88 protein-coding genes, 1 tRNA gene and 1 riboswitch are annotated in these 96,840 nt (G+C 70.3%); of the genes, 49 read left to right on the top strand and 40 right to left on the bottom strand.

Annotated elements, in window-relative coordinates; all coding sequences use genetic code 11:
• Positions 1-203: 203 nt before the first annotated feature.
• The 3 genes from FV227_RS28870 to FV227_RS06605 all read right to left on the bottom strand — a co-directional run bounded on the left by FV227_RS28870 (position 204) and on the right by FV227_RS06605 (position 1,991).
• Complete coding sequence (locus FV227_RS28870; protein WP_187274706.1) at positions 204-815, bottom strand: hypothetical protein; 612 nt, start codon at positions 813-815, stop codon at positions 204-206.
• Positions 816-1,061: 246 nt separating this feature from the next.
• Positions 1,062-1,625, bottom strand: coding sequence for an ImmA/IrrE family metallo-endopeptidase (locus FV227_RS06610; RefSeq protein ID WP_147858594.1), 564 nt, complete (start codon positions 1,623-1,625; stop codon positions 1,062-1,064).
• A 12-nt stretch (positions 1,626-1,637) separates the two neighbouring features.
• Positions 1,638-1,991 (bottom strand): hypothetical protein, encoded by a 354-nt coding sequence (locus FV227_RS06605; RefSeq protein ID WP_147858593.1) that lies wholly within the window; start codon positions 1,989-1,991, stop codon positions 1,638-1,640.
• Between the two features lie 446 nt (positions 1,992-2,437).
• Between FV227_RS06605 and FV227_RS29730 the strand changes: the two genes are divergently transcribed.
• Complete coding sequence (locus FV227_RS29730; RefSeq protein WP_246686362.1) at positions 2,438-2,653, top strand: hypothetical protein; 216 nt, start codon at positions 2,438-2,440, stop codon at positions 2,651-2,653.
• On the opposite strand, the gene FV227_RS06590 is transcribed toward FV227_RS29730, so the two are convergent.
• The 7 genes from FV227_RS06590 to FV227_RS06560 form a co-directional block, all read right to left on the bottom strand.
• On the bottom strand, positions 2,639-3,688 hold the full coding sequence (locus FV227_RS06590) for a restriction endonuclease (protein WP_147858590.1): 1,050 nt from the start codon (positions 3,686-3,688) through the stop codon (positions 2,639-2,641). The two genes, FV227_RS29730 and FV227_RS06590, sit on opposite strands and share 15 nt — an antisense overlap.
• Before the next feature lie 39 nt (positions 3,689-3,727).
• Positions 3,728-4,441 (bottom strand): hypothetical protein, encoded by a 714-nt coding sequence (locus FV227_RS06585; RefSeq protein WP_147858589.1) that lies wholly within the window; start codon positions 4,439-4,441, stop codon positions 3,728-3,730.
• 113 nt (positions 4,442-4,554) lie between these two features.
• Positions 4,555-6,201 (bottom strand): DUF6538 domain-containing protein, encoded by a 1,647-nt coding sequence (locus FV227_RS06580; protein ID WP_147858588.1) that lies wholly within the window; start codon positions 6,199-6,201, stop codon positions 4,555-4,557.
• A gap of 86 nt (positions 6,202-6,287) precedes the next feature.
• Positions 6,288-6,372, bottom strand: a tRNA-Leu gene (locus FV227_RS06575).
• 152 nt (positions 6,373-6,524) lie between these two features.
• Positions 6,525-7,268, bottom strand: coding sequence for a TetR/AcrR family transcriptional regulator (locus tag FV227_RS06570; RefSeq protein WP_147858587.1), 744 nt, complete (start codon positions 7,266-7,268; stop codon positions 6,525-6,527).
• Between the two features lie 421 nt (positions 7,269-7,689).
• Positions 7,690-10,833 carry an efflux RND transporter permease subunit gene (locus tag FV227_RS06565; protein ID WP_147858586.1) on the bottom strand — a complete coding sequence of 1,048 codons (3,144 nt, stop codon included), beginning with the start codon at positions 10,831-10,833 and terminating at the stop codon, positions 7,690-7,692.
• Between the two features lie 10 nt (positions 10,834-10,843).
• Positions 10,844-12,055, bottom strand: coding sequence for an efflux RND transporter periplasmic adaptor subunit (locus FV227_RS06560; RefSeq protein WP_147727030.1), 1,212 nt, complete (start codon positions 12,053-12,055; stop codon positions 10,844-10,846).
• 192 nt (positions 12,056-12,247) lie between these two features.
• Here FV227_RS06560 and FV227_RS06555 point away from each other — a divergent pair, with 192 nt between their 5' ends.
• Positions 12,248-12,430 carry a hypothetical protein gene (locus FV227_RS06555; protein WP_147727029.1) on the top strand — a complete coding sequence of 61 codons (183 nt, stop codon included), beginning with the start codon at positions 12,248-12,250 and terminating at the stop codon, positions 12,428-12,430.
• 90 nt (positions 12,431-12,520) lie between these two features.
• Here FV227_RS06555 and FV227_RS06550 read toward each other — a convergent pair whose 3' ends face one another.
• Both FV227_RS06550 and FV227_RS06545 read right to left on the bottom strand, forming a co-directional pair.
• Positions 12,521-13,753: an FAD-dependent oxidoreductase gene (locus FV227_RS06550; RefSeq protein ID WP_147727028.1), complete on the bottom strand. Its 1,233-nt coding sequence runs from the start codon at positions 13,751-13,753 to the stop codon at positions 12,521-12,523.
• Positions 13,750-14,712 carry a LysR family transcriptional regulator gene (locus tag FV227_RS06545; RefSeq protein WP_147727027.1) on the bottom strand — a complete coding sequence of 321 codons (963 nt, stop codon included), beginning with the start codon at positions 14,710-14,712 and terminating at the stop codon, positions 13,750-13,752. Before FV227_RS06545 ends, FV227_RS06550 begins: the two co-directional genes overlap by 4 nt.
• A 188-nt stretch (positions 14,713-14,900) precedes the next feature.
• Between FV227_RS06545 and FV227_RS06540 the strand changes: the two genes are divergently transcribed.
• From FV227_RS06540 to FV227_RS06525, 4 genes are all read left to right on the top strand, one after another.
• Positions 14,901-15,959: a class 1 fructose-bisphosphatase gene (locus tag FV227_RS06540; protein WP_147727026.1), complete on the top strand. Its 1,059-nt coding sequence runs from the start codon at positions 14,901-14,903 to the stop codon at positions 15,957-15,959.
• 24 nt (positions 15,960-15,983) lie between these two features.
• On the top strand, positions 15,984-16,844 hold the full coding sequence (locus FV227_RS06535; RefSeq protein ID WP_147727025.1) for a phosphoribulokinase: 861 nt from the start codon (positions 15,984-15,986) through the stop codon (positions 16,842-16,844).
• A 109-nt stretch (positions 16,845-16,953) separates the two neighbouring features.
• Positions 16,954-17,640 carry a ribulose-phosphate 3-epimerase gene (rpe, locus tag FV227_RS06530; protein ID WP_147727024.1) on the top strand — a complete coding sequence of 229 codons (687 nt, stop codon included), beginning with the start codon at positions 16,954-16,956 and terminating at the stop codon, positions 17,638-17,640.
• Positions 17,641-17,650: 10 nt separating this feature from the next.
• Entirely contained in the window at positions 17,651-18,394 is a 744-nt protein-coding gene (locus tag FV227_RS06525) for an HAD-IA family hydrolase (protein ID WP_147727023.1), read from the top strand.
• Positions 18,395-18,398: 4 nt separating this feature from the next.
• On the opposite strand, the gene FV227_RS06520 is transcribed toward FV227_RS06525, so the two are convergent.
• Complete coding sequence (locus FV227_RS06520; protein WP_147727022.1) at positions 18,399-19,454, bottom strand: SDR family oxidoreductase; 1,056 nt, start codon at positions 19,452-19,454, stop codon at positions 18,399-18,401.
• A 202-nt stretch (positions 19,455-19,656) separates the two neighbouring features.
• On the opposite strand from FV227_RS06520, the gene FV227_RS06515 reads away from it, so the two are divergent.
• Positions 19,657-20,403 carry a YebC/PmpR family DNA-binding transcriptional regulator gene (locus FV227_RS06515; RefSeq protein ID WP_147727021.1) on the top strand — a complete coding sequence of 249 codons (747 nt, stop codon included), beginning with the start codon at positions 19,657-19,659 and terminating at the stop codon, positions 20,401-20,403.
• A gap of 24 nt (positions 20,404-20,427) precedes the next feature.
• Here the strand turns inward: FV227_RS06515 and FV227_RS06510 are convergent, their stop codons facing one another.
• The gene (locus FV227_RS06510) at positions 20,428-20,718 is read right to left on the bottom strand and encodes a hypothetical protein (RefSeq protein WP_147727020.1); all 291 of its coding nucleotides are present in this window, start codon (positions 20,716-20,718) and stop codon (positions 20,428-20,430) included.
• 178 nt (positions 20,719-20,896) lie between these two features.
• Here FV227_RS06510 and ruvC point away from each other — a divergent pair, with 178 nt between their 5' ends.
• Entirely contained in the window at positions 20,897-21,460 is a 564-nt protein-coding gene (gene ruvC / locus FV227_RS06505) for a crossover junction endodeoxyribonuclease RuvC (protein WP_147841608.1), read from the top strand.
• Positions 21,461-21,466: 6 nt separating this feature from the next.
• On the opposite strand, the gene FV227_RS06500 is transcribed toward ruvC, so the two are convergent.
• Positions 21,467-22,093, bottom strand: coding sequence for a YceI family protein (locus FV227_RS06500; RefSeq protein ID WP_147727195.1), 627 nt, complete (start codon positions 22,091-22,093; stop codon positions 21,467-21,469).
• Between the two features lie 176 nt (positions 22,094-22,269).
• On the opposite strand from FV227_RS06500, the gene ruvA reads away from it, so the two are divergent.
• From ruvA to bfr, 3 genes are all read left to right on the top strand, one after another.
• A complete protein-coding gene (ruvA, locus tag FV227_RS06495; protein WP_147841607.1) occupies positions 22,270-22,887 on the top strand; it encodes a Holliday junction branch migration protein RuvA in 618 nt (205 codons plus the stop codon).
• Between the two features lie 230 nt (positions 22,888-23,117).
• On the top strand, positions 23,118-23,396 hold the full coding sequence (locus tag FV227_RS06490; protein WP_147841606.1) for a (2Fe-2S)-binding protein: 279 nt from the start codon (positions 23,118-23,120) through the stop codon (positions 23,394-23,396).
• Between the two features lie 48 nt (positions 23,397-23,444).
• Positions 23,445-23,942 (top strand): bacterioferritin, encoded by a 498-nt coding sequence (bfr, locus tag FV227_RS06485; RefSeq protein ID WP_147727192.1) that lies wholly within the window; start codon positions 23,445-23,447, stop codon positions 23,940-23,942.
• Between the two features lie 46 nt (positions 23,943-23,988).
• On the opposite strand, the gene FV227_RS06480 is transcribed toward bfr, so the two are convergent.
• The gene (locus tag FV227_RS06480) at positions 23,989-24,618 is read right to left on the bottom strand and encodes a pyridoxamine 5'-phosphate oxidase family protein (RefSeq protein ID WP_281406253.1); all 630 of its coding nucleotides are present in this window, start codon (positions 24,616-24,618) and stop codon (positions 23,989-23,991) included.
• Positions 24,619-24,873: 255 nt separating this feature from the next.
• Between FV227_RS06480 and FV227_RS06475 the strand changes: the two genes are divergently transcribed.
• Positions 24,874-25,866 carry a nitronate monooxygenase family protein gene (locus FV227_RS06475; protein ID WP_147858585.1) on the top strand — a complete coding sequence of 331 codons (993 nt, stop codon included), beginning with the start codon at positions 24,874-24,876 and terminating at the stop codon, positions 25,864-25,866.
• Here FV227_RS06475 and FV227_RS06470 read toward each other — a convergent pair.
• The 5 genes from FV227_RS06470 to FV227_RS06450 form a co-directional block, all read right to left on the bottom strand.
• On the bottom strand, positions 25,851-27,050 hold the full coding sequence (locus FV227_RS06470) for a GGDEF domain-containing protein (protein ID WP_147727190.1): 1,200 nt from the start codon (positions 27,048-27,050) through the stop codon (positions 25,851-25,853). The two genes, FV227_RS06475 and FV227_RS06470, sit on opposite strands and share 16 nt — an antisense overlap.
• Positions 27,051-27,227: 177 nt before the next feature.
• On the bottom strand, positions 27,228-28,526 hold the full coding sequence (locus FV227_RS06465; RefSeq protein WP_147858584.1) for an HlyC/CorC family transporter: 1,299 nt from the start codon (positions 28,524-28,526) through the stop codon (positions 27,228-27,230).
• A gap of 113 nt (positions 28,527-28,639) precedes the next feature.
• Positions 28,640-29,899, bottom strand: coding sequence for a glycosyltransferase family 87 protein (locus FV227_RS06460; RefSeq protein ID WP_147858583.1), 1,260 nt, complete (start codon positions 29,897-29,899; stop codon positions 28,640-28,642).
• 81 nt (positions 29,900-29,980) lie between these two features.
• Entirely contained in the window at positions 29,981-31,099 is a 1,119-nt protein-coding gene (gene aroB / locus FV227_RS06455; RefSeq protein WP_147858582.1) for a 3-dehydroquinate synthase, read from the bottom strand.
• Positions 31,100-31,106: 7 nt separating this feature from the next.
• The gene (locus FV227_RS06450) at positions 31,107-31,712 is read right to left on the bottom strand and encodes a shikimate kinase (protein WP_147727186.1); all 606 of its coding nucleotides are present in this window, start codon (positions 31,710-31,712) and stop codon (positions 31,107-31,109) included.
• A 338-nt stretch (positions 31,713-32,050) separates the two neighbouring features.
• Here FV227_RS06450 and FV227_RS29725 point away from each other — a divergent pair, with 338 nt between their 5' ends.
• The 6 genes from FV227_RS29725 (at position 32,051) to FV227_RS06425 (ending at position 39,849) form a co-directional block, all read left to right on the top strand.
• On the top strand, positions 32,051-32,203 hold the full coding sequence (locus FV227_RS29725) for a histidine kinase (RefSeq protein WP_147730042.1): 153 nt from the start codon (positions 32,051-32,053) through the stop codon (positions 32,201-32,203).
• The gene (locus tag FV227_RS06445) at positions 32,200-33,186 is read left to right on the top strand and encodes a site-specific tyrosine recombinase XerD (RefSeq protein ID WP_281406254.1); all 987 of its coding nucleotides are present in this window, start codon (positions 32,200-32,202) and stop codon (positions 33,184-33,186) included. The genes FV227_RS29725 and FV227_RS06445 overlap by 4 nt, the downstream gene beginning before the upstream one ends.
• Before the next feature lie 61 nt (positions 33,187-33,247).
• Positions 33,248-34,483, top strand: a complete 1,236-nt coding sequence (locus FV227_RS06440; RefSeq protein ID WP_147729426.1) for a phosphatase domain-containing protein — start codon at positions 33,248-33,250, stop codon at positions 34,481-34,483.
• 84 nt (positions 34,484-34,567) lie between these two features.
• Positions 34,568-34,776: riboswitch (cobalamin riboswitch) on the top strand.
• A 335-nt stretch (positions 34,777-35,111) separates the two neighbouring features.
• Positions 35,112-37,283, top strand: coding sequence for a TonB-dependent siderophore receptor (locus FV227_RS06435; protein ID WP_246686367.1), 2,172 nt, complete (start codon positions 35,112-35,114; stop codon positions 37,281-37,283).
• Position 37,284: 1 nt separating this feature from the next.
• Entirely contained in the window at positions 37,285-38,775 is a 1,491-nt protein-coding gene (locus FV227_RS06430; RefSeq protein ID WP_246686361.1) for a PepSY domain-containing protein, read from the top strand.
• A 144-nt stretch (positions 38,776-38,919) separates the two neighbouring features.
• A complete protein-coding gene (locus FV227_RS06425) occupies positions 38,920-39,849 on the top strand; it encodes a 3-keto-5-aminohexanoate cleavage protein (protein WP_147858579.1) in 930 nt (309 codons plus the stop codon).
• Positions 39,850-39,855: 6 nt separating this feature from the next.
• Here FV227_RS06425 and FV227_RS06420 read toward each other — a convergent pair whose 3' ends face one another.
• Positions 39,856-41,241, bottom strand: a complete 1,386-nt coding sequence (locus FV227_RS06420) for an FAD-binding oxidoreductase (protein ID WP_147858578.1) — start codon at positions 41,239-41,241, stop codon at positions 39,856-39,858.
• Positions 41,242-41,465: 224 nt separating this feature from the next.
• On the opposite strand from FV227_RS06420, the gene FV227_RS06415 reads away from it, so the two are divergent.
• Positions 41,466-41,723, top strand: coding sequence for a hypothetical protein (locus tag FV227_RS06415; protein ID WP_147729370.1), 258 nt, complete (start codon positions 41,466-41,468; stop codon positions 41,721-41,723).
• Positions 41,724-41,826: 103 nt separating this feature from the next.
• Here FV227_RS06415 and FV227_RS06410 read toward each other — a convergent pair whose 3' ends face one another.
• Together FV227_RS06410 and FV227_RS06405 are read right to left on the bottom strand one after the other, a co-directional pair.
• Positions 41,827-42,528 (bottom strand): hypothetical protein, encoded by a 702-nt coding sequence (locus FV227_RS06410; protein WP_147729369.1) that lies wholly within the window; start codon positions 42,526-42,528, stop codon positions 41,827-41,829.
• 42 nt (positions 42,529-42,570) lie between these two features.
• A complete protein-coding gene (locus FV227_RS06405; RefSeq protein WP_147858577.1) occupies positions 42,571-45,267 on the bottom strand; it encodes an ABC transporter ATP-binding protein in 2,697 nt (898 codons plus the stop codon).
• Positions 45,268-45,444: 177 nt separating this feature from the next.
• Here FV227_RS06405 and FV227_RS06400 point away from each other — a divergent pair, with 177 nt between their 5' ends.
• The 10 genes from FV227_RS06400 (at position 45,445) to FV227_RS06355 (ending at position 58,785) form a co-directional block, all read left to right on the top strand.
• Positions 45,445-46,749, top strand: coding sequence for a glycosyltransferase (locus FV227_RS06400; protein WP_348642512.1), 1,305 nt, complete (start codon positions 45,445-45,447; stop codon positions 46,747-46,749).
• Positions 46,746-48,053 carry a glycosyltransferase family 4 protein gene (locus FV227_RS06395; RefSeq protein WP_147858576.1) on the top strand — a complete coding sequence of 436 codons (1,308 nt, stop codon included), beginning with the start codon at positions 46,746-46,748 and terminating at the stop codon, positions 48,051-48,053. Before FV227_RS06400 ends, FV227_RS06395 begins: the two co-directional genes overlap by 4 nt.
• Positions 48,041-49,990 (top strand): glycosyltransferase, encoded by a 1,950-nt coding sequence (locus FV227_RS06390; protein WP_147858575.1) that lies wholly within the window; start codon positions 48,041-48,043, stop codon positions 49,988-49,990. The genes FV227_RS06395 and FV227_RS06390 overlap by 13 nt, the downstream gene beginning before the upstream one ends.
• A complete protein-coding gene (locus FV227_RS06385) occupies positions 49,987-51,828 on the top strand; it encodes an ABC transporter ATP-binding protein (RefSeq protein ID WP_147724988.1) in 1,842 nt (613 codons plus the stop codon). The genes FV227_RS06390 and FV227_RS06385 overlap by 4 nt, the downstream gene beginning before the upstream one ends.
• Positions 51,825-52,739 (top strand): hypothetical protein, encoded by a 915-nt coding sequence (locus FV227_RS06380; protein ID WP_147858574.1) that lies wholly within the window; start codon positions 51,825-51,827, stop codon positions 52,737-52,739. The genes FV227_RS06385 and FV227_RS06380 overlap by 4 nt, the downstream gene beginning before the upstream one ends.
• Positions 52,740-52,876: 137 nt before the next feature.
• A complete protein-coding gene (locus FV227_RS06375; RefSeq protein ID WP_246686360.1) occupies positions 52,877-54,733 on the top strand; it encodes an ABC transporter substrate-binding protein in 1,857 nt (618 codons plus the stop codon).
• Positions 54,730-55,746 (top strand): ABC transporter permease, encoded by a 1,017-nt coding sequence (locus FV227_RS06370; protein WP_147724992.1) that lies wholly within the window; start codon positions 54,730-54,732, stop codon positions 55,744-55,746. Before FV227_RS06375 ends, FV227_RS06370 begins: the two co-directional genes overlap by 4 nt.
• Positions 55,747-55,748: 2 nt before the next feature.
• Positions 55,749-56,903, top strand: coding sequence for an ABC transporter permease (locus FV227_RS06365; protein ID WP_246686366.1), 1,155 nt, complete (start codon positions 55,749-55,751; stop codon positions 56,901-56,903).
• A gap of 76 nt (positions 56,904-56,979) precedes the next feature.
• On the top strand, positions 56,980-58,122 hold the full coding sequence (locus tag FV227_RS06360) for a dimethylmenaquinone methyltransferase (RefSeq protein WP_147858573.1): 1,143 nt from the start codon (positions 56,980-56,982) through the stop codon (positions 58,120-58,122).
• A 159-nt stretch (positions 58,123-58,281) separates the two neighbouring features.
• The gene (locus tag FV227_RS06355; protein WP_147858572.1) at positions 58,282-58,785 is read left to right on the top strand and encodes a MarR family transcriptional regulator; all 504 of its coding nucleotides are present in this window, start codon (positions 58,282-58,284) and stop codon (positions 58,783-58,785) included.
• 114 nt (positions 58,786-58,899) lie between these two features.
• Here FV227_RS06355 and FV227_RS06350 read toward each other — a convergent pair whose 3' ends face one another.
• The gene (locus FV227_RS06350; protein WP_147725000.1) at positions 58,900-59,262 is read right to left on the bottom strand and encodes a c-type cytochrome; all 363 of its coding nucleotides are present in this window, start codon (positions 59,260-59,262) and stop codon (positions 58,900-58,902) included.
• A 306-nt stretch (positions 59,263-59,568) separates the two neighbouring features.
• Here FV227_RS06350 and FV227_RS06345 point away from each other — a divergent pair, with 306 nt between their 5' ends.
• Both FV227_RS06345 and FV227_RS06340 read left to right on the top strand, forming a co-directional pair.
• Entirely contained in the window at positions 59,569-61,002 is a 1,434-nt protein-coding gene (locus FV227_RS06345) for an FAD-linked oxidase C-terminal domain-containing protein (protein WP_147725003.1), read from the top strand.
• Positions 61,003-61,228: 226 nt separating this feature from the next.
• Positions 61,229-63,937 carry a PAS domain-containing sensor histidine kinase gene (locus tag FV227_RS06340; RefSeq protein WP_147858596.1) on the top strand — a complete coding sequence of 903 codons (2,709 nt, stop codon included), beginning with the start codon at positions 61,229-61,231 and terminating at the stop codon, positions 63,935-63,937.
• A 24-nt stretch (positions 63,938-63,961) separates the two neighbouring features.
• Here FV227_RS06340 and FV227_RS06335 read toward each other — a convergent pair whose 3' ends face one another.
• Positions 63,962-65,368, bottom strand: a complete 1,407-nt coding sequence (locus FV227_RS06335; protein ID WP_147725005.1) for a TAXI family TRAP transporter solute-binding subunit — start codon at positions 65,366-65,368, stop codon at positions 63,962-63,964.
• Between the two features lie 107 nt (positions 65,369-65,475).
• On the opposite strand from FV227_RS06335, the gene FV227_RS06330 reads away from it, so the two are divergent.
• From FV227_RS06330 to FV227_RS06315, 4 genes are all read left to right on the top strand, one after another.
• The gene (locus FV227_RS06330) at positions 65,476-66,066 is read left to right on the top strand and encodes a RecX family transcriptional regulator (protein ID WP_243984810.1); all 591 of its coding nucleotides are present in this window, start codon (positions 65,476-65,478) and stop codon (positions 66,064-66,066) included.
• Positions 66,067-66,161: 95 nt separating this feature from the next.
• Positions 66,162-66,593: an OsmC family protein gene (locus tag FV227_RS06325; RefSeq protein ID WP_147725009.1), complete on the top strand. Its 432-nt coding sequence runs from the start codon at positions 66,162-66,164 to the stop codon at positions 66,591-66,593.
• A gap of 112 nt (positions 66,594-66,705) precedes the next feature.
• Entirely contained in the window at positions 66,706-67,917 is a 1,212-nt protein-coding gene (locus FV227_RS06320) for a putative DNA modification/repair radical SAM protein (protein ID WP_147725011.1), read from the top strand.
• Positions 67,918-68,090: 173 nt separating this feature from the next.
• Positions 68,091-69,506 (top strand): UdgX family uracil-DNA binding protein, encoded by a 1,416-nt coding sequence (locus FV227_RS06315; RefSeq protein ID WP_246686365.1) that lies wholly within the window; start codon positions 68,091-68,093, stop codon positions 69,504-69,506.
• A 17-nt stretch (positions 69,507-69,523) separates the two neighbouring features.
• Here the strand turns inward: FV227_RS06315 and ybaL are convergent, their stop codons facing one another.
• Positions 69,524-71,377 (bottom strand): YbaL family putative K(+) efflux transporter, encoded by a 1,854-nt coding sequence (gene ybaL, locus FV227_RS06310; RefSeq protein ID WP_147725015.1) that lies wholly within the window; start codon positions 71,375-71,377, stop codon positions 69,524-69,526.
• 195 nt (positions 71,378-71,572) lie between these two features.
• On the opposite strand from ybaL, the gene dapB reads away from it, so the two are divergent.
• The 10 genes from dapB (at position 71,573) to FV227_RS06260 (ending at position 81,141) form a co-directional block, all read left to right on the top strand.
• On the top strand, positions 71,573-72,370 hold the full coding sequence (dapB, locus tag FV227_RS06305; RefSeq protein WP_147725017.1) for a 4-hydroxy-tetrahydrodipicolinate reductase: 798 nt from the start codon (positions 71,573-71,575) through the stop codon (positions 72,368-72,370).
• Positions 72,371-72,491: 121 nt separating this feature from the next.
• Positions 72,492-73,127 carry a 2,3-bisphosphoglycerate-dependent phosphoglycerate mutase gene (locus FV227_RS06300; RefSeq protein WP_147725019.1) on the top strand — a complete coding sequence of 212 codons (636 nt, stop codon included), beginning with the start codon at positions 72,492-72,494 and terminating at the stop codon, positions 73,125-73,127.
• Between the two features lie 10 nt (positions 73,128-73,137).
• Positions 73,138-73,785: an alpha-ketoglutarate-dependent dioxygenase AlkB gene (locus FV227_RS06295; RefSeq protein ID WP_147725021.1), complete on the top strand. Its 648-nt coding sequence runs from the start codon at positions 73,138-73,140 to the stop codon at positions 73,783-73,785.
• A gap of 183 nt (positions 73,786-73,968) precedes the next feature.
• Positions 73,969-74,928: a hypothetical protein gene (locus FV227_RS06290; RefSeq protein WP_147858571.1), complete on the top strand. Its 960-nt coding sequence runs from the start codon at positions 73,969-73,971 to the stop codon at positions 74,926-74,928.
• A gap of 110 nt (positions 74,929-75,038) precedes the next feature.
• Positions 75,039-76,181, top strand: coding sequence for a YihY/virulence factor BrkB family protein (locus FV227_RS06285; RefSeq protein WP_147858570.1), 1,143 nt, complete (start codon positions 75,039-75,041; stop codon positions 76,179-76,181).
• Between the two features lie 41 nt (positions 76,182-76,222).
• Positions 76,223-76,519 (top strand): nucleotidyltransferase domain-containing protein, encoded by a 297-nt coding sequence (locus FV227_RS06280; RefSeq protein ID WP_147858569.1) that lies wholly within the window; start codon positions 76,223-76,225, stop codon positions 76,517-76,519.
• Positions 76,476-76,871 (top strand): HepT-like ribonuclease domain-containing protein, encoded by a 396-nt coding sequence (locus FV227_RS06275; RefSeq protein ID WP_246687847.1) that lies wholly within the window; start codon positions 76,476-76,478, stop codon positions 76,869-76,871. Before FV227_RS06280 ends, FV227_RS06275 begins: the two co-directional genes overlap by 44 nt.
• A gap of 31 nt (positions 76,872-76,902) precedes the next feature.
• Positions 76,903-79,971, top strand: a complete 3,069-nt coding sequence (polA, locus tag FV227_RS06270; RefSeq protein ID WP_147858567.1) for a DNA polymerase I — start codon at positions 76,903-76,905, stop codon at positions 79,969-79,971.
• 220 nt (positions 79,972-80,191) lie between these two features.
• Positions 80,192-80,938: a rhodanese-like domain-containing protein gene (locus tag FV227_RS06265; protein WP_147858566.1), complete on the top strand. Its 747-nt coding sequence runs from the start codon at positions 80,192-80,194 to the stop codon at positions 80,936-80,938.
• Positions 80,935-81,141 (top strand): SlyX family protein, encoded by a 207-nt coding sequence (locus FV227_RS06260; RefSeq protein ID WP_147725031.1) that lies wholly within the window; start codon positions 80,935-80,937, stop codon positions 81,139-81,141. The genes FV227_RS06265 and FV227_RS06260 overlap by 4 nt, the downstream gene beginning before the upstream one ends.
• 68 nt (positions 81,142-81,209) lie before the next feature.
• Here FV227_RS06260 and FV227_RS06255 read toward each other — a convergent pair whose 3' ends face one another.
• Both FV227_RS06255 and FV227_RS06250 read right to left on the bottom strand, forming a co-directional pair.
• The gene (locus FV227_RS06255; protein ID WP_147858565.1) at positions 81,210-82,643 is read right to left on the bottom strand and encodes an NAD-dependent succinate-semialdehyde dehydrogenase; all 1,434 of its coding nucleotides are present in this window, start codon (positions 82,641-82,643) and stop codon (positions 81,210-81,212) included.
• Positions 82,644-82,760: 117 nt separating this feature from the next.
• Positions 82,761-83,552 carry a class II glutamine amidotransferase gene (locus FV227_RS06250; protein ID WP_147858564.1) on the bottom strand — a complete coding sequence of 264 codons (792 nt, stop codon included), beginning with the start codon at positions 83,550-83,552 and terminating at the stop codon, positions 82,761-82,763.
• Positions 83,553-83,891: 339 nt separating this feature from the next.
• Here FV227_RS06250 and FV227_RS06245 point away from each other — a divergent pair, with 339 nt between their 5' ends.
• Positions 83,892-84,284 carry a response regulator gene (locus tag FV227_RS06245; RefSeq protein ID WP_147725038.1) on the top strand — a complete coding sequence of 131 codons (393 nt, stop codon included), beginning with the start codon at positions 83,892-83,894 and terminating at the stop codon, positions 84,282-84,284.
• A gap of 138 nt (positions 84,285-84,422) precedes the next feature.
• Here FV227_RS06245 and rpsU read toward each other — a convergent pair whose 3' ends face one another.
• A complete protein-coding gene (gene rpsU, locus FV227_RS06240) occupies positions 84,423-84,743 on the bottom strand; it encodes a 30S ribosomal protein S21 (protein ID WP_147725040.1) in 321 nt (106 codons plus the stop codon).
• 404 nt (positions 84,744-85,147) lie between these two features.
• On the opposite strand from rpsU, the gene FV227_RS06235 reads away from it, so the two are divergent.
• Positions 85,148-86,191, top strand: a complete 1,044-nt coding sequence (locus FV227_RS06235) for a low specificity L-threonine aldolase (RefSeq protein ID WP_147858563.1) — start codon at positions 85,148-85,150, stop codon at positions 86,189-86,191.
• Positions 86,192-86,413: 222 nt separating this feature from the next.
• A complete protein-coding gene (locus FV227_RS06230; protein WP_147858562.1) occupies positions 86,414-87,886 on the top strand; it encodes a SulP family inorganic anion transporter in 1,473 nt (490 codons plus the stop codon).
• A 15-nt stretch (positions 87,887-87,901) separates the two neighbouring features.
• Here the strand turns inward: FV227_RS06230 and lysA are convergent, their stop codons facing one another.
• From lysA to FV227_RS06205, 5 genes are all read right to left on the bottom strand, one after another.
• Positions 87,902-89,170 carry a diaminopimelate decarboxylase gene (gene lysA / locus FV227_RS06225; protein WP_147858561.1) on the bottom strand — a complete coding sequence of 423 codons (1,269 nt, stop codon included), beginning with the start codon at positions 89,168-89,170 and terminating at the stop codon, positions 87,902-87,904.
• 133 nt (positions 89,171-89,303) lie between these two features.
• Positions 89,304-89,663 (bottom strand): lipoprotein, encoded by a 360-nt coding sequence (locus FV227_RS06220; RefSeq protein ID WP_147858560.1) that lies wholly within the window; start codon positions 89,661-89,663, stop codon positions 89,304-89,306.
• A 128-nt stretch (positions 89,664-89,791) separates the two neighbouring features.
• A complete protein-coding gene (locus tag FV227_RS06215) occupies positions 89,792-90,058 on the bottom strand; it encodes a 3',5'-cyclic-nucleotide phosphodiesterase (protein ID WP_147729929.1) in 267 nt (88 codons plus the stop codon).
• Positions 90,059-90,188: 130 nt separating this feature from the next.
• Positions 90,189-90,890 (bottom strand): hypothetical protein, encoded by a 702-nt coding sequence (locus tag FV227_RS06210; protein ID WP_243984835.1) that lies wholly within the window; start codon positions 90,888-90,890, stop codon positions 90,189-90,191.
• A 199-nt stretch (positions 90,891-91,089) separates the two neighbouring features.
• On the bottom strand, positions 91,090-91,740 hold the full coding sequence (locus tag FV227_RS06205; RefSeq protein ID WP_147728291.1) for a DUF1134 domain-containing protein: 651 nt from the start codon (positions 91,738-91,740) through the stop codon (positions 91,090-91,092).
• A 178-nt stretch (positions 91,741-91,918) separates the two neighbouring features.
• Here FV227_RS06205 and FV227_RS06200 point away from each other — a divergent pair, with 178 nt between their 5' ends.
• Complete coding sequence (locus FV227_RS06200) at positions 91,919-92,371, top strand: YHS domain-containing (seleno)protein (RefSeq protein ID WP_147728292.1); 453 nt, start codon at positions 91,919-91,921, stop codon at positions 92,369-92,371.
• On the opposite strand, the gene FV227_RS06195 is transcribed toward FV227_RS06200, so the two are convergent.
• The 5 genes from FV227_RS06195 to FV227_RS06175 form a co-directional block, all read right to left on the bottom strand.
• Complete coding sequence (locus FV227_RS06195; protein ID WP_246686359.1) at positions 92,349-93,242, bottom strand: 3'(2'),5'-bisphosphate nucleotidase CysQ; 894 nt, start codon at positions 93,240-93,242, stop codon at positions 92,349-92,351. The two genes, FV227_RS06200 and FV227_RS06195, sit on opposite strands and share 23 nt — an antisense overlap.
• An 83-nt stretch (positions 93,243-93,325) precedes the next feature.
• Positions 93,326-94,327 carry an asparaginase gene (locus FV227_RS06190; protein WP_147844376.1) on the bottom strand — a complete coding sequence of 334 codons (1,002 nt, stop codon included), beginning with the start codon at positions 94,325-94,327 and terminating at the stop codon, positions 93,326-93,328.
• A gap of 157 nt (positions 94,328-94,484) precedes the next feature.
• Positions 94,485-95,123, bottom strand: coding sequence for a hypothetical protein (locus FV227_RS06185; RefSeq protein WP_147858558.1), 639 nt, complete (start codon positions 95,121-95,123; stop codon positions 94,485-94,487).
• Positions 95,124-95,297: 174 nt separating this feature from the next.
• Positions 95,298-96,173 (bottom strand): protein-glutamate O-methyltransferase CheR, encoded by an 876-nt coding sequence (locus FV227_RS06180; RefSeq protein WP_147858557.1) that lies wholly within the window; start codon positions 96,171-96,173, stop codon positions 95,298-95,300.
• On the bottom strand, positions 96,170-96,840 hold a 671-nt coding region (locus FV227_RS06175; protein ID WP_147858556.1), incomplete at its 5' end, for a CheB methylesterase domain-containing protein. The genes FV227_RS06180 and FV227_RS06175, both read right to left, overlap by 4 nt.

Here is a 96,840-nt window from a genome sequence, read left to right as displayed (position 1 = left end):
CTTGAGCCTCATGGTCGGCGATAAACGATGAAGGGGCCCGATCGGGCCCCTTCATCGTTCAAGCTGCGGCCGCCATTGGCCTGGTTTTACTCCGCCACAGCGGCCTGGAATTGGTCCGCCCTTTACACCCGCCAGCGCATCGAGAAAACTCGGCCGTTGCAGCCGATGATCTCAGCTTCCCACCACCCCTCGTCGGGCCCCTCCTAGGCGAGGACGATGCTGCCGAGCCCGATCTGGTTGCGCTCGGTCGGCTTTACCTCGCCGACGAAAAGGCCGTCCCCGGGGCGAGGTTTCGGGGGCGTATCGGCTTCCGCCGTGACCGCCGGAAGCACGCTCGCTGCTTCAGGAGCGAGCGTCCTCTCTACGGTAAAAGCAGCGGACGGTTTAATTTCACGATCCTTGGCTGTCGCAAGTCCCTCGCAGGAAGAGGCATCCGGCTCACCGACCGATTCACACCTCTCTTCGGGACGCTCGGTGATGCTGAGGCCAGCCTGGTCGCCAGCCATCGCCACGAGCCGACCGTAGAGATCGCGGCGAGCGCCGGGCACATGCGCCTTGCCGCTCGGCAGGATGCGGCCGTGGGCAAGTTGCAGCGCAAGCGCCCGCTGATCGTCGTCGGTGACCGGCAACACGCGCAGCTTCATCGTGACCGCCACGGCGGTAGCCGCCTCGGCCTGATTGCCCTCGAACCAGGCGGCGCAGGGTTTACCGCTGCGATTGCGCCCAAACAGCACCAGGGCCGGTGGCTGGGGGGTAAGCGGCGCTTCACTGATGAGGGCGGGCAGGTTGGTGCCGAGGGAGGGTTTGGCGGTCATTGAATGCCCCTAAAACGACAAAGGCCCCGTGATGGGGCCTTTTGCGGAGGTGCTAGGGAGGGGCGGGCGCCGACTGACGCACGATGGCGGTCGGGGCCGTGGTGCTCGTGATCGCCGGTGCATGACACGCCTCTCCATCACACGTTGGTCGCCACCGGTGCGGCGCACCGGTTCGTCGACCGACGCTGTCAATATGACACAAGCGGTTGAAGATGTAAAGAATAAAATCCTATGAAGGGCGTAGAACTACGCGGCCCGCCGACGGGCGACGCGGACGGCCGCGCCACTGACATTCAGGCGCATCCGGACCACCTGCGTGCTAGCAGCATAGTGGTTCGATGCGTCGAGCACCGACATCCCCTCTTCGACGATCCACACGGCAGCCTCGTCCGAGATCAGGAGCGCCGGACCGAGCCAGTTCGCTTCCTCTTCCTTCACAGCGTCGTAGTGTCGGGAGCCTTGGGCGTCGAAAGGCGGCTTGGGGGGATGCATTAGGAGACCGTGTGCCAGTTCGTGCGCAATGTCGGCGGCCTGCCGCTTACGGGCGTGGCCATCGTTGTAGATGATCCAGCGCACCGATCCGTAGAAGAGGGTGATGGCCGAGAAGTCGGTCTGGCCGGGCGCAGACCGCAGGTAAGCGATCTCCTCTGGAACCAGCGCCTCGAACGCGCGAAGCGATGACAGTCTGAAATCGAGGTGTTCCGCGAGCTTCCAGGGGCAGAGGGGGCATTGGGGCGTGAGACTGAGTTCGCGCCGCATCTCGCGGGCGTACCAATTCGCTTCTTTTTTAAACCCCCGCCGCAGACCCATTCCGACGCGTTCTCACTTGATTCGAAGCTGCTGGTAGGCCGTCTTGATCAACACTTCGAGTGCCTTTGCGCCCTCGGACGATAGCTTAGGATCTGCTCGCAAATGAACCGTAATCTGAGCAAGTGGTTCTAAGCTTGGCCTTTCGCCACCCTCGATCCGAAAGAAATCATCAGCCCTAAGACCGGACCAGCCGCAGAGCGCAGATAGCGTATCTACATCCGGCCGTCGGCCCTGGGACATCCTTGTGAGGGAGGAAGCCGGTACGCCCGATTGTTCTGCAACCTTCTTCCAGGTAGCCCGCCGCCCCGCGCGCTCGGCATCCAGAGCAGCGAAGAACCCCGCCCCATCAAATTTTCCGGTGGCCATCAGAAATTGCTCTCTTGCAATCCAAAGGCTTTATCGCAATGTGTGCACATGGTTGCGAGATAGCAATCTGACAGTCCGAGAGCAACTGGGCGGCACAAGGAGCAGAGTGATGGCAAAGGGTTCTGGCGGTGGGTACCGCAGCACGATCAGCGGCCGATACGTGACGACGGGGCACGGGCAGCGCAGCCCTCACACGACGGTGCACGAGGCGTCCGGTCCGAAGGGATCAAGCGGCGATCACTACCGGAGCGCGATCAGTGGCCGGTACGTGACCACCGCACACGGGCAGCGCAGCCCCCATACGACCGAGAAGAACAAGTAGGAGGAGCGCATGAACTTCCTACACAAAGATCTTGGACTCCTAGATGGCGGGGTAGTCATCGAGGTCACTCTTGACTCGGCTGCCAACGTCAGTTTGTTGGATAGCGGCAACTTCAGCAGCTATCGTGACGGACGTCAGCACCGATCCTACGGTGGTCATGTCACTCGTTCGCCTTTCAGGATCGCAGTTCCACGGTCTGGACATTGGCATGTCGCTGTCGATCTCGGCGGGTATTCTGGTTCAGTTCGAGCAGGCATCCGTGTTCTTGGCTGATAAGGAGGGGGCTTCTAACGCCCCCTCCCAATGCCTTTTGGATTTCGATACGCTACGCCTGCGTTGAAAGCGCAGGCGGGGTTTGCGTTTGATTGGAAGCGAAGAAGGCCGCATCTCCGAACCGAAGGATCATGCGGGCTACGTCGGGTCCGATAAGAAGCTCGACACGCTTCCCAGTCTCGCGTCGAAGCTTTTGGATCTCCGCATCAAAGGCCTCGGTTGCTGAGTCGGCAGTCGAAATAATGAGTCCCATATCGGCAATGGGGTAATGGATGAAGGCGCGCTCGATATCTTTGACCGCCTGCAAATCCCAGTGCGTTCCGGTGTACGACTTTACTTGCACAACACAGGTATGCTGGCTCTGAAGTGAGGGGATCGGTAGCCCGCTTTCGTACTCTACGATCAGATCGGCACCGTGGTCGCCGGCGCCCCCCTGGCGCGTCACGCGCCGGACCCCTGGCATTAGCTTGAACACCTGCTCAAGCAGCACTTCCAGGTCGTAGTTCGGATGCGTGTGTTGGATCCGACGCGTGATGTCGATTAGCAACGGTTCGATTTGTCGCCCGAGCAAAGCCGCGCTTGTTGCCTGGCTACGAGGTTGGGGCGCTAGACCTGATACCAACGCAGCACGGAGGAATTCAAACTCCTCCTGCATGTAGATACGCCACCAACGTCCTTGAAGGACGAGACGTGCTTTCAAAGCGGGCTGCACACTCGCGTCGTTGCGGTCGAATTCCCTGACCGTCGTGGGATCTACCCCAAAGCGGTGATTAAAATCGGGGGCTGTGTGTTTCCAATAATAAGCTTTGTTCACCTGCGCCATCGTGCAGCGACCGTAGCTCGGTACGTTAATGTAGATGACCCAATCGCCGGGCTCAAGACCTAGAAGAAAGGCCTGATTACATTCAATCTCTAAAGGCGTAAGACTTTCACGTCCAAATTCCTTGATCTTTGTCGCGATACGCTTGAGATCGACGTCGTCGTGCCCCTCCTCCAGATAGCTCCAGCCAAATCGGCCTTCGCCATCATTTAGAGATTGGCGGATTTCGGTGACAAGGTTTGCTTTCTCGGAAGGCCCCTTTAGCGCATAGATGGTCGGCATAAGTGTATCCTATCGATGGTTTGTTGGATCAGGCTAGGACTAGTCGACTGCCCATCCCGCGTCGATAAGAGCCTCGACGTCTGGGAAGTCGAAAAATGTTTTGGATTTTGCATCAACGACACGGAGGACGCCGCGTTCGAGTTCGTAGCTCTCGACCGTAGCAAAGCGGCCATCGCGGTGCTTCAGGCGAAGCTTGCCCCACATCTCGATTTGAGGCCAGAAGTCGACCACAGCTTCCCGGGTTAGGTCCTTAAGATTGTCGGACCAACTTGCGATCAGATCCACACCCTTTGGATCTGGCGTTGCAAATAGGGGTATCGACTCGCCTTCACTGTACCCGTCAGCGCCCGAACAGATTGCTTGGATGGCCAGGTCGAACAGACAGCTTGGTGCCGTCCATCCGCTACCAGAATGCGAGAAGATGCCCCGCACCAAATACGCCGTATAGGGCCCCGCTGGATCAGGCTCTTCCCCTGCTCGCGGGGCATTGCATAATAAACTCCAATATGCTGTGAGCTCACGTTGTTCGAGAAACTTAAACACCGCGTCTATAGATGCTGTGAAGTCGAGATCGACCGTCTTCACTGAGGTACTAACGTCGTCGCCTCGCAGGAGCTCGCTTGCCTTTTGCGCTTCCTGGGTTCCGGGCAGGAGCGCCACGATGATTTCGTAGCCGAGCCTCCGATCTGGGCCCCGGGCGTGATTCAGGCGGGTTCGGAGGACTGCGATCCGGTCGTAATCGGGGCCGTTCATAGGACGCTCCTTGGTTTTTGCGCCTTTGAACCCCAGAAGGATGGTTAGTTCAGACCGTGGTGAGCAATTTTTTTGTCCGATGTGGACTGTGGACTAGGGTGTGGTTTCGCGCGCTAAACGTCGATCCTCGGAAGGCGCAGGATGGCATCCGCCCGCGCCTTGAGGGACACGCTACCGTACCGCTCGCCCACGCTCTTTGCCGACCAGCCGCAGATCGCGTCGATAACGTTGCCGGACACGCCAGCTTCAGTCGCGACCGTGCGGAAACGATGCCGCCAGCTGTGATTCGGGCTGACCCCTGGGTCGTCGACATAGGCGCGCGCGAACTCACCAAGGCGGTTTTTCACCCCCTGCAGCGGTCCAGCGATCTTGCTACTTGCGTCCGGTACAAGGAACAGCCGTTCCTCCTTTATGCTCTCGACGAACGCCGGAAAGCCGAGTTCGACGATCTGCGGATGCAGCGGCACCTCGCGCGCTTGCTTCGTCTTCACCGTACCGGCTTCCGGCGTGATCCTGAGCACCCATACCCCGCCGGGGAGCCCCTCGATTTCGACTTTTCGAAGATCCTGACGGCGCATCTGCGCGATCTCTCCGACGCGCGCTCCGGTGAAGGCAAGCACCCACGGGATCCAGCGTTTGGCAGCGTAGGTCTGACGCAACTCGCGCCCCGGCTTCAGATGCGACGCAGCCCGCAGAAGTATGCGCGCCTCCGCAACGGTGAACTCTCGCTCACGAAGCTTGACCTTCGTCACCTTGGCGACCGTCACGCCCAAGGCCGGGTTTTCGGCGAGGCGCCCGTTGGCGACGGCCCAGCCGAACACCGAAGTCAGCGCGGCTAAATCGCTGTTCTTAACCGTCGTTGGCGAGCGCAACTGACCGTTGCGCTTCCTGCTAGCAAGGCGGTGATCCTTGAATCGACGGACATCGTCGACTGTGACGCGATGCGCCTCGTCATGGCGCAGGAAGGCGGCGAGCTGCTTGATCGTGTTGGTATAGGACTCCCGCGTCGAGTCGGACTTGCCCGTGCGCTCGGCCTCCCGCCACCAGGCCTCGACGAGCTCCATCAACCCGACGGCCTTCACTGGCGGCTTGGCGGCTGGCGTCGCCTCACGGGCGGTTGCCAGACCAGCTTCGGGCTCGCCGCGGGCTAGAGCCGCGAGCGTGAGGCTGGCGCGCTGGACCTGGGCGGCGATAGCCTTGGCCACGCGCCGGGCGCTCGCCTCGTCCACCTCGATGTCATGCAGGGCTAGCACCGTCTCGGCCTGGTCCAGGCACCATGCCTCCAACTCGCTGACCTTCTCGGCCTGTGCGAAGTCGAGTGTTGCGTGCACGGCGACACGTCCGTCCTCGCGGGTCTCGGTGCGACTCACTCTCGGATGCCACAGCTGTCGATAAAGGTCGGTCGGCCAGAAGCGTTGCCGGCTGGGGTTTTCCCGATGCAGGCCAAGCCAGTGGGCGTACATCCACTGCGCGCGCTCGCCCGACTCGCGCTCGCTCAGGGTACGGGAGGCCGTGCCCGCTTCAGCGGCAACGCTCGGGGCGTCCGCAAATGCGCTGCGCCGTAGCTCTGCCCATCGCGCTTCCAGTCGGGCGATGGCCTCGGCATGGCGCTGCTTGGCCTCGATGGGCTCACGGGTTTGAAGGCTAAAGTATTCGATGGCGCGGCCGACGCGGACGACGAGGTCGCTCGGCACGCGCTTGCGCAACCAAAATATGCCGGTCTTCGGGTGGCGGGATGGACGGGACATCGCAAGGACCATGTGCATCACCCGTGTGCATCACTCGGGCGGCCCTAACCACATGATCTGAATGAACTTGCCGGAAAATCAACCGCTTAGCGATTGATTGGTGCCCAGGAAAGGACTCGAACCTTCACCTCTTGCAAGACTGGTACCTGAAACCAGCGCGTCTACCAATTCCGCCACCTGGGCTCGCCGGGCGCTCGGCGCCGACGAAGGCTCGTTTAGGGGGTGGCATCGGTGGCGTCAATCGGGATTCCGCATGTGCGGGCGTTCGACCGCCCGGTGTGATCGTGGCGCTCGCCTCGGCGCGGATGGCCGGCCCGATGGCGGGCGCCAGCGCGTCAGAGGCTCGGCGCCGGCTCGCCGTCCTCCACGTCCGGCGTGCGCGACCGGGACCGGCGATCGAGCAGCGACCGTCCGAGGGCGCGGAACGGCGCGACGAGCCGGCGGGCGTCCTCGGCGCGTTCCATGAAGCGCTCGCCGCTGCGGATCTCCTTGTCGAGGCGGGCCATAGTCCGGGCGAGCGACGGATCGTCGTCCTGCAGCCAAGTCTCGACCACGCGGGCGAAGGCGATGACGACGCCCTGGAGCTTGAGCCGGCCGAGCGGGCCCTCGGTATCGATCCCGGCAGCGGCCAGCATGTACCGGTGGGAGTTCAGGGCTACGCCGTTCAGGGCCAGCATCGACAGCACGTCGCCGCGCAGCGCGAACGAGATGCGCCGCAAGGCCGGCTTGTACGGCGTCATCGCGTCGAGCCGGCGCATCAGCACGTCGAACAGCCGCTCGCGGGTCGGCTCCTCGGCGAGGTCGGCACCGTCCTGCTCGAGCACCTTGCGGTCGATGATCCGGGCGAGGCCGGCGAGAATCGCGCCCTTCGACGGGAACAGGTCGCGCAGCTCCGCCAGGCTCAGACCCGCCTCGCGGGCGATGTCGCCGACCTCGATGTCGTTCCAGGGCTGCTCGGCCGCCAGCCGCATCAGCGCCTCCACCGCCGCCTCGCGCGGGGGCTGCGTCGGCGCCTCGTGATGGGCGCCGGGATCCGCCGGCTTGCGGCCCTTCTTCGGCGAGCCTGCTGTCTCGGTCATGCGGCCTGCTCCTGGCTGATCTCGCGCACGCTCCGAAGGGGCGACGCGCCTCGTGACGATCGACGCGCGAAACGGCCGATCCTGTCTCGCTCCCTATGTAGGGACGCGGGCGGACGAGGGCAGTGCCTTTGTGCGCGCTTGCCGCACGAGGGCGATGGCACGTCATGCCCATAGGGCGCACGCGAGGCGCGGTGTTCGACGATGGCGGCACGATCGCGCGCCGGCCTTGCCCGCCCTGCTCTCCATCGCGGCCGTGGTCGGCAACGCGGTCGTGGATCATGGGCCGAAGGCGCTTGCGGCGCCGGCGCGGTGAGCGACAGGCCTCTCATCGCGGGATGACGGGACCGCGAAGCGCTCGGATCGACCGCCCGAACGCGATGTCCGCGCCCCGATCGAAGATGCGCGTGCGCCGAAGCGTCCCCTACTCCGCGGCAACCCGAGGCGGCGCCGGGTAGCCCCGCCCATCGTTGGCGGGATGGCCGGAAGGCGCGCGCCCCGCCTCCTCCGGGTCGTCGCGCGCGCCGACGAAGCGGGAGAACAGGCGGACGATCAGGCGGGAGAGGTCGTCCATCAGCACGAAGATCGCCGGCACGAAGACCAGCGACAGGCCGGTGGAGACGATGAGGCCGCCGATCACCGCGATCGCCATCGGGGCCCGGAACTCGCCGCCGATGCCGAGCGCCATCGCGGAGGGCACCATGCCGGCGGCCATGGCGATCGTGGTCATCACGATCGGCCGCGCGCGCTTGCGGCCGGCATCGATGATCGCGGTGGCGCGGTCGACGCCGCGACCCATCTCCTCGACGGCGAAATCGACGAGCATGATCGCGTTCTTCGTGACCACGCCCATCAGCATGAGGATGCCGATGACGACGGGCATCGAGATCGGCTTGTGGAACACCAGCAACCCGAGGATCGCGCCGCCGATCGACAGCGGCAGCGAGAACAGGATCGTCATCGGCTGCAGGAACGAGCCGAACAGCAGGATCAGCACGCCGAACACCATCATCAGCCCCGCGCCCATGGCGAGGGCGAAGCCGGAGAACACCTCGCCCATCACCTCGGCGTCCCCGGTCTGGCTGATGGTCACGCCCGGCGGCAGGGCCTGGGCGGTCGGCAGGTGCATGACCTGGTCGATCAGCGAGCCGAGGGCGTCCGAGCCCTGCATGTCGCCTTCCAGCGCCACGCGGATCGCCCGGTCGTAGCGGTCGATCGCGGTCGGGCCCTGCCCGAGAGACAGGTCGGCCACCGTCGAGAGCGGCACCGCGGCGCCGCCCTTGACCGGGACCTTGAGGGTCTCGAGCTGGGCGAGGTCGCCGCGCAGGGTCTCGGGCAGCTGCACCCGGATCGGCACCTGACGGTCGCGCGCGTTGAACTTGGCGAGGTTGGCGCCGATGTCGCCGATGGTCCCGACGCGCACCGTCTCGGCGATCAGGTCGGTGGAGACGCCGAGATCGGCCGCGACCCCGGCCTTGGGGCGGATGCGGATCTCGGTGCGGTCGAGCGGCGCGGTCGAGATCACGTTGACGAGGTGGGGCACCTGAGCCGCCTCGCGCTGGAGGCGCTGCGACACGTCGGCGACCACCGCCTTGTCGGGGCCGGCGATGATGAGCGCGAGATCGCGCTGGCCGCCCTCGCGCAAAGCCCAGAACCGGATGTCGGGCTGCTGCCGCAGGATCGCGCCGACGGCGACGTCGACCTCCTTCTGCGTGCGGTGTCGCGTGTTCTTCGGCGTCAGGTTGATGGTCAGCGAGGCGAGCCGCACCTCCTTCTTCCCCGGCAATTGCCGGCCGCCGTCGACGAACACGCTGCGGACCTCGGGCAGCGTCCGGATCTTGTCCACCAGCGCGTCGGTGACGCGCGTGGTCTCGGCGAGCTTGGCGCCGGGCGGCAGCTCGACCACGAACAGCGTGCGGGCCGCGTCCTCGGCCGGCAGGAAGCCGGACGGCAGCAGGCCGGTGGACAGGATGGAGGCGGCAAAGCAGGCCAGCCCCGCCACCAGCGTCACGAACTTGTGCCGCACCGACCACGCCACGAGGCGGGTGTAGCCGCGCATCACGACGCCTTCGCGCGTGTCCTCCGGCCCGTGGTCGCGCAGGAAGTAGGCGGCGAGCAGCGGCGTGATCAGGCGCGCGACCAGCAGCGACATGAACACGGCGGCCGCGATCGTCAGTCCGAACTGCTTGAAGTACTGCCCGGCGATGCCGCCCATGAACGAGACGGGGGCGAAGATCGCGATGATCGTCGCGGTGATGGCGATGACCGCGAGGCCGATCTCGTCGGCCGCCTCGAGGGCCGCGCGATAGGGCGTCTTCCCCATCCGCATGTGACGGACGATGTTCTCGATCTCGACGATGGCGTCGTCGACCAGGATGCCGGTCACCAGCGTGATCGCGAGCAGGCTGACGGCGTTCAGCGAGAAGCCGAGCGCGTCCATCACCCAGAAGGTCGGCAGCACCGAAAGCGGCAGCGCCACCGCCGCGATCAGCGTCGCGCGCCAGTCCTTCAGGAACAGCAGCACGACGATCACCGCCAGCGCCGAGCCCTCCAGCAGCCCGAGCATCGCGGAATGGTAGTTGCCGACCGTGTTGGTGACGGAGGTGTCGATCAGGTCGAAGCGCACGCCCGGGTTGGCGGCGTGCAGCGACGCGATCCGGTCGGCCACGCCGACCGAGACCTCGGCGTCGCTGGCGCCGGCCGAGCGCGAGATCGCGAAGGCGACCACCGGCTCGCCGTTGAAGCGGGCGAAGGTGCGCGGCTCCTCGGCGGTGTCGGTGAGCGTGGCGAGCTCGTCGAGCAGCACCTTGCGGTTGCCGGAGACGACGATCGATGTGGCGCCGAGCGTGTCGAGGGTCGCCGAGGCCGCGAGCGTGCGGATCGACTGCTCCTGGCCGCCGACCTCGCCGCGTCCGCCGGCCATGTCGGCCGAGGTCAGGCGCAGCTGCCGGTTGACGTCGGCCGCGGTGATGCCGAGCGCGAGCAGCCGGTCGGGCTTCAAGGTGACGCGGACCTCGCGGGCGACGCCGCCGAGGCGCTCGACGCCGCCGACGCCCCGCACGCCCTGGATCGACCGGGCGACCACGTCGTCGACGAACCACGACAGGTCCTCCGGCGTCATCGCGGGCGCGGACGCGCCGTAGACCATGATCGGCAGGCCGGCGATCTCGACGCGGTTGATGATCGGCTCGTCGATGGTCCGCGGCAGGTTCAGGCGGATCTTCGAGACCGCATCCTTCACGTCGTTGACGGCCCGATCGGTGTTCACCTCGAGCCGGAACTCGATGGTGGTGACCGACGAGCCCTCGGTGATGGTCGAGAGGATGTGCTTGACGCCCTTCACGCCCGCCACCGAATCCTCGACCCACTTCGTGACCTGGGTCTGAAGCTCGGAGGGCGCCGCGCCCGACTGGGTGATCGTCACCGAGACGATCGGGATGTCGATGTTGGGAAAGCGCGTGATCGGCAGGGAGCGGAAGCTGACGAAGCCCAGCAGCATCAGGACGAGGAACAGGACGATCGACGGCAGCGGCTGGCGGATCGACCAGGCGGAGATGTTGAGGCGCATGACGTCGCCCCTAGCGCGCGGTCGCGTCGGCGAGCGGCGTCAGGGTCTCGGGCGGCACGGGCCGCACCCGGTCGCCGTCGCGCAGGAAGCTTCCGGCGCGCGCGACGACGGTTTCGCCGGCGGCAAGCCCGCTGCGAACCTCGGAGAACCCCGCGGCGGAGAGGCCGGGCACGACCTTGCGCGCCTCGACCCGCTCGTCCCTCACCACGAGGACCCCGGCGTTGCCGTCGGCCGCGAACAGGAGGCTAGAGACCGGGACCGCGACGCCGGTTCGCCGCGCCACCTCGACGGTGCCGCGGCCGAAGGCGCCGATGCGGAGCGCGGGATCGTCGCCGAGCGCGATGCGGACCTTGCCCAGCCGCGTGGTGCGGTCGACCTCCGGGTAGACCCGGCGGACCTTGCCGACGATCTTGCGCCCGTCCTCCAGGTCGAGCTGGGCCGGATCGCCGATCTTGATCCGCGGCAGCCAGGTCTCCGGCACCTCGCCTTCCAGCTCGATCTCGCCGCGCGCGATCAGGCGGAACAGCGGCTCGCCGGCCGCGGTCGCGGTTCCGCCGACGCGGGCGGTGCGGCGATTGACGATCCCGGCTTCCGGCGCGCGGATCGCGGCGCGGGCGCGCTTGAGCGCGATCTCGGCACCCGAGGCCTTGGCGGTGGCGAGATCGGCCTCTGAGGCCTGCAGGCCGCCGCGGGCCGAGGCGAGCCTGCCGTCCGCGCCCTGTGCCGCGGAGACGCGCTGCTCGAGGATCGCGGCGGTGGCGTTCCCGGTCTTGATCAGGGCCTGGGCGCGCTCCAACGACAGCCGCGCCTCGGTCTGGGCCGCCTCCGACTGCACGATCTGGCTCTTGGCCTGAACGATCGCGGCTTCGGCCCGGGCGACCGCCGCCGCGTTCGCGGCTTCCTGGGTCGCGATCATCTCGGTGGAGAGTTTCGCGAGCACCTGGCCGGCGGCGACCCGGTCGCCCTCCTCCGCCAGCAGCTCGATGATGCGGAAGCCCTCGATCTCCGGCGACACCAGGATCTCGTCGCGCGGCACCAGCGTGCCGGTGATGACCGCCCGCTCGACGATCTCCCGCGTCTGGGCCGGCACGACGCTGATCGCCGGCGCGATGGATTGCGGCTCGGGCACCGCCGCCGTCTCGACCGCGCCGGCGGTCGATGCGCCCGCGCAGAAGGCCGCCGCGAGGCCGGCGACACGCAGGGCGGCAACGAAGGATCGCATCACAGCAGTGGTCTCGCTGGCGGCCGCGGGCTCGCCTGAGCCTGCCCTGTCGCACCGCAGCCCGGCGTTTTGAAGGCACGCGCCGACGCCCCGGGGAGCGTAGACGACGGCATGGAAATAGGCGGCCGAATATCTGCAACCGCGCCGCATTGAGGACGTTAAGCTTTCAACATCCCATGCGACGGGGCTCCCATGAGCATCTTCCAGATTCGTCAGACCAAGAACGGCATCGTCCTGTGGACCGGCTCGGCCGGCGACGAGGCGACCGCCCTCGACGCGATGGCGCGCGAGGCCGGCTACCGCGACTTCCTCGCGCTGCCGGAATCGGTCCGCAGCAACGGCCTCGAAGCCGCGAAGCTCGACCTGATCTCCTGAGGGCGATCGCCCGGCCCGGGCGGGTCGGGCCTCACCCCATCCGACGACCATCGACCCCGTTCGGCCCCGGCCGTGCGGGGTCGATGCGTTTCACGGCACCGCGAACGCCTTGAGGTCGAAGGCGGGGTCGGCGGCCTGCACCGGCGTCGGCGTCCGTCCGGCGCCGAGGATGCGACGGGCCATCATGTGGTCGCCCGCGCGGTTGATCGACTCGACCGCGACCAAGCGCGCGCCGCGGTAGCGGAACACCGAGAACGCCTCGCCGGCACCCCGCCGGACCGACAGGTCCGACGGCCCCGAGAGGCCGGCGATCTGCAGCTTGTAGCGACCCTGGTCGCTCCAGAACCAGGGCAGCGCCGCGTAGGCTGCCGGCCGGCCGGCGAGGCGGGCCGCGAGGCACCGCCCCTGGTCGATCGCGTTCTGCACCGATTCGATCCGCACGGTGCCGTCCGCGGACAATCCCGTCGCGAAGGCGCTGGGATGGCGCGTACAGTCGCCGATCGCCGAGATCGCCGGGTCGTCCGTGGCGAGAAACGCGTCGACCCGGATGCCGTCCGCGACGGACAGGCCGGCCTCGGCCGCGAGCTCCTGGTTCGGCAGCACGCCGATCCCGACCACGACGAGGTCGGCCGGCAGCTCGCGATCGTCCGACAGGCGGACGGCGCCGGCGCGGCCGCCCTCCCCCGCGATCGATGCGACGCCGGCACCGAAGGCGAAGCGGACGCCGAGCCCCTCATGCGCGCCGCGGAAGAAAGCGCCGGTCTCGGTCGAGACCGCCCGCGCCATCGGGCGGTCAGCGGCCTCGATCACCGTCACGTCGAGGCCGCGCGCGGCGGCGACGGCCGCGAACTCAAGGCCGATGAAGCCGGCGCCGACCACGACGATCCGCCGCGCGATCTCCAAGGCCGCGCGCAGGGCGTCCGCGTCGGCGAGGTCGCGCAGCTGGCGCACGCCGGCAAGGTCGGCGCCGGGCACCGGCAGCGGGCGGTTGCGCGCGCCGGTGGCGAGAACGAGGTGATCGTACGGGAGGACGGTCCCGTCGCCGAGCCGCAGCGTCCTGGCCGCCCGGTCGATCGCGACGGCCCGGGTCTGCGAACGGACCGCGATGCGGTGCTCGGCGTAGAAGGCGTCGGGGCGAAGGTGCAGCCCCGCGGCGTCGGTCTTGCCGGCGAGATAGGCCTTCGACAACGGGGGCCGCTGATACGGGAGGCCCGGCTCGTCGCCAACGATGGTGACGGGATCGGCGAACCCGGCCTCGCGCAGCGACGCGGCGACCTGGAACCCCGCCTGCCCGCCCCCGACGACGACGAGGCCGGCGCTCACGCCCTGCCCCCGGCGGCGATCGCGGCGACCGTCTCCTGGCCGAGCACCTCGACCCCCGGCAACCAGCGGGCGCCGTCCTGCATCAGGTACTCCCAGAACGCGGCGGCCGCCGGACCCAGGACCTTGTCGGCCCGGCGGACCGCGTACCAGTCGCGCCGGATCGGCAGGCCCTGGACGTCGAGCAGAACCAGACGGCCGGCCTCGACCTCGGCGGAGACCGTGTGCGCGGAGAGCAGCGCGATCCCGAGCCCGGCCATCACCGCCTGCTTGATCGTCTCGTTCGAGCCGGAATCGATCCCGAGCTTCGCCCGCTTGATGATGATCCCGTTCATGAATTCCTCGAACACCGTGCGGGTGCCCGATCCGTCCTCGCGCACGAGGTAGGCTTCCTCGGCGATGTCGGCCTTGGTCAGCCCGCGGCGGCCCGCCAGGGGGTGGTTGGGATCGGCGATCAGCACCAGGGGGTGCGGCCCGAAGATCTCGGCCTCGATCGCGAAGTCGCGCGGCGGCCGCCCCATGATCGCGAAGTCGATCTCGTAGTTGCGCAGCGCCTCGACCGTGTTGCCGCGGTTGCGCACCGACAAGTTGATCTCGACGCCGGCATGCGCCTTCACGAAGCCGGCGATCACCTGCGGCGCGAAGTACTTCGCGGTCGAGACCACGCCGAGCGTCACCCGGCCGCCGGCGCCGCCCTTGAGAATGCGGAGCTTGTCGGCGCAGGTCTCCAGCACGGTGTTGATGCTGTCGATCGCCCACAGCATCTCGCGGCCGGCATCGGTCGGCTTCAACCCGGTCGGCGTCCGGTCGAACAGCAGCAGGCCCGCCTCCTCCTCCAGCTGGCGGATGCGGGCATAGAGGGCGGCCGAGGTGACGTTGAGCTCCTGGGCGGCCCGCGTCATGGTGCCGAGACGTGCCACCGCCGCGACGGCCTGAAGTTGCTTGAGGGACAGGTTGCGCATGCGCTGTTTTTAGTTTTTTTGTAATCGGCCGCAAGAAGTTTTAGATTTCTTGCCCACAGGCGGCGTCGGTCCCTGGTGAAGGGCGACCCGCGTGCGGTATCCTGCCGGCATTCGGGCAGGTAAGGCCTGCGGCAGGCGCCGTCGCACGCATGACGGCGCGGCAGGATCTCGGGCGGAAAGGCAAGCGGATGTCGACAGGTTCACCGGCACTCGGATCGCGGCTCGATGCATGCCTCGCCGAGGCTGTCGCGGCGGAGCCGCACTTGGCCGACACCGCCGCCGTGATCGCCGCGATCGCGGCGGCCTCCATCGACATCAGCGAGGTCATCGGGCGCGGAGCGCTCGGGGGCGACCTCGCGGCGGCCGGCCAGCACAACAGCGACGGCGACGTGCAGAAGGCGCTCGACGTGATCGCTCACCAGCGCGTCACGGAAGCCCTCCAGGGCGCGCCCGTCGCCGAGGTCGCCTCCGAGGAGGCCGAGGGCGTGATGCACCTCAACGCCGGGGCGCCGCTCGCGGTCGCGATCGACCCGCTCGACGGCTCGTCGAACATCGGCGTGAACATGGCGGTGGGCACCATCTTCGGCATCCGCCCGGCCGTGACCGCCGAGGGCGACCCGATCGCCTCCTTCACCACGCCCGGCACGGCGCAGACGGCGGCCGGCTTCGTCACCTACGGGCCGGCCACGGTGCTGATCCTGACGCTGGGCCACGGCACCCAGGTCTACGTGCTCGACCGTGCCGAGCGCGCCTTCCGCCTGACCCATGCCGCGCTCGAGGTGCCGGCGGCCGCCAAGGAATACGCGATCAACGCCTCGAACGCCCGGCATTGGGACGGCCCAATCAAGGCCTACATCGAGGATTGCCTGCGCGGCGCCGAGGGCCCGCACGACAAGGACTACAACATGCGCTGGCTCGGCTCGCTGGTGGCCGACGCGCAGCGCGTGCTGATGCGCGGCGGCGTGTTCCTGTACCCCGGCGACGGGCGCAAGGGCTACGCGCAAGGACGCCTGCGCCTGCTCTACGAGGCCGCCCCGATCGCCATGCTGATGGAGCAGGCCGGCGCCGGCGCCACCGACGGCGAGCGCCGCATCCTCGACATCGCCGCCGCCGGCATCCACGAGCGCGTGCCGCTGGTCTTCGGCTCGGTCGAGGAGGTCGCCAGCGTCGCCAAGTACTACGACGGGCGCAACCACGCCGCCGGGCGCTCCCCCCTGTTCGGGCAGCGCGGGCTGATGCGCTCGTGACCTCGGGACACGCCCGGTAGCAGCATGTCGGCGCGGCATCCGATCATCTCGGTCACCGGTTCCTCGGGGGCCGGCACGACCTCGGTGCGCAACACCTTCGAGCAGATCTTCCGGCGCGAGGACGTGTCGGCGGTCTACATCGAGGGCGACGGCTTCCATGCCTTCGACCGCGAGACGATGCACGCGATGATGGCGGCGGAGCCGACGCTCTCGCACTTCGCGCCGCGCGCCAACCTCCTGCCGGAGCTCGAGGAGGTGTTCCGCACCTACGGCGAGTCCGGGCGGGGCCGGACCCGGCACTACGTCCACGACGTCGAGGACGCCGCGCGCTACGGGCGGCCGCAGGGCAGCTTCACCGAGTGGGAGGATTTCGCGCCCGGCTCCGACCTGCTGTTCTACGAGGGCCTGCACGGCTGCGTCGTCGACCAGACCCTGGACCTCGCGCGCTACCCCGACCTGAAGATCGGCGTCGTGCCGGTGATCAACCTCGAATGGATCCAGAAGCTGCACCGGGACCGGTCGTTCCGGGGCTATTCGACCGATGCGGTCACCGACGTGATCCTGCGGCGGATGCCGGATTACGTGCAGACCATCTGCCCGCAATTCTCCTGGACCGACATCAACTTCCAGCGGGTGCCCACGGTCGACACCTCGAACCCGTTCATCGCCCGCTGGATCCCGACGGCCGACGAATCGATGGTGGTGATCCGCTTCAAGGACCCCAAGGGCATCGACTTCTCGTACCTGCGCTCGATGCTCGAGGGCAGCTTCATGAGCCGGGCCAACTCGATCGTCATCCCCGGCGGCAAGCTCGACCTCGCGATGCAGCTCATCCTCACGCCGATCATCATGCAACTCGTCGAGCGCAAGCGCCGGCTCGCCTGACCGCACGGGTCGTCGCGGGCAATAAGTCCGGCTGTTTTGGCCGGGCTTCCCCACCCCTCATCAGCCCGCGCGAGGGCGTGTCGGCCCCGCGCGTCTCGGAACCTGCCGCATGCCAAAGGCCATCATCGCCCCCTCGATCCTGTCGGCCGACTTCGCACGGCTGGCGGAGGAGACCCGCGCCGTGGACGCGGCCGGCGCCGACTGGATCCATCTCGACGTGATGGACGGGCATTTTGTGCCCAACATAACCTTCGGGCCGCCGGTGGTGAAGGCCTTGCGCCCGCACACGAAGAAGTTCTTCGACGTGCACCTGATGATCGCGCCGGCCGACCCCTACCTCGCGGCCTTCGCGGACGCCGGCGCCGACGGCATCACCGTCCACGTCGAGGCCGGGCCGCACAGCCATCGCTCGCTCCAGACCATCCGAAGCTTGGGCAAGCGCACCGGCATCGCGCTCAACCCGGGAACGCCCGCCGCGATGGTCGAGCCGCTGCTCGACCTCGCCGACATGGTGCTGGTGATGACGGTGAACCCGGGCTTCGGCGGCCAGAGCTTCCTCGGCAGCGCCCTGGAGACGGTGGCGCGGGTGAAGGCGATGATCGCGGGCCGCGCCATCGACATCCAGGTCGACGGCGGCGTCGACGCCGAGACGGTCGGCCGTGCGACCGCCGCCGGCGCCAACGTGTTCGTCGCCGGCAACGCGGTGTTCAAGGACGGCCCCGACCGCTACGCCGAGCGGATCGCCGCGATCCGCGCCGGCGCCGAGGCGGCGCGCGGCCGGGCGATCCGATGCTGATGGCGACCTCATGCTGAAGGCGCTGATCTTCGACGTCGACGGGACGCTGGCCGAGACCGAGGACCTGCATCGCCAGGCCTTCAATCACGCCTTCTCCGAGCTCGGCCTGCCCTGGCACTGGGACCCGGCGTGCTACGCCGACCTGCTGACGGTGATGGGCGGGAAGGAGCGGCTCGCCCACTACGTCGCGACCCGCCACGGCGATGCCGCGGGCCTGCGAGCGCGCATGCCGGAGATCCACACCCGCAAGACCGCGATCTACGGCGGCCTCGTCGCGGAGGGCGCGCTCGCGCTCCGCCCAGGCGTCGCGAGGCTGATCGCCGAGGCGCGGGCGGGCGACGTCCGGCTCGCGATCGCGACGACCACCACCCGCGCCAACGTCGACACGCTCCTCGCCGTCAACTTTCCGGCCGGCGACCGCCCCTTCGACGTGATCGCCTCGGGCGACGAGGCCGCCCGCAAGAAGCCGGCCTCCGACATCTTCGATCTCGCGGTGCAACGCCTCGGCATCGCGCCGTCGGAGGCCATCGCGTTCGAGGATTCCGCCGCCGGCATCCGCTCGGCGCTCGATGCCGGCCTGCCGGTGCTGGCGACCCGCAGCCGCTACACCGAGAGCCACCGCCTCGACGGTGCGTTCTCGGCGGTGTCGGATCTCGGCGAGCCGGGGCATCCGCACCGGCACGTCTTCGGGTTCGCGTGGGCGGACGGGGTGGTGACGCTCGCGGGCCTGAGGGAGTGGCACGCGAGCGCCTGACCCATCAGTCGCGACGGGCGAGCCGGCGACCGGCCGACTGCCGGCGCGCATCGTGCCGCCCCTGCGCTTCCGTCGCGAACAGCATCGTCCCCGCGACGAGGCCCAGTGCCGCGGCAAGCCCGAGCTTCAGCCATTTCGGGTCGGCGGCGGCGACGTGGCCGACGGAGCGGTCGTCGAAACGGCCATGGGCGCCGGGATCGGTGTCCACCGGCTCGTAGAGGTTGTCGGCTCGGTGCTTGTTGGCGCGCACGCTGGTCATCTCCCCGCGATATCCGTGACGGGCGAGATACCCGTCGATCCAGCCCGGGATCACCATGTTGCCGACGATCGCCTTCCAGGCCGACGTCCCGATCCAAAGCTCGCGCGGCGCCGCCTGCGCGGCCGCGTAGACGTGGCGGGCGATCGCCTCGGGCTGGTAGATCGGCGGCACCGGCTCGAGCTTGCGCGGCAGCACCGAGCGGGCCCAATCGAATTGCGGCGTGTTCACCGCAGGCAGCTGCACCATCGTCAGCCGCACCTTGCTGCCGTCGTGCAGCAATTCGCTGCGCAGCGAGTCGACGAAACCGCGCACCGCCGCCTTGGCCGCGCAATAGGTCGCCTGCAGGGGGATCGAGCGGTAGGCCAGGGCCGAGCCGATATGGACGATGGTGCCGGAATCCTTGGGCACCATGTGCTCGAGCGCGGCGAGCGTGCCGTGGACCTGGCCGAGATAGGTCACCTCGGTGACGCGACGGAACTCCTCGGCGGAGGTCTGCTGGACGGGCGCGTAGACCGTCACCATCGCGTTGTTGACCCAGACGTCGATGCCGCCGAACGCCGCGACGACCTCGGCGGCCGCCTGGCACACCGCGTCCGCGTCGGCGACGTCGGCCGCGAACGCCATCGGGCGTCCGCCGGCCCGCACCACGTCCTCGATCGTCCCGTGGAGGCCGGCCTCGCCTCGGGCGATCAGGCCGACGTTCCATCCATGCCGGGCGAACTCGCAGGCGACCGCCCGGCCGACGCCGGCGCTGGCGCCCGTGACCACGACCGTCCGTTTCCGCTCAACCTGTTTTCGCATTCTGTCCTCGTCGGCGCGCCGGTCGGCCACGGTTCGGGAACGCCCGTCGCCGCTGATCTTTCCGTCGTCGGCCGATCGCGTTCGCGTGTGCCGCCCGCGTTGCCTCCCCGCGCCGCACGCGCGTATAAACCGCGGCATCCCCGCCCGGCGGCGTCGAGGGCGCGAGCCCTCCGCCGCCAAGACCCAAAGAACGCGCGACGCCATGGCCGGCCATTCCCAGTTCAAGAACATCATGCACCGCAAAGGCCGGGTGGACGCCGTCCGCTCGAAGCTCTTCGGGAAGCTCGCCCGCGAGATCACGGTGGCGGCCAAGCTCGGCCTGCCCGATCCGGCGATGAACGCACGCCTGCGCGCGGCGATCATCGCGGCCCGCGCCGAGAACGTGCCCAAGGACAACATCGAGCGGGCGATCAAGAAGGCGGCCGGTGCCGACGGGGAGACCTACGAGGAGATCCGCTACGAGGGCTACGGCCCAGGCGGTGCCGCGCTGATCGTCGAGGCGCAGACCGACAACCGCAACCGCACGGCCTCCGACGTGCGCTCGGCCTTCACCAAGTCCGGCGGGAGCCTCGCCGAGACCGGCGCCGTCGCGTTCATGTTCGACCGTGTCGGGGTGGTCGGCTTCGCGGCCTCGGTCGCCGACGCCGACACGATGCTGGAGGCGGCGATCGAGGCCGGCGCCGACGACGTGCGCTCCGACGAATCCGGCCACGAGATCACCTGCGCGCAGGACTCCTTCGGCGAGGTCACCAAGGCCCTGGAGGCGCGCTTCGGCGAGCCGACCCGCACCGGCCTCGTCTGGAAGGCGCAGAACACGATCGACGTCGACGACGAGACCGGCGAGAAGCTGATCCGCCTCGTCGAGGTGATCGAGGACCAGGACGACGTGCAGAACGTCTACGTCAACTTCGCCCTGTCCGACGCGCTGGTGGCCAAGCTCGAGGCCTGAGGCGCGAGACGCGGGGCGCGGGCGTCAGCGGGGCGAGGCCGCCCCGCTGCGGTCGCAGCGGTAGGGCGCGACCCCGATCGCCGGGTCCTGCAGCACGCGGCCGCCCGAGGCCTCGCAGCGGACCTGGAAGGAATCGTGCGGCCCCCAGAAGCTCCAGATCGTGAACATCGGCAGCACCATCATCAGGCAGACGCTGCCGATGACCATGCCCGCCGCCCAGGCGTTGCCGCGCAGCGGTTTCGGCGGCTCCGGCCGCATCGGCGGCAGCGGCGCGAGGAAGGCCAGGGTCGGCACCAGCCAATCGAGGGTGTTCATCCGCCAGCCCGCCCGCAGTTTCGGCCCGCATCGTGGCGCGCCGCGAAGCCGACGGTAGTTCGATCGCCTCAGTTTCGAAAGTCGGTCAGCCGCGACCGTTTGGCGAAACCCTTCGTTCACGCTATGTGCTCAGACAGAGCCGGTACGGCGTTCCGGCCGTGCGGCCAAGGTCCGGTTCATGACGCCCATCCGCATCCTCGGCATCGATCCGGGCCTGCGCCGCACCGGCTGGGGCGTCGTGACGGTGACGGGGGCGAAGCTCGCCTACGTCGATTGTGGCGTCGTCACCTCGGACGGCGACCTGCCGCTGGCGCTGCGCCTGCGCGAATTGCACGAGGGCATCACCCGGGTCGTGCGGGACTTCTCGCCCGACGAGGTTTCGGTCGAGGAGACCTTCGTCAACAAGGACGCGCAGGCGACGCTCAAGCTCGGGCACGCCCGCGCCATCGCCCTGCTGGTGCCGGCGCTCGCTGGCGTGCCGGTGTTCGAGTACGCGGCGAACCTGATCAAGAAGTCGGTCTGCGGCTCGGGGCATGCCGAGAAGGCGCAGATCCAGGCGATGGTGCGCTTCCTGTTGCCGAAGGCCGAGTTCAAGCTGGCGGATGCGGCCGATGCGCTCGCCATCGCCATCACCCACGTCAACCATCGCGGCGCCCATGCGCTCAAGCGCGCCAACCCGCCGCCCGGCGCGGCCGGGCCGGGCGCCGCGCGGATCGCGGCGGCGTTGGCCAAGCTCGGCTGAGGCCGATCAGTTCACCGCCTTGAACTCGCCTTCGAGGCGCAGGACGACCTCGTCGCCGAGCATCGGCAGGTAGGCGTCGATGCCGAAGTCCGACCGCTTCAGCACGGCGCGGCCGTCGAAGCCGACGGTGTAGGCCTTGTCGACGGGATGGATGCCGGCCTGGTTGAAGGTCGCGTCGAAGGCGACCGGCTTGGTGACGCCGCGCAGCGTCAGGTCGCCGGTGACGCGCGCCGTGGTCGGGCTCGTCGCCTCGACCGCGGTGGCGGCGAAGGTCGCGCTCGGGAACTTCGCGGTGTCGAAGAAGTCGGGCGCCTTGAGATGCGCGTCGAGCTTCGGGTTCACGCCGGTGATGCTGTCGGTGCCGATCGTGACCTTGAGCCGGATCTTGGTCGCGTCCTTGGGGTCGAGGGTCGCGTCGCCGGTGACGTCGGTGATCTGCCCGTAATAGGTCGAGAAGCCGAGATGGCTCAGCGACCAGGTGATCTTGGCGTGGTCGGGATCGAGGCGGTAGGTGCCCGGCCGGACCTGCGTCGGGTCGGCGCTGGGGGCAGTCGCGGTGTCGGCGGCCCGCGCCGGCGAGAGGGCGAGCGTCTGGGCGAGTGCCAGGGCGAGGAGAAGCAAGGGTCCGCGCATCGGGATCGCCTGGGTTGTAACCGACCGTTTCCCTGCCCTGATCCCACGAAGCTCGGCCGCTCTCAAGACTGGCCTGCAGAAAGACTCGCCACGCTTCGCCGGATGGCGGCGATGCGCGGCATTCTGTAGGCAGCGGACGGCACGCTGGACGCGGCAGCGCGAATGATCGGGATTTCATGATCGGGAAGCTCAAGGGCGTGGTCGATTCCTACGGCGGGGATTTCGTCCTGCTCGACGTCCAGGGAGTCGGGTACGAGGTGCATTGCTCGGCGCGCACGCTTCAGCGCCTGCCGAAGCCCGGCGAGCCGGCCGTCCTTTCGATCGAGACGCATGTCCGCGAGGACATGATCCGCCTCTACGGCTTCCGCTCGGATGCCGAGCGCGAGTGGTTCCGCCTGCTCCAGACCGTGCAGGGCGTCGGCTCCAAGGTCGCCCTCGGGCTGCTCTCGGTGCTGGAGCCGCCTCAGCTCGCCTCGGCGATCGCCATGGGCGACAAGACCGCCGTCGCGCGTGCGCCCGGCGTCGGCCCGCGGCTGGCCGCCCGGCTGGTGGCCGAACTCAAGGACAAGGCGCCGGCCTTCGCGCCGATCGATCCGGCGCTCATCGCCTTGTCGGGCGCGGTCGAGAACCGCTCCGCGCCCCAGCCCGTCGCCGACGCGATCTCGGCGCTGGTCAACCTCGGCTACGCCCAGCTCCAGGCCTCGGCCGCGGTCGCCGCTGCCTTGAAGGCTGGCGGCGAGGACGCCGAGGCGAAGGTTCTCATCCGGCTCGCGCTGAAGGAGCTGGCGCAATAGGGAGCCGCGAAACGCGACGACGCGATCCAATCGTGCGCTCGTGATCGCCGGAGCCTTGACCCATACGGTGCCGGATGGCATGTGGCGTTCGCTAACACGTTGAAAACGCTTAGTTTTCAAGAGTTCTAAACTGGCGACGGTCGAGGACCGGGACGACGCACGGCGAGCGCTCTCGAACGATTCGAGGGCGTCGAAGGAAACGAGCCTCCAGCCATCGGGTTTTGGATCGTATGATCGTCTGTTCCTGCAACGTCCTCTCGGATGGCGCCGTGCGCGGGTGTCTCGGCCCGGGTCCTGGCTGCCCACGCACGCCGGCCCAGGTCTACGCCTGCCTCGGCTGCAGCCCGAAATGCGGGCGTTGCGCCCGCACGATCCGCTCGATCATGCAGAACGCCCTCGCCGCCGCGGCGCTCGAGGCGGGACAGGACGCCCATGCCTGCGCGACGGGTTGCGCAACCGGCTGCAGTTTGGGAAAGGTCCAGCCTGCAGAGGAGGGGATCGCCGCCTGAGGCGTAGCCCGGCTTTTCCCTCGCACGGCCAAGGGGAGAACGGGTTTCATGAAGGGCGACATCAAAGTCATCGAGTATCTCAACCGCGGCTTGCGCAGCGAGCTGACCGCTGTGAGCCAGTACTGGCTCCACTTCCGGATGCTCAACGACTGGGGCTACATCGACCTCGCCAAGTTCTGGCGCAAGGAATCGATCGAGGAGATGAACCACGCAGACCGGTTCGTCGACCGGATCCTGTTCCTCGACGGCTTCCCCAACCTCCAGGAGCTCGATCCCCTGCGGATCGGCCAGAACGTCGAGGAGATCATCGCCTGCGATCTCGCCGCCGAGTGCGAGGCCCGCGCGCTCTACCTCGAAGCCGCCAAGTACTGCGATTCGATCAACGACCGGGTGTCGAAGCGCCTATTCGAGGATCTGGCCGAGGACGAGGAAGGCCACATCGACTTCCTCGAGACCCAGCAGGAACTGATCCGCCAGATCGGCCTGCCGCTTTACGCCCAGCGCCACGTCGGCGGCCTGGAGCCGATCGCCCCCGAAGCCGAATGAACGGGATGCGGGATCGCCGGGGACCTCCGGCGATCCCGCGCGATGCTCAGTAGAGCCGGGTGCGGTAGGCCTCCTCGGTCGAGCGCTCGGCATCGGCGACGCTCACGGTGCCGGTCTGCTCGGCGAGGATGCGCCCGAGGCTCGGGAAGCTCTTGCGCTCGACCTGCGCCTCCGGCGACCACAGCTTGGCCCGCATCAGCGCCTTGGCGCAGTGGAAGAACACCTCCTCCACCGCGACGCGCAGACCCGTCACCGGGACCTTGCCCTGGGCGACCAGGGGCGCGAGCATCTCGGCCGACGTGACCAGCGCCGCGCGCCCGTTCACCCGCAGCGTCTCGTCGATGCCCGGCACGAAGAAGATCAGCCCGACCCCGGGATTGCCGAGCACGTTGCCGAAGCTGTCGACGCGGTTGTTGCCGCGGCGGTCCGGGATCAGCAACGTCGCGTCGTCGAGGATCCGGACGAAGCCGGGAGCGTCGCCGCGCGGGCTCGCGTCGGCCCGGCCTTCCGCGTCCATCGAGGCGAGCACCAGGAAGGGCGAGAGCACGATGAAATCGCGCGCGAAGTGATCGAGCCGCGGGAGCACCTTGTGCTCGGCCATCGGCCTGATCGCGCCGACATGCGTGCGCAACGCCTCGGGAACGCCGAGAATCGTGTCGTCGATCGTCCCGCTCAAGCGGCATCCTCCGGGTTCGGGCCGTCGCGGCCCTCTGACATGGCCTCGAGCCGGCCGGCACGCGCGATCGCCGCGCGAGACCGGACCGGCTCCGACCGAGCCTGCACCTCGGCCCCGGGCTGCACAACCCGCGCCACGGCCTGGCGACGGCCGACGCCGGTGTCCGTCGATGTCGTCGGCAAACCTGCATCGGAGCCTTGACGGCGCGACCGCCCGGCCCTTGATCCTCGCCGCGACGATCGAGAGGCAGGGCGCATGATCGAATCCGCATCGAACGAACGGCTGCCCCCGGCGCTGCGCGGCACGCTGGCCCTGCCGGTGATCGCCGCGCCGCTGTCCATCGTGTCGGAGCCCGACCTCGTAATCGCCCAGTGCCTGTCGGGCATCGTCGGGTCGTTTCCAGCGCTGAATGCCCGGCCGGCCGAACGCCTCGACACCTGGCTGTCGCTCATCACCGGCACGCTCGCCGCGGCGCGGGCGGCCGAGCCGACGCGGCGGATCGCGCCGTTCGCGGTCAACCAGATCGTCCACGCCTCGAACGACCGGCTGGCCCGGGACGTCGCCGCCTGCGTCGCCCACGCGGTCCCGATCGTCATCACCTCGCTCAGGGCGCCCGACGCCGTGGTGCGGCCGATCCACGGTTACGGCGGCGTGGTGTTCCACGACGTCACCACCGTCCGGCACGCGGAGAAGGCGCTGGAGGCCGGCGTCGACGGGCTGATCCTGGTCTGCGCCGGCGCGGGCGGGCATGCCGGCACGCTGAGCCCGTTCGCCCTGCTCGGCGAGGTGCGGCGCTTCTACGACGGGCCGATCATCCTGTCGGGGGCGATCACCACCGGCAGCGCGATCCTCGCCGCACAGGCGATGGGCGCCGACCTCGCCTACATGGGCACGCGCTTCATCGCGACGGCGGAGGCCAACGCCGCCGACGGCTACAAGGCGATGATCGCGGAAAGCGCGGCCGCCGACATCCTCTACACCCCGTTCTTCACCGGCGTGCCCGGAAACTACCTGAGCCCCAGCATCCGCGCCGCCGGGCTCGATCCCGAGAGCCTGCCGGATGTCGACAAGAGCGCGATGAACTTCGGCAGCAGCCGGGCGAAGCCGTGGCGCGACGTGTGGGGTGCCGGCCAGGGCGTCGGGACGATCGCGGACGCGCCGCCCGTGGCGGACGTGGTCGCACGGCTCGCGCGCGAATACGCGGCTGCCCGCGCACGCCTGGGGGCCGCAGCCTACTCGGCTGCCTGAGGCCAAGGCAGTCGCCGATTTCGGGCGGCCTGCACATCCGGACCGTCCGCCTCGGCCAGTTCCGTCCGGCTGCGGCCGTTGCGCTTGGCGCGGTAGAGCGCGAGGTCGGCCCGGCGCATCAGGTCGTCGAAACGCTCATGTCCCGGCGTGCTCACCGCCACGCCGATGCTGCAGCTGACCTCGAGGTGCGGCAGCGTCGGCAGGCGCAGGGCGGCGAAGGCGCGGCCGAAGCGGACCGCCTCGCGCCGGGCGGCCTCCGGGGTCTGGACCGGGATCAGGCACGCGAACTCCTCGCCACCGAGCCGGCCGAACGCGCGATCGCCCGGCAGCAAGGCCCGCCCCAGGGCGCAGAAACCGACCAGCACCCCGTCGCCGACCGCGTGGCCGTAGGTGTCGTTCACACGCTTGAAGTGATCGAGGTCGAACAGCAGCAGCGCGCTCGGCAAGGGCCGCGCCAGCATCGCCTCGGCCTCCAGCACGAAGGCGCGGCGGTTGGCGATGCCGGTCAGCGGATCGACCGATGCGGCGAGCCGCTGTGCCCGCTCGGCCCGCTCCTTGGTCAGCGCCATGAAGGTGAAGGCGATGGCGATCGTGAACAGCATCGCGGCAAAGCACAGGATCGCGACCCAGCGCGATTGCAGGGCGTCTGGGCTGGTCGGCAGGGGGGCGAGGAAGGCTGCGGGGATCCGAACCGCGTAGCAGAGCCCGTAGATGCACAGCAGGATCATCGCGGGGTAGCGCGAGACCAGCCGTTCCGCCCGGCCGCGCCAGATCTCGTAGGCGCTCGCCGCGCAGAAGAGGGTTGCGATCGACGAGGCAAGGACGACCCGCGCCGCGATCGAGCCGTAGAACGCCGGGACGAGGCAGGCCGCCGCGAAGGCGCCGCCGCTCAGGATCGCGATCGACAGGCGCAGGCTCCGCCCCTCGAAAGCCCGCACGCCGCTCCAGATCAGACCGTAGGCGGCGATCATCATCGCGTTGGCGACGCCGATGGAGAGCCAGTCGGGGATCGTGCCGCGCAGGGCCAGCCCGCCGGAGGCGATCGCGCCGACGAGGTGCGCGACGCCCCAGATCGCGAGGGCGTGCGTCCGACGTGCCTGGACCCACGACAGCACGAAGAGCACGCCCACGAGGAACGTGAGGACGAAGGTCACCAGTAGAAGGGTCGCGATGTCGAGACGCATGGTCCGCTTGACGTCTCCCGACGATCACTCCGATGGCCGAGACCACACATGTGATACGGCACCCGAAACTGAGCACAACATCAAACTAGAGCATAAACAACATCTAAACGCCCGTATCAGACCTGACTGATATCAAAACTCCATAACATAGGTTATCGGGATGACGGGCCAAATCCTTCATCCGTCGCCACGCTTGCTCCCCGTCGGCTCCAGCGGCGTGATCCGCAGGGTCGTGATGCGATTCTTCGCCTTGCGCAGGACCTGGAAGCGGAAGCCGTGGAAGTTGAAGGCGGTTCCCTGGTCGGGGATGGCGCGCGCCTCGTGGATGACGAGCCCGGCGATGGTGGTCGCCTCCTCGTCCGGCAGGTTCCAGTCCATCGCCCGGTTGAGGTCGCGGATCGGCACGCCGCCGTCGACGTTGACCGAGCCGTCGCCCTGCGGCCGCACGCCCGAGACGGTGACGTCGTGCTCGTCGGCGATGTCGCCGACGATCTCCTCCAGGATGTCCTCCAGGGTGATGAGGCCCATCACCTCGCCGTACTCGTCGACGACGAGGGCGAAGTGGGTCTTCTTCGAGAGGAAGGCCTTGAGCTGGTCGCGCAGGCTGGTGGTGTCCGGCACGAACCAGGTCTCGAGCGCCAGCGCCTCGACCTTGAGGCCGGACGCGTCGCCGCCGGCCGCGTCGAGGGCCCGGAGCAGGTCCTTGGCATGCAGCACGCCGACGACGTTCTCCGTGGTGCCGCGCCACAGCGGCATCCGTGTGTAGGGCGAGGCCAGCACCTCGCGCACGATCTCCTCGGAGGGCAGGTCGGCGTTGATGATCCGCATCTTGGTGCGGTGGACCATCACCTCCGAGACCGAGAGGTCGTTGAGGTCGAGCAGGCCGCCGAGCATGTCGCGCTCGGCCTTGGCCACCCCGCCCTCGCGGTGCAGCAGCGCGACCTGCCCGCGGATCTCCTCGGTCGGTGACAGGATCGACTGGTGGTCGCCGATCGTGACGCCAAACGGGCGCAGCATCAGCCGCACCAGGCTCTCGATCGCGAGCGCCGCCGGGCCCATCACCGTGACCGCGAAGGCGACGGGGCGGGCCATCATCAGGGCCGCCTTGTCGGGCTTCGAGATGGCGAGCGTCTTCGGCAGCACCTCGGCGAAGACGATCACCAGCACCGACATGCCGACGGTGGCGTAGATGACGCCGCTCTTGCCGAAGACCGCGGTCAGCACGCTCGTCATGAAGGCGGAGGCGCCGATCGCGACGATGTTGTAGCCGATCAGCATCGCGCCGATGAAGCGCTCGCGGATCGCCAGGATGCGGTTGACGATGCCCGCCCGCGCATCCCCCGCCTCCTCCAGGGAATGCATCCGCGCGCGGGACGCGGCGGTGAAGGCGGTCTCCGCGCCCGCGAAAAAGGCCGAGAGCAGCAGCGAGATCACGACGATGCTCGCGGCCAGCCAGAGGTCGGTGTAGGTTTCCATCGCGCCGGGTTTTCGAGCTCATGCCGTCGCGGCAGGCTCGGGATCGAGGCGCGACGGCGACATCCCTCATAGGGGATTCGGCGCCGGATTGCCCTATCGCCGGGCGCGTAGGGTCAGGATTTGGCCGGCACCGCCGGTCCCAGGCGCGGCACGGGGCGCTGCAGCGCCCGCGCGGCGATGCAGGCGAGCGTCGCGAGGCCGAGGAGGAAGCCGAAGGGGAGGCTCGTCGCCGCCATCGCCGGGCGCAGCAGCGCGACGAAGGGGGCGGCGAGCATCAAGGCCCGCTCGCGGTCGTGCAGGCCGCCGGCGCGGTGGGCGGCGATCGCGAGGAGGATCGTCGCTGGAACCAGAGGGACGAGGTCGTAGACCGGCACGTAGGGCGAGACCATCGGAGCCGCGGCGAGCAACGTCGCGGCGCGCAGGCCGAGGTCGCCGTTGCCGGCCCAGACCCGCCAGGCGACCGCGAGCGCCGCGAGGCTCGCGCCGATCTGCAGCGTCCAGGCCGCTGCGAACGAGCCGCCGGCCAGCCGGACCGCGCCGAAGGCGCTGGCGTTGAGATCGAGGCCGGCGCCGGCCTCCTGCAGGATGATCCGGTTGGTCTCCGACAGGCTCGCGACGAAGGCCTGCCAGGGCGCGAGCCCGAACAGGACGACCGAGGCGAGGCACAGGGCCAGCGCCGTGGCGAGGCAGGCGGCGAGCGCCTGTCGGCGGCCCGTCATGAGCAGCAGGAACGGCGCCAGCGCTGCGAGTTGCGGCTTGTAGGCGACGAGCCCGAAGCAGAGACCGGCGAGCCAGGGCCGCCGGTCGACCAGCATCGCTCCGAGCGTCAGCAATCCAGCGGTGACGAGGCCGTTCTGGCCGTACGCGAGATTGCAGAGCACCAGCGGGTGCGCGAGCCCGATCAGCACCGCGTCGCGCCGCCCGGTCGCACGGTGGAGCGCAGCGGCGAAGATCGCGAGCGAGAGGGTGATCCAGACGAGGAAGGCCCCTTGCGGGCTCAGCAACGCAAGGGGGGACGCCGCCAGAAGGAACACCGGCGGGTAATGCCACGCGAACCGGCATTCCGGCCCGAAGGCCGCAGCGAGGTTCTGAAGGTGCACCGGCAGGTCGTAGGCCTCCGTCGCGCGTCCGCCCAGCGCCGTCCGGCCGACCACCCAGACCTGGGCAAGATCGCTGCCCATCACGTCGCCGAGCCAGTTGTGGCGCGGATCGGGTCCGGTGCCGAAGGCGAGGTAGGCCAGCGCTAGGATCGTCGGAACCAGGAATGCGGCGGCCAGGCGCGCGAAGCGGAGCAGGCCGGCATCGTCGGCGAGACGTTCCCGCAGGCTGGCCGCGAAGCGCTCCGACGCGCTGACACCCTGCGACGCGCCCATGGTCCGACCCGAATCCTGGCCGAGCGCCAGCGCGGCGACGATAGGGCCGCGAGGTTCCGCCGCGGTTAATGCGGATCGGGCTCAGCCGGCCCGCAGCTCGTCCTGCAGGAAGGCGCGCACCGCGTCCCGCTCGATTCCCGGCGCGATGAAGCTCCGGCCGATGCCGCGGGCGAGGATGAAGGTCAGCGCGCCATCCTTCACCTTCTTGTCCTGCGCCATCGCGTCGAGCAGCGCGTTGGCGTCGCCGCAGCCGCCGGGCACGGCCTGGAGGGTGGTCGGCAGGCCGGCGAGCGCGAGGTGGTTGGCGACGCGGCCCGCATCCTGGCCCGCGCACAGGCCGAGACGGGCCGAGAAGCGGAACGCCAGCGCCAGCCCGATCGCGACGCCCTCGCCGTGGACGAGGCGGGCCGACTCGTAGCCGGTGAGGCGTTCCAGCGCGTGGCCGAAGGTGTGGCCGAGATTCAAGAGGGCGCGCTCGCCGTCCTCGCGCTCGTCGCGGACGACGACGCCGGCCTTGGCGCAGCAGCAGATCGCCACCGCCTCGTCGCGCTCCGGCCCGCCGGAGAAGATCCCGCGCCAATGGGCCTCGCACCAGTCGAAGAAGCCGGCATCGCCGATCAGCCCGTACTTGGCGACCTCGGCGTAGCCCGCCCGCATCTCGCGCTCCGAGAGTGTGTCGAGGGTCGCGGTGTCGGCGAGCACGAGGCGGGGCTGGTGGAAGGCGCCGATCAGGTTCTTGCCGAGCGGCGAATTGATCCCGGTCTTGCCGCCGACCGAGGAATCGACCTGGGCGAGCAGGCTCGTCGGCACCTGCACGAAGCGCACGCCGCGCCGCAGGGTCGCCGCGGCGAAGCCCGCGAGATCGCCGACGACGCCGCCGCCGAGGGCGACCACGAGGTCGCCGCGCTCGACCTTGTGGGCGAGCAGGCCGTCGCAGACCGACGCGTAGGTCGCGTAGGATTTCGAGGCCTCGCCCGGCGCCACCGCGACGAGTGCGGAGCGCAGGCCCGCTTCCTCCAGGCTCCTCCGCAGGGCGTCGCCGTAAAGCGAAGCCACGGTCTCGTCGCTGACGATCACCGCCGCCTTGCCGCCCAGCGCCGCCACGCGCGCGCCGGCGCCGGCGATGAGGCCGCGCCCGATCAGGATGTCGTAGTCGCGGCCCCGGTCGAGGGGGACGTGGACGGCGAGGGGCTCGGTCATGACAGCTTCACTGCGCGGCGACCGCGCGGCTCTCGTCCGGCGGGTTGAGGTAGGCGTCGAGGGCTTCGAGCACGTCCTGCACGACGCGGTCGTGGGCGACGTCGCGGGACAGCGCGGTCACGTCGGAGGCGGCATAGACCGGATGGCGCAGGTCCATCAGGTCGCGCATGGTCCGCTCGGGATCCTCGGTCTGGAGCAGCGGGCGGTTGCCGCGCTTGCGCACCCGCCGCATCAGCACGTCGAGCTCGGCCTTGAGCCAGACCGACACGCCCGATTCCGCGATCCGCGCGCGGGTCGACTCGCGCATGAACGCGCCGCCGCCGGTGGCCAGGACCAGAGGCCCCGCCCGCAGCAGGCGCGAGATCACGCGCTCCTCGCCGTCGCGAAAGCTCGGCTCGCCGTAGATCGCGAAGATGTCGGGGATGGTCAGGCCGGCGGCCGCCTCGATCTCGATGTCGGCGTCCTTGAAAATCAGGCCGAGCCGGCTCGCGAGGCGGCGGCCGACGGTGCTCTTGCCCGCTCCCATCAGGCCCACGAGCACGATCGAGCGCGAGCCGAGGGCCCGGCGCAGGCGCGCTTCGATCGGATCGCCCATCGGCTCGGGCGTGGTCATCGGGCGGGGCTCGGCATGGACGGCAAAGGGCGGGTCGGCGACGGGGCTGGGAGCGGGTGCGGCGGTGTCCCGGGTCTTATACCAAGTCTGCGGGGTTATCACCCATGCGGTCGGGCCCGCGGCCGCCGCCCCCTGAAATCTCGGAAAGGGCCCGGAGACGGCGTGGAGCCGGCCCGATGCGCCGGCCCATCGTCGCGGCGAGACGGGCGCAGGATGTGGCCTTCCGGGCCTTGCCAGCGCGGCGGCGGCATGGTGCAACCCGGGTCGCCGCGGCGCAAAACTTAAGTCCCCGCTGCGCCCTGCTCCATCGCGTCCGCGTGCCCCGAGGTTCGACCGCTGTGCCGACCCTATTCCGTTTCTTCGCCACCCTCGCGATCCTGGCCGGCCTCGTCTTCGCCGGCATGTTCGCGCTCGCGACCTTCGTGACGCCGACGCCGCGGGAAATGAGCGTGACCATCCCCGCCTCGAAGCTCCAGCCGGGCGGCCGGTGAGGGAGGAGCGTCCGCCCGAGGCCGAGCGGCGGACGCCGCCCGAGATCGCGGCCTACCTCGACATGCTGGCCGCCGAGCGCGGAGCGGCGAAGAACACACTCGAAGCCTACCGGCGCGATCTCGACGACTACTTCGGTCACCTCGCCGACGAGGGCCTCGACCTCGCCGAGATCGAGGCGGCGGACCTCCGCGCCTACGTCGCCTCCCTCGAGCCGCGTGGCCTGAAGCCGGCCTCCGCCGCCCGGCGGCTCTCCTGCATCCGCGGCTTCCACAAGTTCCTCTACGCAGAAGGGCTGGCCGAATCCAATCCGAGCGCGCCGCTCACCGGCCCGCGCCGCGGCCGCGCGCTGCCGAAGGTGCTGTCGGTCGCCGAAGTCGACCGGCTGCTCGCGACGGCGCGCGCACAGATCGATGCGGCGGTCGAGGCCGAGGCGCCGGGCCAGGCGCGGCGGGCGCAGCGGATGCTGTGCCTGCTCGAGCTGCTCTACGCCACGGGCCTGCGCGTCTCCGAGCTGATCGCGCTTCCGCGCTCGGCCGCCTCGACCCGCGAGCGCTACCTCGTGGTGCGGGGAAAGGGTGGGCGCGAACGGCTCGTGCCGCTCACCGAGCTGGCGCGCGACGCGATGCGCCGGCACCTCGCCGCCTCGCCGAGCGATGCGCCGTGGCTGTTTCCCGCCGACAGCGAGAGCGGCCATCTCACCCGGCAGGCCTTCGCCCGCGACCTAAAGGCGGCGGCGGAGGCCGCGGGCCTGCGCGCCGACAAGGTCAGCCCGCACGTGCTGCGCCACGCCTTCGCCAGTCACCTGCTGCACAACGGCGCCGACCTGCGGATCGTGCAGGAGCTGCTCGGCCACGCCGACATCTCGACGACGCAGATCTACACGCACGTCCTCGACGACCGCCTGAAGAGCATGGTCCGCGACCTGCATCCGCTGATGGACGAGCCCTCCGGCCCCGACGGCGCACCGGAGGTGCAGCCGTGAGGGCTCCGATCCGCCGCTTGCGGCGTTGACCGGCTCAGGCGACGGAAGCGGGCGATCGGCGATGGGAGTGCGTTTGCGGCGTTGGAGGAAGGGCGCGGTCCGGGCGCTGAAGCTCGTCGCCCGCCCGGTCCGCCGGGCGCAGGGGCGCGGCGGCATCGTCATCGAGCCCTATCGCGGCTACGGCTCCGCCGACGAGATCTTCCTGATCGGCCGCATCTTCCGCCAATCCCACCCCGATACGGCACCGGGCGACGAGAGCCTGCGCGCGCAGCTGCGGGACATCGCCCGGCGGATCGCGCGGCGGGCGCTGAAGGACGCCGCCGTCACCGCCCGCTTCGGCGGCGCGCAGGCGCGGGTTGAGACCGACCGCGACGGCTACTTCCGCGTCCATCTCAGCCCGGAGGCGTTGCCCGCGGGCGACCATGGCTGGCACGACGTCGACCTCACGCTCGAGGCGGAGCCGCCGGTGCGGGCGCGGGGGCAGGTGTTCGTGCCGCCGGGCGCCACCGGCTGCGTCGTGGTCAGCGATATTGACGACACGGTGATGCGCACGGGCGTCGCCAACAAGGCCAAGATGCTGTGGCGGCTGTTCGTGGAGGATGCCGAGAACCGCGTCGCCTTCCCCGGCGTCGCCGCGCTCTACCGGGCCCTCTACGTCGGCCCGGACGGCATCGAGGCCAATCCGATGCTCTACGTCTCGCGCGCGCCGTGGGGCCTGTACGAGATGCTGTCGGAGTTCTTCACGATCCACGGCATCCCGGTGGGCCCGATCCTGTTCCTGCGCGAATGGGGCCTGTCGTGGAAACACCCCCTCCCCCGCCGGGCGGAGGATCACAAGCGCGCCCTGATCGTCCACATGCTGTCGCTGTATCGCGACCTGCCCTTCGTGCTGATCGGCGACAGCGGGCAGCACGATCCGGAGGTCTACGGCCGGATCGTCGCCGACCATCCGGGCCGGGTGAAGGCGGTCTACATCCGCAACGTGTCGCGGGACGCCGACCGCATCCGCGAGATCGAGGCGCTGGCGCAGGTCGTCGCGGCCGCCGGGAGCCACCTCGTCATCGCCGCCGACAGCACCGCCATCGCCCGGCACGCGGCGAGCCTCGGCCTGATCGCACCGGGCGCGGTCGCCCTGGTGGCGGACGAGCACGCGGCCGGCGGCGAGCCGGCTGAGCTGACCGCGGAGACCGCCCTGCCGGGCGACCTCGGCTCCGTCCTCGGCGGCGCCGGAGGAACCTTGCCGCCGAGCGTCGTCGTCGAGGCGTCGGCGCAGGACGGATCGCATGTCTCGACCTAACGCCACCGTGCGCGCCGTCGCTGTCGCCGCCGGGTCACACTTCACAGGAGCGTGATTCCGGCCGTTGACTCTTCGGGACCGCGGAAGCCACTTGGCGAGGACGGTTCCCCTCGGGGATCAAAAGGGAACGCGGTGAGGACGAGGCTCCGAGGAGCCTTTCCGATGCCGCGGCTGCCCCCGCAACTGTAAGCGGCGAGCCTCCATCAACACGTCACTGGGTCACGGCGCCTGGGAAGACGATGAGGGGCAGCGACCCGCGAGCCAGGAGACCTGCCGTCAGTCGTGGTCACACGCGAAACGCGTCGGGCGGGGTGCCTCGACGGGTGTCGAGACGCATGGGCCCGCGCGGCGCATGCGGGGCGGCCTCGTTCGCGGTGACGTGCCACCACACGCGTCCGCAGGTCCCTTCCATGCCCTTGCCCACCGCGAGACCCGCGCCGAACGACGCACAGGAAGCCGCCCGGCATCCGTGCGCCGGCGGCCGAGCCGCGTTCGGCCGATCGCCTAATTGTAACATTGTTACATTCGATGTAGATCGAGGGTCGGGCAGGCCGTCGCGTCGCGCCGATAGAGCCGAATCCGATCCATGCTCGTTCTTCTGCAAACCGCTCGTTCCCTCGGGCGCGCGATGCGCTGCCCGCTCCTCGCCGGCACGGCGCTCGTCATCCTCGCTCCGCCGCGAGATGCCGGCGCCCAGCCGGTCGCCGGCGAATCGGCGAGCGTCGTGCTCGACACCCTCACGGTCGCGGGCGACGGCGTCGGCTTGAGCCGCGCCGCGCCGGTCGGCCTCAACCTGCGCACGCCCGACCGCGGCGCGAGCCGCCTCGGCCTCACGCCGCTGGAGACCCCCGGCAGCGTCGACGTCATCTCCGGCGAGACCGCGCGGCTGCGCGGCCAGGACACGATCGCGGACGCCGTAACGCAGAACGCCACCGGCATCACCACCATCGCCTCGCCGGGCAACGGCAACGGCGCCTTCACCAGCCGCGGGTTCTCGGGGCCGAACTCGATCCAGCAGCTCTACGACGGCACGCGGCTGTTCGTCGGCGCCAACACGGTGACCTTCCCGTTCGACACCTGGAACGTCGAGCGCATCGAGGTGCTGCGCGGGCCGGCCTCCGTGCTCTACGGCGACGGGGCGATCGGCGGCGTCATCAACGTGGTGACGAAGAAGCCGACCTTCACGTCCATCAACCTGGTGCGGGCCGGCTTCGGATCGGACGGGATCGCGCGGCTCGCCCTCGATTCCGGCGGCCCGATCGGCGACGCGGTGGCCTATCGCCTCAACGTCAGCGGCAACCGCGCCGGCGGCTGGATCAGCCCGGACGGCGACTTCCGCAACCTCGCGGTCTCGGGCGCGATCCTGCTCCAGGCCACGCCAGACCTCGCCTTCACCCTGAGCCACGACCTCGGCTATCAGGAGCCGGCGCGCTACTGGGGCACGCCGCTGGTCGACGGGCGCATCCCGGATTTCATCCGGTTCAAGAACTACAACGTCCGCGACGCCAAGATCACCTGGGCGGACAACTGGACCCAGCTCAAGACGGAGTGGACGCCCACCGCCGACATCACGGTGCGCAACACCGCCTACCGGCTGCAGAGCAGGCGCCACTGGCTCGACGTCGAGACCTACCGCTTCAACCGATCGACGCGATTGGTCGACCGGAGCGACTACACCGAAATCTACCACCAGCAGGAACAGCTCGGGAACCGGTTCGACGCCGCGTTCAAGGGCACGCTGTTCGGCTTCCGCAACGAGTTCCTGGCCGGCTTCGACGTGAACCACATCGACTTTCGGCACACCAACAACTTCTCGACCGTCGGATCGGGCCTCGTCACCAGCGTCCCGCTGACGGATTACGACCCGGGCTCGTTCCCGCTGAACGGCCGCGCCAGCCCGGCCTACGCGACGAGCACCGACCAGGCCTCAGTCTTCGCCGAGGATCGGCTGATCCTCACCGACCAGCTCTCGTTCCTGTCCGGCGTCCGGTTCGATGCCTCGACCCTGCAGCGCGAGAACCTGATGAGCAACGGGCAGTTCGAGAAGTCCTTCCAGGGCCTCGGCTACCGCTTCGGGCTGGTGTTCAACCCGACGCCGGACACCGCGCTCTATGCGCAGGTTGCCACCGCCACGGACCCGGTGAACAGCCTGATCACGCTGTCGCAATCGCTGGCCGGCTTCAAGCTCTCCACCGGCGAGCAGGTCGAGCTCGGCGCAAAGGGCGTGTTCTGGGACGGCCGAGGCGAGTGGACGCTCGCCGGCTACCGCATCGTCAAGGACAACCTGATCTCGGCGGTGCCGGGCCAGCCGAACGTCTCGACGCAGGTCGGCCGGCAATCCTCCTACGGGGTCGAGGCGGCGCTCTCGCTGCAGGTCACGCCGCTCTGGCGGGTCGACGCGAACCTCGCCCTGCTGCACGCGCAGTACGATTCCTTCGACCAGGCCGTGAACGGCGCGACGATTTCGTACGCCGGCAACCGGCCGATCGACGTGCCCGAGCGGGTCGCCAACCTCTGGCTCAATTACGCCTTCGCGCCGACCTGGGAAGCACGGGTCGGGTTCCAGTACGTCGGCGAGGTGTTCAGCGATTTCGGCAACACCGCGCGACGCCCGGCCTACGGGCTGGTCAACCTCGGCCTCGACCATCAGGTCACGCCGGCCTCGCGCCTGTCCTTCCGCGTCTTCAACCTGTTCGACAAGGTCTACGCGATCAGCGGAAACGCGGTGGACGGGGTCGGCACAAACTGGCTCCTCGGGCGACCGCGCTCGTTCGAGGTCGCCTTCACGACGGCGTTCTGAGATGGCCTCCACGGCGCGCATGCTCGCCAAGCTCGCTAAGCTTGGCAAGACGGGGAAGCGGTGGCTGCATCTCGGCCATCGCTGGCTCGGCATCGTCACGGGGCTGTTCTTCACGACGTGGTTCGTGAGCGGCGTGGTGATGATGTACGTCGCCTACCCGTCGCTGACCGAGCCCGAGCGCCGGGCCGGGCTGCCCGCGATCGCCTGGGACGCGGTGCGGGTCTCGCCGGACGCGGCATTGGCCGACGAGCCCGGCTTTCCCCGGGCGCTGAGCCTGTCGATGCGGGGGGCCGAGCCGGTCTACCGGGTCGCGCGTTGGGACGGGTCCCGCCGCGCCGTCTCCGCGGTCGACGGCCGGGCGATCGGCCCCGCGTCACCGGACGAGGCCCTCGCCATCGCCGGCCACGATCCGCGCAGCCTGCGCCCGGCCTACCGCGACACGCTCGCCTACGACCTGTGGACGGTGCACCAGCGCTACGATGCGGTGCGCCCGCTCCACCGCATCGCGCTCGGCGATGCGGACGGCACCGAGCTCTACGTCTCGCAGCCGACCGGTGCCGTGGTGCTCGACACCACGGCGCACGAGCGGTTCTGGAACTGGTTCGGCGCCGTCCCGCACTGGCTCTACGTCACGCCGCTGCGGGCGCAGGCCGCGCTGTGGCGCACGGTGATCGTGTGGGTCTCGGGGATCGCGATGGTCGGGGCCGTCACCGGGTTCGTGCTCGGACTCCTGCGGATCCGGATCGCCCGACGCTATCGCTCCGGCGCGGTGACGCCCTATCGCGGCCTCGCGCGCTGGCATCATCTCGGCGGCCTGATCGGCGGGCTCGCGCTGTTGAGCTTCATCGTCAGCGGCTGGCTCTCGATGAACCCGAACCGCTGGTTCTCCTCCTTCAGCCCGTCGCAGGCGATTCTCGAACGCTACGCCGACGCACCCGGCGCCCGCACCGGGCTCGACCGCGCCGCGATCCGCCAGCGCGCCTGCACGGATGCGGCGGAGGTGCGGTTCACCTGGCTCGGCGGTGCGCCGCTCGCGGTGATCGCCTGCCGCGACGGACGGGAGATCGCCTGCTGCGGAACGGCGCCGGTCGCGCCCGACCGGCTGGACGCCGCCGCGCGCCGCCTGGTCCCGGAGGCTCGATCGATGACGACCTCTCGGCTCGAGCACGAGGACTTCTACTGGACGTCGCACCACCGCGCCCGGCGCCTGCCGGTGCTCCGGGTGGTGTTCGACGACCCGGCGGCGACGTGGTTCCACATCGATCTCGAGACCGGCGAGATCCTGAACCGGCTCGACCGGTCGGGCCGCGTCGAGCGCTGGGGCTTCGACCTGCTGCACACCCTCGATCTCGGCATCCTCCTGCGCCACCGGCCCGCCTGGGACGGGGTCATGCTGCTGCTGCTCGCGGCCGGATCGGTGATCGCGGGCTCGGGCGTGGCGATGGGCTGGCGCCGGCTGAGACGGCCGGCGGCCGGATCGCGCCCGGCTTGAGTGCGGGCCGATCCCCTCGCTCGGCTCGGCGAGGCTTGCTCAGCGAGGCTTGCTCAGCGAGGCTTGGCCCGCACGGGGCGGCAGCGCTACCATCGCAGCGAAGGGCCCGGAGCGGTTCGCGAACAGACAGGGACGGACGCTGCCATGGCGCGCGCGCGAAAAGTCATCATCACCTGCGCCGTCACCGGCGCGATCCATACGCCGAGCATGTCGCCCTACCTGCCGGTGACGCCGGAGGAGATCGCCGACGCCGCAATCGGCGCGGCGGAGGCAGGCGCGGCCATCGTCCACCTGCACGCCCGCAACCCGCAAACCGGCGAGCCCGACCAGACGCCGGAGGCCTTCGCCAAGTTCCTGCCCGTCATCAAGCAGCGCTCGAGCTGCGTGGTGAACATCACCACCGGCGGCGCGCCGACGATGACCATCGAGGAGCGCGTGCGCCCGGCCGCGACCTTCAAGCCGGAGGTCGCCTCGCTCAACCTCGGCTCGATGAACTTCGGCCTGTTCGGGATGCTCGACCGCTTCAAGGATCTCCAGCACGAATGGGAGCGAACGTATCTGGCCAACAAGGACATCATCTTCCGCAACTCGTTCGGGCAGATCGAGCACATCCTCACCACCTGCGCCGGCAACGACACACGATTCGAGTTCGAGTGCTACGACACCGCCCACCTCTACAATCTCAAATACTTCTTCGACCGCGGCCTGGTGAAGGCGCCGCTGTTCATCCAGACCGTGTTCGGGTTGCAGGGCGGCATCGGCTCGCACCCGGACGACGTGATGCACATGAAGCGTACCGCCGATCGGCTGTTCGGTGACCAGTACCACTGGTCGGTGCTGGGCGCCGGGCGCAATCAGATGAACATCGCGGCGATGGCGGCGGCGATGGGCGGCAACGTCCGCGTCGGGCTCGAGGACAGCCTCTGGGCAGGACCGGGCCGGCTCGCGCAGTCGAACGCCGAGCAGGTCGCCCAGGTCCGCCGGATCATCGAAGGGCTGGGGCTCGAGGTTGCGACGCCGGACGATGCCCGCGAGATGCTGTCGCTGAAGGGCGGCGACCGCGTCGGGTTCTGAGGCCCGTCACCCGGCGGGGTTCGCGAGAATCTTGCCGGGATTGAGGATGTTCCTCGGGTCGAGCGCGCGCTTGACCGCCCGCATCGTCGCGATCTCGGCGGTCGAGCGCGAGAGCCCGAGCTTGCCGCGCTTCTCCAGCCCGATGCCGTGCTCGGCCGAGACCGAGCCTTGAAGCGCGGCGAGCGGCTCGTAGATCGCCGCCTCGACCTCTGCTTCGAGGGCGGGGTCCGGCAGGCGCGCGGTGTTCCAGTGGATGTTGTTGTCGCCGACATGCCCGTAGGCGACGCTGGCCGCGTCCGGGTGGATCGCGGCGATCCGCGCGCGCGCCTCGGCGACGTAGCCGGCCATGGCCGAGAGCGGCACGCTGACGTCGAACGGGCGGCCGAGCCCGGCCTCGACCAGGATCTCGACGCGGTCGCGGATGCGCCACAGCGCGCGGCGCTGCTCCTCGGACGCCGAGACCACGGCATCGTGCACGACCGCCTCGGTCATCAGGGTCTCGAGCAGGCTCAAGAAGCGCGGTTCCTCCTCGGGCACGCACTCGACCTCGATCAGCGCGTAGTACGGGTGCTCCCGGGGGAGCGGCGGGGTGAAGCGGCCGGGCGCGGTCATCGTCCGGTAGAAGTCGGGCCACATGCCCTCGAAGGACGACACCCGGCCCTGGAACGCCCGCTGCGCGCGGGCGAGGATGGCGGCGGCGGCGTTCACGTCGGCGCAGGCGACGAGCGCGGTGGCGTAGCCGGCCGGCGCCGGACGCAGGCGCAGCACCGCGCGGGTGACGACGCCGAGCGTCCCCTCCGTGCCGACGAAGAGCTGCTTCAAGTCGAGCCCGGTGTTGTTCTTGATCAGCGGCCGCATCGACGAGACGATCGTGCCGTCGGCGAGCACCGCTTCGAGGCCGAGCACCATCTCGCGCATCATCCCGTAGCGCAGCACCCGCAGGCCGCCGGCATTGGTGCTGATCGTGCCGCCGATCGTCGCCGAGCCGCGGGCTCCGAGATCGAGGGGGAAGAACAGGTCCGCGGCTTCCGCCGCCGCCTGCACCGCCTCGAGCGTGGTGCCGGTGCGGACCACCATCGTCATCGCCAAGGGATCGAGCGCCTCGATCCCGGTCATGCGCTCGAACGACAGGGCGATGTCGCCGGGCGCGCAGAGGATGCCGTCGACGAGGCCGGTGGCGCCGCCGCGCGGGACGACGGCGCGCCCCGCCGCGTGGCAGGCGGCGAGCACCGCCGAAACGTGCTCGGTGCTGCGGGGGCGGACGAGCGCGGCCGCGGCGCAAGGCTCGTCGGCACGGGTCCAGCTCGCGGGTCGGCTCTCGAGCTCGTCGCCGACGACGAGGCCGTCGGGTCCGAGGATGTCGGTGAGCCGGTCGAGAAGCGGGTCCGTCATGGGCGTGCGCGGCGTTCGGCGATCATGGGGTCGGGCGACGACGGTCTACACGATCGCGTGCGCGGCCCAAGCCGGCGGCGTGACATTCCGCACCTGCGTTCGGGGGATCGATGCGGCTCCCGCGGGCAACCGCCGCCCGCCGCATTGCAGCATCCCACCCCTCGCCCTTCCACGGCCGGAAACAGCTCATACGGTCCGGCGCTTCGAAAACCGCGGAGCGCGCCATGGGAACCTACACGCTCGCCATCGCCGACGGCGTCCTGTTCGCCTGCCTGCCGGACGAGGCCGACATCGGCTCGGCCATCACCGAGGCGACGGCGACCAATTACGGTTTCGGCATCGCGCTCAGCATCGTGCGCGGCACCGAGCTGACCGATGCGGCGCGGCCCGAGGACGACGTGGTCTGGCGCGAGACCTCCGACAGCGAGCTGCTCGACGCAGAGGGGCGCCGCTATCGCTACGCCGTGCGCCGGGCGGCCTGACGCCCCGCGCCTGGCCGCGCCCAGGATCCCCGGATCACAGGACGTTCGTGCGACGGGTGCCGTCGCAGGGAGCGAGCCGGCGCCGGGCTCGCACAAACGTCGGCTAGCGGCAGGAGCGCGGCAGGCGCCGCTTCCAGCGCTGGCCCGGCGCGAGGGCGGGTTCGGTCGATCGCGACTTCGTCGGCCTGCGCATCACGGCAGGCGCTGCGGCGACCGGAGCGACGGCGGTCACCGGCGGAGCCGGGATCGCCGGGGCAGCGACAGCGGGCTCCGAGGACGCGTCCGCGATGTCGGCGAACGACCAGATCGCATCGGGGCGCACCATTTCGGATCGTGCCTGATCCGAACGGCCGGCTTCGGCGCGCGGGCTTTCGGACCGCATCTGCGGAGGCTTCACCCGCTTCACGCGCGGAAGCCGAAGCTCGCGCTCGATCACGGGTTCGGCCACCTCGGGCTCGGGCTCCGCCAGGATCAGGCTCTGCAGGATTCGCCGAGGCTTCTCCGCCGGCACCGGCGGCGCGGGGGCGGCGGCCTGGTCGGGCCAGACCGTATCGAACGGCGACGGCGTCTCGGGCGCCGGATCGAGCGCGGCCCAGTTCAGGGGCGCCGGGGTAGGATCATCCGGCCAGGACAGAGAGTGGCGGTTCTTCGACTTGACCTCGACGGTAAAGGACCGTCGCACACGGCTGCGCAACATGCGGCGTATGATTCTCTTGGATTTGGACAGGAACGCGCGGACGCGTACCATATTCCATGACGCTTCTTCGGCATTTTGTCGAGACGACAGTGCAGAATCGGTTTCCAACACGGAAATTCCAGGCAGAAAGCCGGCGTTTCACGCGCCGCCTCAGGCCGAACGCGCGGTCGGCACCGAGACCTCCGGCTCCGGCGCGGTCTCGACGCGGACCGAACCGGTCGTGTCGAAGCGCAGACGAACCGGGAACGGCGCCGCCTCGGCTTCCGTCGCCGCGACCGCGACGAGGCTGATCTGCGGCCCGCCGCTGGTGACGGCCGCGATCAGGGCCGATGCGCCGCCGTCGAGATGCGGGATCGTTCCGTCGACCACCAGGATCTCCGGCCGCCGCAGGATCGCGCGGGCGAGGTCGACGAGCGCCTGCTGGCGCGGGGTGAGCAGGCGGCCGCGGTTGCCGACGGGGAAATCCAGCCCGCGCAGGCGGATGCGGCGTTCCAGGTCGAACTCCTGCACGACGAGGCGGACCTGGCGTTGGATCTCGGCTTCGCCGTGCATCCGCGCGGTGTTGATCCGGCCGAAGAGCAGCGCATCGAGGATCGAGCTGTGCCGGTTGATCCGCTCGGGATCGTAGGGCTCGACGTCCTCGGTGCCGTCCTCCCGTCGAAGCGCCTCGCGGACCGTGTAGCGCGCCGCCACCAGCCGCGCCCGATAAGGCGCATCGAGGAGGCCGAGCCGTTGGCGCGGCTCGACGTAGGCCAGGGCGAGGGCGAGGAACGCCTCGTTGTCGGCCGCCGGCGGCGCCTCGTCGGCACCGAGGGCCGAGAGCCGCTGCTCGAAGACCGGCAGCTCGTCCGGCGCGATCAGCGAAAACCTGCGGAACAGCGGATGGCCCGGTGGCACGTCGCGGAAGATGTCGACCAGGTTCCGGGCGATCGCCACGCCCATCCGGGCGAGGTCGTCGAGCAGGAACAGCTTGTCGAGGGCAGCGCGGAAGCGCGGTTCGGACGCGAGGTTGCGCCCGGTCAGTTCCGGAACGGTCGGCACGCCGAACAGGAGGTTCTCCGCGATCGTCGCCTGCTCGTTGTAGCGGCGCGGATCGAACGGGATCACGAGGTCGGCCATGCCCGCGGCCGCGAAGTGCTGCTGCAGGTGCCGGCGCGCGGCGACGACCCGACGCCCGGGCTCGGACTCGTGGTGCACCAAGCTGTAGGCGCTGAGGCCGAAGCGGTAGAGGTCGTCGCCCATCCCGAGGCGCTGCAGCAGGTCGAGCATCCGCGCGTCGAGGGCGGCGGCGTCCGCCAGGCCCAGGGCGGCGTAGTCGATCCAGGGATCGCTCGCATCCTCGATCGGGTTTCCGGTCCGCCGCGCCTCCGCGCGCCGGCGCCGCGCACGCTCCGGGCTGCCGGCGTCGTCGCGGATCACCGGGCGCCGGCGCAGGCCGTAGGCGAGATTGTCGCGGATCGTGCCGGGAAACAGAACCGGCTCCGGCCCGGCATAGGCGAGCGCGCGGGCCCGGCGGGCCTGCGGCAGCGTGGCGACGTCCGCGCCGCCGATCCGCACCGTTCCGCCCTGCGGCGCCTGCAGCCCGGCGACGAGCCGCGCGACCACGTGGCCGAGGCCGCCCGCGGGGGCGAGGATCGCGGCCTGCACCGGCATCGGCAGGCTGACGGCCCCGAGCTCGAGCGCCGGGCCGCCGAGGGGATCCTTGAGGCTGACGCCGTCCAGCTCGAGCGGGCCGCCGAGGGGCCGTACCAGGCCCTGGCCCTCCGGCTCGGACGGCCGCAGCCGGTGCGGCGCGAAGTGGGCGGCGACGGTCTCGTACTTCACCTCGACGTCGAGGCGCTGCTGGTCCCAGTCGATCAGCTCCTTGAGCGGCGGCGGCAGATCGCGATAGGCGGCCAGCACGGCCACGAGCTGGCCGATGTCGAGCTCTCCGCGCAGCGCGAACAGGCCGCCGATCGCGTAGAAGAGGAAGGGCGTCACCTGCGCGAGCAGGTTGTTCAGGTACTTCACCAGGAACTTGCGCCGGTAGATCCGCAGGCGCAGGTCGTAGAGGCTGAACAGCCGGCCGCCGATCTCGGCACGCTCCCAACGCCCGGTGTCGTTGACGGTGACCGCCTCGAGCCCGTCCAGCACCTCGCCAACCCGGCCGGCGAAGCTCCGCGACGCGATCTGGCGCTTCCGGCTCAAGCGGATGATCTCGCGGCGCAGGCGCGGGATCACAACGATCTGCACGAGGACGATCGAGCCGGCGACGAGCCCGAGCCACAGGTTCTGCATCAGGATGAAGATCAGCGCGGTCGCCGCCTGCGTGCCGAGGAAGCACGGCACCACGATCGCGTCGCCGATGAAGGCGCCGATCGGCTCGACCTCGTCGCGGATGATGGTCGCCGTCTCCGACGACTTCACCTCGCGCGTCGTGTCCGGGGTAAAGCGGAGCATCAGCGAGAACAGCTCGAAGCGCAGGCGCCGCAGCATGCGCTCGCCGAGCACGCCCTTGCTGAGGTTGATCCAGAACTTGAACGCGCCGTTGATCAGCACGAGGGTCAGGAACAGCCCGGAGAGCCCGAACAGCAGCCCGGTGCGGTCGACCTCGAAGCCCGAGAACAGCACCTCCTGCTCGCCGCCGAGCCAGCCGGGCCAGTGGATGATGAGATCGAGGAAGTCGACGGTCTCGCGCCCGCCCTTGAACGCCTTGCCGGAGATGGCGTCGTTGACGATGCGCTTGGGCAGGTCGAGCGAGGCGAAGTAGAACGGCAGCGATGCGAGCACGACGGCGCAGATCGCGAACTGGTCGCGCTTCGAATGTCGCCAGATATAGCCGAACAGCGTCGGCTCCAGATCCCGCATCGCCCGTCCCCGGCCCCCGTTCCGGCTCCCATACCCTCTCGCGAGCCCGCGCGTCACACGCATGTCATCGTGCAACGAAAAGGCGAAGCCCGAGCGTGCGCGGACTCACAGCCCCGGGCCTCCGTCACTCCGGAATGCGGTGTCGTCCCACGCGAGGCATTGTCACGGCGGCCCGGCTTGTGCGACCGCAGACCGGCTGCGACGCTGCGCCTGCACGCGCTGCGCGTGCCGGGGCGCGGATGGCGGCGGCGCGAGGGGGCGTTCGAGGATGAGACCGTGATGCGCCCGAGCCGCGTCCTGATCTACAGCCACGACACGTTCGGGCTCGGGCACCTGCGCCGCTCGCGCACCATCGCGAACGCGCTGGCCGGCACCGGCGAGGTCGAGGCGATGATCGTCTCCGGCTCGACGGTGGTCGCCCGCTTCGCCTTCGCCCGCGGCGTCTCCTCCGTGCGCGTGCCCGGCGTGACCAAGCGCGCCGACGGCAGCTATGCCGGGCTCGACCCGCAGGCGTCGCTGCAGGAGACGGTCGCCCGGCGCGCCGACATCGTCCTGCGCACCGCCCGCGACTTTCGGCCGAACCTCGTGATCGTCGATAAGGAGCCGACGGGCTTCCACGGCGAGATGCTGCCGACGCTGGAGCACCTGCGCGCCCGCGGCTGCCGCGTGGTGCTGGGCCTGCGCGACGTCCTCGACGACCCCGACCGCCTCGTGCCGGAATGGGAGCGCAAGGGCGCTTCGGAGGCGGTCCGCCGGTTCTACGACGAGATCTGGATCTACGGCCTCGCGCGCATCCACCGGCCGCTGGCCGCGCTTCCCGTGGGTGCGGAATTCTCGGACCGGACGACCTATACCGGCTATCTCCACCGCGCCGCGCCGCGCGCCCGACCGGACCGGGCCGAGCCCGGCGTCGCGGCCGAGCCGTTCATCCTGGTCACCCCCGGCGGCGGCGGCGACGGCGACGGGCTGATCGACTGGGTGATCTCGGCCTACGAGGCCGATCCCGCGATCCCGCTTCCCGCGCTGATCGCCTTCGGACCCTTCCTCGCCTCGAAGAGCCGGGCGGCATTTCTGGGCCGGATCGCGCGGCTGCCGGGCCGGCTCTCCGCGATCACCTTCGACAGCGAGATCGAGCTGCTGATGGAGAAGGCGTCAGGCGTCGTGGCGATGGGCGGCTACAACACGTTCTGCGAGATCCTGTCCTTCGACAAGCGGGCGGTGCTGGTGCCGCGCACCACGCCGCGGCGCGAGCAGGAGATCCGCGCGGTGGCCGCCGAAGGCCTCGGCCTCGCCCGCACCGTGCTGGAGGCGGACGGGCGCGACCCCATGCGCATGGCGGCGGCGCTCCGGGCCCTGCCGGACCAGGCGCCTCCGTCGCGCGCGCGGATCCCCGACCTGCTCGGCGGCCTCGACCGGATCGCCGAGCGCGTCCGCGTGCTGAACGCTGGCGCACCCGTCCTCGCCCTCGGTGACAGGCCGTGAGCGAGGCGCGCATCGCGATCGTGCTGAAGGGCTATCCGCGGTTGTCGGAGACCTTCATCGCGCAGGAGATCCTGGCGCTCGAGGGCCGCGGCCTCGCACTGGCGATCTGGTCGCTGCGCCGCCCGACCGACGCGAGCCGCCATCCGATGCACGACGCGATCGCGGCGCCGGTGGCCTACCTCCCCGAATACCTGCACGAGGCGCCCCTGCGGGTGCTGCGCGGGCTGGCCTGGGGCCTCCGCCGCCGGCGCTTCGTCGCGCTGGCGCTCCAATTCGCCACGGATTTCCTGCACGACCCGACCACCTCGCGCATCCGCCGCCTCGGGCAGGCTCTAGTGCTGGCGCGAGAGCTGCCCGAGGCGGTCCGGCACCTGCACGCGCATTTCCTCCACACGCCGGCCAGCGTCGCGCGGTACGCCGCGCTCCTAACGGAGCGAAGCTGGAGCTTTTCCGCGCACGCCAAGGACATCTGGACGACGCCGGACCGCGAGCTGTCCGACAAGCTCTCCGACGCGGCCTGGGGGGTGACCTGCACCCGCGACGGCCTCGGCCGCCTGCGGGCGGTGTCGGCGGGTCGGGCGGCAGCGGAAGCCGGCTCCGTCGCGCTGGCCTATCACGGCCTCGATCTCGCCCGCTTTCCGGCGCCGCCCCTCCGGCCGCCGCGCGACGGCACGGATGCGCAGGATCCGATTCGGATCCTCAGCGTCGGCCGGCTCGTCGCCAAGAAGGGGCACGACGACCTGATCGACGCGCTCGCGGCCCTTCCGCCGGACCTGCATTGGCGCCTCGACCTGATCGGCGGCGGCGAGCTTCGGGAGGACCTGAAAGCCCGCGTCGCGGAGCGCGGGCTCGGCGGCCGCGTCGCCTTCCGGGGCGCCCTGGCCCAACCGGCGGTGATCGCGGCGATGCGGGCGGCCGACCTTTTCGTGCTGCCGACCAAGCCTGCGCCGTCCGGCGACCGCGACGGCCTGCCCAACGTGCTGATGGAGGCCGCCTCGCAGGGGCTGCCGATCCTCGCGACCGCCTTCGCGGGCACGCCGGAATTCGTCACCGACGGCGTCGAGGGATGCCTGGTCGCGCAGAGCGATCCCGCGGCGTTGTCCGCGGCGATCCTGCGGCTCGCCGGCGATCCGGTGCGGCGCCGGAGCTTCGCGGACGCCGCCCGCGCGCGCCTGATGCGGGATTTCTCGCTCGATGCCGGCATCGACCTGATCGGCGGGCGGCTCGCCGCCTCGGCGGGAATCGCGCCGCCGCGTCCCGCATCGGTGCCCGAGCGAGCGGAGGCCTGCGCATGCGGGCGCTGATCGCCGTCACGCATCTCCTCGGCGCCGGTCACTTGACCCGCGCCGCCGCGATCGGCCGCGCCTTCGCCGCCTCGGGCCATGCGGTGACCCTGGTCTCGGGCGGCGGCCCTGCGCCGATGGTGCGGCTCGACGGCCTGCGCCTCGTGCAACTGCCGCCGCTGCACATCGTCGGCACCGCCTTCGCGCGGCTTCTTGGCGTGGACGGGCACGCGGCCGGCGCCGACCTGCTCGCGGCACGCCGGGCGCTGCTTCGGCAGGCGCTGGCCGAGACGGCTCCGGACGTGGTGATCACCGAGCTGTTCCCGTTCGGCCGCCGAGCGCTCGAAGCCGAATTCCTCGACCTCGTCGAGGCGGCATCCGAGCGGCGCCCGCGACCGCTGATCCTCGCCTCGATCCGCGACGTGCTCGTCGAGCCGGAGAAGCCGCGGAAGATCCGCATCGCGCATGCGCGCGTGGCCGGGATCTACGACGCGGTGCTGGTGCACGGCGACCCCGATCTCGTCGCCCTCGACGCCTCCTGGCCGGTGGACGAGGATTTGCGCGCCAAGCTGCGATACACCGGCTACGTCGACGAGGACGCGGCGCCGATCGAGGATGCGGATGCCCGCGCGAGCGTCCTGGTCTCGGCCGGGTCGAGCGCGGCCGGGCTCGGCCTCTGCCGCGCCGCCGCGGACGCGGCACGGCGGAGGCCGGACCTCGGCTGGCGCATCCTTGCCGGCCACGGCATCGCGCAGGCCGAGATCGATGCCATGCGCGCGAGGCTGGCCGACGGCGTCCTGACGCGGGCGCAGCCGAATTATCGCGCGCTTCTGGCGCGGGCTGCGGTGTCGGTGAGCGCCTGCGGCTACAACACCGCGGTGGATCTCCTCGCCACCCGGACGCCCGCCGTGCTGGTGCCGTTCGCGGCAGGCGCCGAGACCGAGCAGAGCCTGCGTGCCCAGCACCTCGCCGCCCGCGGCTTGGCCCGGATCGTGCCCGAGGACGCACTTTCCGCGGCGACGCTGCTCGACGCCATCGCGTCTGCAGCCGGAGCGCCGATCCCGGCAGATCACGGCATCGCGCTCGACGGCGCACGGCGCACGGTCGCCATCGTCGAAACGCTCCTCGCCGCGAAGAAACGGAGCGCCCGTGCGGAGAAGACCCCGCTCGACCGCCTGCGCGCCGTCCTCGACGAGTCCGGCGCGCGCGGCCGCCGCGTGCCGATCTGGTGGCGGGACGACGATGCCGTCGCCGCGACGCCCGCCCTGGACCGCCTGCTCGACCTCTCGGACACCTTCGCGTCCCCGCTGCTCGTCGCGGCGATCCCGGCAGGCATCGAGATGTCCCTCAGCGAGCGTCTCGCCGACGCGCCACGCGTCAGCCTCGCCGTGCACGGACTGGCCCACACCGATCACGCCGCACCCGGCAGCAAACCATCGGAGTTCGGCGCCGACCGTCCCCTGCCGCTCGCGATCGCGGACGCCGCGGAAGGCCTGCGCCTCGCCCGCGCGCGGCTTCCGGCGGACCGGCTCCTGCCGGTGTTCGTGCCGCCGTGGAACCGCCTCGCCCCCGAAATCGCCGCCGCCCTTCCGGCGCTGGGCTATCGCGGGCTGTCGTCGGTGCCCGGAGCGGCGGTGCCCGGCCTGATGTGGGCCGACGTCGCGATCGACCCGATCGACTGGCGCGGCACGCGCTCGCTCGTCGATCCCGCACGGCTGATCGACACCTTGTGCCGGACCATCGCGGAGGGAAACGATCGGCCGGTCGGGCTGCTCACCCACCACCTCGCCCACGACGAAGCGATCTGGGACTTCCTCGGCGCCCTGTTCGCGATCCTGTTCCGGCATCCGGCGGTAACGCTCTGCGACCCGCGGCATCTGTTCCGGCCGCCGGCGGTGGACGGGGCGGTGCCGGCGTGGTGGACTTGCCCGGCCGACGCGCCTGCGAGGATCGCTTGAGCCCGCTCCTGTCCATCCAGAACCTGCAGGTCGATTTTGGCGGACACGGTGCGCCGTTCCGCGCCCTGCACGGCCTGTCGCTCGACGTGATGCGCGGGCGGACCCTGGCGCTCGTCGGCGAATCCGGCTCGGGCAAGTCGGTGACCGCGCAGGCGATCCTGCGCATCCTGCCCCGGGTGGCCACGATCAGCGCCGGCCGCATCCTGTTCGACACCGGCCGCGGGGCAACCGACATCGCCGCGCTGCCCCCCGACGGCCCGGCGATGCGCGCGATCCGCGGCGCCGGCATCGCGATGATCTTCCAGGAGCCGATGACCTGCCTGTCGCCGCTCCACACCATCGGCGACCAGGTCGGCGAGGCGCTGCGCATCCACGGCAACGCCACCCGGGCCGAGGCCGACGTGCAGGCCAGGGACGCCTTCGCCCGCGTCGGCTTCCCCGATCCGGCGCGGGCGCTGCACACCTATCCGTTCGAGCTCTCCGGTGGCCTGCGCCAGCGGGCGATGATCGCGATGGCGCTGATCCTCAAGCCCGCCCTGCTCGTCGCCGACGAGCCGACGACGGCCCTCGACGTGACGACCCAAGCCCAGATCCTCGCGCTGCTGACCCGGCTGCAGGACGAGACCGGCATGGCGATCCTGCTGATCACCCACGACCTCGGCGTCGTCGCCAACGTCGCCCACGACGTGGCGGTGCTCTATCGCGGCCGCCTCGTCGAGTCCGGCCCGCGCGGCGCGGTCATGCGCGACCCCGGCCACCCCTACCTCAAGGCGCTGCTCCACGCTGTGCCGCGCTTCGACATGGCGCCGGGCGAGCGCTTGACGCCGATCCGCCCGGCCAGGGCGGTGATCCCGCCGGCACGCAGGCCGGCGGCGATCGACGGGCCGATCCTGCGCATCGAAGGGGTCTCGAAGATCTTCACCCTGCGCTCGGGGCGGTTCGGCGGGCCGCCGCGGGTCGTGCGGGCGGTCTCCGACGTGTCGCTCGACCTCGTGCCCGGCAGGACGCTCGGGCTCGTCGGCGAATCCGGATCGGGCAAGACCACCGTTTCGAAGATGGTGATGCGCGCGCTCGCCCCCGACGCCGGCCGCGTGCTGTTCGACGACGGCACCGGCCCGCGCGACGTCCACGCCCTCGCCGGCGCCGACCTGTTCGCCTACCGCCGCGCCGTGCAGTTCGTGTTCCAGGACCCCTACGCCTCGCTCGATCCGCGGATGACCGTGCGCCAGATCCTCACCGAGCCGATGGAGATCCACGGGATCGGCGGGCGCGAGCGCCGGGCTCGGGCCGAGGCGCTGATGGCGATGGTCGGCCTCGAAGCCGGCGCGCTCGGGCGCTATCCGCACGCCTTCTCCGGCGGCCAGCGCCAGCGCATCGGCATCGCCCGGGCGCTCGCCCTCGATCCGAAGGTGCTGGTGCTCGACGAGCCCGTCTCGGCGCTCGACGTCTCGGTGCAGGCCCAGATCCTGAACCTGCTGAAGGACTTGCAGGCCGCGCTCGGCCTGACCTACCTCATCGTCTCTCACAACCTCGCGGTGATCGACTACATGGCGGATACCATCGCGGTGATGTGCCGGGGGCGAATCGTGGGGCAGGCCCCGAAGGCCGCCCTGTTCCGCAACCCGGTCCATCCCTATACCCGCGCGCTGCTCGCCGCGGTGCCCGACCCGAGCCTCGACCACCCGCTCGATTTCTCGGCGGTCACCGGCGACCATTCCGACCCGGGCCGCTGGCCGGAGCCCTACCGGCTGGCGCCCGACGAGGCCGGCCATATGGTCGAGATCGAGCCGGGCTACCACGTCCGCCACGGCGCGGCCGATGCGCGGCGGGCCGCATGAGCACGCCCCGCCCCTCCCGCACGCTGGAACGGCTCCGCCGCCGCGTGCTCGCGCCGTTCTTCGACAGGCTCGGCTACGACCTCGTGCCCGCCGCCCCCGACTGGTCGCACCGCCCGACCTCGCCGCGCGAGGTCGACCAGTTGCTCGGCTCAGCGGCCGACAGCCTGCAGCGCGACCTCGCCGCGTCGGGCATCGCGACCAGCCTCGACGTGCCCGCGGCGGTGCGGCGGTTCTGGACGCTGATCCCGACGGCGCCGGTGCGCCAGCGCCGCGGCGGCAGCGGATTCAACGGCGCGCTCCAGCTCTACGTGGCGATGCGCGCGCTGGCGCCGGCCACGGTCATCGAGTCCGGGGTCTTCCGCGGGCTCACCACCTGGGTGATCCGGCAGGCTTGCCCGGACGCGACGATCCATTGCCACGATCCGGACCTGTCGAACCTGCATTATCGCGACCCGAGAGCGCATTACAGCACCGCCGACTGGTCGACGGCCGACTGGTCGCAGCTCGATGCGGCGACGACGGTCGCGTTCTTCGACGACCACGTCTCGCAGGGGCGGCGGGTGATCGAGGCGAGGCGCCTGGGCCTCACCCGCCTTCTGTTCGACGACGACGCCGCCGGCCATCGCATCCATGCCCATGGCGGCCCGGCGCATCCCACCATCGCGATGATCGAGACCTTGCGTGACGAGGCTGGGCGCAACGAGGCTCGGCGCGTCAGGGCCGAGCCGATCCGCTGGCAGCGCAACGGCCGCAGCTTCGAGCAGCCGGCCAACGACCCGCTCGCCCGCGAGGCCGCAGCCGGCATCGCCCGCGCGCACGCCTTCGACGACCTGCACCGCGCCACCGGCTACTCGCCGGCCCGGCTGACCTACGTGGCGCTGCATCCGCCGAAGCGAGGAATAGCCGCTTGATCGGGCTTCGGAACGACGAAAGCGCGGGCTCCCCCTCCCCCCCTGCTGCGCAAGGTACCCTTTCCCGCAAGGGGGGGAGGGAGACGCGCGCCGAGGCGGCGCGCACATCGGATGCCGGGATTTCGCGCCGTGCATTGTTGATCGGCGTCGCGACTGCCTCGACGGTTTTCGCCGCTCCTCGTTTCGCCCGCGCGGATACCCCTCGGACAGGGCCGCCCGAAACCCCGCTCGTCGTCGATCCCGCCGCCGCCGCGCGCAAGCTCGGCACCAGCGGCGGGACGATCCGCACCCTGATCGCCAAGGCGCGGGACGTGCGCTACCTCTCGGTCTACGGATACACCCGCCTCGTCGGCTACGATGCGGACCTCGTGTTGAAGCCCGACGTGCTGGCTGCTGTCGCGGTCGAGGGCGGGCGCTTCACCTTCACCCTGCGCAAGGGCCATCGCTGGTCCGACGGCGAGCCCTTCACCACGGAGGATTTCCGCTACTACTGGGAAGACGTCGCCAACGACAGGGATCTGAGCCCCGGCGGCCCGCCCGATTTCCTGCTGGTCGACGGCAAGCCGCCGACCGTCGAGATCGTCGATCCGGTCACCGTGCGCTTCACTTGGGATCGGCCGAACCCGCGCTTCCTGCCGGCCCTCGCCGCGCCGCGCGACCCGCTGATCTACCGCCCGGCGCATTACCTGAAGCCGGTCCATCCGCGATACGTCGGGCGCGAGAAGGCCGAGGCCGCGGCCAAGGCGCAGAAGCTCCGCGGCTGGGCGGCGCTGCACAACCGGATGGACGACAACTACGAGCTGAACAATCCCGACGCCCCGACCCTGCAGGGGTGGCGGCCCCGCACCCGCGCGCCGGCGACGCGCTTCGTGTTCGAGCGCAACCCCTACTACCACCGCATCGACACGGCCGGCACGCAGCTCCCCTATCTCGACCGCATCGTCATGGACGTCGCCTCGAGCGGGCTGCTCGTCGCCAAGACCAATGCCGGCGAGGCCGACTTGATGTTCCGCGGCCTGACGATGGCCGACATCCCGAGCCTCAAGGAGGGCGAGCGCGCGCACGGCTACCGCACCAACCTGTGGCCGCTCGCGCGCGGCTCTGAGATCGCGCTCTACCCGAACCTGACGACCCTCGATCCCGGCTGGCGCGCCCTCAACCGCGACGTGCGCTGGCGCCACGCGCTGTCGCTCGCCATCGATCGCCGCACCCTCAACAACACCCTGCTGTTCGGCCTCGGCACCGAGGGCAACGACACGCTGATCCCCGAGAGCCCGCTCTACGCGCCCGAGATGCGCACGCTGCATGCGGGCTACGAACCGGCGGCGGCCGAAAGACTGCTCGACGCCGCCGGCCTCGACAGGCGCGACCCCTCCGGCATCCGCCTGATGCCGGACGGCCGGCTGCTCGAGCTCGTCGTCGAAAGCGACGGCGAGGTCTCCATGGTGCTCGACGGGCTGCTGCTGATCAGCGAGTTCTGGCGCGAGGTCGGGATCAAGCTCGTGGTCAAGCCGCAGGAACGCACGAACCTGCGCCGTCGCTCGGTGGCCGGGATGACGGTGATGGTGGCGGCGCAGGGGCTCGACCTCGCGGTGCCGACGGCGATCATGCCGCCGACCGAGCTGAGCCCGGCGCAGAGCGACCATTATTCCTGGCCGCGCTGGAGCCTCCACGTCGAGACGCACGGGGCGAGCGGCGAGGCGTGCGACGTCGAGGCCGTCCGCCGCCTGATCGACCTCGACCGCCAGTGGCGCGACACCGACGACGCGGGCAGGCAGGCGGCGATCTGGCGCGAGATGCTAATGAACCACGCCGAGAACACCTGGGTCATCGGCACGGTCGGGGGCGCGCTGCAGCCGGTGGTCGCGGCAAGCCATCTCGCCAACCTGCCGGCCAAGGCGCTGTACGCCTTCGAGCCGACGGCGATGATCGGCGTCCAGCGCCTCGACGAGATGTTCTGGGACCGCCCGGCCGAACGCCAGGCCCAGCTATGACGATCGCCGTGCTGCGCCGCGTCCTCACCATGGCGGTGACGCTGCTGGTGATCTCCGCCCTCGTCTTCGCAATCATCAAGCTGCCGCCGGGCGACTTCCTGACGAACCGGATCATGGAGCTGCGCTCCATGGGCGAGGCGGCGTCCGTCGCCAAGGCCGAGCTGCTGATCCGGCAATACGGCCTCGACCGGCCGGTCTACGAGCAGTACCTGATCTGGATCGGGCTGATGCCCGGCCCGGCGGGCTTCTCCGGGCTGCTGCAGGGCGATTGGGGCTGGTCGTTCGAGTACGATCGCCCCGTTTCCGAGGTGGTGGGCGATGCGCTCTGGCTGACGCTGGTGGTCAACCTCGCGGCCCTGGTCTTCGTCCATCTCGTCGCGATCCCGATCGCGATCTACTCGGCGACGCATCGCCATACCGCGGGCGACGCGGTCGTCACCGTGCTCGGCTATGTCGGCCTCGCCGTGCCCGGGTTCCTGCTGGCGCTGATCCTGCTGTTCTACGCCAACATCTGGTTCGGCCTGTCGATCGGCGGCCTCTACGACGCATCCTTCACCGGCAAGCCCTGGGACTGGCCGAAGGTCCAGTCGCTGCTGGCCCACCTCGCGGTGCCGACGCTCGTGATCGGGCTCGGCGGCACGGCGGCGATGATCCGGCGGATGCGGGCGAACCTGCTCGACGAGCTCGCGAAGCCCTACACCGTGACCGCGCGGGCCAAGGGCCTGCCGCCGCTGCGGGCGCTGCTCAAGTATCCGTTCCGGATGTCGCTGAACCCGTTCGTCGCCGACATCGGCAACCTGCTGCCGCACCTCGTCTCCGGATCGGTGCTCGTCTCCCTGGTGCTGAGCCTGCCGACCGTCGGCCCGCTGCTGCTCGACGCGCTAAAGAGCCAGGACCAGTTCATGGCCGGCTTCATCCTGATGTTCGTCGCGCTGCTGACGCTCGTCGGCATGCTGATCTCGGACCTCGTCCTGGTCTGGCTCGATCCGCGCATCCGCATGGGGGCACGCTGATGGTGCCCGAGACGGCACCCGTGGCACCTCACTTCGTCGACCCGGCGCCGTTCGATCCGGAGGCCGGCGGCGGACGTGATTCCGGCACGGCCTACGCCTCGGCTTGGCGGCTGATCTTCCGGAAGTTCCTCGGCCACCGCATCGCCGTCGCCTCGGCGCTCGTGCTCCTGGCACTCTACGCCGCCGTGCCCTTCGTCGAGTTCCTGGCCCCCTACGAGCAGGCGAGGCGCAACGGCGACTACCTGTTCGCGCCGCCGCAAGCGGTGCACCTGTTCCACAAGGAGCGGTTCGTCGGGCCGTTCGTCTATCCGTACCGGGCCGAGCTCGACATGGAGACCTTCCGCCGCGGCTACGTCACCGACACCGCCACGCCGCAGCCGCTGCGCTTCTTCTGCCGCGGCGACGCCTACACCCATCTCGGGCTCGGCCGGGGCGACCGGCACCTCGTCTGCCCGTCCGAGGGCGGGACGCTCTATCTGCTGGGCACCGACCGGCTCGGCCGCGACCTGCTCTCGCGCATGATCTACGGCGCGCGGGTCTCGCTGGTGATCGGCCTCGTCGGCGTCGCGATCTCGTTCGCGCTCGGGCTCCTGCTCGGCGGCATCGCCGGCTACTTCGGCGGCTTCGTCGACGCGGCGGTGCAGCGGCTGATCGAGGTGGTGCGCTCGCTGCCCGAGCTCCCGCTCTGGCTCGCCCTGTCGGCGGCGCTGCCGCCGAGCTGGAGCCCGCTCTGGGTGTTCTTCGGCATCACCATCATCCTCGGGCTGCTCGATTGGCCGGGCCTCGCGCGCGCCGTGCGCGGCAAGCTGCTGGCGCTGCGCGAGGAGGATTTCGTGCAGGCGGCGGAGCTGATGGGCGCCTCGCCCGCCCGCGTCATCGGCCGGCACCTGATCCCGAACTTCATGAGCCACTTGATCGCCTCGGCGACGCTCTCGATCCCGACGATGATCCTGGGCGAGACCGCCTTGTCGTTCCTCGGCCTCGGCCTTCGGCCGCCGGTGACGAGCTGGGGCGTGCTGCTCAACGACGCCCAGAACCTCTCGGCGGTGCAGCTCTACCCCTGGCTGCTGCTGCCGGTGGTGCCCGTGCTGGTGACGGTGCTGGCGTTCAACTTCCTGGGCGACGGGCTTCGGGACGCCGCCGACCCGTATCATTGAGGCACGCCTCGGCAGGGCTCGCCCCGGGCCGCGCCGTGCCGCATAAGGCGGCGAGATCGCTCCCGAGGACCGCCCCGTGACCGTCACCCAGATCACCCATCACGACCTCGACGGCTACGGCGCCGTGGCGATCGTCGGCAACCACGTCGACGTCGCGCGGATCGTTCACGTGCCCCGCTACTCCGATGTCGGCCCGGTGGTCGAGGAGGAGCTGAAGCGCCTGTCGAAGGCGGAAGCCTCCGAGACGCTGATCATGACCGATCTCGGGCTCGAGCCGGTGGCGGTGAAGTTCCTCAAGAGCTTCGTCGCGATGAACCGCAAGCGGGGCGAGGATGCCCGCCACCGCCTGATCGTCCTCGACCATCACGCCTCGTCGATCGACCAGCTGCGCCAGCACGGGGTCGAGCCGGTGGACGAGGCGGCCTCGCCGAAGCGCTTCGAGCTGGACGACCCGGACGTCGTCGTCCTGATCGACGAGACCTGCTGCGCCACGCGGATGGCGCACGCCAACCGCAGCCTCTACGCGACGCGCGACGGCGAGGATCTCACCGCCCTGGTCGAGGCCGTGGACGCCCTCGACCTGTGGAAGAAGGAGCGCCCGACCTTCGCCAGCGGGCTGATGCTCGACGAGGTGTTCTGGGACAACGTCGGCAACCTCGTGCCGGTCGGCCACCCCTGGCACGACCGCTTCGTCGTGGCGCTGCTCCGCGCGGTCTCGGGGCTGATCGACGAAGGCCTGGCGCCCGCCGAGATCGAGATCCGGGTCGCCGCGCTGCGCCGGCAGGTCCTCGATCGGCTCCTCGATGGGGAGGCCGACGACGACCGCAACCTGACCACGCGGATGCGGATCGCCCGCGTGCTCGCGCGCTCGGACGTGCTGTTCCGCCCCCTCTCGGACGGGACCCTGCTCTCGTTCGGCCTCGATTCGGGCACCTTCCAGCGCGTCTCGGACCTGATCATGGATCGCGGCGGCGCCAAGCGGGTGTGCAACGTCCAGCGCACGGGCTCCCTGTCGTTCCGCTCGAACGACGAGACCGCCCTGGATGCCGCGCGCAAGTTCCGCGGCGGCGGCCACAAGGACGCCGCCGGCGGCAAGCTGCCCGCCGGCTCGGCCTTCTCGCTCGCCGACGCGATCGCCCAGGTCGAGCCGATTCTCAATCCGCCGCCGCCGGATCGCTCGGGCAGCCCCTTCGCCGCGCTTAAGGATTGGAAAGGGTAGTCCGTCTCGAAAAGCCGCAGGATGATCGCATAGATTGTGCAATCGCTCCGTGCTGGCTAAGATATTGCCCGACCGAGATACTGCGTCAGATCTGTGCCTACGCCTGACCGAATTCGTGCTGGGATTTGACCAGCGTCGTCAACCGGAGTCGAAAAGCCCATGTCCGTTCGGCAAGGCTCGCAGCGGCGAGCGCCGAGGAAGCCCGCAATCGTCTCGGAGGCGTCCGCGGACTCGCAGCGCCTCGACAACCAGCTTTGCTTCGCCGTCTACGCCGCGGCGCATGCCTTCGGCCGCGCCTATCGCACGCTGCTGGGCCAGCACGACCTCACCTACCCGCAATACCTCGTGCTTCTCGTCCTGTGGGAGGAGGAAGGGTTGTCGGTGAAGGAGATCGGGACGCGGCTGTTCCTCGATTCCGGGACGCTCACGCCGTTGCTGAAGCGGCTCGAGGCGTCGGGCCGGGTCCGGCGCGCCCGCGATCGTGCGGACGAGCGCCAGGTCAGCATCTTCCTGACCGATTCCGGCCGGGCCCTGCGCAAGCCGCTGGCCTGCATTCCCGATCAGGCCGGCGGCATGACCGGCCTCGACGTCGAGGGGCGCCGCGCCCTGCTCGACCATCTCGTCACCCTCCGCACCGGCCTGCACGACGGCACCGACGCCTGATCGGGCCAGCAATGTCGACTCCTGCGAAACTCGGCGACCGCAAAGAAAAAAAGCCGTCCCCGCGTGAGCGGGAACGGCCCTCGGCCTGACCTGAATGGCCGGGTCGTCGATCGCTCAGGTCTTGGACTTGAGGTAGGCGATGATGTCCTCGACCTTCTTCTCGTCCTTGATGCCCGGGAAGACCATCTTGGTGCCGGGGACCTTCTTCTTCGGGTCGACCAGCCACTCCTTGAGATTCGCCTCGTCCCAGGTGATGCCCGAGTTCTTCAGCGCCGCGGAGAAGGCGTAGCCGTCGCGGCCCTCGCCGGCCTTCTCGCCGACGATGCCCTTGAGGTTCGGGCCGACGCCGTTCTTCTCGAAGTTGTGGCAGGACTTGCAGGGTGCGAACGCCTTCTCGCCGGCGGCCGCATCGCCTTCCGCCTGAGCGGCGATCGGCAAGAGCAGGGCAAGGGCGGCGCCGAGGATGACATGACGCATCGGGATTTCCTCCATTATGACGGCTATGGCCGTCAGGCTTATGGCAGAGCTTGGTCGATTGGAACAGGTCGAAGGTGCAAACGCCGTTCACGCCGATGTGCCGGTGCGACCAAACGTTGCAGTAGCCTCTCAGTCGCCTTCGAGTCGCCCCTTCGCCCGACGGTGCGGACCCGCCGGGAGTGCGATAGACTGATCTCCAAACGGTCCCCGCACCGCCGCGGAACCCGTCTAGGCCCACGCTCCTGAGCGGCGGCTGAAGGGCCTGACGCGGTGACGATCGGATCGACGAATTCCGGAGGTTTCGCCATGTCCATCCGCTTCCCCGAGCCCGATGTCGGCGTCGTCGCCCGCCGCGACGCAATCGTCGCCGGCCTGCGGCCGCTGGTCGGCCCCGAGGCCCTGGTGACCACGGAGGACGAGCGCCGCGCCTTCGAGACCGACGGGCTCACCGCCTACCGCAAGATGCCGCTGGCGGTGGTCCTGCCCTCTACCACCGCCGAGGTCTCCGCGGTGATGGCCTATTGCCACGCCCACGGCGTCCGCGTGGTGCCGCGCGGCGCCGGCACGTCGCTGGCCGGCGGCGCCATCGCGCAGGAGGATGCGATCATCCTCGGCGTGGGGAAGATGACCCAGGTGCTCGCCCTCGATTTCGAGAACCGCATCGCCCGCGTCCAGAGCGGGATCACCAACCTGGCGATCTCGGGCGCGGTCGGCCACGAGGGCTTCTTCTACGCACCCGACCCGTCGAGCCAGCTTGCCTGCACCATCGCCGGCAACATCGCGATGAATTCCGGCGGGGCGCACTGCCTTAAGTACGGCGTCACCACCAACAACTTGATGGGCGTGACGCTGGTGATGAACGACGGCACCGTGGTCGAGATCGGCGGCGACCATCTCGATGCCGGCGGCTACGACCTGCTCGGGCTGATCTGCGGCTCGGAGGGGCAGCTCGGCATCGTCACCGAGGCGACCGTCCGGATCCTGCGCGCCGCCGAGGGCGCGCGCCCGGCGCTCGTCGGCTTCTCGTCGGTCGAGGATGCCGGCGCCTGCACCGCGGCGATCATCGCCGCCGGCATCATCCCGGTTGCGATCGAGTACATGGACCGCGAGGCGATCCTGATCACCGAGGATTTCGCGCAGGCCGGCTACCCGCGCGACGCCGAGGCGATGCTGATCATCGAGGTCGAGGGCTCGGACACCGAGTGCGAGGCGATGCTCGCCCGCATCGCGGCGATCGCGCAGGATTTCCGCCCGACGAGCATCCGGGTCTCGAAGTCGGAGGCCGAATCCGCCGCGATCTGGAAGGGCCGCAAGTCGGCCTTCGGCGCCACGGGGCGCATCTCCGACTACATCTGCATGGACGGCACGATCCCGACCGGGCAGCTCTCCGTGGTGCTGGAGCGCATCGGCGCGATCTGCAAGGCGCAGGGGCTTCGCGTCGCCAACGTGTTCCATGCCGGCGACGGCAACCTGCACCCGCTGATCCTGTTCGACATCAACAAGCCCGGCGAGCTGCAGAAGGCCGAGACCGCGGGCGACGAGATCCTCAAGCTCTGCGTCGAGGTCGGCGGATGCCTGACCGGCGAGCACGGCGTCGGCATCGAGAAGCGCGAGCTGATGCGCTTTCAGTACACGCAGGCCGACCTGGAGCAGCAGATGCGAGTGCGCAACGTCTTCGACCCGCACTGGCTGATGAACCCGGCGAAGGTTTTCCCGCTCGAAGGGCGGGTCGCCGCCTGAGAGCAGGACCCGCCGGACCCGCGTTGACACCCATCGGACTTGCCGACATCCCTCCTGCGATGTTCCGGACCGACGTTTCGACAGCCACCGCCCGCCAGGAACGCCGCCTCGGCCGACGTCCGGATCGCGACCGGACCGTGCCGAGACCGACCCGGTGACGATTGGCATCGAGGACCCGAAGTTCCGCTTCCTCGCCGAGGGCGGCGAGACCGGCCGCGAGATCCTGATGAAGGATTGGTCCGGCTCGGTGCTCGGCCCGCTGGCGGAATGGCCGGTGGGGCTCCGCACCACGCTCGCGACGATGCTCGCCTGCCCGGTGCCGATGTTCCTGGCCTGGGGGCCGGACCTCGTCAGCTTCTTCAACGACGCCTATCGCGAGGTGCTGGGCGATCGCGTCTCCCGTGCGCTCGGCGTGCGGTTTCCGGAGCTGTGGGCGGACCTGTGGCCGGAGATCGGGCCGCTCTGCGCCCGGGCGCTCGCGGGCGAAGGCGTGTCGGTGCGCGACCTGCCGCTGACGATGCACCGTCGCGGGCAGCCCGAGCGGACCTGGTGGACCTTCTCGTACTCGCCGGTCCACGACGACGACGGCGCGGTCGCAGGCATGATCTGCATCACGCGGGAGACCACTGCGCAGATCCTGGCGGAAAAGGACCGCGAGGACAGCCGCAGCCGGCTCGACCTCGCGCTCTCGGCCGGCGACGGCATCGGCACCTGGGACTGGGACGTCGCGGCCGACCGCGTCACCGCGGATGCCCGCTTCGCCCGCCTCTACGGCGTCGATCCCGACCGGGCCGTTGCCGGCGCGCCGATCGCCGAGTTCTTCGGCGGCATCCATCCCGACGACCTGCCCGCCGTGCAGGAGCGGATCGCGGCGGCGATGCGGACGGGCGGCGACTTCGCGGCCGAGTACCGGCTCGTCCAGCCGGACGGCGTGCGCTGGGTCGCGGCGCAAGGGCAGTGCGTGCTCGATGCGGACGGCCGCCCCGTTCAGTTCCCGGGCGTGACCTTCGACATCACCGAGCGTCGCGACGCCGAGGACGCGGTCCGCGCGGCTGCGCGCGAGCTTCGCCTGGTGGCCGACGCGCTCCCGAGCCTGATCGCCTTCATCGATCCGACGCTGACCTACCGCTTCGCGAACGCCGCCTACGAGACGTGGTTCTCGCGCCCGCTTTCCGAAGTGATCGGCCGTACCGTCCGCGACCTCGTGGACGAGGACGGATTCGCGCGGCGTGAGCCGGCCTTCGCCGCGGCGCTCGGCGGGGAGGATGTCCGCTTCGAGATGGAGTGGCCGCATCCCGACGGGCGCGAGCGCGTCGCGGACATCCGCTACATCCCGCGGCGGGATGGCGACGGCGCCGTCGACGGCTTCTACGCCTTCGTGCAGGACATCACCGACCGGACGCGGATCGAGGCCGCGCTGACGCGGGAGGTCGAATCGCGCACCCGCGAGCGCAACCGGCTCTGGGAGACCACGACCGACCTGATGGGCACGGCCGGGCTCGACGGCTACCTCAAGGCGGTCAACCCGGCCTGGACGCGGGTGCTCGGCTGGAGCCGCGAGGAACTCCTCGGCGAGCCGTTCGCGACGATCATCGACACCGCCGACCATGCCGAGACCGCCGAGGTCGTCGCGCAGCTCGCCCGCGGCGAGACCGTCGACGGCTTCGTCGACCACGTCATCCGGAAGGACGGCGAACGCCTCACCATCTCCTGGAACGCGGTGCCGGAAGGCGACCTGTTCTACATCGTCGGCCGCGACATCACCGAGCAGCGTGCGGTCGAGGAGCTGCTGCGCCAGGCGCAGAAGATGGAGGCGGTCGGACAGCTCACCGGCGGCATCGCCCACGACTTCAACAACCTGCTCACCGGCATCGTCGGCTCGCTCGACCTGATGCAGACCCGGATCAAGCAGGGCCGGACCGAGCAGATCGAGAAGTACGCCACCGCGGCTTTGTCCTCGGCCAACCGCGCCGCCGCGTTGACCCATCGCCTGCTGGCCTTCGCCCGCCGCCAGCCGCTGGAGCCGAAGCCCACCGACGCCAACGGCCTGATCGCCGGCATGGAGGACATGCTGCGCCGGACGCTGACGGAGCAGGTCAACCTGGAGATCGTCACCGCCGGCGGCCTGTGGCTCACGCTCTGCGACCCGCACCAGCTCGAGAACGCGCTGCTCAACCTCGCGATCAACGCCCGCGACGCGATGCCGGACGGCGGCCGCCTCGTGATCGAGACCTGCAACACCCACCTCGATCGGGCCTACGCGCGGCTGCATCCGGAGGTGGAACCGGGCCAGTACATCTGCGTCTGCGTGACCGACACCGGCACCGGCATGAGCGCGGACGTGGCCGCCAAGGCCTTCGACCCGTTCTTCACCACGAAGCCGCTGGGCCAGGGCACCGGCCTCGGCCTGTCGATGATTTACGGCTTCGCCAAGCAGTCGGAGGGGCACGCCAAGATCTACTCCGAGCTGGGATCGGGCACGACGATCAAGATCTACCTGCCGCGCTACCGCGGCGAGGCGGCGGCCGAGGGCACCGGTCCCGGGATCGCCACGGCCCTGCGCGCCGAGCGCGGCGAGACGGTGCTCGTCGTCGAGGACGACCCGGTGGTGCGCGACCTCATCGTCGAGGTGCTGGGCGAGCTCGGCTACCACGCCCTCGAGGCCGCCGACGGGCCGGCCGGCCTGCGCATCGCGGAATCGCGCGCGCGGATCGACCTGATGGTCAGCGACGTCGGCCTGCCCGGCCTCAACGGGCGCCAGCTCGCCGACCGCGCCCGGCTGGTGCGGCCCGGGCTGAAGATCCTCTTCATCACCGGCTATGCCGAGAACGCGATCTTCGGCAACGGCGGCCTCGACCCGGGCATGCAGATGATCACCAAGCCGTTCCCGGTCGAGGTGCTGGCCAGCCGCATCCGCGAGATCATCGAGGGATAGGGCGACGCCGCGTCCCGGGCTCGCCTATTCGGCGGCCGAGAGGTTGAGGGCGAGCGACCGGGCGGCCCGCGTGCGGCCGCCGGGGCGATGCTCGGCCCCGGCGGAAAGCCCACGTCGGCCGTCGTTGATCGCCGCGTGGACCCCGTCCACCGCCAGGATCAGGGCGCTGACCGTGCGCGCGTCGATCGAGCGCTCGCGGGCGTAGCGCACCACGTCGGCGACGAGATCGTCCACCTCGATCGCCAGGGCGTCGAGCTCGGCCATCGTCGGCGCGGCGCGGACCTCGCGCATCACGTCGAGCAGGCGGTCGAGCACGATGTCGACCCGCTCGCGCCGCTTGCGGGCGAGGCGCTGGCCGAGCCAGGCGACGGCGGAGCCGATCGTTCCGCCGAAGAAGGCGAGCAGGTAGATGTAGTCCTCGTAGCGGTCGAGGAACGTCTGCTGCTCGCGCTCGAAGTAGTCCACCGCGCCGGGGTGGTTGGGCAGGCGCGCCGAGGTGGCGGCGACCGTGGTGTCGAAGTCGGGCGCCTTCATCAGCCTGACGATCGGCGCGGCCGCCGCGAGGCGCGAGCGCCACTCGAACAGGTGCTGCGTCGCGGAGGCGACGGCGACCCGGCTCACGGTGCCCCGCGCCATCAGGCGATACGAGGCGCCGACGGTCTTGACCTCCTCGGCCGGACGCTTCGGGCGCCCGCCGAAGGTTCCGGCCGGGATCGTGACGGATTGCAGCTCGGGATAGCGCTGCAGGATCGCGTCGCCGTCCGGCACCGAGACGAGGCCGACCTTCTTGTCGGGAAGGCCGATCTCGACGGCGTGGACCATGGCGCCCGCGGCCTTCGAGGTCGGGCTGGCGATGATCGCCACCGCGTCGACCCGCTTCTCGGCGATCGCGGCGGTGACTTCGGACGGCTTCAGCGGAACCAGCACGACCTGCCCCGGCGGGGCTTCCTCGCCGTCCGGGATGTCGGCGGCGGCGGGGACGAAGTCGTAGAAGGTCAGCAGGTTGGTGATGAACGGGATGTCGGCGCTGTGGCGCACGACGATGCCGAGGCGCCGGCGTGCAAGGTCGGGAAAATCATCGATCTCGCCGGCCTCCGAGGCGGCGACGATCAGGGCCTCGTCGTGCAGGATGGCGAGCGTCAGGCCGTTCTCGGGCAGCAGCACGTCCGGCCGCACCACCGCGAGGTCGGCCTTGTTGGCCTGGAGCGCGGCCGCGCTGTCGCGCACGTCGGCGTAGCGCACCACCTTCAGGCGTACATCCTCGCGGGCGCGGGACAGGGCGTTGGCGTAGGCCTCCATCAGCGCGGCCTCGGGGCCGTCCTGCGGCCCGACCGCTACGGTCAGCGTGGTCGGACGGGACAGGTAGACCACCGCCGCCGCGGTGGCGGCGAGCCCGAGAGCGAGCAGCACGAGGAGCCACTCGCGTCTCAACAGGATGGCCGATGCTGCGGGGAGGAGACCATGACCGATCCTGCCGCGTTGCCTGGGTTCCATGGCTGATCCATGAAACCGAAACCTGTCCGGATCGTGAAGAACCCGTGAAACGCGCAACCGTTGCAGACTCCGGTGCGGCCCGCGCTGCAAGGCCCGCGCCGCCCGTCACGGCCGCCTATCTCGAGCGGGCGGCGTTGCACTACCTCGAGCGCTACAGCGCCTCGGTGGAGATGCTGCGCCGGACGCTGCGGCGGCGGGTCGAGAAGCGCGCCCGGGCCCGCGGCGAAGAGGCGAGCGCCTTCTTCGAGATGATCGAGGCGACGGTGGCGCGGGCGGTCTCCGCCGGGCTGGTCGACGACGCGCGCTTCGCGACTGCGCGGCTCGCGACGTTGCGCCGGCGCGGCACCTCTTCCCGCGGCGCTTCGGCCAAGCTGTCGGCCAAGGGCCTGTCGCGCGATGCGGTCGAGACCGCGATGGAGGCCGAGCGCGAGGCCGTGCCCGAGGCGGATTCGGCGGCGATCGAGGAGAAGGCCGCCTTCGCCTACGCCAAGCGGCGGCGGCTCGGGCCGTTCCGCCGCCCGGACATCCGCGCTCTCCACCGCGACCGGGATCTGGCGGCGCTGGCGCGGGCCGGCTTCGGCTACGATCTCGCGCGCCGCACCGTCGACGCCGAGGAGGTGCCCGACGGGGCCTGAGCCTGGAACTCGCCGGAGCCTGCGCCACTTGGCCGGTCATCGACGGTGACGTCGCGCACGGTCGTGCGCGCCACCGCGAACCCTGGAGAGCTTCGATGATCAACCGCAAGGCGCACGCTGTCTGGCAGGGCAATGGCAAGGATGGCAAGGGCACGATCACGACTCAGTCCGGCGTGCTCTCGCAGCAGCCCTACGGCTTCAACACGCGCTTCGAGGACAAGCCCGGGACCAATCCGGAGGAGCTGATCGCGGCGGCGCATTCCGGCTGCTTCACCATGGCGCTGGCGTTCCAGCTGCAGGAAGCCGGGCTGGCCGCGACCGAGATGACCACCGAGGCGGTCGTGACGCTCGAGAAGGACGGTGCCGGCTTCAAGGTGACGAAGTCCGCGCTGACGTTGACCGCGGCGATCCCGGGCATCGACCAGGCCAAGTTCGACGCGCTGGCGCATGCCGCCGAGATCGGCTGCCCGATCTCGAAGGTTCTGGACTGCGAGATCACCCTGAAGGCCACCCTCAAGCAGGGCTGATCGGTCTTCAGAGCCGCGCCCCGCGAAAGGCAGGCGGGGTGCGGCATCGCCGCCCGGGGGCAACGCCGGCCGACGCCTTGTATTCACGCTCCCCGGGTTCATTGTTTGTTCGATGGATGAAACGCTCGCCAAGAAACTGCGCATCCTCGCCGATGCCGCCAAGTACGACGCCTCGTGCTCGTCGTCCGGCGCGCCGAAGCGCAAGGCCGGCAAGGACGAGCTCGGCTCGACTACCGGATCGGGGATCTGCCACGCCTACACTCCGGACGGCCGCTGCATCTCGCTGCTGAAGATTCTGCTGACGAACTACTGCCTGTTCGATTGCGCCTACTGCATCAATCGCCGCTCCTCGAACGTCGAGCGGGCGCGCTTCTCGGTGCAAGATGTCGTGACGCTGACGGTGGAGTTCTACAAGCGCAACTACATCGAAGGGTTGTTCCTCTCCTCCGGCATCATCAAGTCGCCCGACTACACGATGGAGCTGCTGACGCGGGTGGCGAAGTCGCTGCGGCGCGACCACGGGTTCCGCGGCTACATCCACCTCAAGTCGATTCCCGAGGCGAGCCCGTGGCTGATCGAGGAAGCCGGCCTCTACGCCGACCGCCTCTCGATCAACGTCGAGCTGCCGACCGAGGCGAGCCTGCAGAAGCTGGCCCCCGAGAAGGACGGCGCGACGATTCTCGGGGCGATGGCGCAGGTGGCCGAGCGCATCGTCGAGGCCAAGGCCGAGCGCCGGCGCTTCTCGCCGGCCGGGCAGTCGACGCAGGTGATCGTCGGGGCCGACGCGACCACCGACGAGGCGCTGATCCGCAAGAGCGCGCATCTCTACGGCAGCGTCGGGCTCAAGCGGGTGTACTACTCGGCCTTCAGCCCGATCCCGGAAGGCTCCGGCATCCTTCCGCTGAAGGCGCCGCCGCTCCAGCGCGAGCATCGGCTGTACCAGGCCGACTGGCTGATCCGGTACTACGACTTCTCCGCCGACGACGTCGCCGATGCGGCGGACGACGGGATGTTCTCCCTCGACATCGACCCGAAGCTCGCCTGGGCACTGAAGAACCGGCATCGTTTCCCCGTGGACGTGAACACCGGGGACCGCGAGATGCTGCTGCGCGTCCCCGGCCTCGGGGCGCGGGCGGTCGACAAGATCATCCGCGCGCGCCGCCACACGCGCCTGCGGCTCGACGACGTGGCGCGGCTGTCCTCGGCGCTGAAGCGCGCCCGCCCGTTCCTGATCGCGGCCGACTACACGCCGGGCGGGCTCACCGATCGGCTCGATCTGCGCAGCCGTCTGGTGGAGCCGGCGCAGCAGCTGAGCCTGTTCTGATGGATGCGCGCGACCTCGTCCCTCTCCCCTGTGCGGGGGAGGGTAGGCCTCGCGTCAACGAGGGTCGGGAGAGGGGAGCGACCTCTCCGGATAGCGCGCTCCCCTCTCCCGACCCGCTTCGCGGGCCACCCTCCCCCGCAGAGGGGGGAGGGACAGACAGCGCGCATCGCACGATCCACCTGCGCCCCGGTGCCGATCTCGATGGCTTCCGCGCCACCCTGCGCCGGCTGGTCGCCGACGGGGTTCCGCCCGATCGCGTCACGTGGTCGGCGGGCGATGCGCCCGGCTTGTTCGGCACGTCCGCCAGCGACGAGCCCGACGCGCCGCCGGTCGCGCTGCCGAAGCCCGTGGCCGGGCTGATCCCGATGGTGGTGCCCCACCGCGATCCCGAGCGCTACGCGCTGCTCCACACCCTGGTCTGGCGCGTGCTTCGCGGCGAGCGCCACCTGCCGGAGGTGGCGAGCGACCCGCTGGTCCACCGCCTCAACGGGATGCGCAAGGCGATCGGCCGCGACCTGCACAAGATGCACGCGTTCCTGCGCTTTCGCCGTATCGAAACCGATACGGGCGAACGCTTCGTGGCGTGGTTCGAGCCGGACAACCACATCCTTGAGGCCGCGGCTCCGTTCTTCGTCGACCGGTTCCGCGCCATGGACTGGACGATCCTGACGCCGGACGGCTCGGCGCATTGGGACCGCACGGCGCTGACCTTCGGACCGCCGGGCGACAAGGCGCAGCTGCCGGAGGGCGATGGCTTCGAGGCCGGCTGGCGGGACTATTACGAGAGCACGTTCAACCCGGCCCGCACCAACCTCAAGGCGATGCGGGCGGAGATGCCGAAGAAGTACTGGCACAACATGCCGGAGACCGCCGCCATCCCCGGCCTCGTCCGCGCGGCCGCGACCCGAACCACGCAGATGATCGAAAGGGCCCCCCAGATGACGATCAAGCGCGATCCGGCCAAGGCGGTGGCGGCGATGTCCGACCAGGCGCCGAAGACCCTCGAGGCGCTGAACGCGATCATCAAGCGTTCCGAGCCGCTGGTGCCGGGCGCGACGCAGGCCGTGCTCGGCGAGGGCCGCATCGGCTCGACCATCGCCTTCGTCGGCGAGCAGCCGGGCGACCAGGAGGACCGGCAGGGCCGCCCCTTCGTCGGGCCCGCCGGCCAGCTGCTGTCGCGGGCGATGGCGGAAGCGGGTCTCGACCGCGCGGCGAGCTACCTCACGAACGCCGTCAAACACTTCAAGTTCGAGGAGCGGGGCAAGCGCCGCATCCACCAGAAGCCGACCGCGGGCGAGGTCAGCCACTACCGCTGGTGGCTCGATCGCGAGCTGGACTTCGTCGCCCCGAAGCTCGTCGTCGCGCTCGGCGCGACCGCCGTGCTGGCGCTGACGGGCAAGCAGATCCCGATCACCCGCGCCCGCGGCCCGTTCCGGTTCGAGCGCCTCGACGACCGCTTCCAGGGCTTCATCACCGTCCACCCCTCCTACCTGCTGCGCCTGCCGGACGAGGCGAAGGAGGAGGCCTACGCCACCTTCGTCGACGACCTGCGTCGGGTCGCGGAATTGGGGCGCGCGCTGGCGGCCTAGGACGACGCGGCCGGCGCTCACCCCGCCGCCGGCTCCTCCTTGTGCGGCCGGAGTTCCGGCGATGGGTCGATCTCGGCCTCCGTCGGCGCCTCGGCGCGGCTGTCGGCGCGGCTCGCATCGACGAAGAGGCGGGCCTCGCCCTCGGTCAGGCCGAGGCTGCGCAGGGCATAGAAGGTCATGCCGAAGGCGAGTTCGCGCTCGGCCATCAGCACCAGCCCGACCTTCTCCTCCTCCATCCGGCGGCGCTCGGCGTCGCTGTGAGTGCGGATCAGGGTGTCGATCCGCGGGTTCGCCTCCCGGGCGATCTCGACCAGCCGGCGCGCATGGTGCGAATCCGGCGTCGCGATCACCAGGAGGCGGGCCTGCGCGATGTCGGCGGCGGCGAGGATGCCCGGCGCCAGCGCATCGCCGAACACCACCTCCAGGCCCGAGGCGCGCAGGTCGAGCACCCGCCGGCGGTCGCGATCGACCACGACGAAGGGCAGGTCCCAGGCGTCGAGCGCCTTGCCGATCCCGCTGCCGACCCGGCCGTAGCCGACGATGATCGCGTGGCCGCGATGGGGCTTGGCGGGCTCGGCGACGGCGATCGCATCGGCGCCGTGGCGCTCGAATCGGCGCGCGAGGTCGGGCCTGTCGGCGAGGTAGCGCTCCACCCGCGCGGCGAGCACGAAGAACAACGGGTTCAGCGTGATCGACAGCAGCGCCCCGCCGAGGATGAGGTCGCGCCCCTCCTCCGGCAGCAGCTTCAGCGACAGGCCGAGCCCGACGAGGATGAAGGAGAACTCGCCGATCTGCGCCAGGCTCGCGGCGATGGTGAGCGCGGTGCCGACCGGATGCTTGAACGCCAGCACGATCGCCACCGCGGCGATCGACTTGCCGAGCAGGATCACGCCGAGCACCGCCAGCACCGAGAGCGGCTCGCGCACGAGGATGCCGGGGTCGAACAGCATGCCGACCGAGACGAAGAACAGCACCGCGAACGCGTCCTGCAGCGGCAGGGAATCGGCCGCGGCCTGATGGCTCAGGTCGGACTCGGCGAGCACCATGCCGGCGAAGAAGGCGCCGAGGGCGAAGGACACGCCGAACAGCTCCGCCGAGCCGAAGGCGATGCCGAGCGCGAGCGCGAGCACGGCGAGGGTGAACAGCTCGCGCGATCCCGTGCGGGCCGCCTGGTCGAGCAGCCACGGCACCATGCGGCGGCCTGCGACCAGCATCAGGGTGGTGAAGACGCCGACCTTGGCGAGCGTCAGCCCGAGGGTGAGCCAGATGCTGTCGCCGAGATAGCCGGAGAGCGCCTGCGCGAGGGTGTTGCCCGTGGCATGGTCGCCGGTACCGGCGCTCCCGCCGAGCGAGGGCGCCAGCGCCGGCAGCAGCACCAAGGCGAGGACCATCGCGAGATCCTCGACGATGAGCCAGCCGACCGCGATACGGCCCTTGTCGCTGTCGAGCAGGTTGCGCTCCTCCAGCGCCCGCAGCAGCACCACCGTGCTCGCCACCGACAGGGCGAGGCCGAACACCAAGCCGGCGCCGAGGCCCCACCCCCAGGCGAGCGCCAGGCCGCCGCCCATCGCGGTCGCCACCGCGATCTGCACCACGGCGCCGGGCAGCGCGATCGTGCGCACCGCCATGAGGTCCTTGATCGAGAAGTGCAGGCCGACGCCGAACATCAGCAGGATTACGCCGATCTCGGCGAGCTGGCCGGCGAGCTTCTGGTCGCCGACGAAGCCCGGCGTGAACGGCCCGATGGCGATGCCGGCTACGAGGTAGCCGACCAGCGGCGGCAGCCGCAGGCGTTGCGCCAGCATGCCGAACACGAAGGCGATCACGAGGCCCAGGGCGATGATGGCGATCAGCTCGGTCGCATGCGGCACGGGGCGATGGTCTCCTGGCGTCGGCGTCGGGATGGGCGTTCCTGAACGCCGTAGCGGAATCGCGCATCGAATTCCGTACGCGATGGCACCCGGGGGTGTTCCGGCGCACAGGCACGTTCGGGTCGGCAGGATCGGGTTGGCAGGCCGGCACCGAGCCTATACCCGTGATCCTCGGATCGAAGGACGGCGAAGACGATGCGGCTGGTGGTGGTGGGCGCCGACGGGCGCATGGGGCGGATGCTGATCCGCGCGGTGGCGGAAGCCGAGGGCTGCACGCTCTCGGCCGCGATCGAGCGCGAAGGCTCGGACGCGATCGGCCACGATGCCGGGACGCTCGCCGGCCTCCACCCGCTCGGCGTGCCCGTCACCGACGACCCGCTGACGGCGTTCGCGGCCTGCGACGGCGTGCTCGATTTCACCGTCCCGGCGGCGACGGTGCAGTTCGCCGAGCTCGCGGCGCAGGCCCGCATCGTCCACGTGGTCGGCACCACCGGCCTGTCGGAGGACGACCTCGCCAAGCTCCGGGCCGCCGCCTACCACGCCCGCATCGTGCGCTCCGGCAACATGTCGCTCGGGGTCAACCTGCTCGCCGCCCTGGTGCAGCGGGTCGCCGCCGCCCTGGGGCCGGAATTCGACATCGAGATCGCCGAGATGCACCACCGCATGAAGGTGGACGCGCCCTCCGGCACCGCCCTGCTGCTCGGGGAGGCCGCCGCGGCAGGCCGCGGCGTCGACCTCGCCGACGTCCGCGTCTCGACCCGGGACGGCCATACCGGCGCGCGCCGGGCCGGCGACATTGGCTTCGCGACGCTGCGCGGCGGCAGCGTCGTCGGCGATCATTCGGTGATGTTCGCCGGCGCCGGCGAGCGCATCACCCTCTCGCACCACGCCGAAGATCGCAGCCTGTTCGCGGCCGGAGCGGTGAAGGCGGCGCTCTGGGCGCATCCGAAGCCGCCGGGCCTCTACAGCATGACAGACGTGCTCGGCCTGTAAGGCTACGCTCGACCACGGACGGGCGCGGGTGGTCGGCCCGCGCTTGGGGCCTCGGCCCGGCTCTGGTAGGAGCCGCAGCGACCTGCCCGATCGGGCGCCTCCCCAGAAAGACCGGACCCCGATGGACCGCTTGCTCGTCCTCGCTCGCCACGGCCAGAGCGAGTGGAACCTCAAGAACCTCTTCACCGGCTGGCGCAACCCGGACCTCACCGAGCGCGGCGTCGACGAGGCGCACAAGGCCGGGCGCTGGCTGAAGAGCGAGGGCTACGGCTTCGACGTGGCGTTCACCTCGAACCTCGGGCGGGCGCAGCGGACCTGCAAGCTGATGCTCGGCGAGATGGGCCTGTCCGAGATCGAGACGATCCGCTCGGAGGCGTTGAACGAGCGCGATTACGGCGACCTGTCCGGCCTCAACAAGGAAGACGCCAAGGCGCGCTGGGGGGCCGAGCAGGTGCACCAGTGGCGCCGCTCCTACGATATCCCGCCGCCCGGCGGCGAGAGCCTGAAGGACACCGCGGCCCGGGTGCTGCCCTACTATATCGAGACGATCCTGCCCCGCGTGATGGCCGGCGATCGGGTGCTGGTGGCCGCCCACGGCAACTCGCTCCGCGCCCTGGTGATGGTGCTCGACCGGCTCAACACCACGACCATCGCCGGCCTGGAGATCGCCACCGGCGTGCCGCTCGTCTACCGCCTCAAGGCCGACACCACCGTCGCCTCGAAGACGGTGCTGGAACGCGACATCGACGACGCGTGACGCGCAGCGCGTGGCGGTCGAACTCGCGCCGGGCCTGATCCACCATCCCGGCTGGCTCGATGCGGCCGCCCGGCGGCGCCTCTCCGACGAGATCGCGACCGTGCTGGCGGCCGCGCCGCCGTTCACGCCGCGGATGCCGCGCACGGGAAAACCGTTCTCGGTGCGGATGTCGAATGCCGGCCCGCTCGGCTGGGTCTCGGACGTCGCCGGATACCGCTACCAGCCGGATCATCCCGAGACCGGCGACCCCTGGCCGGCGATGCCCGCGACCGCACGCGCCGCCTGGGACGCGCTCGCCGATCATCCCCGCCCGCCCGAGGCCTGCCTGATCAACCTCTACGCGACGGGCGCCCGCATGGGCCTGCACCAGGACCGCGACGAGGACGACCTGACGGCCCCGGTCGTGTCCCTGTCGCTGGGCGCGGCGGCGGTGTTCCGCTACGGCGGCCCGAAGCGCTCCGACCCGACCCGCTCGATCCGCCTGACAGCCGGCGACGCCCTGGTGATCGGCGGCCCCTCCCGCCTCATCCACCACGGCGTCGACCGCATCGTCGCGGGCGGCGACCTGCTGTCGGTGGCGGAAGACCCGGACCCGCCCTTCCTGCCCCCGGGCGGCCGCTGCAACCTGACCCTGCGGCGGGTGACGAGGGCGCCTTGAACGCGAAGGGCCCGGGTTGATGCGCACTCATGGAGACAGGCGCCTGGTTCGAAGTTCGCTCCAAGGCCCGCAGGTCCGGCATCCGGGTAGACGCGTGAACGCGTCCGCTTGACAGGACCCGGCCGCGGGCCGACGCATCGCATCCGGTCCGGCGCCATTCCGGATTGTGGAGATCCTGGTTCGATGCGCCTGCGCCCCCGTCTGTCCGCCCTCGCGCTGCTTGCCCTGGTGCTCGGCTTCGATGCGGGGCCGGCGTCGGCCGCCGAGCCGATCTATCCCGCGGGCTCGCGCTTCGGGTTCGAGCCGCCCTCCGACATGTCGCCCTCGCGCCGCTTCTCCGGCTTCGAGCGCAAGGAGGGCGGGGCGACGCTCTCGGTGGTCGAGCTGCCGGCGACCGCCTTCGCCGACCTCGTGCAGACCTTCACCGACGCCAACCTGAAGAACCAGGGCTTCGCCGTCGAGGCCCGCGAGCCGGTGAAGATCGGCGAGGCCGACGGCATGCTGTTCACCGGCTCGCAGCCGGGCGAACCGGGCAGCGCCACGCCGACGGTCCGCAAGTGGCTGCTGCTCGTCGGCGATCCGACCGTCACCGGCCTGATCATCGGGCAGGCGCTGCCCGATGCCGAGACCGAGAAGACCATGCGCAGCCTCGTCACCGGCGTGACAATCCGGCCGGCGCTGACGCTGGCGCAGCAGGTCGACGCGCTGCCCTTCCGCATCGCCGATCCGGCGGGGTTCCGCCCGCTGCGCGTGCTCGCCGGCAACTCGGTTCTGCTGACGCAGGGGCCGAAGGACCAGATGAGCAACCTCGAGCAGCCGATCCTGGTTCTGGCTCAGGCGGTGCAGCAGCCGCCGACGGCCGAGCAGCGCGACGGCTTCGCCAAGGCCGCGCTGTACTCCAACCAGACCATGAAGGATTTCGTGATCGAGCGCTCGCAGAGCTACCGCTCGAACGGAACCGATTGGCACGAGATCGTGGCGCGCGCCACCGACATGCCGACGAACACGCCGGTCGTCGTCTCCCAGACGATCCGCTTCGCGCCGGACGGCTATCTCCGCGCCCTCGGGGTGGTGCGCGAGGACCAGCGCGAAGGCACGCTCGCCAAATTTCGCGAGGTCGTGGACAGTGTTCAGGTGAAATAGCACGGGGCAGCCTGAGAATTCGCCCGTCGTCCGAGGAAACCACTCCTTGCGACCACCGGTTGTCGTCGCGACGCGCCGTCTCGTAGACGGCCATCGCGACGGGACCATTGATGACCGAACGAAACCATAGCGCAGACGGACTGGACGAACGCCATTCCGCCGTGTGGACGCTGGCGCTCGCCGCCACCCTCGTCGGCATCGCCGCGCTGCCGTATCGGCGCGGCGGAGACCGGCCCGCGCCGGTCCCGGACGGTCCCCGTGCGCCCTCGCCCTCGCATTCCGGCGGCGACGCCCGGGCGGTGGCGCAAACCGAGTCGGACCGCGGCCGGCAGGCGAGCACCCCCTCCGAGATACCCAAAAGCGGCTGGAAGGATGTCGGGCTGCGCGTGTTCCGCGACCTGAAGGAGAATCGCCTGGTCTCGGTCGCGGCCGGCGTCACCTTCTACGTTCTGCTCGCGATCTTCCCGGCCGTGGCGGCGCTGGTGTCCTGCTACGGCCTCTTCGCCGACGTCGCCACGATCAACGACCACCTCGCCAGTCTCCAGGGGGTGATGCCCTCCGGCGCGATCGACATCGTCGGCGAGCAGGTCAAGCGCATCGCGGCCAAGGGCGACACGACCCTCGGCGTCACGTTCTTCACCGGCATCCTGCTCTCGGTCTGGAGCGCCAACGGCGGCATGAAGGCGGTCTTCGACGCGCTCAACATCGTCTACGAGGAGCGCGAGACGCGAAACTTCGTCTGGCTGAACCTGCGGTCCCTCGCCTTCACCGCGGGCGCGCTGCTGTTCATCATCCTGGCGCTCGGGGCGATCGTGGTGTTGCCGGTGGTGTTCAACACGGTCGGCCTGTCGGCGGACGCGTGGTACCTGGCGCTGCTGCGCTGGCCCGCCCTGTTCGTCGCCGTCCTCGGCGGCCTCGCCCTGCTCTACCGCTACGGCCCCTGCCGCGACGCGCCGCGCTGGCGCTGGGTGACGTGGGGCAGCGCGATCGCCGCCTTCGCTTGGCTCGCCGGCTCCCTCGGCTTCTCGTGGTACGTGGCGAACTTCGGCAAGTACAACGACACCTACGGCTCGCTCGGCGCCGTGATCGGGTTCATGACCTGGATCTGGATCTCGACGGTGATCGTGCTGCTCGGCGCGGAGGTGAATGCCGAGATGGAGCACCAGACCGTCCACGACACCACTGTCGGGGCGCCGCAGCCGCTCGGCACGCGGCGGGCGAAGATGGCGGATACGGTGGGGGCTGCGACCTGAGGCGCGTTCCGCGAAGGTCGGATCCGTGGTAGGGTCGGTCCATGGATCGCGACGCCGCCATCGACATCCTGCGTGCACATGAGCCGGAGCTGCAACGCCTCGGCGTGCGGCATGCCGCGGTGTTCGGCTCGGTCGCGCGGGGCGAGAACCATGCAGGCAGCGACCTCGACGTGATGATCGAGATCGACGAGGCCGCCGTGCGCGATGTCTTCGATTATGTCGGGGTGATTCACTTCATCGGCGACCTGTTTCCGATATCCGTGGATGTGTCCAATCGCAAAATGCTCAAGGCGCATGTCAAGCCTGAAGCAGAACGAGAGGCCGTCCATGCTTTCTAGGCGTGGCCGCGAGGCATGCCTCGGCATTTGTGAGAACGTCGAGACCGCCTTCGACTTCATCGGTGGAATGGCCGCTGTGAAATTCGAGCAGGATCGACGGACCATCTATGCCGTGACCCGCTGTCTCGAGATTATTTCGGAAGCCACTCGACGCTTCGATACAGCGATGAAAGACCGGCATCCGCATATCCCCTCGCAGCAAGTTTCAAGCGCCGGGAATATCTACCGGCACGAATATGCGAACGTGTCGCCGCTCCAGATCTGGCGGACCGTACAGGAGCGTCTGCGCGAACTGCTGGCCATGTGCGTGGCGGAGCTTCAGCGTGCCGACGCACCAGGCACGTCCGGATGACGCGCCGCTTCGTTCCAGCTACGAGCGGCCGATGAGCGCTGAAAACGAAACCGCCTCCCCCGTCGGCCCCGGCGATCAGGTGATCCTGGTGGACGGCTCGTCGTTCATCTTCCGGGCCTACTTCCAGGCGATAAACCAGCCGGAAAAATTCAACTTTCGGCCCTCAGACGGGCTGCCGACCGGTGCGGTGCGGCTGTTCTGCACCAAGATCGCTCAGTTCGTTCAGGAGGGCGCGGCCGGCATCTGCCCGACCCATCTCGGCATCGTCTTCGACAAGTCGGAGGGCTCGTTCCGCAAGGAGCTCTACTCCGACTACAAGGGCCACCGCCCCGACGCGCCGGACGACCTGAAGCGGCAGATGCCGCTGATGCGCGACGCGGTGCGCGCCTTCGGCCTGCATGCGATCGAGATGGAGCGCTACGAGGCCGACGACCTGATCGCCACCTATGCCCGGCAGGCCGAGGCGCGGGGCGCCGGCGTCATCATCGTCTCGTCCGACAAGGACCTGATGCAGCTCGTCGGGCCGCTGGTTCGGTTCTACGATTTCGAATCCGGCTCCAAGGGCAAGCCGGGCCACCGCCCCGAGCGCAACCTCGACGAGGCGGCGATCGTCGCCAAGTGGGAAGGCCTGCAGCCGAACCAAATCGGCGACGCGCTGGCGCTGATCGGCGACACCTCCGACAACGTGCCCGGCGTGCCCGGCATCGGCCTGAAGACCGCGGCGGCCTTGATCAAGGAATACGGCAGCCTCGAGCAGCTCCTGGAGCGGGCGGGCGAGATCAAGCAGCCCAAGCGCCGCGAGATGCTGCTCGCTGGCATCGAGCAGGCGCGGCTCTCGCGCCGGCTCGTGGCCCTGGTCGAGGACGTCGACGTGCCGGTGGCGCTCGACGACCTGCGCCTGCCCAAGCCCGACCCCGAAAAGCTCGTCGGCTTCCTCAAGGCGATGGAGTTCAACACGCTGACCCGGCGCATCGCCGCGATGCTGCATGTCGACCCGGAAGCGGTGAAGCCCGATCCGCGCCTGCTCCCGGGCCATGTCCTTGGCGACGACGCCCCCTTCTCCGACGCCGCAGCCGCGGCCGGGGATGGCGCCGAGATCGACCCCTTCGCCGATCTCGGCCTGCCGGACGCCGCGCCCAAAGCCCGGGGCCCGTCCGATCCGACGCCGTCGAACCTCGTCGCGGCGCGCGCGGCGGAGGCGAGCAAGCCGTTCGACACCAGCGCCTACGAGACGATCCTCTCGCTCGAGCATCTCGATGCCTGGATCGCCGAAGCGCACGAGGTCGGTGTGATCGCAGTCGACACCGAGACCGACTCGCTCGATGCGCACCACGCCAACCTCGTCGGCGTGTCGCTCTGCGTCGCGCCGGGGCGCGCCGCCTACATCCCCCTCGCCCATGTCCGCGCGGTCGAGGCCGCGCCGAACGCCGACGACCTGTTCGGCGGCGGGGCAACGGCGTCCGATCTCGTGGAGCCGCTGCCTTCGCAGATCGACCGCGACGCCGCGCTCAGTCGGCTGAGGCCGCTGCTCGAGAGCCCGAGCGTGCTCAAGGTGGCGCAGAACCTGAAATACGATTGGCTCGTGTTCCAGCGCTACGGCATCACCGTGGCGCCGTGTGACGACACCATGCTGATCTCCTACGTGCTCGATGCCGGCAAGGGCGGGCACGGCATGGACGAACTCGCCAAGCGCCATCTCGGCCACCAGCCGATCACCTTCTCGGACGTGGCCGGCACCGGCAAGGCCAAGGTCACCTTCGACCGGGTGCCGCTCGACCGGGCCACCGCCTACGCGGCCGAGGATGCCGACGTGACGCTGCGGCTGTGGCGGATGATGAAGCCGCGCCTCGTCGCCGAGCGGCGGCTCGCCGTCTACGAGACCCTGGAACGGCCCCTGATCGCGGTGATCGCCCGGATGGAGCAGCACGGCATCCGCGTCGACCGCAACATGCTCTCGCGGCTGTCGGGCGACTTCTCGCAGATCCTGGCGCGTCTCGAGGAGGAGATCCAGGAGGATGCCGGCGAGCGCTTCCAGGTTTCCTCGCCGAAGCAGATCGGCGACATCCTGTTCGGCAAGATGGGCCTGCCCGGCGCCAAGAAGACGCCGTCCGGCCAATGGGCCACCCCTGCGACCCTGCTCGAGGAACTGGCCCAGGCCGGGCACGACCTTCCGAAGAAGATTCTCAACTGGCGCCAGCTCGCCAAGCTGAAGTCGACCTACACCGACTCGCTGCAGGAGCACGCCGACCGCGACACCAACCGGGTCCACACCTCGTTCTCGCTCGCCGCCACCACCACCGGGCGGCTGTCCTCGTCGGACCCGAACCTGCAGAACATCCCGATCCGCACCGAGGAGGGCCGCCGCATCCGCCGCGCCTTCGTCGCCGACCCCGGCAACCGCCTGATCTCGGCCGACTACAGCCAGATCGAGCTGCGCCTGCTCGCCCACATGGCCGACATCCCGCAGCTGCGGCAGGCCTTCGCCGACGGCATCGACATCCATGCAGCGACCGCGAGCGCCATGTTCGGCGTGCCGCTCTCCGAGATGACGCCGGACCTGCGGCGGCGGGCCAAGACCATCAACTTCGGCATCATCTACGGCATCTCGGCCTTCGGGCTCGCCGACCGCCTCGGCATCGGCCGCGAGGAGGCGAGCCTGTTCATCAAGCAGTATTTCGAGCGCTTCCCCGGCATCCGCGACTACATCGACACCACCAAGCGCGCCTGCCGCGACAAGGGCTACGTCACGACCCTGTTCGGCCGCGTCTGCCACTACCCGCAGATCCGCTCCAACAACCCGTCCGAGCGCGCCAGCGTCGAGCGGCAGGCGATCAACGCCCCGATCCAGGGCACCGCCGCCGACATCATCCGCCGGGCGATGACCCGGATGGAGGCGGCGCTCACCGCCGAGCGCCTGAACGTCCGCATGCTGCTGCAGGTGCACGACGAGCTGGTGTTCGAGACGCACGAGGCCGAGGTGGACCGCGCGATCCCGGTGATCAAGCGCATCATGGAAGAGGCCCCGGCTCCGGCGCTCACGCTCCACGTGCCGCTGGTGGTCGAGGCGCGGGCAGCGGAGAACTGGGAGGAGGCGCATTGAGCGGGGGCTCACCCGGTCGTCAAGTGATCGAGCTTCAGACCTCCGTCAAACCACTGCATCCTGAGGCGTCGAAGCCCGGCGGGGGCCTCCAGGTCGCACCGAGGGTTCTGGAGGCCTCCTTCGACGCCCGCTGACGCGGGCACCTTAGGATGAGTCGAGGACGGGAATGGCGGACCGCGTGTGAATTCCCCGAATAGCGAGGCCCTGCTAAACCCGCGCCATGCTCCAAACCGTCGCCACCCTCTACCAGTTCGTCCCCCTCCCCGATGCCGCAACGCTCGCGCCGGTGATCGAGGGCTTGTGCAAAGACCTCGGCCTGACCGGCACGCTCCTGCTGGCGCACGAAGGCATCAACGGCACGGTGGCGGGCTCGGCCGAGGCGATCGCGGCGTTCCTCCCCGCTCTGAACGGGCCCGACCTGTTCGGCGGACGCCTCGATCGGCTCGAATGCAAGCTGTCGACGGCTGAGGTGCCACCGTTCGCGCGGATGAAGGTGAAGCGCAAGCCGGAGATCGTGACCTTCGACGGCGGCGCCACCGACCCGGCCGACGGGGTCGGGACCTACGTCGCGCCCGAGGACTGGAACGCGCTGCTCGACCGGCCGGGGGTGGTGGCGGTCGACACCCGCAACCGGTTCGAGGTGGCGCTCGGCACGTTCGCGGGCGCGGTCGATCCCGGTCTGTCGCGCTTCGGCGAGTTTCGCGCGTTCGCGGAGACGCTCAACCCCTGCACCGAGGTCGCCCTGTTCTGCACCGGCGGCATCCGCTGCGAGAAGGCCGGCGCCTACCTCAAGGCGCGCGGGTTCGCGCACGTCCATCTGCTCCAGGGCGGCATCCTGAAATACCTCGAGACCGTGCCGGAGGCCGAGAGCCGCTGGACCGGCGACTGCTTCGTCTTCGACGGCCGCATCGCGCTGGGGCCGGCGCTGGCCGAGCGGCCCGACCATCCGCCGGAGGCCCTGCGATGAGCGAGTCCGCACGCATCGACCATCTCGAGATGCGCCTCACCGAGCAGGACGCGACCATCGACGACCTTAACCGCACCGTCACCGAGCAGTGGCGGCTGATCGACCGGCTGCGGCGGCAGGTGGAATCGCTGATCGAGCGCGTCGAGGAGGCGGGCGCTCGCACGGCTGCCGGCGGCGCCGAGCCCCCACCGCCGCATTATTGAGGGCATCAGCGCGCCCTTCCCTCCCCCGCAGGGGGGGAGAGAAGACGCGGTGAACCTGCCTTCGAGGCCTAGAAATTCGCCTGCGTGACGAACTTGGTGGCGAGGTAGCCGTCCAGCGCTTCGGAGCCGCCCTCGCTGCCGTAGCCGGATTCCTTCACCCCGCCGAAGGGCGTCTCCGGCAGGGCGATGCCGTGGTGGTTGATCGAGACCATGCCGCTCTCGACCATGCTCGACACCCGCGTCGCCCGCTCCGACGAGCGGGTGTAGGCGTAGGCCGCCAAGCCGTAGGGCAGACGGTTGGCCTCCGCGTAGGCTTCCGCGTCGTCGGAGAAGCGCTGGATCGCCGCGACGGGGCCGAACGGCTCCTCGTTCATGATCCGGGACGTCAGCGGCAGGTCGGTCAGCACCGTCGGCTCGAAGAAGTTGCCGCGGTTGCCGATGCGCTTGCCGCCGGTGCGCAGCGTGGCGCCCTGCGCGTTGGCATCGGCGACCAGCGCTTCCATCGCCTCCAGGCGCCGCCCGTGGATCAGGGGCCCCATCTTCGTCTCGGGATCGAGGCCGTCGCCGACCTTCAGGTTGGAGGCGAGGTCGGTGAAGCCGTCGACGAAGCGGTCGAACACCGTATCGTGGACGAGGAAGCGGGTCGGCGCGACGCAGACCTGGCCGGCGTTGCGGAACTTGTTGGCGCCGAGAACCGCCACCGCCTTCTCGACGTCGGCATCGCCGAAGACGATCGCCGGCGCGTGGCCGCCGAGCTCCATCGTCGCCCGCTTCATGTGCTGGCCGGCCAGGGCCGCGAGCTGCTTGCCGACCACGGTCGAGCCGGTGAACGAGATCTTCCGGATTACCGGATGCGGGATCAGGTACGACGAGATCGTCGCCGGATCGCCGTAGACCAGCGCGAGGCAATCGCCCGGCACGCCGGCATCGAGGTAGGCGCGCACCAGCTCGGCGCAGCTCGCCGGCGTGTCCTCGGGGCCCTTGAGGATCACCGGATTGCCGGTGCAAAGCGCGGCGGCGATCTTGCGGACGGCCTGGTTGATCGGGAAGTTCCACGGGGTGAAGCAGGCCACCGGCCCGACCGGCTCGCGCACCACGAACTGCAGCACCCCGTCGCCGCGGGGCGGGATCACCCGGCCGTAGGCGCGCTTGCCTTCCTCGGCGAACCAGTCGGTGACGTCGGCCGCGGCCATCGTCTCGATGCGCGCCTCGGCGAGGGGCTTGCCCTGCTCCAGCGTCATGATCCGGGCGATGGCGTCGGCGCGCTCCCGCAGCAGGTCGGCGGCCCGGCGCAGTACCTTGCCGCGATCGAAGGCCGAGACCTTGCGCCACTGCGCGAAGCCGCGCGCGGCGGCCTCGAGCGCCCGGTCGAGGTCGTCCCGGGTGGCGACGGCGCATCGCCCGATCGTCTCGCCGGTGGCGGGGTTGAGCACCGGCAGCGTCTCGCCGCCCGAGCCGGCGACCCAGGCGCCGGCGATGTGAAGCGTCACGTCCGGATACATGTCGACTCTGCGATCCCTGCCCGGCCGGCCGCGATGGGCCGGCGACCGAGGCAATGTCGCGCTCGACGCCGCCGGGGGCAAGGCGCCGGCGGGAACGAACCGGCCGGGATGTCCGGCTCAGGCGGCGATGCTGCGCTTGACCGGCTCCGGGCCCTTCACCGTGACGGGGCCGCCGCGGCGCGCGCGCAGCGTGCCGCCCTTCGGCACGACCTGCCAGCCGTCCTTGGCGCCGTCGATCGGCTCGGAGACCACGACCAGGCCGGCCTCGGTCTGGCGATAGTACAGGCTCGGGGGCCGCGCATCGCAGGCCCACCGATAGGCGATGAGCTCGTCGCCGTCGGTCAGCAGCGCGGTGAAGCGCAGCGGCTCGGTGATGCCGGCCGCCTTCATCAAGTCGCGCACGGTGGCCAAGGTCTCGGCCATGGCGCCGATCGGGTCCTCAGCAAGACCGTTGGAGAGGGCGAGCAGGAAAAGGGCCTCGGAGTCGGTGCTGCCGCGACGCCCGTCGTACAGGGCGTCCGGGATCAGCGCCTCGAGGCGTCGCTTGATCCGCAGGTATCCGCCGATCTGACCGTTGTGCATGAACAGGTGCCGGCCGTTCACGAAGGGGTGGCAGTTGGTCCGCGCGGTCGCCGTCCCGGTGGAGGCGCGCACGTGCGCGAAGAAGGTCCGCGCGCGGACCTGCCCGCACAGGTTGACGAGGTTCTCGTCCGACCAGGCGGGCGAGATGTCGCGATAGACGCCCGGCTCCGGTCGTTCGCCGTACCAGCCGAGGCCGAAGCCGTCGCCGTTGGTCTCGGTCTTCCCCTGCTCGGCGTGCAACGATTGATGCACAAGCGAGTGCGTCGGCGCGCAGACGAGGTCCGACAGGAAAACCGGCTCACCACTATAGGCCAGGAAGCGGCACATGGTTGGGGCCAACCTCTTGCTGATCGCGCTGGCGCGAACCTTACCCAGTCTGCCCTCGGGCAAGCCCGGTGCCACGCCGTCGCCGAACCGTAACATTTCGTTGTCGATGATGAACAGTTCGCTAACGCACTGCAGCATGCACGGAGTTTGTGCGCTCCTGAACGGATCCTCGCCAAACCGGTCGCAACGCAGGCATGCGCTTGAGACGAATTCGGACTCTTGTTACCCGGCTTCGGACGGCGCAGCATGGCTCATCCGGGAATCAGCGCCCCACGCATGAGGTCGCGTCGCCGGTCAGGCATCGAACCCGCATCCGCAACATCTCGTGAAGGAGGTCCCATGGACCGCGCCCCCTCCCCTTGTCCGGTCGCCCTCGTCGTCGAGGACGATGCCGCGGTCCGCAACCTCGCCGCCGCCGTGCTCGAGGAGACCGACCTCGGGGTGATCGCCTGCGACAGCGCGGAGGCCGCGATTTCGATCCTGGAGCGCGACGACGTCACCGTCGCGCTGCTCTTCGCCGACATCCGCCTGCCGGGCGCCATGGATGGGCTCGCGCTCGCCCGCACCGTCGAGCGCCGCTGGCCGGACGTGCGGGTGGTGGTGACCTCGGGCTACGATGCCGGCGGCGATGCGAGGATGCCGGCGCAGGCGGTGTTCATGCAGAAGCCGTGGCGCGCCCTCGACGTGCTGGTCCAGGCCGAGCACGCGACGGAAGCCGCCCGCGCCGCCTGAGCGCGTTCCGGTCCGATACGAGGACGGCGCACGCGGCGTCGTCCGAGATCCTTTCACGAACGAAAAAAGCCCGGACCGCAAAGGCGGCCGGGCCTTTTTCGAGGATGGCGATCGACGGGCCTCGCGGCCCGGATCGTCTTACTCGGCGGCGGAAGCCGCCGGAGCGCCGCCGGCCGGAGCGGACGGGGTCATCGACGGGAAGCCGGGACGACGGGGGGCGCCGGCGCCGAAACGGGGCTTCGGCTTCGGAGCAGCGATCAGGCCCTCGCGGATCGCGGTCTTGCGGGCCTGCTTGCGGGCGCGACGGACCGCCTCGGCCTTCTCGCGCGCCTTGCGCACGGACGGCTTCTCGTAGGCCTTGCGCTGCTTCATCTCGCGGAAGATGCCTTCGCGCTGCATCTTCTTCTTGAGGACGCGGAGCGCCTGATCGACGTTGTTATCGCGAACGAGTACCTGCAACGGAGTGGATCCTCTAGAACCGGTTTGAACGTGGCATTCGGTCGGCGCGGTCAGCGTGACGCCCGCGAGCATTGCGGGAAACCGACAGCGCCCCGGACCCGGGGATCGCCCGGGCGGGACGCGGTTCGGACCGTCTCGATTCGGCACCAAATCTGCACCTTGGGCAGGCTCTTACACCAAGCGCCTGCGAGTTCCAACCGGATTGGCGACACGACGTCGATCCGTGTGCGGTGTGACCGCGCGGACGCAGGGCGGAAAGCCGTCGTCCGCCCGCACAGGACATGCCGGGCGCAGCAATCCGGCCCGGCTCCTGCAATGCCGTCCTAAGTCGGGTATGACATCCCAGGCCGGACTCGTCCCGGCAAGGCTGGCGAAGGGACGCTCATGACGGGTGAGAGACAGCGATGACCGACGACGCGCAGCAATTCGCCAGCGACAACTATTCCGGCATCTGCCCGGAAGCCTGGGCGGCGATGGCGGCCGCCAATGCCGGGCATGCGCCGGCCTACGGCGAGGATGCCTGGACGGCACGCGCGGCGGATGCCTTCCGCACCCTGTTCGAGAGCCGCTGCGAGGTGTTCTTCGCCTTCAACGGCACGGCCGCCAACGCGCTGGCGCTGGCCGCGCTCTGCCGCTCCTACCACAGCGTGATCTGTGCCGACGCCGCCCACGTGGAGACCGACGAGTGCGGCGCGCCGGAGTTCTTCTCCAACGGCTCGAAGCTGCTCACGGTCCGCACCGAGAGCGGCAAGCTGACCCCGGACGCGATCCGGGCGCTCGCCACCAACCGCAAGGACATCCACTTCCCGAAGGTCCGCGTGGTGACGGTGACGCAGCCGACCGAGACGGGGCAGGTCTACACCCTTGCCGAGTTGCGGGCGATCTCGGCGACCTGCCGCGACCTCGGCCTGTCGCTGCACATGGACGGGGCCCGCTTCGCCAACGCCTGCGCCCATCTCGGATGCAGCGCGGCGGACATGACGTGGCGGTCGGGCGTCGACGTGCTCTGCTTCGGCGGCACCAAGAACGGCATGCATGCTGGCGAGGCGGTGGTGTTCTTCGACGCCGCACTGGCTGAGGATTTCGGCTATCGCTGCAAGCAGGCGGGGCAGCTCGCCTCGAAGATGCGCTTCCTCTCGGCCCCCTGGGTCGGGATGCTGGAGAGCGGGGCGTGGCTGAGCAACGCCGCGCACGGCAACGCCTGCGCACAGGACTTCGCGGCGGCGGTCGCGGACATGCCCGGCATCGCGCCGATGTTCCCGGTCCAGGCCAACGCCGTGTTCCTGGCGATGCCGGCGGACACGATGGAACGCCTGCGCGGCAGGGGCTGGCGCTTCTACACCTTCATCGGTGGTGGAGCCCGGTTCATGTTCGCCTGGGACGCGAAGCGTGAGCGCGTCGCCGAGCTGGTCGCGGATCTGCGGGCCGTCGCTGCGGCACCGGCATGAGCGGGCGGCGGGTTGCGTGGCCGGGTGCCGCTGTCTAACAGGGTCTCATGGTTCCGGCAGACGTTCGCCCGTCATCGATGACGCCGCCGTAGCGCGCGCGACGCCCTGCGGTCCCCGTTTCCTCGGGGCATCGCGCTTGGGCCGCCGAACCGTCTCCCGTCGAAATCCCGTCTCTCATGAGCCCGCACGCCGCCTTCCGCGGGCGCGGGCCGGATCCTTTGCATGACCTTTCAAACCTTGCGGGCCGAATGGGCCCCGCACGTGCCGCGCGAGCTCCTCGCCGGCACCGTCGTCGCGCTCGCGCTCATTCCGGAGGCGATCGCCTTCTCGCTCATCGCCGGCGTCGATCCGCAGGTCGGGCTCTACGCCTCGTTCTGCATCGCGGTGACCACCGCGATCGTCGGCGGACGGCCGGCGATGATCTCGGCCGCCACCGGCGCCACCGCCCTGGTGATGGCGGGGCTGGTGCGCGAGCACGGCCTGCAATACCTGCTGGCCGCCTCGATCCTCGCCGGCCTGATCCAGATCGGCGCCGGCCTGCTGCGGCTCGGCGACCTGATGCGCTTCGTCTCGCGCTCGGTGATCACCGGCTTCGTCAATGCCCTCGCGATCCTGATCTTCCTCGCGCAGATGCCCGAGCTGATCGGGCGCGGTCCGACCGTCTACGCGATGGTCGCGATCGGGCTGGCGATCGTCTACGGCCTTCCGCGCCTCACCAGGGCGGTGCCCTCACCGCTCGTCTGCATCGTCCTCCTGACGATCGCCGCGATCGCGCTGGCGCTGCCGATCCGCACGGTCGGCGACATGGGCGCGCTGCCGAGCAGCCTGCCCTCGTTCCTGCCGCCGCAGGTCCCGCTGAGCTTCGAGACCTTGCGGATCATCCTGCCCTACGCCGCCACGGTCGCCATGGTCGGCCTGCTCGAATCGCTGATGACGGCGGCGATCGTCGACGAGATGACCGATACCGGCAGCGACAAGAGCCGGGAATGCCTCGGCCAGGGCACCGCCAACATCGTCTCGGGCCTCTTCGGCGGCATGGCCGGCTGCGCCATGATCGGGCAGACGGTGATCAACGTCACCTCCGGCGCCCGCGGTCGCCTGTCGTGCCTGTGGGCGGGCTGCTTCCTGCTGTTCCTGATCGTCGCGCTCGGCGCCTACGTCCGGCAGATCCCGATGGCGGCGCTGGTCGCGGTGATGATCTTCGTCTCGATCCAGACCTTCTCCTGGCGCTCGATCCGCGACCTCGCCCGGCACCCGGGCTCGTCCAGCGTGGTGATGCTCGCCACCGTCGCGGTGGTGGTCGCAACCCACGACCTCGCCCGCGGCGTCCTCGTCGGCGTGCTGCTGTCGGGCGTGTTCTTCGCGGGCAAGGTCGCCCGCGTCTTCCGCGTCGAGAGCCGCCGGGAGGGCGTGGTCCGCACCTACGTCGTCACCGGGCAGCTGTTCTTCGCGACGGCCGAGGCATTCCACGGCGCGTTCGATTTCCGCGACGACGCCGAGCGGATCGTGCTCGACCTTTCGGCGGCGCATTTCTGGGACATCACGGCGATCAATGCCCTCGACCGGGTGGTGCTGAAGTTCCGCCATCACGGCCGGGCGGTCGAGATCGTCGGCCTCAACCGCGCGAGCGCGACCCTGGTCGAACGCCTCGGCACCCACGACAAGCCCGGTGCGATGGCAGCACCGGGACACTGACGCGACGGCCGGCGCTCAGGCGAGCCAGTCGGGCATCCGGTCGAGGCCGATCAACGCGTCGTAGCTCTGGCGCGGGCGCACGATCGCCGCCTGCGAACCGCTGACCAGCACCTCGGGCACGAGGCGGCGGGTGTTGTAGGTGCCGGCCTGGACCGCTCCGTAGGCGCCCGCCGTCATCACCGCGATCAGGTCGCCGGCGACGACCCGCGGCATCTCGCGCTGCAGAGCGAGATAGTCGCCGGTCTCGCAGACCGGTCCGACCACGTCCGCCGTCACGCGCGGCGCGTCGGCGGCCGGAGCCTCCACCGGGCGGAGGGCGTGATAGGCCTCGTAGAGGGTCGGCCGGATCAGGTCGTTCATCGCGGCATCCACGATGACGAAGGTGCGCCCCTCGCTTTCCTTCACGTAGACCACGCGGGTGACCAGGATGCCGGCATTGCCCGCGATCATCCGGCCGATCTCGAAGACCGGCCGCAGGCCGAGCGGGGCGAAATGCGGGCGGATCGTCGCGGCGAGCGCCGCCGGGTCCGGCGGCGCTGCGTTGTCGTCGCGATAGGGGATGCCGAGGCCGCCGCCGAAATCGATGTGGCGGATCGGATGGCCCTCGGCGATCAACCGGCCGGCCAGCCCGGCGAGCAGCCGCGCCGCATTCTCGAACGGCGCGAGATCGGTGATCTGGCTGCCGATATGCATGTCGACGCCGTGGATCGCGAGGCCCGGAAGGGTCGCCGCCAGGCCGTAGACGGCGGGCGCGCGCGTGATCGGGATGCCGAACTTGTTCTCGTACTTGCCCGTCGAGATCTTGGCGTGGCCGCCCGCGTCGATGTCGGGATTGACCCGGATCGAGACCGGCGCCTCCATCCCGAGGCTGGTCGCCACCTCGGAGAGCGCCAGCAGCTCGGGCTCGCTCTCGACGTTGAAGCAGTAGATCCCGGCCTTCAGCGCCGCCGCCATCTCGTCGCGGGTCTTGCCGACGCCGGAGAACACGATCTTCTGCGCGTCGACCCCGGCCCGAAGCGCGCGGAGCAGCTCGCCCTCGGAAACGATGTCCATGCCGGCACCCCGCCGGGCGAGCGTCGCCAGCACGGCCTGGTTGGAATTCGCCTTCATCGCGAAGCAGACCAGCGCGTCGTCGCCCGAGAACGCCTCGACGAAGACGCGGAAGTGCCGCTCCAGGGTGGCGGTGCTGTAGCAGTAGAACGGCGTCCCGACCCGCTCGGCCAGGGCCGTCAGGTCGACGTCCTCGGCGTGCAGGCGTCCATCGCGATACTGGAAATGGTGCATCGTTCGGCCGTGTCCGGGAAGCGTCGAGATCCGCCGTTCGGCTCGAGATCCCGTCCGCGGGGAAGCCTCCCCCGGGGCGGGAGAGCAGGGTGGAAGACGAGGGCGCCGTGCGATCCGGCGCGGGAGCGGCGCGCTACAGCAGCGGATCGAGGATGAAGGGATCCTTCGGGATGCGATAGCCGCGCTTGGCCCCGCGGCCGGTCTCGACCGGCGCCTCCGTGCCGGAGGCCGGGGCGAGCGCGGAGGGCGGCAGCTCGTCGCCGTCGCGGACCGCGGACGGATCGGGCTCCGGCGTGCCGCCGCCGAGGCCGGTGCTCTGCGGAAGGGTCCGGGGTCCGGCCGTCGCCGTGGGGGTGCCTTGGGCCGCACTCCGTTGCGGCGTCGTCGCCGAGGCGCCCGGCGGCTCGAGGGCTCCGCGGCGGCCGCACCCTGCCAGCGCGATCGCGGCGAGGCCTGTGGCGAGGGTCAACGTCAGGACGCGGTTGGGCGGCATCGCGGAGGGTCCGGCGGGCACTTCTGGGGCGGTCCTCCCGAGGGAGGATCGCACCTTAGCCGTTGCCGGAACGCGAGGCGAGCGTTCGCGCGCCACAGCTTCGCGTCGAACCGGCTCGGTCGAGCGGTTCAGCCCTTCTTGTCGCCGTTGGTCGCCTCGTAGGCGTCGATCGCCCGGCGGCAATTCTCGGACAGCGACTTCCAGTTCTTCTCGAAGCAGGCATCGAGCTTCGGGTCCTCGGGGGCGAGGTTGCCGCAATAGTTCAGGTAATCGCCGGTGCAGTACTTCTTCAGGGTCTCGTTGCCGCGCTTGGTCTCGGGCGCCGCCGAGGCCGGCGCGGAGAACGACACGGCCAGGCCGAGCGCGAGGGCGAGGGACATGAGCTTCAAGGCCATGGGGCGTCGTTCCATCTGTCGGATCGAGAGGGGGGATGGCGGTGCGATGATGCCATCGCGTGGTGGAAACAAGGCATCGCGGCGCGGTTTCGCAACCGCAACCCTAGGATTTTGGTGGCTCGACGGCCGATCAGTGCGAGGAGGCACGCATCGCGTAGGCCGCCACCGGCGGAAGGCGCTCGCGCTGCGTCAGGGTGTCGGCCACCTCGGTGATGCGCCGGCGAAGGTCCGCATTCTCGCGCTCGACCGCCTCCCCGCGGTCGGACACGGCCTTGGCGAGCGCCGCCTCGGTGGCCGCGAGCTTTTCGCGCACGCTGCCCTCGCTCTCCGCCGCGCCGGCATCGGATGGGACGTCCTCGACCGTGCCGAGGGCGTTCCGCGCGGCGAGCAGGCTGTCCAGGAGGTCGGCATGCGCCTCTTCCAGGGCGAGCAGGGTCGCGAGGCTCGACGAGCCGTCGGCCTGCGCGGTCGAAAGCTCGTTCTCGAGACGACCGCGAAGCGCCAGCGCCTCGGCGATCTCGGCGTCGCGCGCGGCGACGTCGCGCGCGAGGGCGGCCGCCTCCATGGTGCGGTTGCCGAGGGCCGCCATGTCGGCCTGGCGCTTGCTGCGCGCGTCCTCGACGGCACGCTCCATCCGCCGCTGCCGCACCGCGAACTCGGCGCGCAGAAAGTCCTTCTCGGCGGCGATCTCACCGACGGACAGCGGCAGCTGCGCCTCCGTCCGGCGCCGCGCCAGGCGGGCGGCGCGCGCGTTCACGGCGGGCAGCGCCAGCAGCGCGCACAGGATCGCCACCAGGAAGCCGAGGGCGAAGACCATCACGGTTTCGATCACGCGGGCGAACTCGATCCCTTGAGCGCCGCCGCAAGACCGGACCCTGCCCGCTCGTGCGACGATGCGACCACACGCAGAACGAGCCCGGACACCGGGGCTGAACCCGGATGCCGTGCCCGTGAGCCGAGCATGCCCGGCCGAAGCTGACGCGCAGTCTAACCGGTTTTGCGCGCGGGCGCGAAGTCGAGATTCGGTCGCGTCAGAACGGGTTCCAGGTCGGCGTGCCGGTGAACTTCAGATAGCCGACGTTGATGCCGAGGCGGGCGCCGACGCCGGTCCGGATCGGAACCACGACGATGCCGTCGTTGGTCACCGCCGTCATGCCGAAGCCGCCGACGAAGTAGGCCGAGCCGTCGACCCCGCCGAAGCGGCGGTAGATCCCATTCACCGCCGGCAGGTTGTAGACCAGCATCATGGTGCGGTCGCCGTCGCCGCCGATGTCGAAGCCGAGGGTCGGGCCCTGCCAGTAGATCCGGCGCTGGCCCGCATTGCGGGTGTAGAGCGTGCCCTCGCCGTACCGGACGCCGCCGACGATGGCGCCGGAGGCTTCCTGGCCGAGGATGTAGCCGTTGGGCTCGCCCCAGCGCTTGGTCGCCTCCTGCACCGTGAGCGCCAGCCCGCGCGAGACGCTGCCGAAGAACTTGTGGCCGGAATCGACGATCTCGCGCGGCCGGAAGGTCTCCGGCGCGCCGGGATCCTCGACGCCGCGGGCGGAGGCCGGCACGCTCCGGGAAACGCCGAACGCGGCCGCCGACAAGGCGAGGAGCCCGGCCGAGCTCAGGCCGGCCAGGGCGCGGCGGCGTGTCGACGCGTCCTGCCGCAGGGTGGCCGTGCGGGGGGAATCGGGCATGGTCATGGTTCCTCCTCGATCCGCTGAAGGCGGCGCCGCCATGGGACGCGATCGCGCGCCTGGACTTGGATGCGCACCTGGACGATGGCTTGCGTCCGCCCCCAAGGACATGCGGCAGACCTGCCGCCGGAGCGCACGGCGGTCGATCCGGGCGCGAGCTGAGGGATAGGTGGGCACGATGTGGTTAACGCGGCGTGACTGCGCCATCCTCGTCCTGGCGGGCCTCGCGGAGCCGGCGATCGGACAGACGCCTGTCGCCGGCCCGCTCGCGCTCTCGGGCTTCGACCCGGTGAGCTACTTCCTGCCGAAGGGCCCGCGGGCGGGCTCGTCCGCGTTCGAGGCTTCCGGCGGCGGCAGGACCTGGCGCTTCGCCGGTGCCGCCAACCGCGCCGCCTACCTGCGCGACCCTGCCGTCTACACGCCGCGGCTGGGCGGATACGACGTCGTCGGCATCCTCGATGGACGGCTGGTCGACGCCGATCCGCTGGTCTTCGCGGTGATCGAGGAGCGCCTCTACCTGTTCCGCAACGCCGAGCGACGGGACCGGGTGCTGGCGGACCCCAAGCTGGCGGAGCGGGCGGAGGCGTCCTGGCCGAGCCTGCAGCCGCTCACGGACGGAGGACGGGAGTGAGCCGCGTCACCGCCGCGCCCTCCCGCGGCCGCAGGATCGGCCCGCGATCGGGAAGCGCGACCCGGGCGGCGAGCGCCGGATCGCCCAGCGCCGCGAACGGGCCGTTGCGATAGGCCATCGCGTGCCGGCCGTAGATGATCGGCCGGCCGGTGGGGGTGACGACACGGCCGCCGGCGGCGGTCAGGATGTGGTCGCCGGCCGCGGTGTCCCATTCCATGGTCGGTCCGCAGCGGACGTAAAGGTCGGCCTCGCCCGAGGCGATCAGCGCGAACTTGAGGGCCGAGCCGGCCGCGCGGCGCGATGTCACGCCGAGCGCGTCGAGGCAGGACTCGGTCTCGGAATCGCCGTGGCGCCGGCTGCCGAGCGCGGTCAGCCCGTCCCGCGGCTCGGGCCGGGTTCGGACGGCGCGAGAGGGCCCGGGGCGGCCGGCCTCGATCGGCGCCTCGTGCGCGGCGACACCCGCGTGCCAGACGCGGCCGACGCCCGGCGCGGCCAGCGCCGCGGCGACCGGGCGGTTGCCCTCGATCAGGGCGATGCACACGGCGAATTCCGGGCTGCCGGCGAGGAAGTCGCGGGTGCCGTCCAGGGGGTCGACCAGGAAGAACCGGTCGGCGGGCGGCACGTCGTGGCAGGTCTCCTCGGCCACCACCGGGATCGCCGGGAACCGTTCCAGGAGCTTGGCCAGGATCAGCTGCTCGGCCTCGAGGTCGGCATGGCTCGAGGGCGAGCCGTCCACCTTGAGCACGTGCGGGCAGTCGTTGCCGTGGTGGCCGAGCAGGATCTCGCCGGCGGCGCAGGCGATCTCGGCCAGGTACGCGGCGATGCGCTCGCGTTCCGGCCCGGAGAGGGAGACGATGGATGATGCCGCCATTGCCATGGCACCGTCTTGCTCCACCCACCGATCCTTGTCGATGGCGGAGGCCGAAATCGGGTTTCGGCCCGTCCCGACGCGTCTCAGTAGGTGGCGAACATCCGCGCGATCTCCGCGGGCTCGCGCGTCACCGTCAGGGCGAGCGCGAGCAGGATGCGGGCCTTCTGCGGCGTCAGGTTGTCGGCGCTGAGGATGCCGCGCTCCCTCAGGCGGGTGGTGAGCGGGACGACGCCGCTGCCCGCCCGGGTCGACTGCACCACGACGATCCCGGCGGCGGCCGCCTGCTCGAGGGCGTCGGCTTCGCGCGGCGGCGTCATGCCCGGCGCCAGCCCCGCCGAGACGATGCCCTGCGCTCCGGCCGCGAGGAAGGCCCGCACCGCCGTGCCGTCCGCGTCGGCATAGCCGTAGGACACGTCGACCCGCGGCAGCGCATCGAGCGCGCGGATGTCGAAGGGCGTTCCCGGAGCGTGGCTCCGCTCCGAGCGGCGGTAGTACTGCACCGAGGCGCCGTCGACGTGGCCGAGCACCCCGAAATCCGGCGTCCGGAAGGTCTGAAGCCGGGCGACCGAGGTCTTGGTCACCTCGCGTGCCGCCTGGATCTCGTCGTTGAGGACGACGAGGACGCCGCGCCCGCGGGACTGCGCCGACGCCGCCGTGCGGATCGCCGCGACGAGGTTGAGCCCGGCATCGCTCGACAGGGCGCTCATCGGCCGCTGCGACCCGACGAGCACCACCGGGACGTCGACGGTGAGCGTCAGGCTCAGGGCGTAGGCGGTCTCCTCGAGGGTGGCGGTGCCGTGCCCGATGACGATGCCGGCGAGGTCGCGATGCTCCGCGACGAGGCGTTCGCAGGTCGTCGCCAGGTCGCGCCATTCCGCAAAGCCGATCGCCGGGCTCGGCACGGCGCGGAAGGCGACCGGCACCATCTCGGCGACCGCGCGCACCTCCGGCACGGCATCGAGGATCGCCTGCGCCTCCAGGCGGTTCCCGGTCGCGGTGTAGTCGAGGATGTCGAGGGAATCGCGACCGAGCGACGAGATCGTCCCGCCGGTGCCGATGAACGCGACCTTCGGCCTTGCCGTCATCGAATGTCTCCTGCTCGCTTCGCATCGAGACCGCGTCCTACCTGCTGAGGCCGGCGGTTGTCTCGCGGCATCGCCGGGGACGGACGATGTGCCGGGCGAGGACGCGGTGCCGGCTCGCTCGCCCCGAGGATGGCGACACCGCGCGCGCCGAGGCGGCTCAGCTGCGGAAGTCGAACACGAGGGCCGAGGCGTTGCTGCTCGTGCTGGAAGACCCGCTCGACGCGTAGCCGGTCGCGCTCGCCTGCGTCGATTGGAGTTGCTTGATGAAGCTCGCCAGCAGATCGCTCGTCGACGCGGTGCTGGTGCTGCCCGAGGCCGAGGCGTCGGGATCCGCGCTCGACGCATCGGACAGGTCGTTGCCGTCCGGCGCCGCGCCGAGGGGCGGTCCCGGGGGCGGGCCGCCCGCACCGCCGACCCCGCCATCCTTTGCCTCGCCCTTCGCGCCTCCCTTGGCGAACAGCGACGTCAACGTCGCCGCCTGGTCGCTGGTCAGCGTTCCGTTGGTGACCTGGTCGGCGATCAGGCCGTCGATCCGGCTCTTGATCTGGGACGGGTCGAGCCGCGACGCGGCGGAGGTGCTCGACGATGCCGACGCGGCACCGTTCGCGGTTTCGCCGGACTTGAGGCTGGCGTCGATCGAGTCGAGGGCGCTGGTAAGCGCGGTGGCGTCGGTCGCGGAGATGGTGCCGGCCGAGGCCTCGCTGTCGATCTCGGAGGCGACCCGGTTCTTGTGGGCGTGCGCCGGGCGCTGCGGCGCCTGGATCTGCGAGGCGGTGGTGCTGGAGATCGAACTCATGGGCGGCTTTCCCGTGAAGCTGCCGGAAACGCCCGGCCGCGGGTCCGTGTGCAAAGTGCCCACGCCGCGGTTAAGGATCTGTTCGCCTTAATGTTTCGGTATGTTTCCAGCGGCGCCGAGCGGCCGTTCCCCCCTCTTCCCGCAGCGTAAATCGTACTGTGATGCTCGCCTGAGTCAGCGGGCGGCGACCCGCAATTGCGGGAACGCGGCGGGGAGCGGAGGCACCGCGCGCAGGGCCGGTTGCGCCACGCCGTAGAGGCCGCGATGCTGCGGGTTCGGGCTCAGCCGGTCGGTGAGGCCGATCACCGTCTCGGCCGCGCCGAGAAGAAGCGCGCCTTCCGGTGCAAGCCGTTCGGCGAGCCGCCCGAGGATGTCGGCCTTGGTCGGCGTATCGAAGTAGATCAGCACGTTGCGGCAGTAGATCACGTCGAAGGAGCCGAGCGCCTCGAAGCCGTTGAGCAAATTGAGCGGCCGGTAATCGATCATCGCGCGCAGGGCCGGGGCGATCTGCCACTGCTCGCCGATCTGGGTGAAGTACTTCAGCAGCCACTGCACGGGCAGCCCGCGCTGCACCTCGAAATGGCTGTAGAGCCCGAGCTTGCCCTTCTCGATCACCTCGGTGGACAGGTCCGTCGCGACGATCTCGACCTGCCAGCCGGCAAGCTTGGCGCCAGCTTCCTGCAGCAGGATCGCGAGCGAATACGGCTCCTGGCCGGTCGAGGCCGCCGCGCACCAGATGCGCAGCCGGCGCTGGCCGGCACGGCGCGCCATCGCCTGAGGCAGCAGCACGTCGCGGAACAGATCGAACGGCGTCCGATCGCGGAAGAAGAAGGTCTCGTTGGTGGTCATCGCTTCGACGACCGCCTTCTCGATCGACGAATCGCGCGAGATCTTCAAGGTGCCGACGAGGTCGCGCAGCGTGGCGAGGCCGAAGCGGCGGCAGACGGGGGTGAGCCGGCTCTCGACGAGGTAGCGCTTCTCGGGGGTGAGCGCGAGGCCGGAGCGCTGCTTGAGGTAGGCGCGCAGGAAATCGAATTCGAGCTCGGTCATGCCGCCTGTCCCGTGATCATGGCGCGCAGCGCAGGGCCGATCTCGGGAAGCGGCAGGATGGCCTGGGCCAGCCCCGCCTTGGCGATGCTGCCGGGCATGCCCCAGACGGTGCTCGTCGCCTCGTCCTGTGCGAGCACGGCGCCGCCGGCCTCGCACAGCGCGCGGGCGCCGTGGGTGCCGTCCGAGCCCATGCCGGTGAGCACGACGGAGAGGGTGGCGCCCCCGAACAGGGCGGCGGCGTCCTTGAACAGGACGTCGACGGCCGGCCGGCAGAAGTTCACCGGCGGTCCGTCATCGAGGCGGATCACCGGCTCTCGGCCGGCCCCCCCCGTCAGGCCCATGTGGCGCCCGCCCGGCGCGACGTAGATCCGCCCGGGCTCGAGCCGTTCGTCGGCCTTGCCCTCGGCCGCGACGAGTCCGGTACGGGTGGCGAGGTGCTCGGCGAAGACCGCGGTGAAGATCGGCGGCATGTGCTGGACGATCAGGATCGGCAGCCGGCGCAGCGTCGCCGCGCCGATCTTCTCGAGCATCTCGCCGACCGCCCGCGGGCCGCCGGTCGAGGCGCCGACGAGAAGTACGCGGGGCGCCAGGCCGGTGCGGGCCTTCGGGCGCAGGGTGACCGGGGCGCTCGGGCGCGGCGCTGCCGGGGCCGGCATCGGCGAGGGGG

Source organism: Methylobacterium sp. WL119 (assembly GCF_008039875.1).
In the GTDB taxonomy this organism is placed as follows: Bacteria; Pseudomonadota; Alphaproteobacteria; order Rhizobiales; family Beijerinckiaceae; genus Methylobacterium.
The sequence above is the reverse complement of the archived record's forward strand: the minus strand, read 5'-3'. Positions and strand labels throughout refer to the sequence as shown.

Coding starts and splice junctions, on each gene's coding strand:
- FV227_RS28870 (WP_187274706.1), bottom strand. CDS start 815: ATGACCGCCAAACCCTCCCTCGGCACCAACCTGCCCGCCCTCATCAGT.
- FV227_RS06610 (WP_147858594.1), bottom strand. CDS start 1,625: ATGGGTCTGCGGCGGGGGTTTAAAAAAGAAGCGAATTGGTACGCCCGC.
- FV227_RS06605 (WP_147858593.1), bottom strand. CDS start 1,991: ATGGCCACCGGAAAATTTGATGGGGCGGGGTTCTTCGCTGCTCTGGAT.
- FV227_RS06590 (WP_147858590.1), bottom strand. CDS start 3,688: ATGCCGACCATCTATGCGCTAAAGGGGCCTTCCGAGAAAGCAAACCTT.
- FV227_RS06585 (WP_147858589.1), bottom strand. CDS start 4,441: ATGAACGGCCCCGATTACGACCGGATCGCAGTCCTCCGAACCCGCCTG.
- FV227_RS06580 (WP_147858588.1), bottom strand. CDS start 6,201: ATGGTCCTTGCGATGTCCCGTCCATCCCGCCACCCGAAGACCGGCATA.
- FV227_RS06570 (WP_147858587.1), bottom strand. CDS start 7,268: ATGACCGAGACAGCAGGCTCGCCGAAGAAGGGCCGCAAGCCGGCGGAT.
- FV227_RS06565 (WP_147858586.1), bottom strand. CDS start 10,833: ATGCGCCTCAACATCTCCGCCTGGTCGATCCGCCAGCCGCTGCCGTCG.
- FV227_RS06560 (WP_147727030.1), bottom strand. CDS start 12,055: ATGCGATCCTTCGTTGCCGCCCTGCGTGTCGCCGGCCTCGCGGCGGCC.
- FV227_RS06555 (WP_147727029.1), top strand. CDS start 12,248: ATGAGCATCTTCCAGATTCGTCAGACCAAGAACGGCATCGTCCTGTGG.
- FV227_RS06545 (WP_147727027.1), bottom strand. CDS start 14,712: ATGCGCAACCTGTCCCTCAAGCAACTTCAGGCCGTCGCGGCGGTGGCA.
- FV227_RS06540 (WP_147727026.1), top strand. CDS start 14,901: ATGTCGACAGGTTCACCGGCACTCGGATCGCGGCTCGATGCATGCCTC.
- FV227_RS06535 (WP_147727025.1), top strand. CDS start 15,984: ATGTCGGCGCGGCATCCGATCATCTCGGTCACCGGTTCCTCGGGGGCC.
- rpe (WP_147727024.1), top strand. CDS start 16,954: ATGCCAAAGGCCATCATCGCCCCCTCGATCCTGTCGGCCGACTTCGCA.
- FV227_RS06525 (WP_147727023.1), top strand. CDS start 17,651: ATGCTGAAGGCGCTGATCTTCGACGTCGACGGGACGCTGGCCGAGACC.
- FV227_RS06520 (WP_147727022.1), bottom strand. CDS start 19,454: ATGCGAAAACAGGTTGAGCGGAAACGGACGGTCGTGGTCACGGGCGCC.
- FV227_RS06515 (WP_147727021.1), top strand. CDS start 19,657: ATGGCCGGCCATTCCCAGTTCAAGAACATCATGCACCGCAAAGGCCGG.
- FV227_RS06510 (WP_147727020.1), bottom strand. CDS start 20,718: ATGAACACCCTCGATTGGCTGGTGCCGACCCTGGCCTTCCTCGCGCCG.
- ruvC (WP_147841608.1), top strand. CDS start 20,897: ATGACGCCCATCCGCATCCTCGGCATCGATCCGGGCCTGCGCCGCACC.
- FV227_RS06500 (WP_147727195.1), bottom strand. CDS start 22,093: ATGCGCGGACCCTTGCTTCTCCTCGCCCTGGCACTCGCCCAGACGCTC.
- ruvA (WP_147841607.1), top strand. CDS start 22,270: ATGATCGGGAAGCTCAAGGGCGTGGTCGATTCCTACGGCGGGGATTTC.
- FV227_RS06490 (WP_147841606.1), top strand. CDS start 23,118: ATGATCGTCTGTTCCTGCAACGTCCTCTCGGATGGCGCCGTGCGCGGG.
- bfr (WP_147727192.1), top strand. CDS start 23,445: ATGAAGGGCGACATCAAAGTCATCGAGTATCTCAACCGCGGCTTGCGC.
- FV227_RS06475 (WP_147858585.1), top strand. CDS start 24,874: ATGATCGAATCCGCATCGAACGAACGGCTGCCCCCGGCGCTGCGCGGC.
- FV227_RS06470 (WP_147727190.1), bottom strand. CDS start 27,050: ATGCGTCTCGACATCGCGACCCTTCTACTGGTGACCTTCGTCCTCACG.
- FV227_RS06465 (WP_147858584.1), bottom strand. CDS start 28,526: ATGGAAACCTACACCGACCTCTGGCTGGCCGCGAGCATCGTCGTGATC.
- FV227_RS06460 (WP_147858583.1), bottom strand. CDS start 29,899: ATGGGCGCGTCGCAGGGTGTCAGCGCGTCGGAGCGCTTCGCGGCCAGC.
- aroB (WP_147858582.1), bottom strand. CDS start 31,099: ATGACCGAGCCCCTCGCCGTCCACGTCCCCCTCGACCGGGGCCGCGAC.
- FV227_RS06450 (WP_147727186.1), bottom strand. CDS start 31,712: ATGACCACGCCCGAGCCGATGGGCGATCCGATCGAAGCGCGCCTGCGC.
- FV227_RS06440 (WP_147729426.1), top strand. CDS start 33,248: ATGGGAGTGCGTTTGCGGCGTTGGAGGAAGGGCGCGGTCCGGGCGCTG.
- FV227_RS06435 (WP_246686367.1), top strand. CDS start 35,112: ATGCGCTGCCCGCTCCTCGCCGGCACGGCGCTCGTCATCCTCGCTCCG.
- FV227_RS06430 (WP_246686361.1), top strand. CDS start 37,285: ATGGCCTCCACGGCGCGCATGCTCGCCAAGCTCGCTAAGCTTGGCAAG.
- FV227_RS06425 (WP_147858579.1), top strand. CDS start 38,920: ATGGCGCGCGCGCGAAAAGTCATCATCACCTGCGCCGTCACCGGCGCG.
- FV227_RS06420 (WP_147858578.1), bottom strand. CDS start 41,241: ATGACGGACCCGCTTCTCGACCGGCTCACCGACATCCTCGGACCCGAC.
- FV227_RS06415 (WP_147729370.1), top strand. CDS start 41,466: ATGGGAACCTACACGCTCGCCATCGCCGACGGCGTCCTGTTCGCCTGC.
- FV227_RS06405 (WP_147858577.1), bottom strand. CDS start 45,267: ATGCGGGATCTGGAGCCGACGCTGTTCGGCTATATCTGGCGACATTCG.
- FV227_RS06390 (WP_147858575.1), top strand. CDS start 48,041: ATGCGGGCGCTGATCGCCGTCACGCATCTCCTCGGCGCCGGTCACTTG.
- FV227_RS06380 (WP_147858574.1), top strand. CDS start 51,825: ATGAGCACGCCCCGCCCCTCCCGCACGCTGGAACGGCTCCGCCGCCGC.
- FV227_RS06370 (WP_147724992.1), top strand. CDS start 54,730: ATGACGATCGCCGTGCTGCGCCGCGTCCTCACCATGGCGGTGACGCTG.
- FV227_RS06355 (WP_147858572.1), top strand. CDS start 58,282: ATGTCCGTTCGGCAAGGCTCGCAGCGGCGAGCGCCGAGGAAGCCCGCA.
- FV227_RS06350 (WP_147725000.1), bottom strand. CDS start 59,262: ATGCGTCATGTCATCCTCGGCGCCGCCCTTGCCCTGCTCTTGCCGATC.
- FV227_RS06345 (WP_147725003.1), top strand. CDS start 59,569: ATGTCCATCCGCTTCCCCGAGCCCGATGTCGGCGTCGTCGCCCGCCGC.
- FV227_RS06340 (WP_147858596.1), top strand. CDS start 61,229: ATGAAGGATTGGTCCGGCTCGGTGCTCGGCCCGCTGGCGGAATGGCCG.
- FV227_RS06325 (WP_147725009.1), top strand. CDS start 66,162: ATGATCAACCGCAAGGCGCACGCTGTCTGGCAGGGCAATGGCAAGGAT.
- FV227_RS06320 (WP_147725011.1), top strand. CDS start 66,706: ATGGATGAAACGCTCGCCAAGAAACTGCGCATCCTCGCCGATGCCGCC.
- dapB (WP_147725017.1), top strand. CDS start 71,573: ATGCGGCTGGTGGTGGTGGGCGCCGACGGGCGCATGGGGCGGATGCTG.
- FV227_RS06300 (WP_147725019.1), top strand. CDS start 72,492: ATGGACCGCTTGCTCGTCCTCGCTCGCCACGGCCAGAGCGAGTGGAAC.
- FV227_RS06290 (WP_147858571.1), top strand. CDS start 73,969: ATGCGCCTGCGCCCCCGTCTGTCCGCCCTCGCGCTGCTTGCCCTGGTG.
- FV227_RS06285 (WP_147858570.1), top strand. CDS start 75,039: ATGACCGAACGAAACCATAGCGCAGACGGACTGGACGAACGCCATTCC.
- FV227_RS06280 (WP_147858569.1), top strand. CDS start 76,223: ATGGATCGCGACGCCGCCATCGACATCCTGCGTGCACATGAGCCGGAG.
- FV227_RS06275 (WP_246687847.1), top strand. CDS start 76,476: ATGTCAAGCCTGAAGCAGAACGAGAGGCCGTCCATGCTTTCTAGGCGT.
- polA (WP_147858567.1), top strand. CDS start 76,903: ATGAGCGCTGAAAACGAAACCGCCTCCCCCGTCGGCCCCGGCGATCAG.
- FV227_RS06265 (WP_147858566.1), top strand. CDS start 80,192: ATGCTCCAAACCGTCGCCACCCTCTACCAGTTCGTCCCCCTCCCCGAT.
- FV227_RS06260 (WP_147725031.1), top strand. CDS start 80,935: ATGAGCGAGTCCGCACGCATCGACCATCTCGAGATGCGCCTCACCGAG.
- FV227_RS06255 (WP_147858565.1), bottom strand. CDS start 82,643: ATGTATCCGGACGTGACGCTTCACATCGCCGGCGCCTGGGTCGCCGGC.
- FV227_RS06250 (WP_147858564.1), bottom strand. CDS start 83,552: ATGTGCCGCTTCCTGGCCTATAGTGGTGAGCCGGTTTTCCTGTCGGAC.
- FV227_RS06245 (WP_147725038.1), top strand. CDS start 83,892: ATGGACCGCGCCCCCTCCCCTTGTCCGGTCGCCCTCGTCGTCGAGGAC.
- FV227_RS06235 (WP_147858563.1), top strand. CDS start 85,148: ATGACCGACGACGCGCAGCAATTCGCCAGCGACAACTATTCCGGCATC.
- FV227_RS06230 (WP_147858562.1), top strand. CDS start 86,414: ATGACCTTTCAAACCTTGCGGGCCGAATGGGCCCCGCACGTGCCGCGC.
- lysA (WP_147858561.1), bottom strand. CDS start 89,170: ATGCACCATTTCCAGTATCGCGATGGACGCCTGCACGCCGAGGACGTC.
- FV227_RS06220 (WP_147858560.1), bottom strand. CDS start 89,663: ATGCCGCCCAACCGCGTCCTGACGTTGACCCTCGCCACAGGCCTCGCC.
- FV227_RS06215 (WP_147729929.1), bottom strand. CDS start 90,058: ATGGCCTTGAAGCTCATGTCCCTCGCCCTCGCGCTCGGCCTGGCCGTG.
- FV227_RS06205 (WP_147728291.1), bottom strand. CDS start 91,740: ATGCCCGATTCCCCCCGCACGGCCACCCTGCGGCAGGACGCGTCGACA.
- FV227_RS06200 (WP_147728292.1), top strand. CDS start 91,919: ATGTGGTTAACGCGGCGTGACTGCGCCATCCTCGTCCTGGCGGGCCTC.
- FV227_RS06195 (WP_246686359.1), bottom strand. CDS start 93,242: ATGGCGGCATCATCCATCGTCTCCCTCTCCGGGCCGGAACGCGAGCGC.
- FV227_RS06190 (WP_147844376.1), bottom strand. CDS start 94,327: ATGACGGCAAGGCCGAAGGTCGCGTTCATCGGCACCGGCGGGACGATC.
- FV227_RS06185 (WP_147858558.1), bottom strand. CDS start 95,123: ATGAGTTCGATCTCCAGCACCACCGCCTCGCAGATCCAGGCGCCGCAG.
- FV227_RS06180 (WP_147858557.1), bottom strand. CDS start 96,173: ATGACCGAGCTCGAATTCGATTTCCTGCGCGCCTACCTCAAGCAGCGC.